We start from the raw sequence: 115343 nt of genomic DNA, 5'->3' as shown, positions 1-115343 counted from the left end.
CTGCATCCGGGAAATCTTCCGGAACAGGTAATAACGCCTCTTCCATCACGGATTCCCGCGCCGGCGCCGGGAAACCGTCGCTCCCCTCTTTTAGCCCCACCACAATCACGTAGTCGGCCTGCTGCCCTTTACTGGCATGAATGGTCATGAAATCGAGCTGTAGTTTTGGCCAGCGCGTCGCCGCTTTTTCCAGCGCCGTCGGCTTGAGGTGGTGGTAACGCGCCAGCACCAGAATTCGTTCATCCGGTTTCGCATAGCCGCTCAGTTTATCCAGCAGCGGTTCCAGCTGATCGTCCGCCAGCAGCGTGACGGCCTTTTTATCACCCGACATCAGGCTGTTAAGCGGTTTCGACAGCTGGTGCGGGTTCTGCTGAATAAAACGGTTGGCTATTTCGCCAATCCGCGCGTTGAAGCGGTAGGTGGTGTCCAGATCGCTGCGATCGCCTTCCCCAAAATAGTGGTGGAAGGCCGTCGTGAGAGAAAGTTGCGCCCCGCTGAAACGGTAGATAGCCTGCCAGTCATCGCCCACGGCAAACAGCGACGTGTGTTTATTCTGCGCCCGCAGCGCCGAAAGCAGCGCAGCGCGCTGCGGCGAGATGTCCTGAAACTCATCCACCAGAATGTGTTTCCACGGGCTGACGAAGCGCCCTTTCTCCAGAATGATAATGGCCTGATGGATCAGCCCCGAAAAATCGACCGCGTTTTCGTCTTTCAGCGCGGTTTTCCACGCTTTCAGCATCGGCGCCATCAGCTTAACCCGCTTAGAAAACACGGCGCGGATCGCTTCCGGTGCGCTTTCTATCATCTCCGTCTGAGAGCCGCCGTGCATGCGCATCAGGCTTACCCACCGGTCGAGACGAGAGGCCAGCCGGCGCGCCAGCTTTTCATCCTGCCAGAAGCTGCCCTCCGGCACCTCCCAGTTGAGTTCCTCTTCAAGCCACTGACGCCAGCCTTTCGCCTGCGCCTTTTTTTCACTGCACTGCTGACGCCATGCCTTGATAAACAGCGTCTGGCGAGCCTGAGCGTCGTTCTCCAGCTTGCTGACAACAGGGACTTTTTTGCTGCCCTGTTGAATGATGTGTAAAGCGAGGGAGTGGAACGTGCGCGCCGAGATATCCTGGGTATGCAAACGCGCCTGAATGCGCTCATCCATCTCCTGCGCCGCCTTGCGACCAAAGGCCAGCAGCAAAATCTGGTCGGCAACCGCCTCGCCCGTTGTCAGAAGCCAGCCCGCGCGTGCCACCAGCACCGACGTTTTGCCGCTCCCGGCGCCTGCCAGCACTAAAAGAGACTGCTCGCCATTCACCACGGCGCGCGCCTGGGCAGGATTGAGGGGCGATGATTCCACCGTACTGAAAAAATCGGCATATTGCGTAAGCATCGCCTCAGTCCAGGCCTGGTTATGCGCCAGACGGCTTTTCTCGATATCGTTCAGCCAGGCCTGACACTTCCGCCACGCGTCGCGGCAGTTATCAAATTCCTCAAGCCGCGCCACCGGTAAAGGCAATGCCGTCAGCGCCTGGGCAATTTTTTGCTGAAGCCCGGCGGTTTGCTGGCGCGTCAGCCACTTCTGCTGCGTATTGCTTAGCGCGATATCGTCCAGCACCTGTTGCAGCACCTGTGCGGCTATCACGCTCATCTCCTGGCTCCACTGTTGCCAGCGCGTGTTCAGATGGTAGTGGAAGCGTTGGGTTTCCGCCCACTCGGTCCCGTGAAGCCGCACCACTTTGTTTGCCGGCAAGACGAACTCCAGCTCCCCCCATACCAGCCCTCGTTTACAATGAATGGCCAGTAGCTGATTAAACGGAATAAGATATTCGTGGCGTTCCCCGGAGACTTTCACTCCCGCATTGAGAAGGACAACCTTGTCGTAAGGGTGCTGCGCCAGGCGTTTGCCCATTGAAGTTGCTTTCAGTTCCATATCCTGCCGGATCCACGAGGTCATAATTTGTCAGACAGTTTAACTGCCAGTTTTAAGGTGCTCCAGCCCAAAAAAACGTTACAATCACCGGGCGTTAATCATATCGAAGGAAATGAGGGTTTATGCGTACCGTTCTGAATGTGTTGAATTTTGTCCTTGGCGGTTTTGCCACCACCCTTTCCTGGCTTTTTGCCACCCTGGTGAGCATTGTGCTCATCTTCACCCTTCCGCTGACGCGCTCCTGCTGGGAAATCACCAAACTGTCCCTCGTTCCTTATGGAAATGAAGCCGTGCACGTGGATGAGCTGGAGCCGGAAAGAAAAAATGCCCTGATGAATACCGGCGGCACGCTGCTGAATATTTTATGGCTGATCTTCTTTGGCTGGTGGCTGTGTCTGATGCATATTTTCGCCGGCATCGCCCAGTGCATTACGATTATTGGCATTCCGGTTGGCATCGCTAATTTCAAAATTGCCACCATCGCCCTGTGGCCGGTAGGACGCCGAGTTGTCCCGGTCGAAGTCGCGCAAGCCGCGCGTGAAGCCAATGCCCGTCGTCGTTTTCAGTAATAAGGACTGGCCGCTCTCATGCTAAGCCCCCTGCTTCGTCGCTATACATGGAACAGTAACTGGCTGTATAACGTCAGGATTTTTATCGCCCTCTGCGGCACCGTCGCTCTGCCGTGGTGGCTGAATGATGTGAAGCTCACCATCCCCCTCACGCTTGGGGTGGTGGCCGGTGCGCTGGCGGATCTCGACGACCGCCTGGCCGGTCGTTTGCGTAATCTGGTCATCACGCTGGTCTGCTTCTTTATTGCTTCCGCCTCCGTTGAGCTGCTTTTCCCGTGGCCCTGGCTGTTTGCCTTAGGGCTGACGGTGTCCACCAGCGGCTTCATTTTGCTCGGCGGCCTCGGGCAACGCTACGCCACTATCGCGTTTGGCGCCCTGCTGATTGCCATTTACACCATGCTGGGCGTCTCTCTTTACGAGCAGTGGTATCAGCAACCGGTCCTGCTGCTGTTGGGTGCTATCTGGTATAACCTGCTGACCTTAACCGGGCATCTTATTTTTCCGGTTCGTGCCTTACAGGACAACATTGCCCGCAGTTACGAACAGCTGGCCCACTATCTGGAGCTGAAATCCCGGCTGTTTGATCCGGATATTGAAGAGGACAGTCAGGCGCCCCTGTACGATCTGGCGCTGGCAAATGGCCAGCTGGTCGCCACGCTGAATCAGACCAAAGCGTCTCTGCTCACCCGTCTGCGCGGCGATCGCGGTCAGCGCGGTACACGGCGCACACTGCACTACTATTTTGTCGCCCAGGATATTCACGAGCGCGCCAGCTCCTCGCATGTGCAGTACGCTGACCTGCGCGAGAAATTCCGCTATAGCGACGTGATGTTCCGTTTCCAGCGCCTGCTGTCGATGCAGTCTCAGGCCTGCCAGCAACTTGCGCGCTCAATACTGCTGCGCACGCCCTATCAGCACGATCCGCGCTTTGAACGCGCATTCAGCCACCTGGATGCGGCGCTCGATCGCGTTCAGGCCAGTGGGACATCACCGGAACAGTTCAAAGCCCTGGGATTCCTGCTCAACAACCTGAGAGCCATTGATGCTCAGCTCGCCACCATTGAGTCTGAACAGGCGATGGCGATGCCGGGCAATGACGCTGACAACCAGCTTGCCGACGACAGTCTCAACGGTTTCAGCGATATGTGGCTGCGCCTGAGCCGTCATTTTACGCCGGAATCCGCCCTCTTTCGCCATGCGGTAAGGATGTCGCTGGTACTGTGCGTCGGCTACGCGTTTATCCAGATAACAGGATTGCACCACGGCTACTGGATCCTGTTGACCAGCCTGTTTGTCTGCCAGCCGAACTATAACGCTACCCGCCACCGGCTCGCGCTGCGTATTGTCGGGACATTAGTCGGGGTCGCCATCGGGCTGCCGGTGCTCTACTTTGTGCCATCCGTAGAAGGGCAACTGATCCTGATTGTGATTACCGGTGTACTGTTCTTCGCTTTCCGCAATGTGCAGTATGCCCACGCCACGATGTTCATCACGCTGCTGGTGCTGCTCTGCTTCAATCTGCTGGGTGAAGGCTTTGAGGTGGCCCTCCCCCGTGTGATTGACACGCTAATCGGCTGCGCCATCGCCTGGGCGGCGGTGAGTTTTATCTGGCCTGACTGGCGTTTCCGAAATTTACCGCGCGTGTCCGACAGAGCAATGAACGCCAACTGCCGCTACCTGGATGCTATTCTTGAGCAATACCATCAGGGTCGCGATAACCGTCTGGCCTATCGGATTGCCCGTCGCGATGCGCATAACACTGACGCAGAGCTGGCTTCCGTTGTCTCGAATATGTCAACTGAGCCGCGCGCTACGGCAGAAATCCGTGAGACAGCCTTCCGCCTGCTGTGCCTGAACCACACGTTCACCAGCTATATCTCTACCCTTGGCGCCCACCGAGAGAAACTGACGAATCCGGGCATCCTGGCGCTGCTGGACGACGCCGTTTGCTACGTTGATGATGCGCTTCATCATCAACCTGCGGATGAGCCACGGGTTCACCAGGCACTGGATGAACTGGTGCAACGTATCGCACACCTTGATCCAGGCACCGACAACAAAGCTCCACTGGTCCTTCAGCAAATTGGCCTGCTTATCGCTTTGCTGCCGGAAATTTGTCGGCTGCGACAGCAGATCGCTACCTGGCGGAATGATGGCCCTGCGACTCAGGCAGCGCATTAAACCACTCCGTAAGCTCCCGGCGAATATCCGCCGGGAGTGCCGCTTCATGTAACCCTTCAATCGCGCCTTCAAGCGCGAACAATACCCGGATACTCAGCGCTTTATTCTTCGAGCGCATTTTCAGCCAGCTCGTCTTCGCCCCCAACTGTCGTAGCGTCTCTTCATTGGTAATGCCCGCCTCCATAAGCAGGACCTCAATCTGAAAGGTCAGGTTCGGCAGATCTTTAAGCCGGTTACGCTGATGGCGCTGGTAGCGCTCTTTCCTGGCGGCATCGAGCGCAAACGAGGAGAGCTGAAGCAGTTTTTCCCTGTTTTGCCACAGACCTTCGTCCACACGGTAGTAATTAAGCAGCACTGGGCGTCCTCGTTTCATCAGGGTCAGAAAAGAGGAAGCGTTTTTTACACAGTATTTTGCACTTTGCTCACAGGCGCGAAGGTACAGCTCGCCGTCAGACACCATTGCGAACACCGCTTCATCCACGGCCAGGGTATAACCGCCAAACAGGGCGCGATGATGAATTTCGCCCAGCGGAGAGAGGTATTCTTGAGATTGATAAATCCGCTCATAAGATATCTTTTTCATGATAATTCCATTAAAAATCATACAGTAACCACGATATTTCTTACTAACGGATCCGTTAGCAGGAAAATAGGCAACTTATTGCCGTTGGGCAAGATGATTTTTTCATGTTCACCAGGAATGGATGAAATTTGCGAGTCGCTTTCCGAAAATGAGGTTGATCTTTATGCATACAGGGGTTACTGTATATCCATACAGTAACTACAGGGCTGGAATGATTATGTACACTTCAGGCTATGCAAATCACTTAACACCTTCTACTTCTGCCGCAGGCAATGCTGCGCAGAATTCTATCGGGCGTGAATCGACAGGGCTTATCAGTGAAGTGGTTTACCGTGAAGACCAGCCGCTGTTGACACAACTCTTACTCCTGCCGCTTTTGCAGCAGCTCGGGCAACAGTCTCGCTGGCAGCTCTGGCTGACGCCACAGCAAAAATTAAGTCGCGAATGGGTTCAGTCGGCTGGGCTGCCGTTAGCGAAGGTGATGCAGATTAATCAACTCTCCCCTTGCGATACGGTCGAGTCGATGGTCCGGGCATTACGTACCGGGAACTATAGCGTCGTGATTGGGTGGTTGCATGAGGATCTGTCGCAAGAGGAACATTTGCGTCTGACTGAAGCGGCTGAAGAAGGTAACGCGATGGGTTTCATCATGCGGCCAGTTCGTGGAGATTCCTATCGCAGAGGACAACATCCCGGGCTAAAAATTCACTCAAATGTGTACCATTGAGTGATTTTAAGAGTTTTCCTGGAATTTTTTTCGACCGCAGTATGCAAAAAAAGTTCAACGCGCCAAAACTGCGGCAAGGCTTGTCTGACGCGGTTCTCGTTAATTTTACTGCACAAAATTCGTTCAAAAATTGTTAAATATTAGGTATACGGAACTTTTTTTTTCATATGCCTGACGGACTTCACACTTGTAAGTTTTCAGCTACGTTGTAGACTTTACATCGCCAGGGGTGCTCGGCCTAAGCCGAAGATATCGGTAGGTTTATATTTGACCACGCCCCCCGGTGAAGGATTTAACCGTGATTCCTCCGATGGAGATATTCATGGCAAATTTTGGATGATAACGAGGCGCAAAAAATGAAAAAGACAGCTATCGCGATTGCAGTGGCACTGGCTGGCTTCGCTACCGTAGCGCAGGCCGCTCCGAAAGATAATACCTGGTATGCAGGTGGTAAACTGGGCTGGTCTCAGTTCCATGACACCGGTTGGTACAACAGCAGCCTGAACAACGATGGCCCTACTCACGAGAGCCAGCTGGGTGCAGGTGCGTTCGGTGGCTATCAGGTTAACCCGTATGTTGGCTTTGAAATGGGTTACGACTGGTTAGGTCGTATGCCTTACAAAGGCGACAACGTAAATGGCGCTTTCAAAGCTCAAGGCGTACAGCTGACCGCTAAACTGGGTTACCCAGTAACTGACGATCTGGACGTGTACACCCGTCTGGGCGGCATGGTATGGCGTGCAGACTCCAGCAACAGCATCGCTGGTGACGACCACGACACGGGTGTTTCCCCAGTATTCGCTGGTGGCGTTGAGTGGGCAATGACCCGTGACATCGCTACCCGTCTGGAATACCAGTGGGTTAACAACATCGGTGACGGTGCTACCGTTGGCGTTCGTCCAGACAACGGCATGCTGAGCGTTGGTGTTTCTTACCGTTTCGGTCAGCAGGAAGATGCGCCAGTCGTAGCTCCAGCTCCGGCTCCAGCGCCAGAAGTACAGACCAAGCACTTCACTCTGAAGTCTGACGTTCTGTTCAACTTCAACAAAGCTACCCTGAAACCAGAAGGTCAGCAGGCACTGGATCAGCTGTACACCCAGCTGAGCAACCTGGATCCTAAAGACGGTTCTGTAGTGGTTCTGGGCTTCACCGACCGTATCGGTTCTGACGCTTACAACCAGGGTCTGTCTGAGAAACGTGCTCAGTCTGTAGTTGATTACCTGGTATCTAAAGGTATCCCAGCTAATAAGATCTCCCCACGTGGTATGGGCGAATCTAACCCAGTTACCGGTTCTACCTGTGACAACGTGAAACCACGCGCTGCACTGATCGACTGCCTGGCACCAGATCGTCGCGTAGAGATCGAAGTTAAAGGTATCAAAGACGTTGTAACTCAGCCTGCGGCATAAGTTATCGTCTTATAAAAAAACCCCGCCATGCGGGGTTTTTTATTATCTGAAGAAAAGCAAAACGCTTATTTTTTACCTAACAGTGCCTGTAGATCGTTCTTCAGCGTCGACATCTGGCTGGCATACTTCTCTTTGTGCTCGGCATCTTCAATCAGCTGCACCACCGTTTCCGACAGGGTTTTCCCGCGCCGTTGCGCAAGCCCGGCCAGACGCTGCCAGACCATAAACTCCAGGTCGATGGATTTCTTACGGGTGTGCTGATGCTCGGCATTGAAATGCCGTTTACGACGAGCACGGATAGTTTGCTTCATCCGGTTTAACAGGGCCGGATTAATGTGTTTCTCAATCCAGCCGTTGACCAGTACCGGTTCGTTTTCGAGGGTCAGCAACATATCCACAGCTTCTTGCGCCGCGCTGGCTTCGATGTAGCAGGTGATCAGCTCCCCTTCACGGTGCTTTTTGACCAGGTACTTCCATTTCCAGCCGCTTTCGAGGTTTTCCAGTTGTTGATATTTCATTGCGATCTCAGTGTTACCGTGTAACTCTGTTCAGAATATCAGTTTTTTGGCAATCTGCTGAAAAGAAATCATATCCTGTGAAACTCCGCAGGCGATCCGCATGACGAAAACCCGAATCCTGATTGGGCAGAGTGCGCCGCTTACGGTATACTCCACGGTTTTACTTCTGACTAAAAAACATCAACTTTGACCATTACGAAACTTGCATGGCGTGACCTGGTTCCGGATACCGAGAGCTATCAGGAGCTGTTTGCACAGCCAGACCTCACAAAAGAACACGAATTCATACTTAGCGATACACAACCGCGTTTGCATTACGCGCTGGAGCAGATGTCATCCCCATGGGCTACATCTCCTTTCATGCTGCTCAAAGCCCCGGAAGAAGCCGAGTATCTGACGCTTCTCGGTGATGCCATGCGCCAGTTGCAGCCAAAAACGAATGCCGTTTTTGGTGGCCAGTATCATATTGCCGGACGTGACGTGACGTACGAACCTGCCACGCAGGCAGACGGACAGTTCGCTGCAAAAGGCGAGGTGATCACCGCCAACTGGGTGGAAGCAGAACAGCTGTTCGGCTGCCTTCGTCAGTTCAATGGCGATGTGTCACTGCAACCGGGGCTGGTACACCGCGCGAATGGCGGCGTGTTGCTCATTTCCCTTCGCACCCTGCTTGCTCAGCCTCTGCTGTGGATGCGCCTGAAAACGGTGGTGACGCAGCAACGTTTTGACTGGGTAGGCTACGACGATTCGCGTCCGCTGCCTGTATCCATTCCGTCTATGCCGCTGTCGCTGACCGTCGTGCTGACGGGCGACCGTGAATCTCTGGCTGATTTCCAGGAAATGGAGCCAGAACTCGCGGAGCAGGCTGTCTATAGCGAATTTGAAGACAATATTCAGATCGCCGATGCCGATGACATGGCGCAGTGGTGTCAGTGGGTTATGGCCGTGGCGGAACGTTTCGCACTGCCCTCGCCTGCCGAGGATGCGTGGCCGGGCTTAATCCGCGAGGCCGTACGCTACACTGGCGATCAGGAAACCCTGCCGCTCTGCCCGCTCTGGATCGGTAAACAGCTGCGTGAAGTGGGGGTTATCAGCGGCAACGGTACGTTCAACGGTGAGCAACTGAGCCAGATGCTGGCCCAGCGTGAATGGCGTGAAGGTTATCTTGCTGACCGTATGCAGGATGAAATTCTGCTGGAACAGATTCTGGTGGAGACCGAAGGCGAACGTATCGGGCAAATCAACGCCTTGTCCGTCATCGAGTTCCCCGGACACCCGCGCGCCTTTGGTGAGCCTTCCCGTATCAGCTGTGTCGTACACATTGGTGACGGCGAATTTACCGATATCGAACGCAAGGCCGAACTGGGCGGAAACATTCATGCCAAAGGCATGATGATCATGCAGGCATTCCTGATGTCTGAACTTCAGCTCGAGCAGCAGATCCCCTTCTCTGCCTCGTTGACCTTTGAACAGTCCTACAGCGAAGTCGACGGCGACAGCGCCTCGATGGCGGAGCTGTGCGCCGTGATCAGCGCGCTTGCAGACGTGCCGATTAACCAGAATATTGCGATTACCGGGTCCGTGGATCAGTTTGGCCGTGCCCAACCGGTGGGCGGACTGAATGAGAAAATCGAAGGCTTCTTCGCAATCTGCCAGCAGCGCGGTTTAAACGGCAAACAGGGCGTGATTATTCCGGCACCTAACGCTCGCCATTTGAGCCTGAGCCAGGCGATTCTGGATGCGGTAGAGCAGGAACAATTCACCGTCTGGGCCATCGAAGGGGTTGAGGATGCACTACCCTTACTGACAAACCTGGTCTGGGACGGCGAAGGCCAGACAACCCTGATGCAGACCATTCAGGAACGTATAGCTCAGGCGACACAGCAGGATGCTCGTCATCGTTATCCGTGGCCGTTACGCTGGTTAAGTTGGTTTAGTGCGAACTGATCGGACTTGTTCAGCGTACACGTGTTAGCTATCCTGCGTCCTTCACTAAAATAAGGCTTACTGAGAACATGGTAGATAAACGCGAATCCTATACTAAAGAAGACCTTCTTGCCTCTGGTCGCGGTGAACTGTTTGGCGCGAAAGGCCCGCAGTTACCAGCCCCAAATATGCTGATGATGGACCGTGTCGTGAAAATGACCGAAACCGGCGGCAACTTTGATAAGGGTTACGTAGAAGCAGAACTCGATATCAACCCGGACCTGTGGTTCTTCGGTTGCCACTTTATTGGCGATCCGGTAATGCCTGGCTGCCTGGGCCTCGATGCCATGTGGCAGCTGGTTGGCTTCTATCTGGGCTGGCTTGGCGGTGAAGGCAAAGGCCGTGCGCTGGGTGTAGGCGAAGTCAAATTCACCGGTCAGGTTCTGCCTACCGCGAAGAAAGTCACCTACCGTATCCATTTCAAACGCATCGTTAACCGCCGCCTGATTATGGGCCTGGCGGACGGTGAAGTGCTGGTAGATGGTCGCCTGATCTATACCGCGAACGACCTGAAAGTGGGTCTGTTCCAGGATACCTCCGCTTTCTGATAACGGCTTTTAGCCCCTTACAGAAAGGCGAAACCTCCGCATTGCGGAGGTTTCTTTTTAAAGAGACGGTATCAAGCAAGTACTGCCCTGTCTCCGATGGCTTCTCGCCAGCCCCCTAGCCATTGGGACCTTTGATTCAGGGCCTGATAGGGACACATTTCTTTTGAACGTCCGGCGATGCCAGCCTGATAACCACGTTGATGAGCCCTTTCCAGGCGATCTCGTTTCTGTCTCTTCATGCCTCGTTTCCCTCATTCTTTTGTCTGGTGGAAAGAAAACAGTGGTTGCAATATGTGCAAGCACAGTTAACGAATACCCCGAATCGACGTCAGCGTCAACGTTCAAAATTCATACGGGTGTCATATTTGTGAGCTACATGGAAGATCGTTTGTACAAAAAATGTGACGCGGGACAATTAACAACCTGAACGCAAAACGAAAAAAAAGCCGCAATCAGCAAGAAGCTGAGTGCGGCTTTCGTCGATGAATTTTACTTATGGCAGGCGGGAAATCTCTCTTGCGATAGCAGCCGACTCCTGTGCCCATCCCTGCGCAAGTACTTTCACCATTTCGTCATAGCCATCTTTCTGCTGCTTGAGTTCAAGATGGAAAGGACGCTTAATCAGCTGACCCTGGTGATTCAGCAGCCACTCCCCGCTGATAACAACGGCACCATCATAGCGGCCATGGAATCCCGTCACGTTAACATTCAGAGTGTCCTGATCGCTTCCCAGAGGCTGCGAGGCAACGACCCAACCGGGGAGCTGGCTGCTCAGATTCGCCACCAGCGTATTGCGTAGCTGCTGATCCAGCGGGCTGGCCCACAGGTTATTGTTGGCGATTACGTACTGCACATCGCTGGTCTGGTAGACCACCCCGTTGCCCGCCAGGTAATCTGGCACGGCAACCTGTTCAACCCACAGCAGACGGCTGCCCTGCGAGGTGCTGCTCTGCGCACCGGACTGGGCGCTTAACGGCAGCTGGTAGTAGCTTTTGTTATCGCTTCCAGAGCTACAGGCCGTTAATACCATTGCGCCTGCGATGATTAGCCATTTTTTCATTGTTTCGCCCTCTTAGGCTCAGGATCCTTTTTGTCTTTCGCTTCAAACACCAGTGCGTTGCTCTTTTCATTGAGCGTTTTCAGAACGGGCTGTAGCTCGCGTAAAACCTGATCAAGACGTTGCATATCCGCCACCATCTTGTTGTAGGCCGCTGAGCCCGGCTGGAAGCCCTGCATACTACGATTCAGTTCGCGCAACGTTTTCTGCATATCCTGCGGCAGCTGCTGCATGGACTGGTTGGCCGTGATCTTGTTGATATTATCCAGGGTGGTTTGCAGACGTTGCATCGTTGCCTGGCTCTGATGCAGTGATCCCGTCGCAGCCTCAAGCATTGGATTCAGCGGCAGATTGTTGATCTTATCCAGCGTTTCCATCAGACGCTGTTGGATCTGCGCCAGGCCACTGCTGACCGTAGGAATGATTTTGTAGCCACCAAATTCACGGATACCCGTCATTGGTGGCGCTTTTGGATAGAAGTCCATATCGACATACAACGCCCCTGTGACCAGGTTGCCGGTTTTCAGCGAGCCGCGCAGCCCGCGATTCAGCAGGTCGCTGATATGCTCCCCAATATCCTGGTCCTCGCCTATCTGGTTAATCAAACGCTCAGGCTCAATGCGGATCAGCACCGGAATACGATAATCATCATCAAGCATCTGCTTCAGTCCCGGAACAAAGTAAGGCACTTGTCCCACTGTCCCCAGACGAATACCGCGGAACTCAACTGGCGCCCCTGGCTGCAAGCCGCGTACAGAGTCCTTAAAGAACATCAGGTAGTCGATGTGATCGGTATAGAGCGCATCCTGAATGCTTTTTTGATCGTCAAACAGTCTGAAGGCGGTTTTCTCCGCCACCGGTTGTCCCAGATCTATACCTTCCGGCACGTCAAAACTGACGCCCCCACCAAACAGCGTGGTGAGTGAACCCATCTCAACGCGCATCCCCGCAGAGGTGAGATCTACCGCGATCCCGCTGTCTTTCCAGAAGCGAACGTTGCTGGTCACCAGGCGGTCATTAGGCGCGTTGATAAATAGCTGATAGCTGATGGTCCGTTTTTGCGGATCGAAGGTGCTTGTTTCAACCGAACCGACGCGATACCCACGGAACAGCACCGGATCGCCCGGCGAGAGCTGGCCCGCTTTTTTACTGTCCAGAATAACGCGGATCCCTTTTGCATCCGGTGGCGCAAGCGGCGGTGAATCCAGCAGCTGATAGTTTGCTGGCTGGGCGCCTTTGTTGCCGGGCTGGAGTTCAATATAAGCCCCGGACAATAGCGTCCCTAAGCCGCTGATCCCTTCTCTACCAACCTGCGGTTTCACTACCCAAAAAACAGAATCTTCATGGAGCAGTTTTTCCATGCCAGCATTCAGGCGGGCCTTGATTTCAACATGGGTTAAATCATCCGTCAGGGTCGCGCTTTCCACGACACCCACATCCACGCTGCGGCTCTTGATGGTGGTTTTTCCGCCCTCAATCCCCTCTGCATTGGTGGTAATTAGCGTGACTTCCGGTCCCTGATGGCTGTAATGATAAAACAGGATCCATGCACCGATCAGCGCGGTCACGATGGGGAAAATCCACACCGGCGACCAGTTTCTGACCTTCTGCACTTTAGCCTCTCCACTCTTATTTTCCATGCTCTTACTCTTCCTCATGGCTTGAATCGGGCTCACGATCCCACGATAAACGAGGGTCGAAGGTCATGGCCGCAAACATGGTCATAATGACGACCAACGCAAACATCAGCGCTCCCATAGCGGGATAAATACTCATCAGCCCACCCATACGCACCAGCGCTGAGAGAACCGCAATCACGAACACGTCAATCATCGACCAGCGGCCAACAAATTCCACGACCTCATAAATCAGATGCATGCGCTCGCTGTCTCGCTTACCGTGCCCTTTTGCATCCCAGCAAAGCCAGGCAATGGCAATCATCTTTAAGGTCGGAACCATAATACTGGCGAGGAATATGACGCCTGCTACAGGGTAAGATCCCTCGCTCCACAGCAAAATCACCCCGGCCAGTATGGTCGAGGGCATTCTGTCGCCGAGCAAATCGGTGATCATGATCGGCAAGATATTGGCGGGCAGATAGAGCATGACAGAGGTCACCAGCAGCGCCATGGTCCATTGCAGGCTATTTTTGCGCCGGACGTGACCTTTTGTTTCACAGCGCGGACACACCTCGACATCCGCGGGCAGCACGGCGGTGCAGCACGAGCAGGAGCGAAGCCCCTGACGGATACCCGGTACGCCCACCTTTACCGTCTGCGAGAGCGTCGGTGCCGGGGCAATATCGTCCCAGGCCCAGCGTCGGTCCACGCACTGGAACGCGCGCAGTTGCAGCACGCAATACAGACACCACGGAATAAAGCTGCTGCCAATCCCCACATCGCCGTAGGCCATCAGCTTCACGAAGCTGACCAGGATACCCGCGAGAAAAATTTCCGCCATCCCCCAGCTTTTCAGCTGGAAAAGGATCCGCGCGAGTTTGATTTTAAGGACAGTGGGCATCCTGACGCGGTTGACCAGCAGCAGAATGACGACCAGGCAAAAAGCCGGGACGATCTGCACGAACAGAAGAAAGAAGGTGCCAAGGCTGGCGTAATCTTCCGAGAACATCACGCCAGGAATTTCCAGTAAATCTACCTGGCTTACCATCCCACCCACTTTCATAGAGATAAAAGGGAAGAGATTGGAGAGCAGTAACATGAACAGGGCTGCCAGCGCGTAAGCCGTGGGACGCTGCCTTGGCGCGTCCCACTCGGTCGTCAGCGTAGCGCCGCAGCGCGGGCAGGCAGCTTTATGTCCGTGACCAAGCTCTGGCAACGCCACGAGCATATCGCATTGCGAGCATAATATATGCCGATCGGCATGGTGCTGGTCACACATAGATTATCCCTGTTTATGCGCCGTTTTTCAGAGACTCAAGGTACTCCCAGCGCTCAAATGCCTCTTCCAGCGCCTGTTCAGCCTGGGAGAGTTCAGCCAATACTTTCTGAGTATAGTCGTGAGGCTGCGTAAAGAATGACGCATCAGCGACCTGGATTTGCAGTGCTTCCAGTGCAGCTTCCAGCTCTTCCAGACGCTGCGGCAGCCCCTCCAGCTCGCGCTGCAAGTTATAACTCATTTTAGCAGGAGACTTTTTGACAGTTTCTGCTTTTGCAACAACAGGTTCAGCGACATTTTTGGTCTTCGCCTGTTTTTGCGCCAGCGACTGTGATTGCTGTCCACGCGCGTCATGATAGCCGCCTACATATTGCCCGATGCGTCCTTCGCCTTCGAAGATCCAGCACTCGGTCACGGTGTTATCGACAAACTGACGATCGTGGCTGACCAGCATCACGGTTCCCTGATAACCATCAATCAACTCTTCCAGCAGTTCCAGCGTTTCGACATCCAGATCGTTAGTCGGTTCATCGAGAATCAATAAGTTACTGGGTTTCAGGAACAAACGCGCCAGCAAAAGACGGTTACGCTCACCGCCGGACAGCGCGCGCACCGGCGTCATGGCGCGTTTCGGGTGGAACAGGAAGTCCTGAAGGTAGCCCAGCACGTGACGCGGCTTGCCGTTAACCATGACCTCCTGTTTGCCCTCAGCGAGGTTATCCATCACCGTACGGTCTGGATCCAGCTCTGCGCGGTGCTGGTCGAAGTACGCCACTTCCAGTTTGGTACCGCAGTGGATACGACCGCTGTCGGCCTGGAGCTGACCGAGCATCAGTTTCAGCAGCGTGGTTTTACCGCACCCGTTCGGGCCGATCAGCGCAATTTTGTCGCCGCGCTGAACCTGAGCGGAGAAATCGTTCACCAGCACTTTGCCGTCAACCGAATAATTCACGTTCTCCATTTCGAAGACAATCTTGCCCGAGCGGGACGCCTCTTCAACCTGCATTTTGGCGCTCCCCATGACTTCACGGCGTTCGCTACGTTCGCGGCGCATCGCCTTCAGGGCGCGAACGCGGCCTTCGTTACGGGTACGACGGGCTTTGATGCCCTGACGGATCCAGACCTCTTCCTGTGCCAGCTTGCGGTCGAACTCGGCGTTTTGCAGCTCTTCGACGCGCAGGTTCTCTTCTTTCTCCAGTAGATAGGTATCGTAATCGCCCGGGTAAGTCACCAGCTTGCCGCGGTCGAGGTCGACAATGCGCGTGGCCATATTGCGGATGAACGAACGGTCGTGGGAGATGAAGATAATGGTGCCGTTAAAGGTTTTCAGGAACCCTTCCAGCCAGTCAATCGCTTCGATATCCAGGTGGTTCGTCGGTTCGTCCAGCAGCAGCACCTTAGGCCCGCTCACCAGGGCACGGCCCAGCGCCGCTTTACGCAGCCAGCCGCCGGAGAGCGCCGACAGCTCCATATCCGCTTCCAGGCCAAGCTGGGCCAGCACTTCATTAATGCGGTTTTCCAGCTGCCACAGACCGTGGTGATCGAGCATCTCCTGCACTTTTGCCAGCTCGTTGAGATTCTTGTCGCTCGGGTCCGTCATCACCAGATGCGAAATCTCGTGGTAACGCTTGAGGTATTCCGCCTGCTCTGAAATCCCTTCGGCCACAAAATCGTAAACGCTGCCGGTGACGTTACGCGGCGGATCCTGTTGCAGACGAGAGACGATCAGATCCTGCTCGTAAACAATACGGCCGTCATCCAGCCCCTGCTCACGGTTGAGGATTTTCATCAGCGTCGATTTACCTGCGCCGTTACGGCCCACCAGACAGACGCGCTCGTTATCTTCGATATGCAGCTCTGCATTATCGAGAAGCGGTGAGTCGCTGAAAGAGAGCCACGCGCCGTGCATACTAATTAAAGACATTTATTTTTCCTTTCAGACTGCGGAAATCAGCCAGCAGTTGTGGATTTGACGGTTACGGGCAAAGTCCTGAGACAGCGTTTTTTGGCTGATTTCTTGTGCTTTCAGTCCCAGTTCGGCCAGGCCGTCGTGATCCATGCGGAATCCGCGCTTGTTGTTCGAGAACATAATGGTGCCGCCTTTACGCAGCAGGCGCTTCAGGTCGGTCATCAGGCGCAGGTGATCGCGTTGAACGTCAAAGCTATCCTCCATACGCTTGGAGTTAGAGAAGGTCGGCGGATCGATAAAGATCAGGTCAAACTGCTCGTCGGTATCGCGCAGCCAGCCCAGCACGTCGGCCTGTAACAGGCGATGCTGACGACCGGTTAAGCCGTTAAGACGCAGGTTGCGCTCTGCCCACTCCAGATAAGTACGGGACATATCGACCGTGGTGGTGCTACGCGCGCCGCCAAGCCCCGCATGAACGCTGGCGCTGCCGGTATAGGAGAACAGGTTCAGGAAGTCTTTGCCCTTGCTCATCTGGCCCAGCATGCGGCGGGCGATACGGTGGTCGAGGAACAGACCGGTATCAAGGTAGTCGGTCAGGTTAACCCACAGGCGCGCGTTATATTCGCCCACTTCGATGAAGTCACCCTTCTCGCCCATCTTCTGATACTGGTTTTTGCCTTTCTGACGCTCACGGGTTTTCAGCACCAGCTTGTTTGGCGAAATGCCGAGTACGGCGATGGTGGCCGCAATCACATCCAGCATACGCTGACGCGCTTTTTGCGCATCGATAGTTTTCGGCGGGGCGTATTCCTGAACCACTACCCAGTCCGCATAGCGGTCAACCGCCACGTTGTATTCCGGCAGGTCAGCGTCGTACAGGCGATAACATTCGATGCCTTCCTGCTTTGCCCACTTCTCAAATTTCTTCAGGTTTTTGCGCAGGCGGTTGGCGTAATCTTCCGCCACGCCTGACGGTTTGCTATCCGCCGCTATCTCTGCCAGATGGTAGTTTTTCTGCACGCAGTCCAGCGGGCCGTTTTTCGCCTTGAACTGGCGATCGGCACGCAATTGCAGGCAGCTCAGCAGCTCCGGCGAGGCGCTAAACAGGGAGAGGTTCCAGCCGCCGAAATGCGCTTTCATGTTGCGGCCCAGCAGGCTGTGCAGTGCAATCAGCGCCGGCTCGCTGTCCAGACGCTCACCATACGGCGGGTTGCTGATCACCGTACCGTACGGGCCTTTTGGCAACGGGTTGGTCAGGTTCGCCACGTCTTTCACCTCGAAGGTGACCAGCTCGCCGATACCGGCACGACGGGCGTTGCTGCGCGCACGTTCAATCACCCGTGCATCGCTGTCCGAACCGTAAAAGTGAGAGGTGTATTCCGCCAGCCCTTTACGGGCGCGGGTCTGCGCATCGTCTTTGACCTCTTTCCAGATGGCCTCATCGTGCTGCGCCCAGCCTTTGAAGCCCCAGTGGCCGCGGTGCAGCCCTGGCGCACGGTCGGTGGCCAGCATCGCGGCTTCAATCAGCAGCGTACCGGAACCGCACATCGGATCGAGCAGCGGCGTACCTGGCTGCCATCCGGAGCGCATCACGATAGCGGCAGCCAGCGTTTCTTTGATCGGCGCCATCCCGGTGCGATCGCGATAACCGCGCAGATGCAGGCCTGCGCCGCTCAGATCAAGGGAAATACTGGCCGTATCGCCGTTCAGCCAGACATTGATACGCAGATCCGGGTTTTCACGGTCAACGTTCGGACGTTCTTTATTACGACGCGTGAAGCAGTCCACAATGGCATCCTTAACGCGCAGGGCACCGTACTGGCTGTTGCGGATCTCATCGTTGACGCCGTTGAAATGCACCGCAAAGGTGGCGTCCGGGGTGAAGATCTCTGTCCAGTCGATCATCTGTACGCCGGTGTAGAGATCAAGATCGCTGTAGACCTTGCACTCTTTCATCGGCAGCATGATGCGCGACGCCAGACGGCTCCACATCAGGCTCTGGTAAATAAGCCGCGTGTCGCCCTCAAAATGGACACCACCCTGAACCACCCGGCACTCTTTCGCGCCCAGGGCTTCCAGTTCAGTTTTTAACAGCTCTTCCAGCCCACGGGCCGTACTGGCAAACAGAGAATTCATATCGTCACTTTTACTCATAGAAAATTGTCGCGCATTATAGCTAATATGGCGTGTATGTCATAAAGTTGAAGGCTTATTTTCTTTAGCGGGAGTGTGTAGTGGCGACGTTATCCAGGCTTTTTATTCATCCGGTGAAATCGATGCGCGGTATCGGCGTGACTCACGCGCTGGCCGATATGAGCGGATTCGCCTTCGATCGTATTTTTATGGTCACCGAGCCTGACGGTACGTTTATCACCGCACGTCAGTTCCCGCAGATGGTTCGCTTTACGCCTTCCCCGCTTCATGACGGGCTGCATTTGACCGCGCCAGACGGTTCAAGCGTCGTGATCCGCTTTGCTGATTTTGCGCCGCTTGATGCGCCAACGGAAGTGTGGGGCAATCATTTTACCGCGCGTATCGCGCCGGATAACATTAACCAGTGGCTCAGCGGCTTTTTCTCCCGTGACGTTCAGCTGCGCTGGGTTGGGCCTGCGCTGACCCGTCGCGTGAAGCGCCACGATGCGGTTCCCCTCTCCTTCGCGGATGGTTTTCCCTTTCTGCTGACCAGCGAGGCCTCGCTGCGAGATTTACAAAAACGTTGCAAAGCCAGCGTGCAGATGGAGCAGTTTCGCCCGAATCTGGTGGTGACCGGAGCGGAGGCCTGGGATGAAGATACCTGGAAAGTCATCCGCATCGGCAGCGTTATTTTTGACGTGGTGAAACCGTGCAGCCGCTGTATTCTCACCACCATTAGCCCGGAGAAAGGCCAGAAGCATCCTTCCGGTGAACCGCTAAAAACCTTGCAGTCATTTCGCACCGCGCAGGATAAAGGTGATGTCGACTTCGGCCAGAACCTGATCCCCCGCTCCAGCGGCGTGATCCGCGTGGGCGACGAGATCGAGATCCTTACCCGAGGGCCTGCCAGGGTGTATGGCGCAGGTCAGGAAAAAGAGATGGTTGACGTGGTAACCAACGTCGCTTCCGCGGTGGATATTCACTGGGAAGGCAAAGTTATCCGTGGTAACAATCAGCAGGTGCTACTGGAACAACTGGAACAGGCGGGTATCCGCGTACCGTATTCCTGTCGCGCGGGGATTTGCGGATGCTGTCGCATTAAACTGGTCGATGGTGAAGTGAGTGCCCTGAAGAAATCTGCGATTGGCGGTGACGGCACGATCCTGTGCTGTAGCTGTGTCCCGAAAACATCCGTACAGCTGGAAGCTTAAACCGCCTGTTCGAGGCTGAAGGAATCAACGCGCAGCTGTGGCTTCAGCCTGTCGTTCATCACTTTGATGGCATCACCTAACTGCATAACTCGCCCGGCAATGTTCACGCCGGGTTGGGCCAGCAAACAGAGCGCAGCGTTTTCACCGGGTTCAACCACCAGCAAATTCACCTCCTCTTCGGTATCGCTCAGATTGACGCTCGCCGCATCGCCGATAGCCGGGGTCCAGCTCATGCCGTGCGCAAGGAAATGCCAGCTTTTCGGCATTTGCGGTTTCAGGAAACGGATCGCCACCAGCGCGTTTAATACCAGTTCGGCGCGCTGTTCTTTGGAGAGATCGAGATCGCGGCATTTTTCTTCAAAAGAGAAATAGAGCGCGGCATCGTCAACGCAAAAGCCTGAGGGAGCAAACGCGTCTGGCGTTAACATTCGGCGCGCAAAACGAGAGCGAAACAACATGCCGTTGGCTAAGTCGAGCATCATACGGTCATGCTCTTCACAAAAATACCAGCGCCAGTTATCGTCAGGTTTAATTCGCATGTTTCTCTCCCGTCCCCTAAACGTCCTGTACTAAAAATGTCCTGTTTGCCGCTTCGCTTATAACACTAGTAATAAAAGACTATAATGTCTAAATAAGCAACAATGACGGAATATAAAACAACCAGGGCTGGAAATAAAGCCCTGGTTGTCTGATTAAGAGAAAAGATTAGATATGCGTGACGATTTCTTTAATCAGCGGCGGCCCTTTAAAAATAAAGCCGGAATAAATTTGCACCAGCGATGCGCCTGCCGCCATCTTCTCACGTGCAGCGATGACGGAGTCAATGCCACCCACGCCAATAATCGGCAGCTGGCCTTTTAATTCCGCGGAGAGTGCGCGAATAATTTCGGTGCTTTTTAATTGTACCGGACGGCCACTTAATCCACCCGCTTCGTCACAGTTTTTCATTCCCTGAACGAGAGAGCGATCGAGTGTCGTATTGGTCGCAATCACACCATCAATATTATGGCGAACTAAACTGTCGGCAACCTGGATCAATTCTTCTGCCGAAAGATCCGGGGCGATCTTAACCGCGACCGGAACATATTTATGGTGGATCGCCTGTAGCGCCGTTTGTTTATTTTTAATGGCGCTAAGAAGATCGTCGAGCGCTTCGCCATATTGTAATGAACGCAGCCCTGGGGTGTTAGGCGAGGAAATATTCACCGCAATATAACCGGCATAGGCATAGACTTTTTCCATACAAATCAGATAGTCATCTTTACCCTGCTCGACCGGCGTGTCTTTATTTTTGCCAATATTTATACCCAGCACGCCATCAAAATGGGCTTTCTTAACGTTCTCAACCAGATGATCGACGCCAAGGTTATTAAAGCCCATGCGGTTGATCAGCCCTTCGGCTTCAACCAGGCGAAACAGACGTGGCTTGTCATTTCCCGGCTGCGGACGCGGCGTTACCGTCCCGATTTCGATCGAGCCAAAGCCCATCGCACCGAGTGCATCAATGCATTCGCCATTTTTGTCCAGACCGGCCGCCAGGCCCAGTGGATTTTTGAAAGTCAGGCCCATGCACTGAACTGGTTTTTCCGGCACGTTTTGATGCACCAGCGCGGCCAGAGGCGTTCCTGTAATACGGCGTAACTGCTGAAATGTAAATTCATGAGCGCGCTCAGGATCGAGCTGGAAAAGGGCTTTACGAACGAAGGGGTAGTACATGAACTCTCCTGGATTCCCGGTGTGCAAACCGGGAGGGGATTATGTGCGATCCCGCCCGGAAAGGGAATTGACCTGTGGCAAAAAAAGCCACGTAAAACGCAATCGTTTACTTATCGGTTCGCTTCTTATGCATTTTTCTGCATTCATCCTGAGGATAAATCATTTAGTGGAATAACCACGCAATGTCACACTCCTGAAAATTGTTATGAATGTTAGATAAAAGCAAACAATTAGTTATAAGGAGCAACCATGCGCGTCATTACCCTGGCCGGAAGCCCCCGCTTCCCCTCTCGCTCCAGCGCACTGCTGGAATACGCTCGCGAAAAGCTTAATGCTCTGGATGTCGAAGTGTGTCACTGGAATTTGCACAATTTCGCGCCTGAAGATCTGCTCTACGCCCGTTTCGACAGCCCGGCGCTGAAAACCCTGATCGAACAACTTAAGAGTGCTGACGGGCTGGTCGTCGCGACACCGATTTATAAAGCTTCTTTTTCCGGCGCACTGAAAACGCTCCTCGATCTGCTGCCCGAACGTGCGCTGGACGGTAAGGTCGTCCTGCCGCTGGCCACAGGCGGTACGGTAGCCCATTTACTGGCGGTGGATTATGCCCTCAAGCCGGTTCTGAACGCGCTGAAAGCACAGGAGATCCTGCATGGCGTCTTCGCTGACGACTCACAGGTAATCGACTACCAGCATAAACCGCATTTCACGCCGAATCTGCAAACCCGCCTCGACAGCGCGCTTGAAACCTTCTGGCACGCCCTGAACCGTCGGGATCGCCACGCGGCGGCATTTCATCAATCACAAGGAGTGGCGCATGTTTAAAACAGTTACCCGTATCGGGCTGGCAGGTCTGCTGGCAGTGGCGTCGCTGGCTCAGGCGACGGTGAAAGCGCCGGAGAGCCTGCGTATCGGTTATCAGAAAGGCAGCGTCAGCATGGTGCTGGCGAAAAGCCATGCGTTGCTGGAGAAGCGTTTCCCGGAGACCAAATTCTCATGGGTCGAGTTCCCTGCCGGACCACAGATGCTGGAGGCGCTGAACGTCGGGAGTATTGATTTAGGCAGCACCGGCGATATCCCGCCGATCTTTGCGCAGGCTGCCGGGGCGGATCTGGTTTACGTTGGCGTTGAGCCCGCCAAGCCGAAGGCAGAGGTGATCCTTGTGCCGGAAAACAGCGAGCTCAAAAGCGTCGCCGATCTTAAAGGCCACAAGGTTGCTTTCCAGAAAGGTTCCAGCTCGCACAACCTGCTGCTGCGCGCTTTGCAGGAGGCCGGTCTTAAATTCACCGATATCCAGCCCGTTTACCTGACGCCTGCCGATGCGCGCGCGGCGTTTCAGCAAAAAAATGTTGATGCCTGGGCTATCTGGGATCCGTACTACTCCGCCGCACTGTTGCAGGGCGGTGTGCGGGTGCTGAAAGACGGCACCACCCTGAAGCAGACCGGTTCGTTCTACCTGGCGGCACGTCCTTACGCTGAGAAAAATGGCGCATTTATTCAGCAGGTGCTGGATACCTTCTCTCAGGCCGATGCGCTGACCCAAAGCCAGCGTCAGCAGAGCATTACGCTGCTGGCAAAAACCATGGGCCTGCCTGAACCGGTGATCGCCACCTATCTTGACCACCGTCCTCCCACCACCATAGCACCGGTTGACGCCCACGTTGCTGCTCTCCAGCAGCAAACGGCAGACCTCTTTTATCAAAACCGCCTGGTTCCAAAGCAGGTGAATATTCGCGAACGCATCTGGCAACCCGCTGGCATTGAAGGAAAAAAATCATGAGTCTGAATCTTTTCTGGTTTTTACCCACCCACGGTGATGGACACTATCTTGGCACAGAAGAAGGCGCCCGCCCGGTCGATCACGGCTACCTACAGCAGATCGCCCAGGCGGCAGACCGCATCGGTTTTACCGGGGTGCTGATCCCGACGGGCCGTTCATGTGAGGATGCGTGGCTGGTTGCCGCGTCAATGATCCCCGTCACCCAGCGCCTGAAATTCCTGGTAGCCTTGCGCCCGAGCGTGGTGTCGCCCACCGTCGCGGCGCGTCAGGCGGCAACGCTGGACAGGCTTTCCAACGGCCGTGCGCTGTTCAACCTTGTGACGGGCAGCGATCCGCAGGAGCTGGCGGGGGATGGCGTTTTCCTCGATCATATCGAACGCTATGAAGCCTCCGCAGAGTTCACCCGCGTCTGGCGACGTCTGCTGGAAGGGGAAACCGTCACCTTCGAAGGGAAACATATCCACGTTCGCGATGCGCAGCTCTACTTCCCGCCGGTACAGCAGCCGCGCCCTCCCCTCTATTTTGGCGGATCGTCGGACGTGGCGCAGGAGCTGGCGGCCGAGCAGGTCGATCTCTATCTGACCTGGGGCGAGCCACCGGAGCTGGTGAAAGAGAAAATTGCTCAGGTACGCGCTAAAGCCGCAGAGCATGGCCGTACGGTACGCTTTGGTATTCGCCTGCACGTGATCGTCCGCGAAACCAACGACGAGGCCTGGCAAGCCGCCGACCGTCTGATCGCTCATCTGGACGACGACACTATCGCCAAAGCACAGGCGGCGTTTGCCAAAACCGACTCCGTGGGCCAGCACCGGATGGCCTCCCTGCACAACGGCAAGCGTGAAAATCTTGAGATCAGCCCGAACCTGTGGGCCGGGGTGGGTCTGGTGCGCGGCGGCGCCGGCACGGCGCTGGTCGGCGACGGTCCAACCGTAGCGGCACGCATTAATGAATACGCGGCGCTGGGGATCGACAGCTTTATCCTGTCTGGCTACCCGCATCTGGAGGAGGCGTACAAGGTGGGTGAACTGCTGTTTCCGCACCTGGATGTCGCTATCCCGGAAATTCCGCAGCCACGCCAGCTTCAGTTACAGGGCGAAGCCGTGGCGAACGCGTTTATCCCGAGAAAAGTCGCGCAAAGCTAAGGAGCCACCATGTCTGCAACCGCACAAAAATGGCTACTGCGCGCCGCGCCGTGGTTTCTGCCCGTCGGCATTGTCCTCGTCTGGCAACTGGCGTCTTCAACTGGCTGGCTGTCGAGCCGCATTTTGCCCTCTCCGGAGGGCGTTGTGGAAGCGTTCTGGTCGCTCAGCGCCAGCGGTGAGCTGTGGCAACATCTTGCCATCAGCTCCTGGCGCGCGGTAATCGGCTTTTCGATTGGCGGAAGCATCGGCCTGACGCTGGGGCTGATTAGCGGCCTGTCCCGCTGGGGTGAGCGGCTGCTGGATACCTCCGTTCAGATGCTGCGTAACGTGCCGCATCTGGCGCTTATCCCACTGGTTATTTTGTGGTTTGGCATTGATGAGAGCGCCAAAATTTTCCTCGTGGCTCTGGGAACGTTATTCCCGATTTATATCAATACCTGGCATGGGATCCGCAATATCGATCGCGGTCTGGTTGAGATGGCCCGCAGCTATGGCCTGTCAGGTTTTGCCCTGTTTACCCATGTGATCCTGCCGGGCGCCCTGCCCTCCATTATGGTTGGGGTGCGTTTTGCGCTCGGCCTGATGTGGCTAACCCTGATCGTGGCGGAAACCATTTCGGCTAACTCCGGCATTGGTTATCTGGCGATGAACGCCCGCGAGTTCCTGCAAACGGACGTGGTGGTGGTTGCCATTATCCTTTATGCCCTGCTCGGCAAACTTGCGGACGTCAGCGCCCAGTGGCTGGAACGTAGCTGGCTGCGCTGGAACCCGGCCTACACCGCTCAGGAGGCGAAAGCATGAATACTGCACGACTGAACCAGGGAACACCGTTACTGCTGAACGGCGTGACCAAACGCTACGGCGACAACACCATTCTGAATGCACTGGATCTGCATATTCCTGCCGGACAGTTTGTTGCCGTTGTCGGCCGCAGCGGTGGCGGCAAGAGTACCCTGCTGCGTCTTTTAGCCGGGCTGGAAGCGCCAAACAGCGGTGACATTCTGGCAGGCACTACGCCGCTGGCCACGATTCAGGATGATACGCGCATGATGTTTCAGGATGCGCGTCTGCTGCCGTGGAAAACGGTGATGGATAACGTCGGGCTGGGCCTGAAGGGCATCTGGCGGGAGGACGCCCGGCAGGCACTCGCTGCGGTAGGGCTGGAGAATCGCGCGGGAGAGTGGCCTGCGGCCCTGTCGGGTGGACAAAAGCAGCGCGTAGCGCTGGCACGCGCGCTGATTCATCGTCCCGGCCTGCTGCTGCTTGATGAACCGCTCGGCGCGCTTGATGCCCTGACGCGGATCGAAATGCAGGATCTGATTGAAACCCTATGGCAGACGCACGGCTTTACGGTGCTGCTGGTGACGCATGATGTCAGTGAAGCCGTGGCAATGGCAGACAGGGTGCTGTTAATAGAAGAAGGTAAAATTGGTCTGGATCTGACGGTAGATATTCCGCGTCCTCGCCGCGTGGGATCGGCCCGACTGGGGGAGCTGGAAGCCGAAGTGCTGGATCGGGTGATGAAGCGTGGGGTAAGTGAACGGGTGTTGATTAAAGCTAATGCCTGATGCCCGCACCCCGGCCCTCTCCCACAGGGAGAGGGAGAAAAAACTAAAAAACGGCAACCGAGGTTGCCGTTTTGCTTTTACCTGCCCACCGGGCAATTTTTTATTACGCTAAGGCCTTAGCAATCTTCTCGTACAGATCGCCAGACAGATTTTCCAGCCCTTTCAGCTGCTCAAGCGCGGCGCGCATTTTCGCCTGACGCTGCGCATCGTAACGTTTCAGGCGGATCAGCGGCTCAATCAGACGAGACGCCACCTGCGGGTTACGGCTGTTCAGCTCGGTCAGCATTTCAACCATGAACTGATAACCGCTGCCGTCTTCGGCATGGAACGCGGCCGGGTTGCTGCTGGCGAAGGCACCAATCAGAGAGCGGACGCGGTTCGGGTTGCTCATGGTGAACGAACGGTGCTTCAGCAGGCTACGTACTTTGCTGAGTACATCGGCTGCCGGACTGGTGGCCTGAAGGATGAACCACTTGTCCATCACCAGACCATCCTGATACCACTTGTCGTCGTACTCCTGCATCAGCGCATCGCGGCACGGCAGCTCGGCGGCAACGCTTGCAGCCAGCGCGGCCAGCGCATCCGTCATGTTATCGGCTTCGTGGTACTGCTTGCTGACCAGCGTGTTCGCCAGCTCTGCCTCACCAAACGCCAGATAGCGCAGGCAGGTATTGCGCAGGGAACGTTTACCGATATCCGCGTGTTCCACCCGATACGCGTCCAGCTTGTTGGCGTTGTAAATGGCGAGGAACTCATCTGCCAGTTCGGTCGCCAGCGTGCGGGTCAGCGCTTCACGCACGGCGACGATGGCAATCGGATCAATGATGTCAAACAGCTCGGCGATTTCAGTCGCAGACGGCAGCGTTAAAATTTCAGCCGCCAGCGCCGGGTCAATGTTCTCATCCAGCAGGATGGCACGGAACGCGTCTGCCACATGAACCGGCAGCGTCAACGGCTGGCCCTGCTGGTAACGGTTGACGTTCAGCTTGATGTAGGTCGCCAGCAGGCTTTGTGCCGCATCCCAGCGCGAGAAATCGTTGCGCGCGTGACGCATCAGGAACGTCAGCTGCTGATCGCTCCACTTATATTCGAGTTTCACCGGCGCAGAGAATTCGCACAGCAGGGCAGGAACGGGCTGGAAATAGACGTTATCGAAGATAAAGGTCTGCTCTGCCTGGGTCACGTTCAGCACGTTATGCACCGGGTGACCGCCCTTCTGTAACGGGATCACATTGCCTTCGTTGTCGTACAGCTCAACGCTGAACGGAATGTGCAGCGGATGTTTCTCTTCCTGCTCCGCCGTTGGCGGTGTGCGCTGGCTGATGGTCAGCGTGTACTGCTCGGTTTCCGGGTTGTAGTCGTCTTTGACCGTCACAATCGGCGTACCGGCCTGGCTGTACCAGCGGCGGAAATGAGACAGATCCACGTTAGAGGCGTCTTCCATCGCCTGAACAAAATCGTCGCAGGTGGCCGCACTGCCGTCGTGACGCTCGAAGTAAAGCTGCATCCCTTTCTGGAAATTCTCTTCGCCCAGCAGGGTGTGGATCATGCGGATAATTTCAGCGCCTTTTTCATACACCGTCAGGGTGTAGAAGTTATTCATCTCAATGACTTTATCCGGGCGGATCGGGTGGGCCATTGGGCTGGCATCTTCTGCAAATTGCAGACCACGCATAGTGCGCACGTTGTTGATGCGGTTCACCGCCCGCGATCCCAGATCGGAGCTGAACTCCTGATCGCGGAAGACGGTTAAGCCCTCTTTCAGGCTCAGCTGGAACCAGTCGCGACAGGTGACGCGGTTCCCGGTCCAGTTGTGAAAATATTCGTGGCCGATAACGCGTTCGATATCGAGGTAATCTTTATCCGTGGCGGTATCGGTACGCGCCAGCACGTATTTGGAGTTAAAGATGTTAAGACCTTTATTCTCCATCGCGCCCATGTTGAAGAAATCGACAGCAACAATCATATAGATGTCGAGGTCATATTCGAGACCAAAGCGCGTTTCATCCCACTTCATGGAGTTGATGAGAGAGGTCATTGCCCACGGTGCGCGGTCAAGGTTGCCACGATCCACGAACAGCTCCAGCGCGACTTCACGGCCAGAGCGCGTTTTAAAGGTGTCGCGGAGAACATCGAAATCTCCCGCTACCAGCGCAAACAGATAGCAGGGTTTCGGGAACGGATCCTGCCACTGTACCCAGTGACGGCCATTCTCCATTTCCCCCTCGCCAATCCGGTTGCCGTTGGAGAGCAGGTACGGGTACAGCGTTTTGTCGGCAATAATTTTGGTGGTAAAGCGCGCCAGGACGTCCGGGCGATCAAGATACCAGGTAATGTGGCGGAAACCTTCGGCTTCACACTGGGTACACAGGGCTACGCCTGACTGGTAAAGCCCTTCCAGCGCGGTATTGGCGGCAGGGCTAATTTCATTCACGATGCGCAGGGTAAAGCGTTCCGGCAGGTTGTCGATGACCAGCTGGTTGCCTTCTTCTTTATAGTCTGACCAGGCTTCATCGTTAATATGCAGGGAAACCAGCGTCAGGTCCTCACCATCCAGACGCAGCGGCACGGCTGTCGCGCTCTGGCGCGTCACCTGGCTTACCGCCGTCACGACGGTTTTTGTGGCATCCAGGTCGAAAGTCAGATCGATATCGCTTATCAGGTATTCCGGCGCACGGTAGTCGTGGCGGTATTTAGCTTGTGGCTGTTGTGTCATAGAAAACCTTATGCATCGTTTGTCGAGTAACGATTCAATATATTCCTGTTGTGTAAAACGCGCTATGCAGAATGTTCATCTTTTCAGGCACAACGCCCTTTTTAGCTACATTTTTATAACACGGGGCACGAAATGCTCTCGACCATAAAGTGTGCTTATGTTGTGATCGGGGTTCAATAAATCACTAAACAGGGTATACTCCGGAGTTGTTTATTGTACTAAACGCTCCCGTGAGAGGATGCTACAGCGCACCTATGACTCAATTCGCTTCTCCGGTTCTGCATACGTTGCTGGATACCGACGCGTACAAGCTGCATATGCAGCAAGCCGTGTTTCACCACTATCATGATGTCCATGTTGCGGCGGAATTTCGCTGCCGGGGTGACGACTTGCTGGGTATCTACGCAGATTCCATTCGTGAACAGGTCGAGGCCATGCAGCATCTGGCGCTCACCGATGACGAATATCAGTGGCTTTCAGGCCTGCCTTTCTTCAAAGCGGACTATCTGAACTGGCTGCGTGAGTTCCGCTATAAGCCGGAACAGGTCACCGTCACCAATGATAACGGCAAGCTGGACATTCGTCTGACCGGCCCGTGGCGCGAGGTGATCATGTGGGAAGTGCCGCTTCTGGCCGTGATCAGCGAGCTGGCCCACCGCTATCGCTCCCCTGAAACCGGTGTGACGCAGGCGGTCGCCGCTCTGGAGAATAAACTCGTTGAGTTTTCCAGACTGACCGAAGGGCTGGATATGTCCCGCTTCCGTCTGATGGACTTTGGCACGCGCCGCCGCTTCTCTCGCGAGGTTCAGGAAGCCATTGTCAGACGTCTGCAACAGGAGCCGTGGTTCGTTGGCACCAGTAACTACGATCTGGCACGTCGCCTTGATTTAACGCCGATGGGCACCCAGGCGCACGAATGGTTCCAGGCGCACCAGCAGATCAGCCCTGACCTTGCCAACAGCCAGCGCGCCGCCCTCGCCGCGTGGCTAGAGGAATACCCGGATCGGCTGGGTATTGCCCTTACCGACTGCATTACCATGGACGCGTTCCTGCGCGACTTTGGCCCTGAGTTTGCCGAACGCTACCAGGGGTTACGCCATGATTCCGGGGACCCGGTTGAATGGGGTGAGAAAGCCATCGCCCATTACGAAAAGCTGGGTATCGACCCAATGAGTAAGGTGCTGGTCTTCTCCGATAACCTTGATCTGGCAAAAGCCGTCGACCTTTATCGCCATTTCTCATCGCGGGTGAACCTGAGTTTCGGGATTGGTACGCGGTTAACCTGTGATATCCCTCAGGTGAAACCGCTGAACATCGTCATAAAACTGGTGGAATGTAACGGTAAGCCGGTCGCGAAGCTCTCCGACAGCCCTGGCAAAACCATCTGCCATGACAAAGCGTTTGTCCGCGCATTACGTAAAGCCTTCGATCTGCCTCAGGTTAAAAAAGCCAGTTAACGGCTTCGGGGGGGCCTTCATGGCTCCCCTTCTCTTATTTATTTCTTATTTCTTCTCTCAAGACGGTGAAATTTACTTGTCTGATAGCGGATGGCAGGTAACATAGATATCCCCCCTATAAGGGCGGACAAGTGTTTATTTTTTCCGACTATTAACAGAGAGAATATTATGAGCGTTGTGCCTGTAGCCGACGTACTCCAGGGCCGTGTCGCCGTTGACCAGGAGGTCACCGTGCGCGGATGGGTGCGTACTCGCCGAGATTCTAAAGCTGGCATCTCCTTCCTCGCCGTCTATGACGGTTCCTGCTTTGATCCTGTACAGGCCGTCATTAATAATTCTCTGCCCAATTACAATGATGACGTTCTGCACCTGACAACCGGCTGTTCCGTGATCGTCACCGGTGTTGTGGTGGCCTCTCCGGGCCAGGGTCAGAGCTACGAAATTCAGGCGACCTCGGTGGAAGTGACCGGCTGGGTTGAAGATCCGGACACCTATCCGATGGCTGCAAAGCGTCACAGCATCGAATATCTGCGTGAAGTTGCGCACCTGCGTCCGCGCACCAACCTGATTGGTGCGGTTGCCCGCGTGCGTCATACGCTGGCGCAGGCGCTGCATCGCTTCTTTGACGAGCAGGGTTACTTCTGGGTTTCTACTCCGCTGATCACGGCATCCGATACCGAAGGCGCAGGTGAAATGTTCCGCGTTTCAACGCTGGATATGGAAAACCTGCCGCGTACGCCGGAAGGTAAAGTGGATTACGACAAAGACTTCTTTGGTAAAGAAGCCTTCCTGACGGTTTCTGGCCAGCTGAACGGCGAAACCTACGCCTGTGCGCTGTCTAAGATTTACACCTTCGGCCCAACCTTCCGTGCGGAAAACTCCAACACCAGCCGTCACCTGGCGGAATTCTGGATGCTGGAGCCGGAAGTGGCCTTTGCCGATCTGAATGACGTGGCAGGCCTGGCAGAAGCGATGCTGAAATACGTGTTCAAAGCGGTTCTCGAAGAGCGCGCAGACGACATGAAATTCTTCGCTGAGCGTGTCGATAACGACGCCATCGCCCGTCTTGAGCGCTTCGTCTCCGCAGACTTCGCGCAGGTGGATTACACCGACGCGGTCGCTATCCTGGAAAAATGCGGTGAGAAATTCGAAAACCCGGTTTACTGGGGCGTGGATCTCTCCTCCGAGCACGAACGTTATCTGGCAGAGAAGCACTTCAAAGCACCGGTTGTGGTGAAAAATTATCCGAAAGACATTAAGGCGTTCTATATGCGCCTTAACGAAGACGGTAAAACCGTTGCCGCGATGGACGTGCTGGCGCCGGGCATCGGTGAGATTATCGGTGGCTCCCAGCGTGAAGAGCGACTGGATGTGCTGGACGCGCGTATGCAGGAGATGGGTCTGAACCCGGCGGACTACAGCTGGTATCGCGATCTCCGTCGCTACGGCACCGTCCCACACTCCGGCTTTGGCCTTGGCTTTGAACGTCTGATTGCTTACGTAACAGGTGTTCAGAACGTACGTGATGTGATTCCGTTCCCACGCACACCGCGTAACGCAAGTTTCTAACCGACCAAATCCTTAATGGCCAGCAAATGCTGGCCATTATTTTATCCTGCAATGTCAGTTTTCGTCAGTCAAAAGTAAGCGTATTTAAACCACAACCCCGCGATTACCCCTACCTGTTACGTTTTGTTTCCACGAAATATCCTGAGACAAAAAAATAACCCCATTTTTATGGCGCTTAATACATTCCTTACGCAATAGCACAAAAAACAACCACTCTCACAGCCATCTGGATGGCTTTTGCCGATTATAAGAAAAAATGAGCCGTTTAACTTCTGTTTATACGAAAGGCCTTTAGCTAAATTAAACATAAGGAAATCATATATATAAGAATAAAGCGGAGGTTTAATTCACCAGATAGCGCTGAAGTTTGAGGTGCTTCACAAAGTTCCCAAAAATACATATTTAGTTACATATATTTTCTTTTGGTAACTGAATCTTGAAGATTGTAGCACTTTCAGTGTAGCGAAACGGTTCTATGAATGGAAAGATGCCTGTCAGACACATAAAGACACCTAACTCTCATCAATAGTTCCGGAAATATTTATTGACAGAATTTATTGACGGCAGTGGCGAGTGTCATAAAAAAACCAATGAGGGTAATAAATAATGATGAAGCGCAATATCCTGGCAGTGGTAGTCCCTGCCCTGCTGGTAGCCGGTGCAGCAAACGCTGCTGAAATCTATAACAAAGACGGCAACAAATTAGATCTTTACGGGAAAGCAGTCGGCCTGCATTACTTCTCCGATAATGACAGCAACGATGGCGACAACACTTACGCACGTCTGGGCTTCAAAGGCGAAACTCAGATCAACGATCAGCTGACTGGCTACGGTCAGTGGGAATATAACTTCCAGGGTAACAACTCTGAAGGTGGCGATGCACAGAACGGCAACAAAACCCGTCTGGCATTCGCAGGTCTGAAATTCGGTGACGCAGGCTCCTTCGACTACGGTCGTAACTACGGTCTGGTCTATGATGCAATCGGCATCACCGATATGCTCCCTGAGTTCGGTGGCGACACCGGCGCGAGCGATAACTTCTTCGCAGGCCGTACCGGTGGCCTGGCGACGTACCGTAACAGCAACTTCTTCGGCCTGGTTGACGGTCTGAACTTTGGTGTTCAGTACCTGGGCAAAAACGAGCGTACTGATGCAGTACGTTCCAACGGCGACGGCTGGGCAACCTCACTGAGCTATGATTTCGAAGGCTTCGGCATTGTGGGTGCTTATGGCGCCGCTGACCGTACCAACAACCAGCAGACGCTGGAATGGGGTAAAGGCGACAAAGCTGAACAGTGGGCAACCGGCCTGAAATATGACGCGAACAACATCTACCTGGCAGCTATTTATGGCGAAATGCGTAACGCAGCGCGTCTGGGCAGCCGTGGTTTCGCTAACAAGTCTCAGGACTTCTCTGTCGTCGCTCAGTACCAGTTCGATTTCGGTCTGCGTCCATCCATCGCTTATTACAAATCTAAAGCGAAAGACGTAGAAGGTATCGGTGATGAAGACTACATCAACTACATCGACGTTGGTGCGACATACTACTTCAACAAAAACATGTCTACCTATGTTGACTATCAGATCAACCAGCTGAAAGACGACAACAAGCTGGGCATCAACAACGACGACATCGTGGCTCTGGGTCTGGTTTACCAGTTCTAATCAGCACACCTCGTTGTTATATGCTTAATGAACAGGGCTTCGGCCCTGTTTTTTTATTCCTGAGAGAAAATAATAGCGACTTTTGAAAAGCCGCACGCTTTTCGTCGCAAACGGTTGGCATTTTGTAAATCTACCGTTAACCTGATAGCGGATTTCACTTCTGTAATCACAATGGAACTTCGTCATGTTTGAGAACATTACTGCCGCTCCTGCCGACCCAATTCTGGGCCTGGCCGATCTGTTTCGCGCCGACGACCGCCCTGGAAAAATCAACCTGGGTATTGGTGTATATAAAGATGAAACCGGCAAAACTCCGGTACTGACCAGCGTCAAAAAAGCTGAGCAGTATCTGCTGGAAAACGAAACCACCAAAAACTACCTCGGTATTGATGGTATCCCTGAATTTGGTCGCTGCACCCAGGAGCTGCTGTTCGGCAAAGGCAGCACCATTGTGAGCGAAAAACGCGCCCGCACGGCGCAGACCCCAGGCGGTACCGGCGCACTGCGCGTGGCGGCAGATTTCCTGGCGAAAAACACTTCTGTGAAGCGTGTGTGGGTAAGCAATCCAAGCTGGCCGAACCATAAGAGCGTGTTTAATTCTGCGGGTCTGGAAGTGCGTGAATACGCCTACTACGACGCAGCCAGCCACGCGCTGGATTTCGACGGCCTGCTGGCCAGCCTGAGCGAAGCCCAGGCGGGCGATGTGGTGCTGTTCCACGGCTGCTGCCATAACCCAACCGGTATCGATCCTACGCTTGAGCAGTGGGAACAGCTGGCTAAGCTGTCCGTTGAAAAAGGCTGGCTGCCGCTGTTTGACTTCGCTTACCAAGGCTTTGCCCGTGGTCTGGAAGAAGATGCAGAAGGTCTGCGTGCATTCGCCGCCGTGAATCAGGAGTTGATAGTCGCAAGCTCCTATTCCAAGAACTTTGGTCTGTATAACGAGCGTGTCGGCGCCTGTACGCTGGTGGCTGCTGACGAAGCAACCGTCGATCGCGCATTCAGCCAGATGAAGTCCGTGATCCGCGCTAACTACTCCAACCCACCGGCACACGGTGCGTCTGTGGTCGCGACGATCCTGAGCAACGATGCGCTGCGCGCCATCTGGGAGCAAGAGCTGAACGATATGCGTCAGCGCATTCAGCGCATGCGTCTGCTGTTTGTGAACACGCTGGCTGAGAAAGGCGCTGACCGTGACTTCAGCTTCATCATCAAGCAGAACGGCATGTTCTCCTTCAGCGGCTTGACCAAAGAGCAGGTGCTGCGCCTGCGTGAAGAGTTTGGCGTGTATGCCGTTGCATCTGGCCGCGTGAACGTTGCAGGTATGACGCCTGACAACATGGCGCCGCTGTGCGAAGCCATTGTCGCGGTGCTGTAACCTGCATCCCTAAAAAAAAGCCTGCATCGTGCAGGCTTTTTTATTTTACCGGGTTTACCAGACAGGCATTTCATCCTGAAGGAACGGGTTATGCAACCGCTCATCCCCCAGCGTTGACATTGGTCCGTGTCCAGGGATAAACGTCACATCATCACCTAACGGTAATAACTTCTGCTTAATCGACTGAATCAGCTGACCGTGATCGCCGCGTGGGAAATCACTGCGTCCTACGCCCCCTTTGAAAATCACGTCACCGGAAATCAGCAGACGCGACACGTCATCAAAGAAGACAATATGGCCGGGCGTATGTCCGGGGCAATGCAACACCTGTAAAGTTACATTCCCTACGTTAACGCGATCGTCTTCGTTCAGCCAGCGGTCCGGTGTCAGTGGCTGACAGTCTTCCAGGCCAAACATACGGCTTTGAGCAGGTAATCCCTGTAGCCAGAACTCATCTTCTTTTTCCGGGCCGATAATCGGCACACCGTAGTATTCAGCCAGTTCAGCCGCTGCACCCACATGGTCGAGATGGCCATGGGTGAGTAAAATCTGCATCAGCGTTACACCGCTGGCAGCGACTTCCTGCTTGATTGTCTCAGCGTCGCCACCGGGATCAACAAGCGCGGCCAGTTTAGTTTGTTCACACCAGATCAATGAACAGTTCTGTGAGAACGCGGTAACCGGAATAATACGATAGTTCATACTGCTCCTGTGTTTCGTTATTACCAGTGCCGAACCGGCCCGGTATCAATATGCACAAAGTTGCTACGTGGGTAGTATCCTACACCACCTGCGCGCATAGATAACGCCGCTTTGCGAATATTGGCTAACGAAACGCCCTCAATATGGAAATCCATCGCCTGCCCTTTGGTGTGATAGCTTTTTTTCGCTACCCCACGGCTGTGAGCACGCAGTTCATTGTTGGTATCCAGAGAGCGATAGCCAGAGATGAGCTGCACCGGCCTTTTGGTCCCTAGCAGTCCCTGCAAGCGGTAAAGCTGATCGAATAATCCAGGGTCGATGGCTTTGATTTTATTCGCGCGGAAATCACGGAAAAAATGGTTGAGTCTTGCTAATTCATCCTGAATATAGCCTCTGCCATCGAAAAATTCCGCTTTAAGCGTCTCACCAGTATGCAGATTGTTGAGCGTTAAAATACGCGGACGAGGTGTCGAGAGGGTGGCAAATGCTGGCGTCGGAAGGATGGCTGCTGCGCCCAGCGCAACGCCACCTAACGCCAGCAATTTGCGGCGATTAGCGTCAAATTTGTCCATGATAATCAGGTCTACAGGTAAAAGAAATTGTCAATATGCTTAGCGCACGAAGGGCACCATAACTGGCAAAACCTGTTACGTCAAGGCGCCCAACCCCAGTAAATACGCGGCTTGCAGCCAGATCGCCTCATATTCACCATAACTTACGACAATCATTTTTACCGAACTACTTCATTTACCTGATTAATTGTTCCGCTTTTGGCAAAATTTGTGCGCCGGATCGCGCTGTCAGATCATAATTGTAAATATCTGTACGATACTGGGTACGTCCGTCTGCCCCTACAAACGCCGTCAGATAGTAAAGATTGACCGGAATATTGTGGCGGATATTGACGTAACGCGTATCTCCCTGCTTCAGCGCATCTGATATCCGCGTATCGTTCCAGCCTGCATCCTGCAACAGCATATTTGCCAGCTCAGAGGCCTTGTTCACGCGGACACAGCCCGAGCTGAGCGCGCGTGCGTCTTTCTGGAACAAATTATGGTTCGGGGTATCATGCAGATAGATTGCGTCCGAACTTGGCATATTGAATTTGTAACGTCCCAGCGAGTTATGTGCGCCCGGTGCCTGCTGGAAACGGAACGGCAGGTTCGAAGGCGTAATCGTTGACCAGTCCACCATCCAGGGGTCAATCGCTTCTTTGCTGTTCCAGCCACGCATCACCGTATAGTTATGTCGCTCCAGATAACCCGGGTCATTCCAGACCTTAGGCAGAATATCTTTGCGCGCCAGCGTCGGCGGCACGTTCCACGGCGGGTTAACCACCACGTTATTCAGCGCGCTGCTCATCATTGGCGTTTTACGGTCAGGTCGGCCGACAATCACGCGGGACGCCAGCACTTCACTACCGTCCTGATAGTAGACCAGGGAGTACGCCGGAATGTTGACCATAATGCCGGTGGATAACGTGCCCGGCAGCAAGCGCAAGCGCTGGATATTCAACGCCAGCACTCCAGCCCGCTGGGCTGGAGAGACGTTCAGCCAGTCGCGAGTAGATGGACCAATCACGCCGTCAGCGCCCAGCCCCTGCGCGGCCTGGAACTGCTTCACTGCGGCGACCAGCTCGCGATCGTAAGCGGCGGGCTTATTGCTCAACGCAACGGCGGTTTTCTCTTTTACCGGCGCCGACGGGCTGACGACCGCATTTTGCGTCTCGTCACCGGGCAGCGCAATTTTAGGGCCGCTGTCGAGAATGCCGGAGCGTTTCATAATTTCGCGGATCGCAGGCACATCGCTGCTCCACTGCCCCGGACGCAGCGTTGTGGTGCCGCGCAGCTGAGGCCACGGGCGGGAATCCGCAACCAGCTCAAGAAGCGACTGATGCATCGTGGCATACTGCGGATGGGCAGGCGCAAGGCTTGCGATAAAGCGCGGCAGTTCGCCGTTATCCAGCGACAGCTGCCACTGGTTAATGACGGACAGCGCAGGCGTCGCCAGCTTGTACGGCTTACTGCTGTATAACCAGCGGTTGCCGTTCACCGAAATCCCCGCAACAAATTGTAAGTAGCCCATCATGGCATCAGACAGCACCACGTCACGCGCTTGTCCGGTCACGGCAGGATCGGTCAGGAGTTCAACCCAGGTCGTGAACTGCGGCTGAAAACCTGCAATCGCCACTTCAGCCAGCTGCTGCTGGAAGGCACGTACCGCCTCGCGATTTTCCCACATCGGTTTCATATCGCGCGCAGCGTAAAGCAGCGTGAGCTGGTTAATATAAGCGGGAGTATAGCCCGAGGGCAGCCCGGTCATAAGCTGCTGACGTAATGATCCAGTATCGATGCCTTCCGGCAGCGGTTTAATGCCGGCCATGATGGCCGTCGCCGGAGACTGATCCAGCGGTTGTGACAGTGACGTCGGCTGCGCGCCCATCGTCGCGGAGCTGTCAGTCGGTACAATTTCAGGCTCATCGGCCTGAGCGGTAAACAGTGGAGCAAACATCACTGTCAGGCACAAACTCAGCGCAGACAGCTGACGACCACGATTTTTCTTAAGCAACATCCCTTGCCCCCTGTTTTTCACGACATGCCCAGTATTCTGGAGCTTTCCTTCAGTATAGAAAGGCATACACGCTGCTGCCTTGCCTTATGTAAAGAAGTTTAAAGATAACGCAGCCCTGAACACAAGTTAAGTGAATAAAAAAAGCGGCGCATGAGCGCCGCTATTTGTCGCACCCCAGGTTAAGAGGCGTCAGCCGTGCCCGGTAATGACTCCGGTGGCTGCGGGGCGAAACCACGCAGGCCCACGACGTGCACGTGTTCACTGTTCTGGAACACCTTACGCACCAGCTTATAGGTTGTCCCTTTTTCCGGACTGATGTTTTCCGGCGCCGCGATGATGAGCTGCATATCGAGTCGCTCGCAAAGCTCAAACAGCGTGGCGATGGAGCGGGCGTCGAGACGCGCGGCTTCATCGAGGAACAGCAGACGACATGGAGAGATGTCTTTGCCGCGCAGACGACGCGCTTCATCTTCCCAGCTCTGCACCACCATGACCAGAATCGACATACCGGTACCGATGGCTTCACCGGTAGAGAGCGCACCGGATTCCGCGCGCAGCCAGCCGTCTGAGCCACGGTTAACCTCAACTTCCATTTCCAGATAGTTGCGGTAGTCCAGCAGCTCCTCGCCGATGGTTTGCGGCGTACGCTGGCCCATGTCAATCTGCGGATTCAGACGCTGATACAGCTTCGCCAGCGCTTCGGAGAAGGTCAGGCGGTTACTGTTGAACAGATCCTGGTGCTGCTCATGCTGTTCAGACAACACGTCCAGCAGCGTGGAGTGCGCCTCACGCACGTTCACGTTCAGCCTTACGCTGTTGACCTGGCCAAACGACACGCTTTGCAGGCCCTGGTTCAGCTGACGGATACGGTTCTGCTCGCGCTGAATGGTTTTACGAATAATATTCGCCACGCTGCGGGAGCTGATTGCCAGCTTTTGCTCGCGGGAGGTCAGCTCTTCCGTCAGACGGCCCAGCTCGATCTCCATCTGTTCGATCGCTTCAACCGGATCGTCGGTACGGATGATGTCCTGACGGATACGCTCGCGCAAGTGCTGATACACCGCCACGAAGAACTGGATTTTGCGCTCAGGGCGCTTCGGATCTTCGGACATGCGCAGCACGTCGCGCAGGTGTTCGTTATCCGCCACCGCCAGACGCAGCGCGCCCAGCGCCTTATCCGACATAGAACGCAGTTCATCGGCCGACAGATACGCCAGCTCGCGGCGGTGCAGACGACGCTCCACGTTGTTGTCTTTCACCATGCGCATCACCGCGCACCAGCCCGCCTTCGCGGTCACAACCTGCTCGCGCATCTCGTGATAGTCACGTTCCAGCTTGCGCAGGCGACGCGTCAGGTTGTCCATCTCCGCTTCACAGAAGGTCAGCGCTTTTTCCAGCTGATTACGACGCGCACGGTTGTTGCTGAGCTGAGCATGCAGCTCATCGCGGCGAATACGTGCCCGCTCTTCTGCACCGCTGTCGGCGCGCACGCCAATGTCCTGCAACTCTTTATGCAGGTCGTTTAACAGCTCTTTCTTGGTGTCGAAGGAGCTTTTCAACGACGCCATCACCTGACTGTACTGGCTCAGCTGTGCGGCGTGAGTACGCATCGCTTCGCGCGCGCGCGTACGTTCCGCTTCCGCCTGCTCAAGGCGCTGGCGCAGCTTTTCATTAAGATCGCTGTTCCCGCTCAGCATTTCTGCTGAATCGGAGTAGCCGAAGTGCGCGCGACGTTGCACCACTTCCGTCAGGGCAAACGCCTGCTGACGCGCTTCGCGCTGCACCTGCTGTGACCAGGCGTAATCCTCTTTTAACTGTTCAAACTGTTCCGGGTCGCTCTGGAGAACGGAAACCATCGGCTCCAGCTTCGCCAGCTGATTGCCGTGCTGCTGCACAAAGCGCGCGGCTTCCTGCGCCTCGTCCAGTCGTTCCTGAATTTCATCCACGCGGTCGGCGAGCGTATCGTCCGCCAGCAGGTTCAGGCGCGGCAGAATGCGGTTAAGCGCCGCAACGCCCTCTTTCGCCTGCTCGAACTGGACGCGGCTCTGCTGGTTGTCATTTTCATGGCTAGCCAGCGCACGCTCCAGCTCACCGCGGCGGGTGTTGAGCTTGCGAATTTCGGCTTCCGGATCGGGCTCAAAGGCCACGCCCAGATGGCTGCCGATAAAGCGGCTGAACGCCTGATGCAGACGCTGCGTTTTTTGTACATCAAACGAGAGGGTCGCAAAACGTTCAGAAAGCGTTTCGCGCTCGGCATGCAGGCTTTCAATGCGGCTTTCACGCGCGGCGCGGCCAAACAGCGGCAGTTCCGGGAAGCGCGAATAGCGCCACTGGCGATCGGCGATTTTCACCACCACCGCTTTTTCCAGCTCGTCAACGCTGAATACGCTGTCATCAAACGACTGCGGATCTCCTTCGATGAGGTAGAGATCTTCCGGGCAGTCTTCCAGCCCTGCAAGCTGGTCAGAAATCAGCGACAGATCCGGCACCACAATCGCGTTACGGGATGGACCGTACAGCGCGGAGAAGTACGGCGCATCGTCCAGACCAACATCGTCGTAAATTTCAGACAACAGCACGCCGCCGAAACGCTCGGCTAAGGCATTCAGACGCGGATCTTCTGAGCCGCCAGGCTGGCTTAAACGCTCGATTTCTTCATCGACGTCACGCTTGCGCGCGCCCACTTCGTCACGCTCAACAATCGCTTCACGCTCACGCTCCAGCAGCTGTTGCATGTATTCGGTGACGTCCTGGCTGGAGGCAAACTCCTGGCCACACTGTTCGCTGAGCTGGTTCAGGCTGCTTTGTGCAGCCAGCCAGATCGGCGCACGCTGTAAGAGCGTCTTCGAACGGGACTGAAGCTGTTCCAGCTCCTGACGCAACGTCATGCGCTGTTCGCTGGCATTCGATACGGTATCGGACAGGGCCGCAATACGCGCTTCCAGTTCCTGATGCAGGGCCTCAAGCTCGTCGAAATCGTAATTTTTACCCTGACGCTTGCAGAATTCCGCCAGCAGACGCTCGGCTTCCTGCTGTTCACGCAGACGCTGTTCCAGCTCGTTCAGGCGCATGCGCAGCGGCTGCACCTGCTCGGCCAGATGGCGCTGATTGACGCCGTCGCGCAGCAGCTCACGGGCAACGTCCCACGCTTCGTTACGCGCCAGCGGACCGTTAATCGCCACCACCAGCTGGTACGCCTGCTCAAACTGGCTATGCGCCGTTTGCGCCACGCTCATTTTCTGATCGAGAGAAAGCAGTTTCTCAGTGGCTTCCTGCTCTTTGGCCTGGAAGGTATCCAGCCATTCGTCAGCGCTTTCCGGGGTCAGGTCCGGCAGATGGCACAGCTCTTTGGCACGCTGCAACGCCTGCAACGCCTGGTTGTACTGAATCGCACGCGTCTGCTGCACGTCCAGCGCCTGCTGGTAGTCAGCGAGCTGGCTTTTCAGCTCATCCACTTCCAGCTCGGCGGCTTCCGCGCGGGCTTCGTTCTCTTCCTGCAATTCGGCAGCTTCGGCCACCACTTCATTTTGCTCTTCAAGACGAATTTGCAGCTCATCAAGATCGGCTTCGTAGCGCTCGATTTTTTCCTGCTGACGCAGCGCGGTCTGCACCAGATTCAGATGATCGCTGGCCGCCTGGTAATCGGCTTCCAGATCCCCTTCAGCACCATTGTGCTCGCCCAGTTCGCGCGCCATTTCGACATGCTTATACTGCTCGGCCACCAGCTGTTTGCGGGAAGTAAACAGCTCGCGGCGATACTCCAGCGCCTGATCGAGATGAATACGGCGCTCGTTGGCGTGGCGCATATAGTCCGCCGCCACGTAGTTGGTGGCTTCGCTGATCAGGTGTTTAAACAGGTCCCGGTCAGACTGCGTAACGCGAATCGCTTCCAGCGTCATGCGGTTTTCACGCAGCGCGGCTTCCATATCCTGGAAGGCCTTACGCACGCCGCTGTTTTCCGGCAACAGGTAGTCGCGCAGGGAGCGGGTAATGGCGCTGGAGATACCGCCGTACAGGGAGGCTTCAATCAGACGGTAGTATTTACTACGATCTGACGCGCTGCGCAGACGACGGGCTACCACGCCGAGATCGAACATCAGAGAGTGGTAGTCGGTAATGGAATTAAACTGCTTAAACTGCACGCCTTCGATAGCTTCCAGCTTGTCTTTCAGCTCCTGGAGCGTCAGGACGCGTGCCTGACGTTCATTCAGGGTTTCCGTCAGCAGCGCGGTTGGCTGTACGGAGGTAGGCAGCCCCTGGATCGCAAACGGTTTGATATCTACTTTACGATCGCGGCCGGCAACCTGTTGCAGACGCACGCCTACAACCACGCGCTGATGGCGGGAGTTGATCACGTCCAGCACTGAATAACAAACGCCCGCTTTCAGCTTACCGTGCAGACCTTTATCACGAGAGCCGCTCGTGGCGCCCGCTTCAGTGGTGTTACGGAAGTGCAGCAGGGTCAGGTCAGGTATCAGCGCCGTCACGAAGGCCGCCATGGTGGTGGATTTACCCGCCCCGTTACCGCCGGAGAGCGTTGTCACCAGCTCATCCAGATCGAAGGTTCGGGCAAAGAAGCCGTTCCAGTTAATCAGCGTCAGTGAGCGAAATTTACCGCGTTCAATCATTACTCTTCCTCCCCGCTATCCGGCTGATTCTCTTCGTGCTCGTCATTGAGCTGCAAATGGTTTTCCACCGGCATCGCTTCACCGTCACGTATCATGCGCAGCTGCGCTTCACGCGCATCATCACCCGCACGCACGTCGGCGCCAAAACGGAAGACCGATTCGGTGATGCGGAACTTGCTGCTGTCGTGACCCATGAACCAGACCATTCCCAGACGGCGCAGACGGTTAAGGGATGAGCGAACTTTTTCCTGTAATTTCTGACGGTCCAGATCGGACCCCGTTGAGCGGTTATTCACCAGCTTGAGCAGCTTGCTTTCATCCGCCAGCGACAGCAGCTCATCGTAAAGCTCCTGTTGGGTGAAGATCCCTTCATTCGCCAGACGTTCCGGGCTGAGATAGAGGTAGCAGAGAATTTTGCCGACCATCATATCCAGTTCGGAAAGCACCGAGCGCGGAATAAGCGTGGTAGAGCGCGGACGCAGGTAGAAAAACCCTTCCGGCGCGCGGATCAGCTCAACGTTATAGCGAGCGTAAAACTCTTCCAGGTACTCCTGAAAGTCCATCAAAAAGGCGTGATTATCCAGCTCGTCAAGGCCAATGTGACGACCGGCACGCAGCTGGCTGTCCAGCGCCGGAAACAACGGATTCGCCAGCGCCTGTGCCAGCTTAACTGGCATCACTTGTTCAATATTTGTCAATGACATGCGCCTGTACCTTGGCTCCGTAATCGTTAATCGGCTGCCACTTCGGCGGCAGTCCGGTGAAATCGGCTTGTGCGATGCCCAGGCGCACCGCCTGGTCTACAACAATGCGGGCAACATCGAAGTGGCGCGCGCGCGGATACTGCGCCAGATAGTCGCGTACCACGAGGCCAAGATCCAGCGGTGCTTGTCTGGTTTTGTAGACAGCGAGCTGTTCTTCGATCATCGCCGCAAGCTGCTCGCGAATTTCGTTAAATTCTTCGTATTCCAGATCCGGCGGCAGTTCACCGGTGACCTCTTCATCGCGCAGCGCCATCTCTTCGTCGCGCATATCCAGCAGACGATCGGCGTTGGCGTAGGTCAGCGCCCACGGCGCATCGAAATAGGTCTGTACCGACTGGCGCAGACGCTGAGCAAAGACGCGATTCTTATCCATATCGATGGCGGTACGGATAAATTTATGCACGTGGCGGTCGTAACCGATCCACAGGTCGATTGACTGCTGGCCCCAGCTGATAATGCGGTCAAGCTTGCTCTGCAAATCAAACACCAGACGGTCGATAAAATGCAGATCGTCGTGCGCCATTGTCGCGTCCTGGATGCGCAGCAGATTGGCCTGTAGCTTATCCCCCGCCGCCTCCAGCGTATCCTGCAACTCACGCAGCGTACCGGACGTTTCTGACAGCAAGAGTTCACAGCTGGAGATAGCCGCACGCCAGTCTTTATTAAGCAGTTGAGCGATATCGTCTTTCACCTGCTGCTGCTGTTCGTCCATCAGACGTTGAGTCAGATCGATACTGTCGAAAATCTCGGCGACCGAGTATTTCAGCGGCGCGTAAACGTTGCGATGCCAGTGGAATTCGTCACCGTTTTCATCAGCCGCGTCGGCGGCACGCTTCAGCTCACCTGCAACAATAGAGAGCTGCATGGAGAGACGCAGCGTGGAAAATTCGCGCTGGCGGATGTAATAGTCGGTAATGCCAATGCCCAGTGGCGTAAGACGATAGATGGCGTTTCCTTCCGCCTGCTCGCTGGTAAAGCGGTTCAGCAGACGTTGACGCACCATATCATTGATTGCGTTGTTGGCACGCACGCTAATGGTTTCGCTGGTTTGCTCAAACGCATCACTGACGTGGCGGAACGCATCCACCAGTTCGCCTTCACTCATTTCGCCATCCAGGCGTTCGCCGTTTAGCGTCGCAACCGCCAGCAGGAATGAGAGTCTGTCTACCGGCAGCGAGATGGAGAAATCGTTTTTCCTGGCCCAGGCAACCAGTTCGGGGACTGTCTGGGAAAATTCACTCATAGATTATCCTTGCATCTGCGGCTTGCGCGCGGTGACGTGTATATAGCGGCCAAGGCTCAGATAAGGCTCCTGGCGGCAGTACCGCGTCTCTATTTCTGTTAAGGCGTCTAAACAGTCATCCTGTTTTTGTTTATCACGCAGATAATCATGAAACACCCTCACGCCGGTTTTGCCGGTAATTTCCCAACCGATCTCCTCCAGCCAGCCATAGACCTGCTGCGGTTCACGGGGGAAATCCGGTGAAAGCGTGCGTCGTTTCTTTTTATACATGCCCTGCTGTACGTAGCCAAAATTGCCGACCAGCACGTTTCGCATTAGCAGGCCGTTGGCATTGTAAAACATCAGCGATAACGCACCGCCCGGGCGCAACATCGACCACAGCGTTTTTAACATCGCCTGGGGTTCGGCGATCCATTCGAGCACAGCATGAAACAATATCAGATCAACCTGCGTTTCCAAATGCTGCGGAATGTCCTGAGCGGCGCAATGTATAAAATGCATGTTGTCGCTCACACCTTTCTCTTCTGCCGCTCGCCCGGCGCGCGCAACCATCTCGGCAGAAAGATCGCAAAGCGTGACGTGATGTCCCCGCTGCGCCATCAGAATTGCAGTCTGACCTTCCCCACCGCCGGCATCCAGCACGCGCAACGGTCGGTCACCGAATTCAGCCAGCAGCTTGTCCAGATCCTGCCAGAGGATCGTCTGACGAAGCTGACCTTTGGTGGTGCCATAAATGTTGCGCGAAAACTTTTCCGCGATGTCATCAAAATTGCGATCCCGCATTGGGAGGGTTCCACTCACTGCAAAACCGCTATTTTGTCACACCCGCGCGGAGAATGAACCACTCTGGTGTAATATCACCGACAATCGCCTGCTGTATGGTTAAAAAAGGAACCAAAAAGGATGCTTTTTACCCTAAAAAAATATATCGGAGGCATGATGCTTCCCCTTCCCCTGCTGTTGCTTCTCATCGCGCTGGGGCTAGCAATGATATGGTTTAGCCGCTTTCAGAAAAGCGGTAAATCCCTCGTTACCGTGGGCTGGCTGGCGCTGCTGTTACTCAGCCTGCAACCGGTCGCTGACGGTTTATTACGTCCGATTGAAAACACCTACCCGACGTGGCAGGGAAATCAGAAGGTGAGCTATATCGTGGTGCTGGGCGGCGGGTATACCTGGGATCCGAACTGGGCGCCCAGCTCGAACCTGATCAACAACAGCCTGCCGCGCCTGAACGAGGGGATCCGCCTGTGGCTGGCCAATCCTGGATCGAAGATGATCTTCACGGGCGCTGCGGCAAAAACCAACCCGGTCAGTACCGCTGAAGCAGGAGCAAGAGTGGCTGAATCGCTTGGCGTACCGCGTTCCGCCATCATCACGCTGGATAGCCCAAAAGATACCGAAGAAGAGGCGGCGGCGGTGAAACAGGCCATCGGTGATGTACCGTTCCTGCTGGTGACCTCTGCTTCACACCTGCCGCGCGCAATGATCTTCTTTGAGAAGCAGGGCCTGCATCCGCTTCCTGCTCCGGCAAACCAGCTGGCCATTGACGCCCCGCTCAATCCGTGGGAACGGATAATCCCGTCCCCGGTATGGCTGATGCACAGCGACCGCGTCGGCTACGAGACGCTTGGCCGCTTGTGGCAGTGGCTTAAAGGTTCGTCAGGCAAGCCAGGGCAGGAGTGATTTTGCGGCCAGATCGAAACTGGCGCGATTAAAGCGCCCGGTGTTGACCAGTTGCGCCACCTCATCCCAGAGAAGATAGAGCCAGCGTCGCCAGAGAAAGGCCTCCGCAACGGGGGCGCGCTGAAGATAGTGCCAGAGCAAATCTTCCGCCGCCCCGCCCTCGCTCAGCCTGAACAGTTCGTACTCGCGCGGCGCCCAGAGCATGATCCCCGGCCCGACCATCGCCAGCAGTTGGTCGCTGCGCGAGTCTTTAAGCATACTGCGTAGCGTGAAGTTGCCGTGAACCAGCACGCAGTTGTCGTTAAAACCCTCAAACAGCGTCGGCAGACATTCCCGGGTGCGGAACAGAATACGTTTGTCCTGCATCGTTAAGCCGGTGTTGTTGAACTGGTTCAGCGTGCCCCACAGCACTTCGACACGCTGGCGATACCACAGCGGCCACAGGTTTTCCTGGGTGCTGTCTACCGCGCCAACAAGACCCCGGCTGTCCTGCCGATGCCAGGCAAGCAGAGCCTCGACAATCTGATCTTTCAGCTGTTCCCAGCGCTCCGGTGTACGCGTCGGGGCTTCAACAGAAACCCCGCGTAAACGCTCGATAAGCAGAACATCCGGGCCGGGATGCTCCTCATGGGTCATCACGCCGTAGACCGTCGGCATACGGACAGTCCCTTCCCGCGCCAGCATCGACATTTTCCAGGCCAGCTGTCTGGCGACGCCCGGCGAGGTAAAACTTCTGGCCATCAGCGGCATGGGGTTTCCCTGACTGTCATACAACGACCAGAGTGCGGTATCGGCCTTTTCATTCACGCATTCCACCCGGCTTAGCTTTTCGCCAAGGAGATGGCTGAGTTCAGCACGCAGCTGTTCCATATGAGATTACCCCCATTAAGACTACTGCTTTTATAATGAGCGCGCGAAACCCGGATGTCACCCGGTAGAGATCAATAATGAAAAAGAAAAGGAAAATCGCCTGGCGGGAGAGCATCCCCCCAGACGAGAGGATGCCAGCGAATTAACGCATTTCGACGCGTACGCGCTCGAGATCTTCAGGGGTATCCACGCCGGTGCCTGGGATTTCCTGGGCAACCGCAACGTGAATTTTCTCGCCGTACCACAGCACGCGAAGCTGTTCGAGCATTTCAATATGCTCCAGCGGGCTTGGTGCCCAGGCGACGTAGCGACGAATAAAGCCGGCGCGGTAGCCGTAAATACCGATGTGGCGCAGGAAAGTTTCGCCGATTGTCTCTTTCGATTGCGCGAAACGATCGCGATCCCACGGAATGGTGGCGCGGGAGAAATAGAGCGCGTAGCCCTCTGCGTCCATGACCACTTTCACCGCATTCGGATTGAACGCCTCTTCAGCGTGGTGAATCGGCACCGCGAGGGTTGCCATCCCGACCTGACGCCGAGCCAGGTTGTCGGCCACCTGACGGATAATCGCCGCCGGGATCATCGGCTCATCGCCCTGCACGTTCACAATCACCGTCTCGTCGCTGAAACCGCATTTTTCGACGACTTCCGCCAGGCGCTCGGTGCCTGACTGATGATCGGCACGGGTCATGCACACTTCCCCACCCGCGGCCTCAACCGCTCGCGCGACATCCGGGTGATCGGTGGCGACGATGACACGTCCGGCGCCCGATTCGCGTGCCCTTTCAAGGACATGCACAATCATCGGTTTGCCATTGATATCCACCAGCGGTTTACCTGGCAGGCGCGTTGAAGCATAACGCGCAGGGATAATGACAACAAAACTCATGGTTTGATCTCTTCTGCCACCAGTGAACGGGCTTCATTTTCCAGCAGGACCGGAATACCGTCACGCAGCGGGAACGCCAGGCTGTCCAGTTTGCAAATCAGCTCTTGTTTATCCTGGCTGTAATACAGTTTGCCGTTGCACACCGGGCAGGCAATAATTTCAAGTAAACGGTGATCCATAGTTCCTCCGTATGGGTAATCGCTAAAGCTTATCACATTCCCTTTTCAGGGAGTGTCTGTTTCCCAGCCATCTCGACAGGTCGCAAACAGCTCCACAGGCACGCGACCGAGTACAATTTCATGCGCCCCCTGCCAGCGCGCAAATTCACTGAGCGCAGTCGTTAACCCTTTTTCCAGGCCAGCCGTCACCTTTATGCCCTCTTCCAGCCAGAGCGCGATAATTTCAAGCATGCCGGTTTTACGGTGCATTTTAGCGTCCATGCGCCCGACAAGCTGTCCTTTGTGCAGCAGCGGCAAAACAAAATAACCATACTGCCGCCTGGGCGCCGGAGTGTAGCATTCCAGACGGTAGCTGAAATTAAACAACTGCCCGGCCCGCTTTCTGTCCCAGACAACGGGGTCGAACGGCGACAGCACGGCACTGTGGGTCGCCTGGAGTTTGCCCTCCTGCGCCTGCGCCAGCAGAGGGAACAAATCCGCATGCAGCCACATTTCACCTAACGACTCTACCGAGACCGGCATGACGCGCTGTTCGCGCTGCCACGTTTCGAGTAGTGGTTTTAGCTGCGGCTGACGCAGACGATAATAATCCGCCAGCCACTGCGGGCGGAAGATGCCAAGGCTGCGGGCGCTGTTCCCGAGCATGATGGCTTCGGCTACGTCCTGAGACAGCAGGTCACGCGTATCGTCCCAGTGAGGCATAACGCGGTGCGTGAGGTCATAGACGCGCTGAAAGTTGCGGCGCTCGACCACCATCACTTTGCCCGACGTAAACAGCCCTTCAAGATGGCGTTTGTGCGGTTTCCACTCCCACCATCCGCTGGCGCCTTTTCGCGGGTGTTCAAAATCCGCGGAGCGTACCGGACCGTTTTCCTGAATATGGGCAATCAGTTGCTCTATTTCATCCGCGTGTTCCACCATCCACTCCTGGCGGTATTTCCAGTCCATTTTGTCCGGGGCGAGCATGCGGTGACGCACCAGTGCAAAATCGCTGCGCGGGAGAAAACAGGCTTCATGCGCCCAGTATTCCATCAGTTCGCCCTGACTCAGCGCATTATCCAGCCACTGCGGAGGATAGTTTCCCAGGCGGCTAAACAGGACCAGATACGGGCTACGCGCCACGATGTTAATGGTGTCGATTTGCAGCAACGACATGCGTTGCACGGTAGAGAGGATATCAGCTGGCTGCGCGCGGCGGCGGGGCTTTTTCAGAAGCCCCTGGGCGGCAAGATGCAGGTTTCGTGCGGCTGCAAGTGAGAGTTGCGGTAGAGACATGCGTTTTCCTGTCAGTCAAAGCGCCACCGGAACCGCGTAGAAGTTACTGCACTAACGCGAGCAGTTCCTTGAGCAAATGTTCCGGCTGTTCGCCGCTGAGTTCAGCGTCAACCGGCAGATACCACCAGTTTTCTTTCGCAAAGGCCCGGCATTTTACCGCGTCTTTTTCCGTCATGATCAGCGTCTGGCCCGGCGCTGCCAGCCTTTCAACCTCTTCGGCAACTAACGCCTGGTGATCGGCCAGCGGCACCCGTTTTTCCAGCCGCGCGCCGCACTGCTCCAGCGTTGCGAAGAAACGCGGCGGATGACCTATACCGGCCATCGCAACCAGATGTTCCAGTTGCGCGACGTCTTTACGCTCGCCGGTCAGCATATTTACGGCCTGTCCGGGACGAAGAAGCATCGGGATTTCGCCCGCTCTGGCTTCACCACCGTTCACAATCACGGCATCGACGGTTTTCAGGCGCGACGCACGCTCGCGCATTGGACCGGCTGGAAGCCACCAGCCGTTGCCAAAACGCCGAACGCCGTCAATGACCACGATCTCTTTATCACGCGCCAGCGCGTAATGCTGCAAACCATCATCGGTAATGATGATTTGTACATCATGCTCCGCAAGCAGTGCCTTCACGGCATCACTGCGCACCGGCGATACCGCAACCGGCGCGCCTGTACGCTGGTAAATCAGTACCGGCTCATCGCCGGCTTCAGCGGTTGTCGTAGCTGGGCTCAGCACCAGTGGATACTGCGCCGCTTTACCACCGTAACCGCGTGAGACAACTCCCGGGCGGATACCGCGCCTCTGGAGCTGTTCTACCAGCCAGATCACCACCGGGGTTTTGCCGTTTCCACCCGCCGTCAGGTTGCCGACCACCACCACCGGTACCGGTGCGCGCCAGGCGCGCTTGATCCCGAGGCGGTAAAGCAGACGAATAGCACCGCTCACCAGGCCATACAGCCAGGAGAGCGGGAGAAGCAGCACCCACAGAGGGGATTCACCCGACCAGATGCGTGCAATCATTGACCGAACTGCATTTTATGAAGCTGCGCGTAAACACCACGCTGTTCCAGCAGGTCCGCATGGCTGCCGCGTTCAACGATCACGCCATCTTCCACCACCACGATTTCGTCAGCCTGTTCGATGGTCGACAGACGGTGCGCGATAACCAGCGAGGTACGGTTTTTCTGTAATTCATCCAGAGCAGACTGGATAGCGCGTTCAGATTCCGTATCCAGTGCGGACGTTGCTTCATCGAGGATCAGAATCGGGCTGTTGCGCAGCAGCGCACGGGCAATCGCGATACGCTGACGCTGACCACCAGAGAGCAGCACCCCGTTTTCGCCAATGATCGTATCCAGACCGTTATCCATTTTGTTAATGAAGTCCATCGCATAGGCCATACGCGCCGCATTCTCAATCTCTTCACGGCTGTACTCTTCGGTACGGGCATACGCAATGTTGTTCGCCACCGTATCGTTGAACAGATGCACGTTCTGCGAGACCAGCGCAACCTGGTTACGCAGCGACTGGAGGGTATATTCCCGCAGGTCGTGACCATCAAGCAGGATCTCGCCCTGGTCGATATCGTAGAAACGGGTAATCAGGCTGGCTATGGTCGACTTGCCCGAACCGGAACGACCAACCAGCGCGACGGTTTTACCCGCCGGGATGGACAGGCTGATATCACGCAGCGCCGGCACTTCACGGCCTGGATAGGTAAAGGTCACGTTACGGAATTCCAGGTCGCCTTTAGCGCGCTCGATCACGCGTGTACCTTCATCTTTTTCCTGTTCGGAATCGAGGATGCTGAACAGCGTCTGACAGGCTGCCATCCCGCGCTGGAACTGGGCGTTGACGTTAGTCAGCGATTTCAGCGGACGCATCAGCGCGATCATGGATGAGAACACCACGGTAATGGTACCCGCAGTCAGGGTTTCCATGACGCTCGGGAAGCTTGCGGCATACAGGACGAAGGCTAGGGCCAGAGAGGCAATCAGCTGAATGATCGGATCGGAAATCGACGAGGCCGATACCATTTTCATCCCTTGCAGACGCATTCTGTTGCTGACCTTGTCAAAGCGTTTGGTTTCGACTTCCTGACCGCCGAAGATCAACACTTCCTTATGGCCTTTCAGCATCTGCTCGGCGCTGGTAGTCACCTGCCCCATCGTATTCTGCATATTTTTACTGATGTTGCGAAAACGCTTTGATACCACGCGGATCGCGATGGAGACAATCGGCGCCAGCACAATAAGGATCAGCGACAGTTGCCAGCTGTAATAGAACATCATCGCGAACAGGCCGATGATGGATGCGCCTTCACGCACAACGGTAATCAGTGCGCTGGAAGAGGACGACGCAACCTGCTCTGAATCGTAGGTAATACGCGACAGCAGGGTACCGGTTGACTGCTTGTCAAAGAATGAGACCGGCATCCCCATCATATGGCTGAATAACCGACGGCGCATGGTCATCACCACTTTACCGGATACCCAGGAGATGCAGTAGCTGGATACATAGCTGGAGATTCCGCGTAAGATCATCAGCCCAATAACCACCAGCGGCATCCATAGCAGCACTGAACGATCCGTTTTACCGAAACCGTCATCCAGTAACGGTTTGAGAAGCGATAACATAAACGTATCGCTGGCTGCGTTGAGGATTAACGCTACGCCCGCCACGATCAAGCCTGCTTTGAAAGGAGCAATCATCGGCCAGAGCCGGCGGAACGTTTGCCACGTGGAGAGATCTTTGTCGTTATGCATTCAAAAAACCAGCATTTGTTGAAATAGCCGCATATTCTACCCGTTATCTACGGGCGCGCCAAACCACTGATGATACCAACGCGGTAAATAGTGTTCACGTAAGCGGCGAATTTGCCGACTTTGGTGCGAAAACGTCACAGATATCTGTCCGGACTGCGGAGTATCAAGCCAGAGATATCCCTCAGTTCGATAGCGCCTGACTACTTTGATGGAAGGGAAACGCCACGCGTTATAGCGGGCCATTGAGGCCAGCGAAACCTGTCCCTCCACACGCTGTAGCAGCGGTGTTGAAGATGACGTGTTACTTCCATGATGCGGCACCTGAATCAGTGTAGACGCTAGTTGACGCCAGCGGTGGCTCAGCATTGCCAGTTCTGCCTGCCCTTCAATATCTCCGGTCAGTAAAACGCTTTGTTCGCCGTCATCGATTTTTACCACGCAGGAGCGGTTGTTACCTTTTGCCGAGGTATTTTCGGGTGGCCAGTGCACGGAGAACGTTAAACCCTGCCACTGCCATCGCTCTCCACGAAAGCAAGGAAGATGCCCGGCCCAGGATAAGGGGCTTCTGATCCACATTGCGGGCCAGGCAGCTTTTAGCGATGCCAGTCCCCCCGCGTGGTCGAGATGTTCATGGCTCAGGATCACCCCTTCCGGCCTCAGATGATGCCAGCGTAGCCAGGGGATAATCAGCTGCTGCGCACTGTCCCCACCGGGCCATGCCAACCCAGTGTCATACAGAATGGCCTTCCCGTGACGCTCAATGACCATCGCCAGCCCCTGCCCTACATCCAGCATATGCAGGGACCAGCTGTCTGTTTTGGCCCTGTGCCAGAGGGGAAATGCCAGCACCACGCTGCCTGCCAGACAGACTGCGGGTACTGCGCTGAAGGCCCTGAATCGCCAGCCAATGATCAGCAGCCATGGCAGTAACGTCAGGTATTGCCAGCGTTCATCAACGTCCTGCCAGCCATTCGGTAAACGCATCAATAGCCAGAAAAGCCCTGCCAGAGATTTATCGGCAGCCAGCCAGACGATACTTTCCAGCGTCGCCACCGGAAACAGATGCAGAAACATGCCGAGCAGGATCAGCGGAACTGAGATAAACGTGACCAGAGGAACGGCAAACAGATTCGCCGCCAGCGAGGAGAGACTGAAACCATGGAAAATCAGCACCTGAAGCGGCAACAGAAGCAGCAGCATACCGACCTGCAAATACAACAGCGTAACCAGCGGTCGCAGGCACCGGCCACGTTGCCAGAGCGGGAGAGGCAACCACTGATACCAAAAAATAAGCGCGGCGACCGCAAACGCTGATAGCGCCAGGCTTTGTGACAGGACCGTCAGTGGATCGAAAACCAAGATCGCCGCCACGCAGGTAAGCCATACCTGCCAGGGCGACCACTGGCGACCGCTCATTTTTAACACCGCCAGTACCACAAGCGCGATAACCGTGCGCAGCGCAGGCGGCTGTAAGCCTGTTAGCCATGCGTAAAACGCGGCAAAAATCAGCCCTGCCAGCAAGGGGATTTGCCAGATAATCCAGCGGCCCGGCAGGAAGAACTGGATGCCTCGCGCCAGAAACCAGATGACAGAAGCGGCCAGCGCAATATGCAATCCCGAGATTGCCATCAGATGCATCGTTCCGGTCTCACGCATCAGGTTTTTTATCTCCCGCGAGACCGACAGCCGCTCCCCCATTCCCAGCCCCAGTATCACGGGTCCCCACTGATATGCTGAAAGCGTACTCTGTAGTGATGTCAGGTACTGCGCACGCAGGCTACAGCCTTCGTCAACGAGCGCCGCATGGGTAAACCGTCCACTCAGCGTCTGATGTCGGGCAAAGGCATTTTTCTGTGAATCATAGCCGCCATCGTTGAGTTCTCCGTGTACCACCCTGAGCCGCAGGGTCATTGCCCAGCGTTGACCCACGCAGACGTTTTGCGGCAGATAGTTGCCATACAGCGCCACGCCCATGGCAGCCCACACACGTTCTCCATTGAGGCTGATAATCCTTCCCTGATGCATCGTTGCGCCGTCCGTTGCGGTAATGACCACCTCGGCCTGCTGCGGAACTTTCGTTAAATGGTTCATCGGCCACACGCTTTCCTGAGCGGCCAGGATCCCCCAGCACATAAAAAGCAATGCGAGGCCTGAAAACCTGAGCCATTTTCTCTGCTGTACTGATAACGCAATTCCTGCGGCAATCAGCAACCAGACAATATGCAAATCTGGCAAAACGGGTAACCAATAGAGCGGGATTATGGCCAGAATGGCGCACATACTGATAACGTGGATCCCCATCTTCACCTCCATGTTTCAGGCGATTATGCGGCGGGACTGATGCGTCGTCAGACAGAAAAGGCGTGATTTACAGCGGACGCTGCAACGTTTTTTAGCGTTTACAGTAAAGAGAAAATTTAAATGCGGCGCGTATTCAGAAATGCAGGGGCGGGATACAAAAAAAGCACCCTAAGGTGCTTTCTTTAAACTCAGTTTAACCCTGATGATTAAACTCAGTTACCGTAAATATTGGCGCGATCGCGCAGTTCTTTACCCGGCTTAAAGTGCGGAACATACTTTCCTTCCAGCTCCACTTTATCGCCAGTCTTCGGGTTACGCCCGGTACGTGGTGCACGATAGTGCAGGGAAAAACTACCGAAACCGCGGATTTCAATGCGCTCGCCCTGGGCAAGAGTGGTAGCCATATGCTCCAGCATCTCTTTAACGGCATCTTCCACAGCCTTGGCAGGGATATGCGGTTGCTGACTGGCAAGTCTTTCAATCAATTCTGACTTGGTCATGATTCCTCCGGTTCCTTTCAAACCCATTAGCTGAACAGCTTATTAAACAAGGGCGGCCGTAGCCGCCCTTTGTTATTGATTACAGGACGAATCCTGCAATCTGTCAAGTCTGCTCTCCATCCTTCGCGCTGTAAATGCGTTACAGCTCAAATGATGGTGCGAACCTGAACTTACTCGCCTTTAGCTGCTTTGAAAGCTTCAGCCATTGCGTTGTTAGAGAAGTTTGCATCTTCCTGTTTGTTCACAGTTGCGATTGCATCTTTCTCATCAGCTTCGTCTTTAGCACGAACAGACAGGCTGATTGCACGGTTCTTACGGTCAACACCGGTGAACTTAGCTTCAACGTCGTCACCAACGCTCAGAACCAGAGTTGCATCTTCAACGCGGTCACGTGAAGCTTCGGAAGCGCGCAGGTAACCTTCAACGCCGTCAGCCAGTTCTACGGTTGCGCCTTTAGCGTCAACAGCAGTCACTTTACCGTTTACGATTGCGCCTTTCTTGTTCAGTGCAACCCAGTTGTTGAACGGATCTTCTGCAAGCTGTTTAACGCCCAGGGAGATACGCTCACGCTCTGCGTCAACTTGCAGAACAACTGCTGCGATTTCGTCGCCTTTTTTGTATTCACGAACTGCTTCTTCGCCTGCAACGTTCCAGGAGATGTCAGACAGGTGAACCAGGCCATCGATGCCGCCGTCCAGGCCGATGAAGATACCGAAGTCAGTGATAGACTTGATTTTACCTTCAACACGGTCACCCTTGTTGTGGGTTTCCGCGAACTGCTGCCATGGGTTGTTTTTGCACTGCTTCAGGCCCAGGGAGATACGACGACGTTCTTCGTCGATATCCAGAACCATCACTTCCACTACATCACCAACGTTAACAACTTTGGATGGGTGGATGTTTTTGTTGGTCCAGTCCATTTCGGAAACGTGCACCAGACCTTCAACGCCTTCTTCGATTTCAACGAAGCAGCCGTAGTCAGTCAGGTTGGTTACGCGACCAGTCAGTTTAGTACCTTCTGGGTAACGCTTAGCGATAGCTACCCATGGATCTTCGCCCAGCTGTTTCAGGCCGAGGGATACACGAGTACGCTCGCGGTCGAACTTCAGCACTTTAACAGTAATTTCGTCGCCCACGTTCACGATTTCGCTTGGGTGCTTAACGCGTTTCCACGCCATGTCGGTGATGTGCAGCAGGCCATCAACGCCGCCCAGGTCAACGAATGCGCCGTAGTCAGTGAGGTTCTTAACGATACCTTTGACTTCCATGCCTTCCTGCAGGTTTTCCAGCAGCTGATCGCGTTCTGCGCTGTTTTCGGATTCGATAACGGCACGACGGGAAACAACAACGTTGTTACGCTTCTGGTCCAGCTTGATTACTTTGAACTCAAGCTCTTTGCCTTCGAGGTGCAGGGTGTCACGGACTGGACGAACGTCTACCAGAGAACCTGGCAGGAACGCACGAATACCATTCAGCTCAACAGTGAAGCCACCTTTAACTTTGCCGTTGATAACACCGACCACAGTTTCAGCTTCTTCGTAAGCTTTTTCCAGCGTGATCCATGCTTCGTGACGTTTAGCTTTCTCACGAGACAGCAGGGTTTCGCCGAAGCCGTCTTCTACTGCGTCCAGAGCAACGTCAACTTCGTCACCTACCTGGATTTCCAGCTCGCCCTGGGCGTTTTTGAACTGCTCAGCCGGGATGGCAGACTCAGATTTCAGACCGGCGTCAACCAGTACAACGTCTTTGTCGATAGCAACAACAACGCCACGAACGATGGAACCCGGACGGGTTTCGATTTCTTTTAAGGATTCTTCAAACAGTTGAGCAAAAGATTCAGTCATGTTTAATCTTCAGGTTAATATTAACGTCCACCTGGCTCCGTGCCGGATGGGGTTGTTTCACATACCCGCCGTCAATCCATTGCAGCGGGGGTACTGCTAAATCGGTCGCGATTACGCGAGTGCCAGTTTTTGGCGCGCATATTGTAGCGCTTTTTCAATCACTTGCTCAATAGTTAAACTGGTTGAATCCAGCACTAATGCGTCTTGCGCGGGAACAAGTGGTGCGACGGCGCGGTTACGATCGCGGTCATCGCGCTCTTTTATCTCGGATAAAAGGCGATCAAAGTTAACACTAAACCCCTTTTCCTGCAACTGAAGCATGCGGCGATGGGCACGTTCTTCTGAAGAGGCGTCAAGGAAAATTTTCACTGGCGCATCAGGGAATACCACGGTTCCCATGTCGCGGCCGTCGGCGATCAGCCCCGGCGCTTCACGGAAACCGCGCTGGCGACGTAACAGCGCTTCACGAACGCGTGGGAAAGCCGCCACCTGAGAGGCCGCATTGGCCACTTCCTGGGTACGGATTTCACCGCTGACATCTTCCCCTTCCAGGATCACTTCAAGGTTGCCATCGGTCGAGACAAAGCGCACATCCAGATGCGCAGCCAGCGGTACCAGCGCTTCTTCAGACGCAACATCCACATGATGATGCAGCGCAGCCAGCGCCAGCACGCGATAGATTGCTCCCGAATCTAAAAGATGCCATTGCAATGCTTCCGCCATCGCTTTGCACAGAGTACCTTTCCCTGCGCCACTTGGCCCATCAATGGTGATTACCGGGGCAATTGCCGTCATCTTTTTCTCCTTAATTAAGGCATACCGTTTACATGAACGCCGCGCATTATACGCGCCAACGTGCGCAACTGTTACCTTTGCGTGCAAATTACGGAATGATTGAAGCAGAGTGTAGAAGAAATGAAAGAGGATGAGTGTCAGAAAGCATAAGGAAATGCCGCATCAGGTGATGCGGCATACGATCATCAGGCCAGGGTGCTAATGCGCGTCAGCTGTTCGAAGTAGTCCGGGAACGTTTTTGCCGTACACTTCGGATCAAGGATAGTGACTGGCGTATCTGACAACGCCACCAGCGAGAAACACATCGCCATGCGGTGATCGTTGTAGGTGCCAATTTCTGCAAATTGCAGTTTTGCCGGCGGCGTGACGCGAATGTAGTCTTCGCCCTCTTCTACCTCGGCCCCCACTTTACGCAGCTCGGTTGCCATCGCGAACAGGCGGTCCGTCTCTTTCACACGCCAGTTGTAAATGTTTCGCAGCGTGGTGGTGCCTTTCGCAAACAGCGCAGCGGTAGCAATGGTCATCGCCGCATCCGGAATATGGTTCATATCCATATCAATGGCGTTCAGCTCACCGTGGGTACAGGAGATGAAGTCATCGCCCCAGATCACCACCGCGCCCATTTTTTCCAGCACGTCAGCAAAACGGATATCGCCCTGCACGCTGTTGCGGCCAATGCCCGTCACTTTTACCGTACCGCCTTTAATCGCACCTGCGGCAAGGAAATAGGAGGCGGAGGAAGCATCGCCTTCAACCAGGTAGTGGCCCGGGGACTGATACTGCTGCGCTCCGCGCACCACGAAGCGCTGATAAGACTGGTTTTCCACCTCAACACCAAAGGTGTTCATCAGGTGCAGGGTGATATCAATGTACGGCTTAGAAACCAGGTCGCCTTTAATGCTGATGACGGTGTCCTGTGGTGCCAGCGGTGCGGTCATCAGCAGCGCGGTCAGGAACTGGCTGGAAACGCTACCGTCAACCTCTACATTGCCGCCAGTGAATCCCCCGCGCAGACGCAGGGGCGGGTAATTTTCCTGCTCAAGATAATCAATCTGCGCGCCGCCCTGGCGCAGGGCATCCACCAGATGGCCGATCGGACGCTCTTTCATTCGCGGCTCACCGGTCAGCACAATATCGTTACTCCCCAGACACAGCGCAGCGGCCAGAGGACGCATCGCGGTACCGGCGTTACCCAGGAAAAGCTCCGGCGCTTCAGCAGAATGTAACGCGCCGCCGTTACCGGTGACTTCACAACGGGTACGATCGTCAGACAGCGCGTACTGAACGCCCAACGCTTTCAGTGCATTGAGCATATGGCGCACGTCATCGCTGTCCAGCAGATTAGTGAGGACGGTGGTGCCGTTTGCCAGAGCTGCCAGCAGCAGAGCGCGGTTCGAGACACTTTTTGAACCAGGCAGATTAATGGTGCCATCTACCCGCGCGATAGGTTGTAACGTCAGGGATTCCATGAAACTCAACTCTCAACTCAACATAATAAAAACCCCGCAGGAACGCTGCGGGGGTGAAAAACAGCCAATTAACCGTGACGACGTTCGAAGTCGATCATGAAATCAGTCAGGGCTTTAACGCCTTCCAGCGGCATGGCGTTATAGATAGAGGCGCGCATCCCGCCTACCACACGGTGGCCTTTCAGCGCATGCAGACCCGCCGCGAAGGACTCTTCAAGGAACACGTTATCCAGGTTGCTGTCCGCCAGCTGGAACGGCACGTTCATGCGCGAACGGTTAGTTTTGGCGACATCGTTACGGTAGAAATCGCTCTTGTCGATCACGCCGTACAGCAGTTCAGCCTTTTGCTGATTGATCTTATCCATCTGCGCCACACCGCCTTTTTGCTTCAGCCATTTGAAGACCAGGCCGGAGAGATACCAGGCAAACGTTGGTGGGGTGTTGAACATGGAATCGTTGTCGTTCAGGACGGTGTAATCCAGAATTGACGGGCAAGACTTATGGGCTTTCCCCAGCAGGTCTTCACGCACGATAACGATTGTCAGGCCCGCAGGACCGATGTTTTTCTGGGCACCCGCGTAGATGACGCCGTAGCGGCTGACATCCAGCGGGGTGGACAGAATGGTTGAAGAGAGGTCCGCCGTCACAATGACATTTTCGCCAAAGTCTGGCTCTTCGTGAATGGCAATACCGTCGATGGTTTCGTTCGGGCAGTAGTGAAGATACGCGGCGTTGTCAGAAAGCTGCCACTCACTCATCGGCTTCACGGCGCGCAGACCCTCAACTTTCACTTTGGCATCGATGACATTCGGCGTGCAATATTTATGCGCTTCTTTTACCGCACTGGCCGCCCAGTAGCCCGCATCAACGTAATCAGCGGTGGTTTTGTCGCCCAGCAGATTGAGCGGGATACCCGCAAACTGGCCGCGTCCACCGCCGTGACAGAACAATACTTTGTAGTTCGAGGGAATGTTCAGCAGATCGCGAAAATCCTTTTCTGCCTCTTCCGCCACCTTAATAAACGCTTTACCCCGGTGGCTGACTTCCATCACCGACGTACCCAGACCGTTCCAGTCACACAGCTCCTGTTGAGCCTGTTTGAGCACATCTGTCGGTAACATTGCCGGACCTGAACTGAAATTAAAGACTTGAGCCATTTCCCCTCACCACGCTAAAAGCCATAAGTTATAACTGTGGATATCGGTTTTATCATTCAGTGACACGCGCCGCAATGTCTAAAACTGATGGCCGAAGAAATGTGTCACTCGTCACACAATACAATCTGCCGTACCGTTGTCACAAAACCGACAAAATCGCTGTCAGGTGATGCGTTTAGCCCGGCTAACCTTCGTCCATTCTGGATTCGTACAGCGGGGGCATAATTGATGATCGCCCGCCTGCATGACCACCACATGACTACATTTTATGCAGGCATACTCCCCCGCTTCAGGTACAGTTTTGTATCGCTCGATGAGCATATCCGGCAGGATGCACAGACCGGGCTTCACCTCATCGTCGGGATAGTAATAAACGCTGATTTGACCATTCGTTTCCATAATCGCCAGACGCACCTGCCCCAGTTGCTCAACACTGCTCAGACGGAGTTCCATAAAGAACTCAAACTCCGTCATATTGGCGCTTTGCACATTCTCCCAGGCCAGTTGACCATCTTCGACAATCACCACCGGCTTCCCTTCGAGCAGATCTTCAAGTTTCTCACTTTTCGACATCAGCCACATGACCAGCCGGTACAGCAGTGCAAGCGTCACAAAGACGATAAAGACCGGCACCATCGGCACATCGTCATAAAAGGCAACGTCCCCTGCCGCCGACCCCAGCGTCAGGATAATTAGTACTTCAAACAGCGACATCTGCCGCACGCCGCGACGTCCGGTGATTTTCAGAAACAGGAAGACGAGTACAAAGGTGTAAAGGCTACGCAACGCCACTTCGCCTAAAAACTCAGGCGGGACTTTATCAAACGCCATCCGCTGGAGATCAAATGCTTTCATTTTTCTATGCCTTAACAGTAGGTTACTGCTTATAAGCATAGCCCAGCCATTTATTTTCGCCGGAGATAGCACCCGTCACGCAAAACCCGTATCATTGCGCGCTTTACGTACGATAAAAGTGAACGCCATGACTCAAACGTTTATCCCCGGCAAAGACGCCGCTCTGGAAGATTCCATCGCTCGCTTCCAGCAGAAACTGACCGACCTGGGCTTTAATATCGAAGAAGCCTCCTGGCTGAATCCGGTGCCTCACGTCTGGTCCGTGCATATTCGCGACAAAGACTGTGCGCTGTGCTTTACCAACGGTAAAGGCGCGACAAAAAAAGCGGCACTGGCCTCCGCGCTGGGTGAGTATTTTGAGCGTCTGTCCACCAACTACTTCTTCGCCGACTTCTGGCTGGGCGAAACTATCGCCAACGGTCCGTTCGTTCACTACCCGAACGAAAAATGGTTCCCGCTGACCGAAAACGATGAACTGCCGGAAGGCATTCTCGATGCCCGCCTGCGCGCGTTCTACGATCCGGAAAACGAGCTGACCGGCAGCATGCTGATCGACCTGCAATCCGGCAATGAGGATCGTGGGATCTGCACCCTGCCGTTCACCCGTCAGTCTGACGAGCAGACCGTTTATATCCCGATGAACATCGTCGGCAACCTGTATGTGTCCAACGGCATGTCTGCCGGTAATACCCGCAACGAAGCGCGCGTGCAGGGGTTGTCTGAAGTTTTCGAGCGTCACATCAAAAACCGCATTATTGCTGAATCCATCAGCCTGCCGGAGATCCCGGCTGACGTGCTGGCGCGCTACCCGGGCGTGGTGGAATCCATCGCCAAACTGGAAGCAGAAGGTTTCCCAATCTTTGCTTATGACGGCTCTCTGGGCGGCAAATATCCGGTTATCTGCGTAGTGCTGTTCAACCCGGCCAACGGCACCTGCTTCGCCTCCTTCGGCGCGCACCCTGACTTCGGCGTGGCGCTGGAGCGTACCGTGACCGAACTGCTGCAAGGTCGTAGCCTGAAAGATCTCGACGTGTTTACGCCGCCGACCTTTGATGACGAAGAGGTCGCCGAGCACACCAACCTCGAAACGCACTTCATCGACTCCAGCGGTTTGATCTCCTGGGATATGTTCAAACAGGACGCGGACTATCCGTTCGTGGACTGGAGCTTTGCCGGTACGACGGAAGAAGAGTTCGCCACCCTGATGGCGATCTTCCACGCGGAAGATCAGGAAGTCTACATTGCCGACTATGAACATCTCGGCGTTTACGCGTGCCGTATTATTGTGCCAGGTATGTCGGACATTTATCCGGCAGAAGATCTGTGGCTGGCAAACAACAGCATGGGCGCGCATCTGCGTGAAACCCTGCTGGCCCTGCCAGGCAGCGAGTGGGATAAAGAAGATTATCTGAACCTGATCGCCCAGCTGGACGAAGAAGGACACGATGATTTCACCCGCGTACGCGAACTGCTGGGTCTGGCGACCGGAAAAGATAACGGCTGGTACACCCTGCGCATCGGCGAGCTGAAAGCGATGCTGGCGCTGGCGGGCGGCGATCTGGATCAGGCTTTGGCCTGGACCGAGTGGACGATGGAGTTTAACCAGTCCGTCTTCTCCGCCGAGCGCACTAATTATTACCGTTGCCTGCAAACGCTGCTCCTGCTTTCTCAGGAAGACGACCGCCAGCCATTGCAGTATCTGAACGCCTTTGTGCGTATGTACGGTGCGGATGCCGTTGAAGCTGCCAGCGCGGCGCTGAGCGGTGAAGAACCATTCTACGGCCTGCAAGCGGTTGACAGCGATCTGAAAGCCTTCCCGGCGCATCAGTCACTGCTGAATGCGTATGAAAAATTGCAGAAGGCAAAAGCCGCTTACTGGTCAAAATAAGCGCATATAACATTAATGGCTGTAGGCGTATTCAATCGCCTGAGCTATATTACGGGGCAATTTCATTGCCCCTTTTTTTTATTTTTCCGCAATGACGTTTAATTGTAATAATTAAGTTAACCACGGGTAAATATAAAAACACTTACCTGAGCTTTACTGTTACTAATTATAATAAATACTCCATTTTAATTAACTGTTCCATGGGAGGCTGACGGAAAAAATTCAACTCTTTTCATAACTTTTAAAATTTATTTTTATACGGATAATCAAACACTTACTCCGCTTTTGCTGTAAAACCATACACACTGCGGGCCTATAAGCCAGGCGAGATATGATCTATATCAATTTCTCTTCTATAATGCTTTGTTAGTATCTCGTCGCCGACTTAATAAAGAGAGAGTTAGTGTGAAAGCTGACAACCCTTTTGATCTATTACTCCCCGCTGCGATGGCGAAAGTTGCCGAAGAAGCGGGTGTCTACAAAGCCACGAAACATCCGATGACGACGTTCTTTCTGGCCATTACGGCTGGGGTGTTCATCTCCATCGCTTTCGTCTTCTATATCACAGCCACCACCGGCACTGCCGGGATGCCTTTCGGCATAGCGAAACTGATTGGTGGTATTTGCTTTTCACTGGGCCTGATTCTCTGCGTCATCTGCGGCGCCGACCTCTTCACCTCAACGGTGCTGATTGTTGTGGCAAAAGCCAGCGGAAGAATTACCTGGGGTCAACTGGGGCGCAACTGGCTCAACGTTTACGTTGGCAACCTGATTGGCTGTCTGCTCTTTGTTCTGTTGATGTGGCTCTCTGGCGAGTATATGACCGCCAACGGCGGCTGGGGGCTTAACGTCCTGCAAACCGCCGACCACAAAATGCACCATACATTTATCGAAGCCGTTGCTCTCGGCATCCTTGCAAACCTGATGGTCTGCCTGGCGGTCTGGATGAGCTACTCTGGTCGTAGCCTGATGGATAAAGCCATGATTATGGTTCTGCCGGTTGCGATGTTTGTTGCCAGCGGCTTTGAGCACAGTATTGCGAATATGTTCATGATCCCGATGGGGATTGTTATCCGCAACTTTGCAAGCCCGGAGTTCTGGACTGCTGTAGGTTCAACCCCGGAAAGTTTTTCACACCTGACGATTATGAACTTCATTACTGATAACCTGATCCCCGTCACTATCGGGAACATTATCGGTGGGGGTCTGTTAGTTGGGTTGACATACTGGGTCATTTACCTGCGTGGCGGCGATCATCATTAATGGTTGTCTCAGGCAGTAAATAAAAAATCCACTTAAGAAGGTAGGTGTTACATGTCCGAGCTTAATGAAAAGTTAGCCACAGCCTGGGAAGGTTTTACGAAAGGTGACTGGCAGAATGAAGTCAACGTCCGTGACTTTATTCAGAAAAACTATACCCCGTATGAAGGTGACGAATCCTTCCTGGCTGGTGCGACTGACGCAACCACCAAGCTGTGGGACAGCGTAATGGAAGGCGTTAAACTGGAAAACCGCACTCACGCACCAGTTGATTTTGACACCTCCGTTGCTTCTACCATCACTTCTCACGATGCTGGCTACATCAATAAAGCCCTTGAGAAAATTGTTGGTCTGCAAACTGAAGCACCACTGAAACGCGCAATCATCCCGTTCGGTGGTATCAAAATGGTTGAAGGTTCCTGCAAAGCGTATAATCGCGAGCTGGACCCAATGCTGAAAAAAATCTTCACCGAATACCGCAAAACCCATAACCAGGGCGTATTCGATGTTTACACCAAAGACATTCTGAACTGTCGTAAATCTGGCGTTCTGACCGGTCTGCCAGATGCCTATGGCCGTGGCCGTATCATCGGTGACTACCGTCGCGTTGCGCTGTACGGTATCGACTTCCTGATGAAAGACAAATACGCGCAGTTCGTCTCTCTCCAGTCTGACCTGGAAAACGGCGTAAACCTGGAAGCGACTATCCGTCTGCGTGAAGAGATCGCTGAACAGCACCGTGCGCTGGGTCAGATCAAAGAGATGGCGGCTAAATACGGCTGCGATATCTCTGGTCCTGCTACCAACGCTCAGGAAGCTATCCAGTGGACCTACTTCGGCTACCTGGCCGCAGTTAAGTCTCAGAACGGTGCAGCAATGTCCTTCGGCCGCGTATCCACCTTCCTGGATGCGTACATCGAACGTGACCTGAAAGCAGGCAAAATCACCGAACAAGACGCTCAGGAAATGATTGACCACCTGGTCATGAAACTGCGTATGGTTCGCTTCCTGCGTACCCCAGAATATGATGAGCTGTTCTCTGGTGACCCAATCTGGGCAACCGAATCTATCGGCGGTATGGGCGTAGATGGCCGTACTCTGGTAACCAAAAACAGCTTCCGTTTCCTGAACACCCTGTACACCATGGGTCCTTCTCCGGAGCCGAACATCACCGTTCTGTGGTCTGAAAAACTGCCTCTGAACTTCAAGAAATTCGCCGCTAAAGTGTCCATCGACACCTCCTCTCTGCAATATGAGAACGATGACCTGATGCGTCCTGACTTCAACAACGATGACTACGCTATCGCTTGCTGCGTAAGTCCAATGGTTGTTGGTAAGCAAATGCAGTTCTTCGGTGCGCGTGCAAACCTGGCGAAAACCATGCTGTACGCAATCAACGGCGGCGTTGATGAAAAACTGAAAATGCAGGTTGGTCCTAAGTCTGAACCGATCAAAGGCGACGTGCTGAACTATGACGAAGTCATGGATCGCATGGATCACTTCATGGACTGGCTGGCTAAACAGTACGTGACCGCGCTGAATGTTATCCACTACATGCACGACAAGTACAGCTACGAAGCCTCTCTGATGGCGCTGCATGACCGTGACGTCATTCGCACCATGGCATGTGGTATCGCAGGTCTGTCCGTTGCGGCTGACTCCCTGTCTGCAATCAAATATGCGAAAGTTAAACCAATTCGTGACGAAGATGGTCTGGCTATCGACTTCGAAATCGAAGGCGAATATCCGCAGTTTGGTAACAACGACGCTCGCGTTGATGACATGGCGGTTGACCTGGTAGAACGTTTCATGAAGAAAATTCAGAAACTCACTACCTATCGTAACGCTATCCCGACTCAGTCTGTTCTGACCATCACCTCTAACGTTGTGTATGGTAAGAAAACCGGTAACACCCCAGACGGTCGTCGTGCTGGCGCGCCATTCGGCCCAGGTGCTAACCCAATGCACGGTCGTGACCAGAAAGGTGCGGTTGCCTCTCTGACCTCCGTTGCTAAACTGCCGTTTGCTTACGCGAAAGATGGTATCTCTTACACCTTCTCTATCGTGCCAAACGCGCTGGGTAAAGACGACGAAGTGCGTAAAACTAACCTCGCGGGTCTGATGGATGGTTACTTCCACCACGAAGCGTCCATCGAAGGTGGTCAGCACCTGAACGTGAACGTGATGAACCGTGAAATGCTGCTCGATGCGATGGAACACCCTGAGAAATATCCTCAGCTGACCATCCGCGTATCTGGCTACGCAGTACGTTTTAACTCCCTGACGAAAGAACAGCAGCAGGACGTTATTACCCGTACTTTCACTCAGTCCATGTAAGTGGAATTGACTGAAATCACGCGTTAAAAAGCGTACAATAAAGGCTCCACGCAAGTGGGGCCTTTTTAACACCCTCGCTTCATCAGTCTCTTTTGTCCGCTATCTATACTTAATGGATAACAGCCAAAACAGACTCGACATAGCCTTTGAGCTGTGCATCTACATAGGCCCCCGGATGGGCCAAATTCGGAGATATCACCGCAATGTCAATTATTGGTCGTATTCACTCCTTTGAATCCTGTGGCACCGTCGATGGCCCGGGGATCCGCTTTATCACTTTCTTCCAGGGCTGCCTGATGCGCTGCCTGTACTGCCATAACCGTGACACCTGGGACACCCATGGAGGTAAAGAAGTCACCGTAGAAGATCTGATGAAAGAGGTGGTGACCTATCGCCACTTTATGAACGCGTCCGGCGGTGGCGTGACGGCATCCGGCGGTGAAGCCATTCTTCAGGCTGAATTTGTGCGCGACTGGTTCCGCGCCTGCCACAAAGAAGGCATTCATACCTGCCTCGACACCAACGGCTTTGTGCGCCGTTACGATCCAGTTATTGATGAACTGCTTGAAGTGACCGATCTGGTCATGCTCGATCTCAAGCAGATGAACGATGAGATCCACCAGAATCTGGTTGGCGTCTCGAACCACCGTACCCTGGAATTTGCCAAATACATTGCCAACAAAGGCGTCAAGACCTGGATCCGCTACGTGGTGGTGCCGGGCTGGTCAGATGATGATGACTCTGCACATCGTCTGGGTGAATTTACCCGGGATATGGGTAACGTGGAGAAAATCGAACTCCTGCCCTATCACGAGCTGGGTAAACATAAATGGGTGGCGATGGGTGAAGAGTACAAGCTCGATGGCGTGAAGCCGCCGAAAAAAGAGACGATGGAGCGCGTCAAAGGTATTCTTGAGCAGTATGGCCACAAGGTCATGTATTAACGAAAAGGCCCGGTGAAAATCGGGCCTTTTTATATTCTATTTAAAGACGCCGTTAATAACGGAAGTCACAATCGCTGTACTCAGCGCAATTAAGACCAGGTCGTCACCTACCACGCGCCATTCATAGCCCGGATAGGAAGGAAGCTGACCCAGCATATCGGCTGGCACGGTTTTCTTCGCAATGCCCGGAGGCAGTGGCTTACCGCGCGCCAGGTTTTTCGCAATACCCGGAGGCAGAGAGTCGTAGCCCGTTAAGCCGTAATTCAGGGCCAGATGGCGGGCATGATCGAAGCTTACGCGAGCATCCACATCATTACCGACATCTTTGCTGTTTTTAAAGCTCTTATCCGATTTCCCAGGGTTATCCTGACCGTTATTGTGCTTATTACCATGGTTACCAGAGTTCCCGTTACCATGATTGCCGCTATTACCTTGTCCGCCACCGTTTCCGTGACCACCGCCATTCCCGTTACCAGGATTAGCCATGGCCGGAGCCGTTGCAAACGTTAAAGCCAACACTACGGCAAGTGCGGTAGTGGAAAAACGACGAGTAGACATGATGGCTGCCTTTTAGTGGGAGAACTCATTGGAATTATCGCCAGGCAGTAAAAACTCACAATCAGTAAAAGTCTTATATGTGACAGGGACAAAAAAGCCTGTCATCGACAGGCTTTTAATAAATCAGGCATGGGCCACTGGCGTTGGATGTTCGCCCACTTTGCGCAGCAGCATTAGCAGATAAATAAACGACACGCTGGCGATCATGATAAACAGCAGATTATCAGAATAATTTTGCATGAGCATAGCGGTAAAAGTCGGCCCCAGTAAACTGCCGATGGTGTAACTCAGCAACAAAGCCTGGTTCATCGCCACCAGCTGGTGATGCTCAACTTTCTCACAGGCCCACGCCATCGCGACCGGATAGAGCGTAAAGCCCGCAGCCCCCAGAATGAACAGCGCGGGCGCCATCGCGGCGTTGCTGAGCATGGCGAGACAGCCCATGATGACCACGAAGACCTGAACGCGCAGCACCAGCAGACGACCAAAGCGGTCCGCCAGGCGGCCAATCGGCCACTGGCCGACAATCCCCGCGCTGACCATCACCGCCATCCAGAAACCGATCCCGGAATCACTGACGCCCTGATGGTTAAGATAGAGCGGCATCAGGCCATAGAGCGAGCCCAGCACAATCCCGGAAATAATGCAGCCGTTAACCCCCAGACGCGCCTGGCGCAGTCTCAGCATCGGCCAGACGTGGGTGGCTTCCTGATGTTCGCTGTTTTGATTCACAATACGGGTAAAGAGCAGCGGCAGGATCGCCGCCAGCACCATGCCCGTCACCCACGGCAGCACGCTCATCAGGTCGGTTGGCAGTTTGCTGACCATCAGTTGTCCCAGAACGGTACCGACATAGTAAACCATCATATAGGCCGCCAGCAGACGCCCGCGATTACGGGACGTGCCGCTGCACATCAGCGCACTTTCAACGACCACCCAGATCATGGCGCAGCCGACGCCCGCAATAAAGCGCCAGACCATCCAGCTCCAGAAGCCGACCATAAGGCCTAAACCGGCGCAGCCGACGGCAAAGATCAGCGACGCCAGATAATAACTGCGGTTAAAACCAAAGCGCTTAATAAGGCTGCCCGTTAATAAGGTGCCCAGCAGATTGCCCGTAAAAAAGGACGAGCTAACCATACCCACCTGCCAGGTCGGTAAGTTTTCATGGGCGAGCCATAGCGGGACGAGTGTGTTTAACACCGCGATCGCCAGGGTCAGCAAAAGCAGGCCACAGAGCAACAAAAGCACCGGGCGGGTATAGGTGGTCATGGATTAAAAACCGTGAGGAAGTTCAGATTTCGTGCGCATCATGCCACTGGCAAAAACAAAGTCAATCCACCGATTCAGGCGTCACGCACGTTATGCGCCTTGTCGATTTAAAAAACTCATCCTGCTAATGCAAAGCCTGCTACTGATATTAATTATCTATTTGTTTTTATTTATTTCCGGGAATTTTTACAACGAAACATCAGTCGAAAAATTTCATGAATGAAAAAAGAAAAGCCGGGCGCTATGTCCCGGCTTTTTATAACAAAATCTAAAATTAGCTGGCGATAGCCAGACCGACCGTCATATGCAGACCGTAAAATACGCCGCGACCAATTAACTCCCCTGCCAGCACCAGCACAAAGGCCAGGGACAGTAACGGCAGCGCAGGCGAGTAACCTTTAAGCTGAGGGGCAATCCAGCACACCAGCGCAGCCGTCAGCAGCACCACACGCCAGGCCATCAGCGAACCGTAATCCGGCACCAGCGCCGAAGCCTGCTGGATAGAGCTGTGAATGGTCGCCAGCTCCGCTCCCTGCATGAGCGCGACAACGGTACTGATGACCAGCGCCAGCAGCGAGACCGCGGGCAGCAGGCGCATCGCCCAACCATTAATGCCAGCCACGCGCAGCAGCAGATAACCCAGCAGCGGCCCGCCGATAAAAATGGTCAGGAAGAAGCTCATCGGCGTCCAGACGCTGTACCAGGTTGGAACCGTATCAATTGTGTTGTACACCCTGACCATCATCCAGACGAAGACAACGCCCAGTACCATGGTGACGATGAGCCACAACGCGCGTAACCCTGACGGCAGCTTTTTCACCGCTGCCAGTAACCACCCCAGCCCGCCAACGGCAAAGAAGATTGCACCGCTGGCAATCTCGTTACTCAGCGAAGAGGCACCTACGCGGTTCAGGGAGTTAAACGCGCGCATCGGTGAGCCCAGGTGCAGCGTAGAGGCGATAAACCCAATGCCCATCAACACCCACAGGCCAAACATGCTTAACACTAAACGCTGCTGCTGTTCAGTATTGAGGTTCCCTTTTAACAGCGCCAGCGCAAGAACGATAAACCCGCCCGCCACGCACTGCCCAAAGACCGTGAAGATCATCAGCGGCCATTCATGCCATCCACTTCCCATCTCACACCTCCTTCGGGTTTGCCAGGTAGCCGGTGGTGTCCCCCGTCGGACGGCTGTTGGCGTTAGGTTTAATCACAATACTCGGCTTTGTGAAGTGCGCAGACGGCAGCGGCGCGACGGCAGCAAGCTGGCCGTGTTTTTTGCGCAGCTCCTCAATCGGGCCAAAGTCCAGCGCGCGCAGCGGGCAGGATTCGACGCAGATGGGCTTTTTGCCGTCCGCCACCCGGCTGTGGCAGCCGTCGCACTTGGTCATGTGGCCTTTGGCGGCATTGTACTGCGGCGCGCCGTACGGGCAGGCCATGTGGCAGTAGCGACAGCCGATGCAGACATCCTCGTCCACCACCACAAAACCGTCGTCACGCTTGTGCATTGCCCCGCTCGGGCAGACCTTGGTGCAGGCCGGATCTTCGCAGTGGTTGCAGGCAATCGACAGGTAATAGGCGAAGACATTCTGATGCCAGACGCCGTTATCCTCCTGCCAGTCGCCGCCCGCGTATTCATAAATACGACGGAAGCTAACGTCCGGGGTCAGATCTTTGTAATCCTTGCAGGCCAGCTCGCAGGTTTTGCACCCGGTGCAGCGGCTGGAATCAATAAAAAATCCATACTGGGTTGTCATCGGTTACTCCTTACGCCTTTTCAACCTGAACGAGGTTTGTGTGGGATGGGTTGCCCTTCGCCAGCGGCGATGGACGCTGCGTAGTGAGAACGTTGATGCAGCCCGCCTGATCGATACGGTTCGCATCCGGGTTATACCAGGCGCCTTCCCCCAGCGCGACAACGCCAGGCATCATACGCGGAGTCACTTTAGCTTCGATATGCACTTCGCCACGTCCGTTGAAGATACGTACGCGATCGCCATTACTGATGCCGCGGGCTTTCGCATCCATCGGGTTGATCCACATCTCCTGTCGGCAGGCCGCTTTCAGTACGTCAACGTTGCCGTAGGTGGAGTGAACACGCGCTTTGTAGTGGAAACCGGTCAACTGAAGCGGGAATTTCTCCGTCAGCGGATCGTTGTAGTTTTCGAAACCAGGCGTATAGATCGGCAGTGGATCGATAACGTCCCCTTCCGGCAATTCCCAGGTCGCGGCAATTTTTGCCAGCTCTTCCGAATAGATCTCGATTTTGCCCGACGGCGTGGTCAGCGGATTGGCCACCGGATCCTCGCGGAAGGCTTTGTACGCCACGTGATGCCCGTCCGGATCGCGCTGTTTGTACATCCCCTGCTTGCGGAAGGTATCGAAGTCCGGCAGGTCTGGAATGGCTTTGCGGGAGAGCTCATGCAGATGGCGCATCCACCCTTCCTGTGTGCGTCCCTCGGTGAACTGCTGCTCAACGCCAAGACGTTTCGCCAGCTCGGACGTCATCTCATAGATGGTTTTGCACTCGAAGCGCGGTTTGATGGCCTGGTCAGTGAAGATCACATAGGACATGTTGCCGCAGGAGGCGTCCAGCGCAAAATCCATCTGCTCAGAGGCGGTGCAGTCTGGTAGCAGGATATCGGCATACTTCGCCGACGAGGTCATATGGCAGTCGATCACCACAATCATTTCGCACTTCTTATCATCCTGCAAGATTTCGTGGGTGCGGTTGATTTCGGAGTGCTGGTTAATCAGGCAGTTGCCGGCATAGTTCCAGATCATTTTGATCGGCACATCCAGCTTATCTTTGCCCCGAACGCCGTCGCGCAGCGCGGTCATTTCCGGGCCGCGCTCGATCGCGTCAGTCCACATAAACATGGAGATGCTGGTCTGAACCGGATTATCCAGCGTTGGCATACGTTCAAACGGTACTTCATATGAGCCTTCACGCGCCCCGCTATTACCGCCATGAATGCCGACGTTGCCGGTCAGAATCGAAAGCATAGAAATGGCGCGGGTGGCAATTTCGCCATTCGCGTGGCGCTGAGGTCCCCAGCCCTGGCTGATATAAGCCGGTTTGGTTGAACCAATTTCACGTGCCAGCTGAACAATACGTTCGACAGGAATGCCGGTGATAGTGGATGCCCACTCCGGGGTTTTCGCCACGCCGTCGCTGCCCTGGCCAAGAATATAGGCTTTATAGTGCCCGTTAGCCGGTGCGCTGGCTGGCAGCGTCTTCTCGTCGTAACCGACGCAGTATTTATCCAGGAACGGCTGGTCGACGAGGTTTTCAGTAATCATCACATACGCCAGCGCATTGACCAGCGCCGCGTCGGTACCAGGGCGGATGGGGATCCACTCGTCTTCACGCCCTGCGCCGGTATCGGTGTAGCGCGGATCGACGATGATCATTCGTGAGTTGGATTTGGCGCGCGCCTGCTCAAGGTAATAGGTTACCCCGCCGCCGCTCATGCGCGTTTCGCCCGGGTTGTTGCCGAACAACACCACCAGTTTACTGTTCTCGATATCCGACGGGCTGTTGCCGTCTGCCCAGCCGCCGTAGGTATAGTTCAGGCCCGCGGCAATCTGTGCGGAAGAGTAGTCGCCGTAATGATTGAGATAGCCGCCGCAGCAGTTCATCAGGCGCGCCACCAGCGTTTTACCCGGCGGCCAGGAGCGGGTCATGGTACCGCCCAGCGTCCCGGTGCCGTAGTTGAGGTAGATAGATTCGTTGCCGTACTCTTTGATCAGGCGCTGCATGTTGGTCGCGATAATATCGTAGGCTTCGTCCCAGCTAATGCGCTCGAACTTCCCTTCCCCACGCTTACCGACGCGCTTCATTGGGTATTTCAGACGATCCGGGTTATATACGCGACGGCGCATTGAGCGACCACGCAGACAGGCACGAACCTGATGTAACCCTTCGTAGTTATCATCGCCGGTATTGTCGGTTTCGACATATTTGATTTCACCGTCCACCACGTGCATACGCAGTGGGCAGCGGCTACCGCAGTTAACGGTACAGGCACTCCACACCACTTTTTCCGGGGCTGAAGCGGGAGACAGAGCCTCCGCCGCCGACGCCAGTCGGGTAAAGGGGAGCGTAAAGGCGCTGCTGGCAACCGCCAGACCACCTATTGCCGTGGTTTTCATCAACCCACGGCGAGTGACCTCGGCAGCCATTAACGCTTCAGGCGCTTTGATTTTCATAAAGACTCACTTTGGTTGCTCACAAAGAAAAGAGAGGCGGCGCAAACCGCTATGTAGTTTTATTTATAACGAATTACAACGTTATTGGTGTTTTATGCTGACTTTCGTTCGGAGGAGTATTACTACTTTAGAGGGATGGGTTATTGCTTCGTATCAAATCAGAGGCATAAAAAAAGCGCCCTGAGGCGCTTTTTTGTCTTAGAGCAAATAATTATCCGATGAACTGCTGGCCTTTCATGTAAGGGCGCAGCACTTCAGGGATCTCAATGCGCCCGTCAGCCTGCTGGTAGTTTTCCAGCACAGCAACCAGCGTACGGCCTACTGCCAGACCAGAACCGTTCAGGGTATGAACCAGACGGGTTTTCTTGTCAGATTTGCTGCGGCAACGCGCCTGCATACGACGCGCCTGGAAATCCCAGACGTTGGAGCAGGAGGAGATTTCGCGGTAGGTGTTCTGCGCAGGCACCCAGACTTCAAGGTCGAAGGTTTTGCAGGCACCGAAGCCCATGTCGCCGGTGCACAGCGCCATACGACGGTATGGTAGACCCAGCAGCTCCAGCACTTTTTCCGCGTGGCCGGTCATCTCTTCCAGCGCGTCCATAGACTCTTCCGGACGAACGATCTGCACCATCTCAACTTTATCGAACTGGTGCATACGGATCAGACCGCGCGTATCGCGACCGTAAGAACCGGCTTCAGAACGGAAACATGGAGAGTGCGCAGTCAGTTTGATTGGCAGATCGTCTTCGTCGATGATCTCATCACGCACGAGGTTGGTCAGCGGCACTTCCGCAGTTGGGATCAGCGCGTAGTTGCTGCTGTCAGCTTCCTCGTCCAGCGGACGGGTATGGAACAGATCGCCGGCAAATTTCGGCAGCTGGCCTGTACCGTACAGCGTATCGTGGTTAACCAGATACGGAACGTAGGTTTCGCTGTAGCCGTGCTGCTCGGTGTGCAGATCCAGCATGAACTGCGCCAGCGCGCGGTGCAGGTGAGCAATTTGCCCTTTCATTACCACGAAGCGAGAACCGGTCAGCTTAACCGCTGCCGCAAAGTCCAGGCCCGCGTGCATTTCGCCCAGCGTCACGTGATCGCGCACTTCGAAGTCAAACTCGCGAGGCGTACCCCAGCGTTTCACTTCAACGTTGTCGTTTTCGTCTTTGCCGACAGGCACGCTGTCGTCAGGAATGTTCGGGATCGCCAGAGCAATATCGCGAATTTCAGCCTGAAGAACGTCCAGTTCAGCTTTCGCTTGATCCAGCTCTTCACCCAGTTTGTTCACTTCCAGGCGTAATGGCTCAATATCTTCCCCGCGCGCTTTCGCCTGGCCAATGGATTTCGATCGAGAATTACGCTCTGCTTGCAGATTTTCAGTTTGTACCTGCAAAACTTTACGACGCTCTTCAAGAGCGCGCAGCTTATCTACATCCAGCTTAAAGCCCCGGCGTGCCAGTTTTTCAGCGACTGCGTCTGGCTCATTACGCAGCAGATTGGGATCGAGCATGCTTATCCTGTGCTTATCGAATTAAAAAAGGAAAAAGTGACCACAGCCTGCGGCCACAGAGATATATTGCCAACATTACCGCAACGATTGAACTAACGGTAGCGTTTTATAGGGCTATTTTGATCCTGTCCGGCAAGCCAGGCGAGCTTTTCGCCAATCTTACCCTCAAGACCTCTGTTTGTAGGGTGATAATAGCGGGTTTGTGCCATCTCCTGCGGGAAATACTCCTCCCCGGCGGCGTAGGCATTGGGTTCATCATGGGCGTAGCGATACTCCTGCCCGTAACCCATTTCTTTCATCAGCTTTGTAGGGGCATTGCGAAGGTGTACCGGAACGTCGTAATCCGGACGTTCACGTGCATCCGACATCGCCGCTTTAAAGGCGGTATACACTGCATTGCTTTTCGGCGCGCAGGCCAGATAGACAATTGCCTGCGCAATGGCACGCTCACCTTCCGCGGGTCCGACGCGGGTAAAGCAGTCCCAGGCGGAAATAGCGACCTGCATGGCGCGTGGATCGGCATTACCGACATCTTCTGACGCAATGGCCAGGCAGCGACGCGCGACATATAACGGATCGCCACCGGCGGTAATGATACGCGCATACCAGTAGAGTGCCGCATCCGGCGCGCTGCCGCGCACGGATTTATGTAACGCAGAGATAAGGTCGTAGAAACGGTCGCCTTTATTATCGAAGCGCGCACTGCGTTCACCGGCAATTTCGGTGAGCAGTTCAGGCTTCAATACGCGCTTGCCCGCATCGTCCACTTCGGCCATATCGGCCATCATTTCCAGCGTATTCAGTGCCCGACGCGCATCGCCGTTGACCAGTTCAGCGATCGCACGACGCGTCTCGTCCGGCAGAACGATATCCTGTCCGCCGTAACCCCGCGCTTTGTCCTCCATCGCCTGGGTCAGAACCTTTTCGATATCCTCTGTGGTCAGGGATTTAAGCAGGTAAACGCGGGCGCGGGAAAGCAGCGCGGAGTTGAGTTCAAACGACGGGTTTTCCGTGGTTGCGCCGATGAAGAAAATCGTGCCGTCTTCAATGTGCGGCAGAAACGCATCCTGCTGGCTCTTGTTGAAACGGTGGACTTCATCAACAAACAGAATGGTGCGGCGCCCGGCATTACGGTTTTGCCGTGCGCGCTCGATCGCCTCGCGGATCTCCTTCACGCCGGAGGTAACCGCCGAGATGCGCTCAACGTCCGCGTTAGCATAGCGGGCGATCACTTCAGCGAGGGTGGTTTTGCCGGTGCCGGGTGGCCCCCAGAGGATCATGGAGTGCAGATGCCCCGCCTCAATAGCGCGCGGCAAGGGTTTCCCCGCAGCAAGCAGGTGTTGCTGGCCGATGTACTGCGCTAAATTTTCTGGCCGCATACGGGCGGCCAGAGGTTGAAACGCATTATCTGAAAAATCGAGCGACAGGTTGCTCACTCATGCCTCTTACTTATTACGTTGGTCGTCCACCGTTACGCCCTGCGGCGGGGTAAAGGTGAATTTCGAAGCATCTACAGCGCCGTTTTGCTGAGACTTAAGCTGATAGCTACTGCGCTGATCGTCCTGCTCAACCGCGCCGAACTGATTGATGGTACCGTTGCTGCTCACGTTAATCGTGAACTGCTTCAGATTACCGTTGCTGCCTTTTGGCGTCAGGACGAACTCATCACCGTTTTGTTTGATGTTGTACTGCTGCCAGTCGCTGGACTGGTTACGGGCAATGAGCATAAACGGCGTATTGCTGGTCGCGTCTTTCAGCCAGGTGGCGGTCGCCTGCTCAACAAACGGGTTGTAGAACCACAAGGTTTTCCCGTCGGACACCAGCACGCTTTCATCAGGCTGGGTCATGTGCCAGTTGAAGAGATTCGGGCGTTTCACCCACAAATCCCCCTGACCTTCCTGCACCGCGTTGCCGCTGCCGTCAGTCACTTTTTGCGTGAAGCTGGCGTGGAAGCTGCTCACTTTATCCAGTCGGCTTTTAAGGTCGCTGGCTGCATCAGCCCAGACGCTGCTGGCAACAAAACTGGAGAGTAATGCACAGGCGATGGCGATTTTTTTCATTGTTATTCCTTAAAATACGTCTTCCCGATATGGGGGTTCCGTTTCTATTCTGGACCTGCCCGAAGGCAGGCGACAGAAGAATATGCTTAATTTTTGCTGATTTACCCTTCTTTGCAATCGCTGAAGGTTAATCAAAAGGCGGTGGTGCCAGCACCTCTCGGTTACCGTTATGCCCCTGTTCGCTCACAATACCCTGGGCTTCCATCTGCTCGATAATACGCGCCGCGCGGTTGTAGCCGATACGGAACTGGCGCTGGACGCCGGAGATGGACGCCTTACGTTTTTCGGTGACGAAATTAACCGCCTGGTCAAATAACGGATCCAGTTCTTCGCCGCCGTCAAAACCACCGCCGCCACCTTCGCTTTCACTGTCGGAGGTAATGCCGTCAACGTATTGCGGCCGCCCGCGCGCTTTCCAGTCCTGTACCACCGCATGCACTTCCTGGTCGCGAACAAACGCACCGTGGACACGCACCGGCGAGGTGGAGTTCGGGCCGGAATAGAGCATATCACCCATTCCCAGCAGCGACTCTGCACCGCCCTGGTCAAGGATAGTACGCGAGTCAATTTTACTCGACACGGTAAACGCGATACGGGTCGGGATGTTTGCCTTAATAAGACCGGTGATAACGTCTACGGACGGACGCTGCGTTGCCAGTACCAGGTGGATGCCCGCCGCACGCGCTTTCTGTGCCAGACGCGCAATCAGCTCCTCCACTTTCTTACCAACGGTCATCATCAGGTCGGCAAATTCATCCACCAGCACCACGATGTAAGGCAGTTTTTCCAGCACCGGATGCTGGGCATCCATGCTGTCACCCGGCTTCCAGTATGGGTCCGGAATCGGACGGCCCATACGCGCCGCCTCGGCGATTTTCTCGTTATAACCGGCCAGGTTACGCACGCCCAGCGCCGACATCAGCTTGTAGCGACGCTCCATTTCATTGACGCTCCAGCGCAATGCGTTGGCGGCGTCCTTCATGTCGGTCACCACTTCCGTTAACAGGTGCGGAATGCCTTCGTAGACAGACAGTTCAAGCATTTTCGGGTCGATCATGATGAAACGCACATCTTCAGGCTGCGCTTTGTAGAGCATACTGAGGATCATGGCGTTCACCCCGACTGATTTACCGGAGCCGGTGGTACCCGCAACCAGCAGATGCGGCATCTTCGCGAGATCGGCAACCACCGGATCGCCGGCGATATCTTTACCCAGCACCACGGTCAGCGGGGACGGGTTGTCGCGGAATTTGGTGTTATCCAGAACTTCACGCAGATAAACGGTCTGGCGTTTCTTGTTTGGCAGCTCAAGGCCAACGTAAGGCTTACCTGGGATCACCTCCACCACGCGTACCGCCACGGTCGACAGAGAACGCGCCAGGTCACGGGACAGGTTAGAAATACGTGCCGCTTTTACGCCTGGCGCCAGATTCAGTTCGAAACGGGTGATTACCGGGCCAGGTGAGTAGTTCACCACGTCCGCTTTAATACGGAAGTCAGCCAGACGCGCTTCCACCAGACGGGCCATCTGTTCAAGGGCAAAGGTATCCACCGGCTCGACTTCCGCTGGCGGCGGCGTTAACAGATCCAGCGACGGCAGCGGCGTACTTGGTCGTTGCAGCGGACGGCTGTCTCCGTTACGCATCAGCAGCGGGTGAATCAGGCTTTCCTGCGGCTGTGGTGCTGGCTGCTGGAACTGCGGCTGCGGCGGTTGGGCCGGCGGTGTATGCGGCTGCGCATAAGCCTGCGACGCTGGCTGTGGTGGCTGCGCATTAACCTGTGGCGCTGGCGCCTGACGCACCGGTTCCGCTTCCGGCATCACGCTCGGCGTGAACAGCGGTTCGCTCGGACCGTCATCCACCAGATCTTTCATCGGTGAAAATTCAAAGTCCGAGAGCGAGAACGGATTTGCCCCCGAAGGCTGCTCACCGGAATAACGTTGCTGTTGCGTGGCGGCAAACTGACGCGCTAATTCCGCTTCGGCAGCATCATCTTCATCCTGCTGAGAATGAACATCGTGTTGGTACTCATTCCCGTAGCGTTGAGTCTGTTGGGCAGCAAACTGACGCGCCAGCTCATCCTGATGCAGTTCGTCGGCATCATCTTCGTAGTCGGATTCACGGGCTTTCTCTTCGGCCATACGCTGAGAAGGCAGTTTAATGCCATAAGAGGCCAGCTCCCGGCGCGTAGGTACGCGCACGCGATTAGGGCGCGGCAATTGTGGACCAATGCCCTCTTTCACCTGAGGACGCGGCGCACCGTCGATTGCCGGGCTAAATAGCGGAGCGGACGCGGCAGCGGCTGCCGTTGCCTGCTTCACGGTTTCTGCTCCTGACGCAACGGCTGGCGCTGGGTCTACAGGTGCAACGCTCGCAGAAGGCGCTTTTACAACAGGCTCCTGCACCGGCTCAGGCACGGGCTGATACCAGGCGGCAAGCTGCTCGCGCTCACGGGCACGGCGCTCTTCCACTTCTTCAAAATAGTACAATGGCGGACGGGATGGCTTCGCTTCCTCCACCACTTCGGGTTCAGACACCGGCGCAACATATGGCTGTTCAGGCACAGCGGGTTCGGGCGTATAAGCCTGATACGGCTGTTGCGGCTCGCTGGCAGGTTCAGACGGATGATACGATTGCTGACACTGTTCCTGCTGCACAGGAATATAGCTTTCAGGCTCCGGCGCAATGGTCGGTTCAGGCGTATGGACGCCTGGCGCAGTCTGCCAGTCCACCTGCGGTTGCTGGATCGCGGACTCCGGTGCCGGAACAGGCGAGGACGGCATCACGGCTTCAACAGGCGCAACATGGGCCTGCGCAGCCGTCGTTGCGGCAGCAGCAGCGGCTACCGGTTCAGTCACGGAATGACCATGCAACAGCGGATCGTATTCGTCATACTCACCCGGCGTAGCTCGATGACCAGAGAACAACACATCATCAGGATCGACGGCCGCACCGCGATACTCAATCTGCTCGTCTTCATCCATACGTTTGCCGGAGAAAAGCGCGGCATCCGTTTTACGGCCTAACGGGTTAGCGAATTTTTCAGCAACGCGCTGGCGGCGTGCCAGAGCACCGCGCAGAATACGGGCACGGCGGGATTCACGACGCTGCACAGGTGCCTCGTCTTCCTCTTCGTATTCATCTTCATATTCGTCTTCATCGACCCACGTATCATCACGACGGGTGCGATTGCTGGCAAACGTCAGCAGAGTCAGAATAAAGCTGCCGATTTTTTCGGCAATGCTCACCCAGGACCAGCCGGTAAACAGCGTCAGGCCCGCCGCCCAGATGCAGAGCAGCGCCAGCGTGCCGCCGCTGCTGTGAAGCATCGGTTGCAGCGCGGAGCTCAACAGGCTGCCAATCACACCGCCGGAGGCGAAATACCAGATGTCATCGGCATTGATCGCCGCCAGTCCGCAGGAGGTGAGGATCAGCGCCAGGGCGCCAATCAGGCGCAGCGAAACGGCAAAATAATCGATGTAGTCGTCGTTCTGTCGATGACGCCAGGCAAACCAGCATCCGCCAATAATGATGACAGGAAGGGTATAGGCCATCACACCGAAAATGAAGAAGAGCGTGTCCGCAAGCCAGGCGCCGGGAACGCCACCCAAATTATGGATAGGCTCATGCCATGCGGTTTGCGACCAGCTGGGATCTGAGGGGTTGAAACTGAGTAAGGCAGCCATCAGCCAGACGGCAAAAAGGGCAATAACAATCAGTAACGCCTCAAGGAGACGACGTCCGCTGCTTAGCTTAGATAATGTGACTTCTTTGTCTTCAGTGTATTCCTGGCTCAAGAAAGGCTCTCCAGGTATCAGGCATGTCCTGCCTGTGTGCTAAAACGGACAACAGCGCCGGGACTCCCCGGCACTGTTGCTGTATGGATTAACAGGAGTGTAATCAAACTACACTGATTTTGCACCTGTTCCGTGTTAGCGCGTCTTAATAACCAGACGATTGCTCTGTTTGACCTCTTCCATCACCACATAAGTACGGGTGTCGTTCACGCCTGGCAGACGCAGCAGGGTTTCCCCCAGCAGCTTACGGTAGGCGGACATATCAGGCACACGGGTTTTTAACAGGTAGTCAAAATCACCGGAAACCAGATGACACTCTTGAATTTCTTCAAGTTTTTGTACAGCGGCGTTAAATTGCTCAAACACATCTGGTGCACCACGATTCAGAGTAATCTCAACAAATACCAGAAGTGAGGCATCCAGATAATGCGGGTTCAGCAGAGCCGTATAGCCCTGAATAAAACCCTGTCTTTCCAGTCGACGCACACGCTCAAGGCACGGCGTCGGGGAAAGTCCCACACGTTTTGAAAGCTCGACGTTGGAAATACGCCCATCCTTTTGCAATTCATTAAGAATGTTACGATCGATACGGTCGAGATCTTTGCCAGGGCGCTTCTTGCTATCTACCATTATTATTGTCTCTCTGTATTCCTTCCCTACTCCTGCCTGGACCCTGTGCACATCACTGTTCAGAGCCTGTACCCGTTATTCATCACATCGCCTGGTTATGTATTAGACGCGATGTGGATTCGGGTTCTGCGGTAAGAAGACCGTTGCCCGAAAGCAGTCACAGACATCACGTATGGCGTCTGTCCACACCATGCGTAGATTTCACTGACCCGGTAAAAATGGCATTTCCGTGCATGTCTATGCGGCATGCAGTTCGTGCGTCTTTTTTTCTTCCTTGAATGTTTTCGCAAAAGCGCAGGGGATTGTCAAAGCAAAACATCGATTTTTAGTACAAGATGCCGGATATTCATTACGGAGGGGTATTAATCCTCATTTTATTGCCTTATAAACGCGCTGTTTTCAGTAGCAGACGTGATGTGACCGCCTCTGACCCATAGGGCGCGTCTATTGCATATATCGGAAGCAAAACTGCCGTGCTCTTTTTTTACGGCAACAAATTCCCTACAATCCAGCCCATTGCCTGCCAACAACAATGGGGATCTCATGGGCACGACCAAACACAGTAAGCTGCTAATCCTTGGATCTGGACCTGCGGGTTATACCGCAGCGGTCTATGCTGCACGCGCTAACCTGCAACCGGTACTGATCACCGGGATGGAAAAAGGCGGTCAGCTGACCACCACCACGGAAGTGGAAAACTGGCCGGGCGACCCGAACGACCTGACCGGGCCGCTGCTGATGGAGCGCATGCACGAGCATGCCGCCAAATTCGAAACCGAAATCCTGTTCGACCACATCAATAAAGTGGATTTGCAGAACCGTCCGTTCCGCCTGACGGGTGACAGCGGCGAATACACCTGCGATGCGCTGATCATCGCCACCGGCGCCTCTGCCCGCTATCTCGGTCTGCCGTCTGAAGAAGCGTTCAAAGGCCGCGGCGTGTCAGCCTGCGCGACCTGCGACGGTTTCTTCTATCGCAACCAGAAAGTTGCGGTAATCGGCGGTGGTAATACTGCGGTCGAAGAAGCGCTGTATCTGGCAAATATTGCCTCAGAAGTACACCTGATCCACCGTCGCGACACCTTCCGCGCGGAGAAGATCCTGATCAAACGCCTGATGGACAAAGTGGCGAGCGGTAACATTGTGCTGCATACCAACCGTACGCTGGAAGAAGTAACTGGCGATCAGATGGGCGTCGCGGGACTGCGTATCCGTGATACCCAGAACACCGATAACGTCGAAACGCTGGAAGTGGCAGGCCTGTTTGTGGCAATCGGTCACAGCCCGAACACGGCTATCTTTGAAGGCCAGCTGGAGCTGGAGAACGGCTACATTAAAGTGCAGTCTGGCATTCACGGCAACGCCACCCAGACCAGCGTTCCGGGTGTCTTCGCAGCTGGTGACGTGATGGACCATATTTATCGTCAGGCGATCACCTCTGCGGGCACCGGTTGTATGGCCGCGCTGGACGCAGAACGCTACCTGGACGGGCTGGCTGAACAAGGTAAATAATCTTTACAAGTCAGTAACAAACGTAAATAAAGGCGGCCACTGGTCGCCTTTATTTTTGCTCACGTGTAACATGCAGATGTCTAATTTCTTATAACGTCACCTGCAAAGTACGCAATGGAAAAAACCCGTCAACAAGAGTTAACCCGCTGGCTGAAACAGCAAAGCGTTCTGTCCCGCCGCTGGCTTATGATTTCCCGCGTTCTGGGATTTATCAGCGGTCTGTTGATTGTTGCCCAGGCATGGCTTCTGGCCCGCATTCTCAACCATATGATCATGGAGAACATCCCGCGCGAAGCGCTGCTGTTGCCGTTTATCGTTCTGGCGCTGGTTTTCGTTCTGCGTGCGTGGGTGGTCTGGCTGCGCGAGCGGGTTGGGTTCCATGCCGGGCAGCACATCCGCTATGAGATCCGCCGCAAGGTGCTCGATCGGCTTTCAGAAGCCGGGCCTGCGTGGATCCAGGGCAAGCCGGCCGGTAGCTGGGCGACGCTGATCCTTGAGCAAATCGACGATATGCACGATTACTACGCGCGTTATCTTCCGCAGATGGCGCTGGCGGTGTTTGTGCCTCTGATGATTGTTATCGCCATCTTCCCGGTTAACTGGGTGGCGGCGCTGATCCTGCTGGGGACCGCCCCGCTGATCCCGCTGTTTATGGCGATGGTCGGCATGGGCGCGGCTGATGCTAACCGCCGCAACTTCCTGGCGCTGGGTCGGTTGAGCGGTCATTTCCTGGACCGTCTGCGCGGTATGGAAACCCTGCGGATCTTTGGTCGTGGTGAAGCGGAAACCGAAAACATTCGCCTGGCGTCGCAGGATTTTCGTCAGCGCACCATGGAAGTGTTGCGCATGGCCTTTCTCTCTTCTGGCGTACTTGAATTTTTCACCTCCCTGTCGATTGCGCTGGTGGCGGTTTACTTTGGTTTCTCCTACCTCGGCGCGCTGGACTTTGGTCACTACGGTACGGCGGTTACGCTTTCCGCTGGGTTCCTGGCGCTGATCCTGGCCCCGGAATTTTTCCAGCCGCTTCGCGATCTCGGCACCTTTTACCATGCCAAAGCGCAGGCGGTGGGTGCTGCCGACAGCCTGAAAACCTTCATGGAAACGCCGCTGGCGCATCCGGAGCGTGGTGAGGTAACGCTGAATACGAACGATCCGGTGACCATTGAAGCACAGGATTTTTCTGTTCTGTCGCCTGAAGGCAAAGTACTGGCCGGTCCGCTGAACTTTACCCTGTCTGCCGGGCAACGTGTGGTGCTGGTGGGTACCAGCGGCTCAGGTAAAAGCTCATTGTTGAATGCGCTTTCAGGTTTTATGGCGTACACCGGATCGCTGCGTATCAACAAAACGGAGCTGCGCGAGCTCGATCCTGATGCCTGGCGTAAACAGCTAAGCTGGGTGGGGCAAAACCCGCAGCTGCCAGCTCCGACGCTTCGCGAGAATGTGCTGCTGGCACGCCCGGATGCGCGTGACGATGAGCTGCAATCGGTCCTCGACCGCGCCTGGGTCAGCGAGTTTCTGCCGCTGCTTGCGCAGGGTATCGATACCGTCATTGGCGATCAATCTGCCGGGCTGTCAGTAGGCCAGGCACAGCGCGTCGCGGTTGCCCGTGCGCTGCTGAACCCCTCTTCGCTAATGCTGCTGGACGAACCCGCCGCCAGCCTGGACGCTCACAGCGAGCAGCGCGTGATGGATGCGCTTAACGCAGCCTCACGCCAGCAAACCACCCTGATGGTGACTCACCAGCTGGAAGGTATTGCCGACTGGGATCAGATCTGGGTGATGGAAAACGGACACATTGTTGAGCAAGGCGATTACGCCGCGCTTGTTGCCGCGCAGGGGCCGTTTGCGACCCTGCTGGCGAACCGTCAGGAGGATATCTGATGCGCGCCCTGCTTCCGTATCTTGCACTGTATAAACGCCACAAATGGATGCTGACGCTCGGGATCGTGCTGGCGATCGTCACTCTGCTGGCCAGCATCGGTCTGCTTACGCTTTCCGGCTGGTTCCTCTCCGCGTCTGCGGCCGCAGGCTTTGCCGGGCTATACAGCTTTAACTACATGCTGCCTGCCGCCGGGGTGCGCGGTACGGCGATTACGCGAACTGCCGGGCGCTACTTCGAGCGTCTGGTCAGCCACGACGCGACCTTCCGCGTGCTGCAACACCTGCGTATTTATACGTTCAGCAAACTGCTACCCCTCTCCCCTGCCGGGCTGGCACGTTTTCGACAGGGCGAATTACTCAACCGCGTGGTCGCAGATGTGGATACGCTGGATCACCTCTATCTGCGCGTCATTTCACCCATGGTGGGCGCGTTTGTGGTGATTGTCGTGGTCACGCTGGGGTTGAGTTTCCTGGATGTTCCCATCGCACTGACGCTCGGCGGCATCATGCTGATGACGCTGATTATTCTGCCACCCCTGTTTTATCGTGCAGGTAAAACCACCGGGGAAAACCTGACGCGCCTGCGCGGAGAATACCGCCAGCAGCTCACCGCCTGGTTGCAAGGACAGGCCGAGCTCACCCTTTTTGGCGCCAGCAAGCGCTACCGCGCCCGCATGGAAAATACGGAGCTGAACTGGCATGAAGCCCAGCGTCGCCAGTCTGAACTGACCGCTTTCTCCCAGGCGCTGATGATGTTAATTGGTGGGATTGCCGTAATCGCCATGCTCTGGATGGCCTCCGGTGGCGTGGGCGATAACGCGCAGCCTGGCCCGCTAATTGCGCTGTTTGTTTTCTGTGCCCTGGCAGCCTTTGAAGCCTTAGCCCCGGTTACGGGCGCCTTTCAGCATCTCGGCCAGGTGATTGCCTCTGCGCTGCGCATTACGGATATTGCCGAGCAGGAGCCGGAAGTGAAGTTCAGCGCGGGTCAAACCGCTGTGCCGGAGCAGGTCGCGCTGACGCTCAGCAATGTCACTTTCGCCTACGACAAGCTGGCGCAAAACGCGCTGGAAGACATCACCCTTTCTGTTGATGCCGGGCAGCGCATTGCGATCCTTGGCCGTACGGGATGTGGAAAATCGACACTTCTGCAACTTCTCACGCGCGCGTGGGACCCACAGCAGGGCGAGATTCGGTTTAACGACGTTCCGCTGTCTGGTTTTAGCGAAGCGGCCTTGCGTAAAACGGTCAGCGTCGTGCCCCAGCGGGTGCATCTGTTCAGCGCTACGCTGCGCGATAATCTTCTTCTGGCGGCACCAGACGCCTCCGACGATACGCTGCGGGCAATGCTGGAGCAGGTTGGGCTGCACAAGCTGCTTGAAGACGATGGCTTGAACAGCTGGCTGGGTGAAGGGGGTCGACAGCTTTCCGGCGGTGAACTGCGTCGTCTGGCCATTGCGCGTGCGCTGCTGCACGATGCGCCGCTGATGTTGCTGGATGAACCGACAGAAGGACTGGATGCCACGACAGAGAGCCAAATCCTTGATTTACTGGCGAATGTGATGAAAGGTAAAACCGTACTGATGGTCACGCACCGTCTGCGCGGGCTGGTGAATTTCGATCGGATAATTGTGATGGACAACGGACACATAATTGAGCAAGGTAGTCACGCAGAGCTGCTGGCAAAACAGGGTCGCTACTACCAGTTTAAACAGCGCCTGTAGACTATATTTGTAGCGTCCTCTCTCGCGTACTGGAGTTCTGTTGTCATGCGCCTGGTGCAGCTTTCTCGCCATAATATTGCGTTCCCTTCACCGGAGGGGGCGCTGCGTGAACCTAACGGCTTGCTGGCTCTGGGCGGCGATCTCAGCCCGGCACGGCTCTTAATGGCTTACCAGCGCGGCATCTTCCCGTGGTTTTCGCCTGGCGACCCGATCTTATGGTGGTCTCCCGATCCGCGAGCCGTGCTGTGGCCTGGGCAGTTTCACCTGAGCCGCAGCATGAAGCGGTTTCATGCAAAATCACCCTTTCGCGTCACGCTCAATCACGCCTTCGGCCAGGTTATCGAAGGCTGCGCTGAAGATCGTCATGAAGGCACCTGGATAACCCGCGATATCATTATCGCCTACCACCAGCTTCATGAGCTGGGCTACGCGCACTCTATTGAAGTATGGAAAGAGGATAACCTCGTCGGCGGAATGTACGGCGTGGCGCAGGGCACGCTGTTCTGCGGTGAGTCGATGTTCTCCCGTGCCACGAATGCGTCAAAAACCGCGCTGCTGGTGTTTAGCGAGGAATTTGCCCGACGTGGCGGACGGCTGATGGATTGTCAGGTGCTGAATGAGCACACCGCCTCGCTCGGCGCCGTTGAAATCTCCCGCCGACACTATATCGAACACCTTGAACAATGCCGAAAAGAGACCCTTCCACGCGATTTTTGGGTTCCCAGAGCGCTCTTTATGCCCAATGCCTAAATGTTTTCCGCATATTTTTTATGAGGGTGTTATAATTATGCCGCAGAGTAGCTTCTGCCTGTTGCCCCGCCGCCGTTTGGGACCCTCGCTTCAGATAACGTCCTGACGTTTATCCTGTCGTCTCCCCTTTACGAATGCGCTTTCCGTTCGGTTGTACCGTGACGCTTGGGCAATACGCTGAGACTGTTTTGCTGCGTTTTAAACGCGCAATTCTTTACTTAATTGAGGAATTTCGGCATTATCTTGCCGGTTCAAAACTTGGTAGTGATACCCCAGAGGATTAGATGGCCAAAGAAGACAATATTGAAATGCAGGGTACCGTACTTGATACGTTGCCTAATACCATGTTTCGCGTAGAACTGGAAAACGGTCACGTGGTAACTGCGCACATCTCCGGTAAAATGCGCAAAAACTATATCCGCATTTTGACGGGCGACAAAGTGACTGTTGAACTGACCCCGTACGACCTGAGCAAAGGCCGCATTGTCTTCCGTAGTCGCTAATTGTTTTCGCCTGTAATGGCAGATGAATATTTAAAAGGTCGGGATATTCCCGGCCTTTTTTATTTATGGTCTTAGTGTGGCTGTGTCGGCAGATGTATAGTCATGCACGGGTTCATGGGTACGATTAAATCTTCAGCCATCGCGTGGGTGATGTCATGCAGCAGTCCCGTCAGGTGCGGCAGCATATCGCGGTCAACATGCGATACCAGCAGCACATGGTTTAACGCCCGGCAGTAGTCGCATTTCGTTTCGGTATCTTCCAGCAACCACTCTTTTTGTCGCGGTTGCTCCGCGTCGTCCTCAAATTCAACCACCTGAAAATCACGCATTGACTCTGTGAGGCCGGATTTCACCTCTTCCAGGTAGGCTCCGAGGCAACGGCAAACGGGCTGCGTTTGCGGAAGTGATTTGCAGTCGAGGAGGATTTCGGTGAGCAGTTTGCAGCGCTCGGCAAGGGTTGGGAGATCGGGGTTGAGTGAGAGTTCGCTATAGAGCTGGGAGATAGACTGGTTTTCCATATTCATAATTTCCATATTAAAAGCTGAAAACTACCACCAGAAACGCCAACTTCGGGTGGCAGACTGAACCGGTTTGGCGTACCGACCATATGGAAAATCGGCGCTTCAAAAGAAGCCCCGGTTCAGTCCACCATAATAGAAGATACGGATTATACCGCAGCTAAAAAAAGAGTGAACGAAACCAATGATGTTGCGTTAGCAACATCTTTCCATATGTGTGTAATCAGGACGCCAATCCCGACACCTGATTTTGCAGGTGCGCCGCCATTTTATTACTGTGAATTTATCCAGCAACTGACTTCGAAAGAATCTGGAAAGCGCCTCGCAAAATTCCTCTGCGGTCTGTTGCCCTCACCCCAACCCTCTCCCACGGGGAGAGGGAGAAAACACTAAAAACGACAACACTGTTGTCGTTTTGCTTTTACCCTGGCACGCATAAAAAAACCGGGCTTTTGCCCGGTTTTTAGACCTACGTAAGAAATCAGTGAGCCGCTTCCGGCTTGTGCTTCGCCGCACTCTGGAAATCGTACGTCAGTTCGTTCTTCGCCTGATCCAGCCCTACCGTGACCTGGCCGCCGTCCACCAGCGAGCCAAACAGCAGCTCGTTCGCCAGCGGCTTCTTCAGGTTGTCCTGAATCACGCGCGCCATCGGACGGGCACCCATCGCACGGTCGTAGCCTTTCTCAGCCAGCCAGTTGCGGGCCTCCTGGCTCACTTCCAGCGACACGCCTTTCTGATCCAGCTGAACCTGCAACTCGACGATGAACTTGTCCACCACCTGATGGATCACCTCGGTAGACAGGTGATCGAACCAGATAATGTTGTCCAGACGGTTACGGAACTCCGGCGTGAAGATCTTCTTGATCTCTTCCATCGCATCGGTGCTGTTATCCTGGTGGATCAGGCCGATGGATTTACGCTCGGTTTCCCGCACGCCCGCGTTGGTGGTCATCACCAACACCACGTTGCGGAAATCGGCCTTGCGCCCGTTGTTATCGGTCAGCGTCCCGTTGTCCATCACCTGCAACAGGATGTTGAACACGTCCGGGTGCGCTTTCTCGATTTCATCGAGCAGCAGGACCGCGTGCGGATGCTTGATCACCGCGTCAGTGAGCAGGCCGCCCTGGTCAAAGCCCACGTATCCCGGAGGCGCACCAATCAAACGGCTGACGGTATGACGCTCCATATACTCGGACATATCAAAGCGCAGCAGCTCAATGCCCAGCGCTTTGGAGAGCTGAACCGTTACCTCGGTTTTACCCACACCGGTCGGACCGGCGAACAGGAAGGAACCAACCGGCTTGTGGTCATGCCCCAGGCCAGCACGAGCCATCTTGATCGCTTCGGTTAAAGCCTCAATGGCTTTATCCTGACCAAAGACCAGCATTTTCAGGCGATTGCCGAGCGTGCGCAGCGTATCACGGTCGCTCTGAGAAACGCTCTTCTCAGGAATACGCGCGATGCGGGCCACCACGGACTCGATATCCGCCACGTTCACGGTTTTCTTACGCTTGCTGGCTGGCATCAGGCGCGCACGCGCACCCGCCTCATCAATCACGTCAATCGCCTTATCCGGCAGATGACGGTCGTTAATGTATTTCACCGCCAGCTCCACCGCCGCACGGACCGCTTTCGCGGTGTAACGCACGTCGTGGTGCGCTTCATACTTGGTTTTCAGGCCGTTGATGATCTGCACCGTTTCGTCAACCGACGGCTCGGTAACGTCGATTTTCTGGAAACGACGCGCCAGCGCACGATCCTTCTCAAAGATGTTGCTGAACTCCTGGTACGTCGTGGAGCCCATCACGCGGATCTTGCCGCTGGAGAGCAGCGGTTTGATCAGGTTAGCGGCATCCACCTGGCCACCGGAGGCCGCACCTGCGCCGATGATGGTGTGGATCTCATCGATAAACAGGATGCTGTTGGTGTCCTGCTCCAGCTGTTTTAACAGCGCTTTGAAACGTTTTTCGAAATCACCGCGGTATTTGGTGCCCGCCAGCAGCGAGCCAATATCCAGCGAGTAGATGGTGCAGTCGGCAATCACTTCCGGCACGTCGCCCTGCACAATGCGCCAGGCCAGCCCTTCGGCAATCGCGGTTTTACCCACGCCAGATTCCCCCACCAGCAGCGGGTTGTTCTTGCGTCGACGGCACAGCACCTGGATGGCACGCTCCAGCTCTTTGTCGCGACCAATCAGCGGGTCGATACCGCCAACGCGAGCAAGCTGGTTAAGGTTGGTGGTGAAGTTTTCCATACGATCCTCCCCGCCTGCTTGCTCTTCATTGCTGTTGATCTGTCCGCTGGGATCCGATGCCTGGTTAGGCTCGTCTTTTCGCGTTCCGTGAGAGATGAAGTTGACCACGTCGAGCCGGCTGACTTCGTGTTTGCGCAGCAGGTAGGCCGCCTGGGACTCCTGCTCGCTGAAGATGGCGACCAGGACATTGGCGCCAGTCACTTCGCTACGTCCGGAAGACTGGACGTGGAAAACCGCGCGCTGCAACACGCGCTGGAAGCTGAGCGTCGGCTGCGTGTCGCGCTCTTCTTCACTGGCTGGCAGCACCGGTGTGGTTTGTTCGATGAAGGCTTCGAGTTCCTGACGTAGCGCCACCAGATCCACGGAGCAGGCTTCCAGCGCTTCGCGGGCAGATGGGTTGCTAAGCAGTGCGAGCAGCAGGTGCTCGACGGTCATAAACTCATGTCGGTGCTCACGCGCTCTGGCGAAAGCCATGTTTAAACTGAGTTCCAGTTCTTGATTGAGCATAGGCACCTCCCCCAATTTTATGCCTTATCAGGCCTTTTCCAGCGTACACAGCAACGGATGCTCGTTCTCCCTTGCATAGTCGTTCACCATCGCTACTTTGGTTTCCGCAACTTCGGCAGTAAAGATGCCGCAGATCGCTTTGCCACGATAATGAACGGTAAGCATCAGTTGCGTTGCACGTTCAACATCATAAGAAAAGAACTTTTGTAGCACGTCAATAACAAATTCCATCGGCGTGTAATCATCGTTCATTAACATAACTTTATACATAGATGGCGGTTTTAGCGCGTCGCGCACTTTATCTTCCGCCAGCTGGTCGAAATCCAGCCAATCGTTGGTCTTACCCATTATGCATAACCACTTTGAATCTACCTCAGATGTTAGATAACAATCATCTATTACTGTCATCCGCGATGTCTGTCACAAACTGTTGCAATAGCGTTAACTGCCTCAAAATTTGGTTGATTATTGTCCCAACTCCAGCGCCAAACGCTTGACGGCTTCTTCCGTTTCTCTAAATTGTACAAGCGTGAGTTGGCGAGGTTTTGAACAGCCCCCACTCCACCACCGGTTCATTCCATCTTAATTTATAAGATTTACGAAGGATGTCGAAGCATGGAAATGGGTACTGTTAAGTGGTTCAACAACGCCAAGGGGTTTGGCTTCATTTGCCCCGAAGGCGGCGGCGAGGATATCTTCGCTCACTATTCCACCATTCAGATGGATGGTTACAGGACGCTCAAAGCCGGGCAGTCCGTCCGGTTCGATGTACACCAGGGGCCAAAAGGCAATCACGCCAGTCTTATCGTGCCCGTTGAAGCAGAAACGGTTGCATAGCTCTCTGATTCATTGTGTACACCCCGCAGGCAAAATGCCAGCCCGATCGGCTGGCATTTTTATTTTCGGGCTATTCCCGCGCCAGCGCATCCACCGGATCGAGCCGCGCCGCGTTTCGCGCCGGCAGCCAGCCGAAAAGAATACCGGTGAAGGTGGAACATAAAAACGCCGTCAGGATCGCCATCGGCGAGAAGCCAATTTCCCAGCCCGGTAAGAAGAGCTGGAGCGCGAAGGCGATCATCATCGAAAGCGCAATCCCCATCGCGCCTCCCACCAGACACACCAGCACCGCTTCAATCAAAAACTGCTGGAGCACGTCGCTGGCTCTGGCCCCGACCGCCATGCGGATGCCTATCTCCCGCGTACGTTCGGTCACCGACACCAGCATAATGTTCATCACCCCAATCCCGCCGACGACCAGCGAAATCACCGCCACCAGCGTCAGGAACAGCTGAAGAGTACGTGTGGTCTTTTCCGCCGTTTTCAAGAGGCCGTCCATGTTCCAGGTGAAGAAATCTTTCTTCCCGTGGCGCAGGGTTAACAGCCGCTCAAGCTGCTGTTCCGCCAGCGCGCTGTCGTAGCCCTCCTTCACTCGCACGGTAATGGAGTTAAGCCAGGACTGCCCCATAATGCGCCCGGAAATGGTGCTGTATGGCAGCCAGACGCGCAGGATCTTGCTGCTGCCAAACATGGACTGTTTCTCTTCCGCCACACCAATCACCGTGGCGGGCATGTTACCCACCAGGATCACTTCCCCCACTACACGGGTTTTATTGGGGAAAAGCTGTCTGCGCGAGTTCGCGTCCAGCACCACCACCTGCGCCCTGCCCGCCAGCTGCTCCGCGTTGAAGGTCGCCCCTTCGCTAAAGGTCATGCCGTAGACGTTGAAGTAGTCGCCGCTCACGCCGTTGGCGCTGGCCGCCACGTCGATGTTGCCGTAGCGCAGACGCAGGTTTTGCGAGACCGCAGGCGTGGCGGAGTTCACCCACGGCTGCTTCTGAATCGCCGCCAGATCGTCATACTTGAGCGCCTGCTGATACTGCGGCTCGTCGTCGCCGAAGTCTTTGCCGGGATAAACGTCAATGGTGTTGGTCCCGATGGCGCGGATATCCGCCAGCACCAGTTGCTTGGCCGCGTCGCCCACCACCACAATCGACACCACCGAGGCAATACCGATAATGATGCCGAGCATGGTCAGCAGGGTGCGCATTTTGTTGGCCGCCATCGCCAGCCAGGCCATGGTCAGCGCTTCACGAAAGCCGCTGGAGAACTGCGCCCAGCCGGTCGACGCAGGCAGTGCTTCCTTCGGTGCCGCCGCGCGGGACTCACGCGGCGGCGGGTTGCTGACCAGCTCGCCGTCGTGGATCTCGATAATGCGTTCCGCCTGCGCCGCCACCTGCGGATCGTGGGTGACGATAATCACCGTATGCCCCTGATCGCGCAGTTGATGCAGGATCGCCATCACCTCTTCACCGGAATGGCTGTCGAGCGCACCGGTTGGCTCATCGGCGAGGATCACCTGTCCGCCGTTCATCAGCGCGCGGGCAATACTCACGCGCTGCTGCTGACCGCCGGAAAGCTGCGAAGGCTGATAATCAACACGCTCCGCCAGCCCAAGACGCGTTAACAGCGCCTTCGCGCGTTCAAGGCGTTTTTTGCGCTCGACGCCCGCATACACCGCCGGCACTTCCACATTCTGCGCCGCGCTCAGGTGTGAAAGCAGATGGTAACGCTGAAAGATAAAGCCAAAATGCTCGCGACGCAGCTTCGCCAGCGCGTCGCCGTCCAGGGTGGAAACATCCGTCCCGGCCACGCGATAGGTGCCGCTGGTGGGCTTATCCAGACAGCCAAGAATGTTCATCAGCGTTGATTTACCCGAGCCCGACGCCCCGACAATCGCCACCATTTCACCGGCTTCAACGCGCAGGGAGATGCCCTTCAGCACCTCCACCGGCCCGTCGCCGGACGGATAGCTGCGACGAATGTCATTCAGCTCAAGCAGCGCCGTCATTGCGCGGCTCCGGGCAGGGTTTCGCTGGTGACCACTTCTTCACCCTCTTCCAGCCCTTTTACCACCACCACGTCGGTGTCGTTACGCGCGCCAATCACTACTTCCCGCTCGCGGGTTTCGCCGTTGCGCAGCACTTTCACCTTGTAGCGATTGTCCCCGGCGGATTCGCCCAGCGCGGAGAGCGGAACCGTCAGCACGTTTTTCACGCCGGTCAGCTGGATATGCACCTGGGCGGTCATGTCCAGACGCAGCACGCCCTGCGGGTTTGGCACCTCGAAACGCGCGTAGTAGAAGATGGCGTCGTTGACCTTTTCCGGCGTCGGCAGGATATCTTTCAGCACGCCCTCATAGCGGGTTTGTGGATCGCCCAGCACCGTAAACCAGGCTTTCTGCCCCGGCTTAAGGTGAATGACGTCCGCTTCGGATACCTGGGCTTTCACCAGCATGGTGCTCATATCCGCCAGGGTCAGGATGTTTGGCGCCTGCTGCGCGGCGATGACCGTCTGGCCTTGCAGGGTGGTTATCTGCGTCACTTCCCCGGCCATTGGCGCAACGATTTGCGTGTAATCGAGGTTGGTTTTCGCCGTATCCAGCGAGGCCTGATTCCGTTTGATTTGCGCATCGATGGTGCCAATCTGCGCCTGCTTCACCGCCAGCTCCGTGGCGGCTGTGTCCAGATCCTGTTTCGAGATGGCCTGCGTTTTCGCCAGCGCCTGCTGGCGCGTCAGGGTGACCTGAGCGAGATTACGCTCCGCCTGAGCCTGCGCGCGCTGCGCGCGCAGCTCCATCAGCGTCGCTTCCACTTCGCGGATCTGGTTTTGCGCCTGCTCAGGATCGATCACGCCCAGCAGCTGGCCTTTTTTAACCTTATCGCCAATCTCAACTGACAGGGTTTTAAGCTGACCGCTGACCTGCGCGCCCACGTCAACCTTACGCAGGGCATCCAGTTTCCCCGTCGCCAGCACGTTTTGTTGCAGCTCGCCCGGACGAACAATCAGCGTTTGATACTGTGGTACCGGCGCGTTCAGTACCTTCCATAACCAGAATCCGCCCGCTAACACCACTACCGCCAGCAGCAGAAACAGCTTTCTGCGTTTTCCCTTCAGGTTCATAAATATTCCAAATAGTTGTTCTGGCTATCATCACCGTTGATTTTATCTAAACCACTCCTCAACGAAACCCCCGATCCCCGTAATCGTCGGGAATTGTTTACCCGATGTTGATAAAGCGCCTGCTGAAATAGCGATATTCCACCAGAAGCAGGATCTAACATGTCTTCCATCGTCGATACACCTTATTCAACGCTGCCCCAGCCTAAATCGGGCTGGCAACTGTTTAAAAGCCTGACATCGGGTTCCCTCACGCCGGGGCTGGCGTGGCAAAATCCGGCCTATCGACGTAAGTTTATGTTGCGCTCGCTGGCAACGCCGTTCACCACTGCGCGCCTGCTCGGAAACCTTGCAAAACAGCCCCGTCTGATGCAGATCCTGCGCGTGCAGCCCGGCCTGCCGTGCCGCCTGCACCGGCCGTGGCTGACCGTAAATATGGGTCGTCAGAATACGCTGGACGCATTGAACGATCACTATCAGATGATGAGCCGCCATCTTCCGGCGTCGCTGCTCAACGGCTACCTCTCCAGCCAGGGCATCACGCTGGTGACGTTAACGGGCAAAGAGGAACAGCAGTTTAGCGTTCGCCTGAGCGCGGATGCGTTTCTGGACAAAGAAGGGGAAGCGACCCTCACTTTTTGCGACCACCAGAACACGGTGCTGGCCGAGCTGACCTTTACGCTGTGCAAATACCAGGGCAAGTCAACGCTCTTCATCGGCGGAATGCAGGGGGCGAAAGCGCATGTCCCGCACGAGCACATTCAGCTGGCGACCAAAGCCTGTCACGGACTGTTCCCAAAACGTCTGCTGGTTGAAGCGGTCATGACGCTGGCAGGCGCCTTCCCGGTCGAGCAGATCCTCGCGGTGAGTAACGCCACCCACATCTACCGCAGCTGGCGCTATCGCAAGAAAAAAGAGGGAAAATTGCTGGCTGACTATGACAGCTTCTGGCGCTCCCTTGGCGGACAGCAGCAGGATAACGGCAACTTTGCCCTGCCACTGACCATGCCACGCAAACCGATGGAAGAGATTGCGAGTAAAAAACGGTCCGAATACCGCCGCCGCTATACCCTGCTTGATAGCCTGATCCAACAGGTTTCGCAGGCGACTGCCCGCTAATCGGCCCTCCCGCGAGCCAGCCAGAGGACGCGGGAGAACATTTTACGCAGCAGCGTGGGCACCGACTCCACGCCTCGCCTGCCCGCTTCCGTCGCGACTTCAATGGCCAAATCCGGTTTTGACGACCGATGGATAGCTTTGGCAATCACCCGACGCATGTTCATGGGTACATCCACCGGGATCATCGCCACGCGGTGAAAGACGTCGTCAAATCCCTGGCGGTACATAAAGTGCTCCATGTCCATCGCAGGCAGCGCGGTCAGATGTTCCCGCTCCTCTTCACGATCGTTATTGAGCAGGCTGCGCACGGTCGCCGCATATTTTTTACCCGCCTCATCGCCATCCACCAGCACGTGCCACTCTATCCCCATCCGGCGCGCAAATTTGATCAGCGGTTTTAAGCCAGACTGAGCAAATTCGATCACTTTGATCCCTTCGGCATCAAAGTGGTGCCCGCACTGGCGAGCCAGCTCGTTTATCACCCAGGTTTCCGTTTCCCCTTCCACCAGCAACCAGCAGCGGGCAAACAGGGAAGAGGCACGGTTAAAACGGATATGAAACGCAATCCGTCGGCCATCTTCGGCATTTAACCCGCCGGGCCCGAGCCGGTAGGCGGTGACCCGCGACGATTCACGCACCAGGCGGCAGACATACTCTACCGGCGTCAGAGAGAGCAGTTCTCCGGAATTCGTGGTGGTGACTCGCTGCAACGGCAGCAGATTAAGAAGATGCCACGCCACGGAAAGCATAATCGGGTGGAGCCGCGTTTCCGGATCTTCCACCAGCAGCAGCGGGCGCGCGTCCCGATCCAGGCGCACCGTCCCTTTCGCCTGTAAAAGCGTGGAGAATAAACCCAGCAGGATCACCCGATGCGTACGCCCGCCGGGGCGGTCGATCATGCGGTTGATAATATCGAGATAGCGCCAGCTTCGTTGTTCATCGTGCGAGCGGCGACGCATCAGACGGTGGCGCGCCTGCCCCGTTCCCTGCTCGGAGAAGTAGTGCTCCAGCAGTTGTACCATGGCAGACAGTCCCTGACGGATCTGGCCGTCGGTGAGGTTCTGCGGCCGTGAGACCAGTTCACGGGCGAGGAAATCCAGTTCGCGGGCGGTTACTTCCACCTCGGGCATATTCGGCACGGTGCCGTTACGGATCCGCCGCATAAAACGCGCGTCGCGTAAGCGCAATACGGGGGAGAGGCGGATAAGATGTCGGGCAAGCTCGTCAATATTATCGAGCGGGATCGGATTCCCCTTCTCATCAAGAAATTCACGCAGGGTTAATACCCCGTCGTTTTGCGCCATTTCGCCCTCAAGGCGATAGAAAATACGCTGGAACCCATCTTCACAGGGCACCCAGCAGGCCGACATAGGGCGAAAACGACGCACGCGATGGCGACCGGGCTCGGATTCGCGGAAGGTCAGAATGATATGCAGGTGTTTCTCGCGCCCGTTGACATCCCCCGGCGGAAACCAGAAGTCATCATGAACGAAGTGGTACAAGTTCTCTTCGGGCGAAAGCAGCAGCGTCAGGGCATCCAGCAGGCTGGATTTACCCCAGGCGTTTTCGCCTATCAGGACGTTGTTCTGTTCCAGTTGCAGCGACAGGCGGTTAATCCCGCGAAACCCGACAATCTCCACACGTTCGAGTAGCATACATCCCCCGCAATTCGGCCACTTTTTCCTTCAAGTTATCAGCAGTATAGCGGCAGGCTGTGGGTCACGACAGCAGAATATACGCCCCCTTAATTATTGGGCTATGCTCTAATTACCTCCGTTCTGAACAAGGATTGACATCACATTGCCTTAAATCAAATTTAGTGAATTTATTTGAGTGGCGAAGGGATGTTGATGGTTTCAAAATACTGGCTCTTTGAGTCGTCATCCCTTTATGGCGATATAACCCGCGCGCAGGAATGGGCGCGGACGTTTATTATTGAGGTGGTTATGTTCAGAAAATTAGCGGCAGAATGCTTTGGCACATTCTGGCTGGTGTTTGGTGGCTGCGGTAGCGCAGTACTGGCAGCCGCATTTCCGGAATTAGGTATTGGATTTGTCGGCGTCGCGCTGGCATTCGGTTTAACCGTATTAACCATGGCATTCGCCGTGGGGCATATTTCCGGCGGTCATTTCAACCCGGCCGTCACATTAGGTTTATGGGCGGGCGGACGTTTCCCGGCGAAAGATATTATTGGCTATATTATTGCCCAGGTTATTGGCGGTATTATTGCCGCGGCGGTGCTGTACGTAATTGCCAGCGGAAAAGCCGGGTTTGACGCCGCGGCCAGCGGATTTGCGTCGAACGGCTTCGGCGAACACTCGCCAGGCGGCTACTCAATGCTGTCTGCTATCGTGATTGAAATTGTGCTCACCGCAGGTTTCCTGTTGGTGATCCACGGCGCAACGGACAAATACGCGCCTGCGGGCTTTGCCCCCATCGCTATTGGTCTGGCGCTGACGCTGATCCACCTCATCTCCATCCCGGTGACCAACACCTCCGTTAACCCGGCGCGCAGCACCGCGGTGGCTATTTTCCAGGGCGGCTGGGCGCTTGAACAGCTGTGGCTATTCTGGGTGATGCCAATTATCGGCGGTATTCTGGGCGGCGTGCTGTATCGCACCCTGCTGGAAAAACGCGATTAATGGTTTTCCCCCCTCTCCCTGTGGGAGAGGGCCGGGGTGAGGGCATCAGGCCGCACCACCCCAAATAGACAAGCCGGGTAAGGCGTAGCCGCCACCCGGCTTTTTTTGTAGCTTTACCTCACAGCCTTTATTGGGTAGTGTCTCTGGCGCTTAACTGATACTCAAAAGGACCGGCTGTTCATGTTCTCAGGACTCCTCATCATTCTTCTGCCCCTGATTGCGGGCTACCTTATTCCGCTGCGTCATGAATCGGCCTTAAAGCTTATTAATCGTTTTCTCAGCTGGATTGTTTACGTCATTCTGTTCTTTATGGGGATCAGCCTGGCCTTCCTGGATAATCTGGCGACGAACTTGCTTTCCATCCTGCATTATTCTGCGGTTACGGTAGTGGTTATTCTGCTGTGCAATATTGCCGCGCTGTTCTGGTTGGAACGCACTATTCCCTGGAAAAATCACCATCATCAGGAAAAGCTTCCCTCCCGTATTGCGATGGCGCTGGAATCATTAAAGCTGTGCGGCGTGGTGGTACTCGGTTTTTTACTGGGTCTGACCGGCTGGGCATTTTTACAGCACGCAACGGAAGCCAGCGAATATACGCTTATTTTCCTGCTCTTCCTGATTGGTATTCAGCTGCGAAATAATGGCATGACGCTGAAACAGATTGTCCTTAACCGCCGGGGCATGATGGTTGCCGTTATCGTTGTGGCCAGCTCACTGGCGGGGGGAGTGATTAACGCCTTTATTCTCGATCTGCCGCTGAAAACCAGCCTGGCGATGGCGTCCGGTTTCGGCTGGTATTCGCTCTCAGGTATTCTGCTGACCGAATCGTTTGGTCCGGTGATCGGCAGCGCCGCCTTCTTTAACGATCTGGCGCGCGAGCTGATAGCCATCATGCTGATCCCCGGCCTGGTACGCCGCAGCCGCTCTACTGCGCTGGGCCTGTGCGGGGCCACCTCAATGGACTTTACCCTGCCGGTGTTACAGCGCTCGGGAGGGCTGGAGATGGTTCCTGCCGCCATTGTACACGGCTTTATTCTGAGCCTGCTGGTACCCATTCTGATGGCGTTCTTCTCAGCCTGATACTGCTTTGGCGGTAGTGAACCTGCCGCCAAAATTGCGCTAAATCAATAACCCTCCACTTAGTATAAGAAAGCACTTTTCTCTGCTGTAGCACAGGCATAACCTTAAACATGTATCTCAAATATAACTTTAACAGGTGTGATTATGTTTTGTGTGCAATGTGAACAAACCATCCGTACCCCGGCAGGCAACGGCTGCTCTTACGCGCAGGGTATGTGCGGCAAAACCGCAGAAACGTCCGATCTCCAGGATCTGCTGATTGCGGCGCTGCAAGGCTTGTCCGCCTGGGCCTTCAAAGCCCGTGAATATGGCATTGTCGATCACTATGTCGACAGCTTTGCGCCGCGCGCATTTTTCTCCACGCTGACCAACGTTAACTTCGATTCTCCACGCATTGTGGGCTATGCCCGCGAAGCGATTGCCCTGCGTGAAGCCCTGAAAGCGCAGTGCCTGAATGCCGACGCCAGCGCCCGCGTGGACAACCCGATGGCGGAGCTACAGCTGGTGAGCGACGACCTGGGCGAGCTACAGCGTCAGGCCGCAGAATTCACCCCAAATAAGGACAAAGCGGCAATTGGCGAGAACATCCTCGGCCTGCGCCTGCTGTGCCTGTACGGTCTGAAAGGTGCTGCGGCCTATATGGAGCACGCGCACGTACTCGGCCAGTACGATAACGCTATTTACGCCCAGTACCACAAAATCATGGCATGGCTGGGCACCTGGCCTTCCGACATGAACGCCCTGCTGGAATGCTCGATGGAAATCGGCCAGATGAACTTCAAAGTGATGAGTATTCTGGATGCCGGTGAAACCAGCACCTACGGCCACCCAACGCCAACGCAGGTCAACGTCAAAGCGACCGAAGGCAAATGCATCCTGATCTCCGGTCATGACCTGAAAGATCTCTACAACCTGCTGAAGCAGACCGAAGGCACTGGCGTTAACGTCTATACCCACGGCGAAATGCTGCCCGCGCACGGCTACCCGGAGCTGCGTAAATTTAAGCATCTGATCGGTAACTACGGCAGCGGCTGGCAGAACCAGCAGGTGGAGTTCGCCCGCTTCCCTGGCCCAATTGTTATGACCTCTAACTGCATCATCGACCCGACCGTCGGCGCGTATGACGACCGTATCTGGACCCGCAGCATCGTCGGCTGGCCGGGCGTGAGCCACCTTGAAGGCGACGATTTCGGTCCGGTTATCGCTCAGGCGCAGCAGATGGCAGGCTTCCCGTACAGCGAAATCCCGCACCTCATCACCGTCGGTTTTGGCCGTGAAACCCTGCTGGGTGCGGCGGATTTCCTGATTGACCTCGTCAGTCGTGAAAAACTGCGTCACATCTTCCTTATCGGCGGCTGTGACGGCGCGCGCGGGGAACGTAACTACTTCACCGATTTCGCCACCCGCGTACCGGAAGACTGCCTGATCCTGACCCTGGCCTGCGGTAAGTACCGTTTCAACAAGCTGGACTTCGGCAACATCGAAGGTCTGCCGCGCCTGGTGGATGCGGGTCAGTGTAACGATGCGTATTCAGCCATCATTCTGGCGGTCACGCTGGCAGAGAAACTGGGCTGCGGCGTGAACGACCTGCCGCTGTCGCTGGTGCTCTCCTGGTTCGAGCAGAAAGCGATCGTTATTCTGTTGACCCTGCTCTCTCTCGGCGTGACCAACATCGTCACCGGGCCGACTGCGCCAGGCTTCCTGACGCCGGACCTGCTGGCCATCCTGAACGAGAAATTTGGTCTGCGTTCCGTGACCAACGTTGAAGATGATATGAAGCAACTGCTGAGCGCGTAAGGAGTAACTCATGACCATGCCAACCTCACAATGTCCGTGGCGGATGCAGGTTCATCACATCCATCAGGAGACGCCGGATGTGTGGACGCTGTCGCTGCTGTGCCATGACTACTACCCGTACCGCCCAGGTCAGTATGCGCTGGTTAGCGTGCGTAATTCGGCGAATACCCTGCGCGCCTACACCCTCTCCTCCACGCCGGGCGTGAGCGAATACATTACGCTCACCGTCCGTCGTATTGATGACGGCGCAGGATCCGAGTGGCTGACCCGGGACGTGAAGCGCGGGGATTACATCTGGCTGTCTGACGCGCAGGGCGAGTTTACCTGTGACGACAAGACGGAAGATAAATTCCTGCTGCTGGCGGCAGGCTGTGGCGTGACGCCGATTATGTCGATGCGTCGCTGGCTGGCGAAATACCGTCCTCAGGCCGACGTGCAGGTGATTTTCAGCGTGCGTTCCCCGGAAGATGTGATTTTTGCCGAAGAATGGCGCAACTATCCGGTGACGCTGGTGGCTGAGCACAACGCGACGCACGGTTTTGTCGCGGGGCGCCTGAGCCGCGAGCTGCTGCAAAGCGTGCCGGATATTGCGAACCGTACCGTGATGACCTGCGGCCCGGCGCCTTATATGGAGATCGTGGAGAAAGAAGTGAAAGCGCTCGGCGTGACCCGCTTCTTCAAAGAGCAGTTCTTCACGCCTGTAGCGGCAGCGGCGACCAGCGGGATGAAGTTCACGAAGCTGCAACCGGCGCAGACTTTCTTTGGCCGCGTGGGCACCACGCTGCTTGAAGCGCTTGAAAGTAACAACGTGCCGGTAGCGGCGGCCTGTCGCGCCGGGGTGTGCGGTTGCTGTAAGACCAAAGTGGTTTCCGGTGAGTACACGGTCACCAGCACCATGACGCTGACCGACGCGGAAATTGCCGAGGGCTATGTGCTGGCATGTTCGTGCCATCCGCAGGGAGACCTGGTGCTGGCATAATCTGGCGCAGTGCCCCCATTTGTTGCCGGGTGGCACTGCGTTTACCCGGCTTACGTTGTGCCTACTGCCTGTGCGTATGGAATACCAGGCAGCCAATACAGTGACTTTCTTCTAAGCTTGTAAGCGATATCACATAAAGGAGAAGGACCACCATGAAACAAACCGTGGCTGCATACATAGCAAAAACTCTTGAGCAGGCTGGCGTAAAGCGTATCTGGGGCGTCACCGGCGACTCTCTGAACGGACTCAGCGACAGCCTTAACAAGATGAAGACCATTGAGTGGATGCCCACCCGCCATGAAGAGGTCGCCGCCTTTGCCGCCGGTGCCGAAGCGCAGCTTACGGGTGAACTCGCTGTATGTGCGGGTTCCTGCGGACCAGGAAACCTGCACCTCATCAACGGTCTGTTCGACTGTCACCGCAACCATGTTCCGGTGCTGGCGATTGCGGCTCACATTCCGTCATCTGAAATCGGTAGCGGCTATTTTCAGGAGACGCATCCGCAGGAGCTGTTCCGTGAATGCAGCCACTATTGCGAGCTGGTCTCATCACCGGAGCAGATCCCACAGGTGCTGGCGATAGCCATGCGTAAGGCGATCCTGAATCGCGGGGTTTCGGTGGTTGTGCTGCCGGGGGACGTGGCGCTGAAGGCCGCACCTGAAACCGCCACCACCCACTGGTACTCTGCGCCACAGCCAACCATTACCCCTGCCGAAGAAGAGCTGAAAAAGCTGGCGCAACTGCTGCGATACTCCAGCAATATCGCCCTGATGTGCGGCAGCGGCTGCGCCGGTGCGCATAAAGAGCTGGTGGAATTTGCCGGCAAGCTCAAGGCGCCAGTGGTGCATGCCCTGCGCGGGAAAGAGCACGTTGAATACGATAACCCGTACGATGTCGGCATGACCGGGCTGATCGGTTTTTCCAGCGGCTTCCACACCATGATGAACGCCGACACGCTGATCCTGCTCGGCACTCAGTTCCCGTACCGCGCGTTCTACCCGACGGATGCCAAAATTATCCAGATCGACATTAATCCCGGCAGCATCGGTGCGCACAGCAAGGTGGATATGGCGCTTATCGGCGATATCAAATCCACCCTCGCCGCCCTGCTGCCGCTACTGGAAGAAAAAACGGACCGCAAATTCCTCGATAAAGCCCTGAGCGACTATCGCGATGCGCGTAAGGGGCTGGACGATCTCGCCAAACCGAGCGAAAAAGCGATCCACCCGCAGTATCTGGCGCAGCAGATCAGCCACTTCGCCGACGACGATGCCATCTTCACCTGCGACGTGGGAACGCCCACCGTCTGGGCAGCACGCTACCTGAAAATGAACGGCAAACGACGCCTGCTTGGGTCGTTCAACCATGGCTCAATGGCCAACGCCATGCCGCAGGCGCTGGGCGCAAAAGCGACGGCACCGGAACGTCAGGTGGTGGCGATGTGTGGCGACGGCGGGTTCAGTATGCTGATGGGGGATTTCCTGTCGGTGGCGCAGATGAAGCTTCCGCTGAAAATCGTGGTCTTTAACAACAGCGTGCTGGGCTTCGTGGCGATGGAGATGAAGGCCGGAGGCTACCTCACGGACGGCACCGAGCTGCACGACACCAACTTCGCCCGCATCGCCGAAGCCTGCGGTATCACCGGTATTCGGGTGGAGAAAGCCTCAGAGGTGGACGACGCCCTGCAACGCGCCTTCGCCATCGACGGCCCGGTGCTGGTGGATGTGGTGGTCGCCAAAGAAGAGCTGGCGATCCCGCCTCAAATCAAGCTGGAACAGGCCAAAGGATTTAGCCTCTACATGCTGCGCGCCATCATCAGCGGGCGCGGTGACGAGGTGATCGAACTGGCAAAAACCAACTGGCTCAGGTAAAACATCTGGCATCGCCTTTTTAAATATAAGGACATGCCATGATTGATTTACGCAGTGATACCGTTACCCGCCCGAGCCGCGCCATGCTCGAAGAGATGATGGCCGCCCCGGTCGGGGACGACGTCTACGGCGATGACCCGACGGTCAACGAACTCCAGCGCTATGCGGCCGAGCTGAGCGGTAAAGAGGCTGCTCTGTTCCTGCCCACCGGCACGCAGGCTAACCTGGTGGCGCTGCTGAGCCACTGCGAGCGCGGCGAAGAGTATATCGTTGGCCAGGGGGCGCATAACTACCTGTACGAAGCCGGCGGCGCGGCGGTGCTCGGCAGCATCCAGCCGCAGCCGATCGATGCTGCGCCGGACGGTACGCTGCCGCTGGACAAAGTCGCGGCGAAAATCAAAGCTGACGATATTCACTTCGCCCGCACTAAACTGCTGAGCCTCGAAAACACCCATAACGGTAAAGTCCTGCCGCGTGAATACCTGAAAGCGGCATGGGATTTTACCCGCGAGCGCAAGCTCGGCCTCCACGTTGACGGCGCACGTATCTTCAACGCCGTGGTGGAGTACGGCTGCGAGCTGAAAGCGATCACCCAATATTGCGACTCGTTCACCATTTGCCTCTCTAAAGGGCTGGGCACGCCGGTAGGTTCCCTGCTGGTTGGCAGCGCAGACTACATCAGACGCGCCAACCGGTGGCGCAAAATGACCGGCGGCGGGATGCGTCAGGCGGGTATTCTGGCGGCTGCCGGACTGTACGCCCTGAAAAATAACGTGTCACGCCTGAAAGACGATCACGACAATGCGGCGTGGATGGCAGCGCAGCTGCGTGAAATCGGCGCTGATGTCATGCGACACGACACCAACATGCTGTTTGTCCGTGTCGGCGATGAGCATGCTGCCGCGCTGGGCGACTTTATGAAAGCCCGAGGCGTGCTGATCAACGCCTCCCCGGTCGTGCGACTGGTGATGCATCTTGACGTTAACCGCGAGCAGTTGACCGAGGTGGTGAAACACTGGCAGGCGTTTTTACAGCGTTAAGGAGCATACCGTGCCGCAACGTATTCTGGTGCTCGGCGCCAGCGGGTATATCGGTCAGCATCTGACCACTGCGTTAAGCCAGCAGGGGCACCAGGTGCTGGCAGCGGCACGCAACACGGAACGCCTGCAAAAGCTACATTTGCCTGGCGTGACGTGTCACAACGTTGACCTTAACTGGCCGAAAGCGCTTCCTGCGCTGCTGGAAGGGGTCGATACGCTTTACTACCTTGTCCACAGCATGGGCGAAGGCGGCGATTTTATCGCCCACGAGCGTCAGGTGGCGATGAACGTTCGTGATGCGCTGCGGCAAACGCCGGTGAAGCAGGTGATTTTTTTAAGCTCACTCCAGGCGCCTGAGAACGAGCAGTCAGATCATCTGCGCGCCCGACAGCTGACGGCAGAAACGCTGCGAAGCGCCCGTATCCCCGTCACCGAACTCCGGGCAGGGATCATCGTCGGCGCGGGTTCCGCCGCGTTCGAAGTGATGCGCGATATGGTCTACAACCTGCCTGTGCTGACGCCGCCGCGCTGGGTACGCTCGCGCACCACGCCCATTGCGCTGGAGAATTTACTCCACTATCTGGTGGCATTGCTGGATCACCCGGCGGAGCAGCATCGCGTGCTGGAGGCGGCAGGCCCGGAAGTGCTGAGCTATCAGGCGCAGTTCGAACATTTTATGCGGGTGAGCGGCCGCCGCCGCTGGCTGATCCCCATCCCCTTCCCGACCCGCTGGATATCAGTGTGGTTTTTGAATGTGATCACCTCCGTGCCGCCGACGACTGCCAAAGCGCTTATACAGGGACTGAAGCACGATCTGCTGGCGGACGATCGTGAACTGCGTGCCTTGATCCCTCAGGAATTGATCCCCTTCGACGATGCCGTACGCAATACGCTGAAAGAAGAAGAGAAGCTGGTGAACTCCAGCGACTGGGGCTACGACGCGCAGGCGTTTGCCCGCTGGCGGCCCGAGTACGGCTATTATCCGAAACAGGCGGGCTGTACGGTCAAAACCACGGCCAGCCTGGCAGCGCTGTGGGAAGTTGTGAACCAGATTGGCGGCAAAGAGCGCTATTTCTTCGGCAATATTCTGTGGCAAACGCGCGGCGCGCTGGATCTGCTGGTCGGTCACCGGCTGGCAAAAGGCCGCCCTGCCCATCCCTGGCTGAAGGTGGGCGATACCGTCGACAGCTGGAAGGTGATTATCGTTGAGCCGGAAAAACAGCTGGCGCTGCTGTTTGGCATGAAGGCGCCGGGGCTGGGGCGGCTCTGCTTCACCCTGAAGGACAAGGACGACCATCGTGAACTGGACGTTCGGGCATGGTGGCATCCGCACGGAATGCCGGGTCTGTTTTACTGGTTGCTGATGATCCCGGCACACCTGTTTATCTTCCGCGGAATGGCGAAACGGATTGCGCTACTGGCAGAAGAAAAGCGGGAAAATAACTAAATAAAACTCTTAATCTTTCACCTTTCCCATTGCAACACATCGTAATTCACGAAAGAATGCGCACGAAATTCTTTTCAACACAGTGGATTGTTATGAAGGTACTGGTTACCGGGGCGACCAGCGGCTTAGGCCGAAATGCGGTCGAGTTTCTGCGCAACAAAGGCATCAGCGTGAGGGCCACTGGTCGCAATGAGGCGATGGGTAAGCTCCTGCAAAAAATGGGCGCTGAATTTGTCCATGCCGATCTGACGGAGCTGGTCTCCTCTCAGGCCAAGGTGATGCTCGCCGGTATCGATACGCTGTGGCACTGCTCCAGTTTTACCTCCCCGTGGGGTACCCAGGAAGCCTTTGATCTCGCCAACGTGCGCGCCACGCGCCGTCTGGGTGAATGGGCCGTCGCCTGGGGCGTGCGTAACTTTATTCATATTTCCTCTCCATCGCTCTATTTCGACTATCACCACCATCGTGATATTCAGGAAAATTTCCGCCCGGCGCGCTTTGCCTGTGAGTTTGCCCGCAGTAAAGCGGCGGGCGAAGAGGTGATCGACCTGCTAGCCCAGTCAAACCCGCACACCCGCTTTACCGTGCTGCGTCCGCAGAGCCTGTTTGGGCCGCACGACAAAGTCTTTATCCCGCGACTGGCCCAGATGATGCATCACTACGGCAGCGTGCTGTTACCGCGCGGCGGCGATGCGCTGGTGGACATGACCTATTACGAAAATGCCGTTCACGCCATGTGGCTGGCGAGCCAGCCGGAATGCGATAAGCTGGTGTCGGGGCGCGCGTATAACATCACCAACGGCGAACCCTGTACCCTGCGCAGCATTGTGCAAAGGCTGATTGACGAATTAAAAATCGACTGCCGGATCCGTTCCGTTCCCTACCCAATGCTGGACATGATTGCCCGCAGCATGGAGCGTTTTGGCAGCAAATCGGCGAAAGAGCCTGCGCTGACGCATTACGGTGTGTCGAAGCTCAACTTTGATTTTACGCTGGATATTTCTCGGGCGGAGAACGAGCTGGGATATAAACCGATTGTCTCGCTGGATGAAGGGATAGTGCGTACGGCGGCGTGGTTACGGGATCACGGGAAGTTGCACCGGTAAGCGTTCCAGCCTCATGTAGGCCGGGTAAGCGCAGCGCCACCCGGCAAAAAACAGAGAGTGCGGACTGATGCCCTCACCCCGGCCCTCTCCCACAGGGAGAGGGTGCAGACACTAAAACGGCAACCCTGGGGGTTGCCGTTTGCTTTTACAGAGCCGTCCAGGCTTCAGCCCATGCCAGACCTGCGCCTGGTTCATAGTACGTTGGAGAGTTGTTACACCAGCCGCTGTACGGGAACGGTTTGCACTGGAACAGTTTACCGTGGTTGTTCACGATATCACCGGCGTTGTACTTGCTGTTCGCGCTCCATGCCGGGTAAGACGTATCTTCTCCGGATGGCGTTGCCGCTTTCGCTTTCACGTTCAGCAGGTAAGACGTGGTGCTGCTCAGCTCGCCATCGCTGACGGTCAGGCTCACTTCATACTGCTGCGCCGTCGCAGACTCTGGCGCTGTGAAGGTCACAACCGCTTTGTCCTGACCGGTAACAGTCTGACCATCCTGGGAACGCCAGGTATACGTCAGTTTGTTGCCATCAGGATCGGTAGAGCCTTCCGCACTCAGAGAAACCTGCGCACCTGCTTCCACTGCACCGATCGGACCGGCAATCTGCGCAACCGGCGCGTGGTTCACCACAACAGGTTCGACCGGGGTTTCATCCGGCGTTGGTGTTGGCGCTGGCGTTTCATCGCCAGATGGCGTCGGTGTTGGCGTGACCGGGGTTTCGTCCGGGGTAACGGAAGAACCATCATCGTTAACGATTTTCACGTTAAAGAACTTCTGCACGCACTTGCTGTAGTCACCTTCTTTAAAGGCGCTGAACGGAGTCTGGTAGCCCACCAGCTGGCAAGAGTAGGTTTTGCCGTCCGGGGTATCCGCGCTCCATCCCCAGTCCTGTTCCCAGTAAATCTTCAGGGCGCCTGCGCCACCTTCGTCGAACTGCTTCATGTTGGCGCAACCCAACACTTCGTTCGCCGGAACAGGCACTTTCAGGTAGTTTGCAAACTCTTTGTAGTATTTGATACGGTTCTGAGACTGCGCAATTTCAGTCGGGCCGCCGCACTCAACGCCGCCGTTGATGATCTGGGTGGTCACACCAAAGCCCGGAACCAGACCGTTGGCTTTATCGTGGTCGTTCGGCTGCCATGTACCGTCGATCACCTGCAACATGCTTGGTTTTGGCGGCTGCGGATAGGCGAAGAAGAAGATCGCACTCGCCAGGTTCAGCCAGGTGTCCGCCACCAGCTCAGGTTTGTCGAGCAGTGTACGCACGTCGCCGTACATCGCTTCAGAGAATGGACCGTAGTTGTAGTTGTAAGACAACTGTTTCGCACCGCGTCCGAAATAGCTCAGGAAATCGCCGTCTTTATCTTTACCGCAAGGCCAGGTCTGTCCTTGCCAGACGTCCGGGTTACATTCGCCGTTATAACCGCCCTTCTGCCCTTCGCTCCAGCCCATTTCACGTACGTGGACCAGCGCCTGACGCCATTCGGCTTCCGGACGCCAGCTTTCGTGGCCGCCAGTTTCCTGGGCAAAGTGGGCAAACATGGTGGCCAGCTCTTTGCGACAGATGGCGTCGCTGTCACGACCGTCATTATAGGTTTTACACAGCGCCGGGAATTTACCCACGGCTTTCAGGAAGTTGCTGTAGGTATAGGCCTGGGCGCGCAGCGGGAAGAGATATTCCCAGTCGCTGGCTTTCACAATCCCTTCAACGCGTTTAACGTTGTCCGGGTTCGCCGCCCGGCCTGGCTCAATCAGTTCGACCTGCGCGTTATCCAGCGTCTGGATGGTCTCTTTAACCGAAGCCATCAGCGGGAAGTCCGTCAGTTCCTTCTCTTTCTTCGCCAGATCGCTGGCTTTGATGGTGTACGGCTCACTGCTGGTCTCCTTCAGATTCGCAGCCTGGGCCATGAATGGCGCCACGCAGGCTCCCGCAATGAGTACACTCAGTAACGTCCTTTTGTTCATTTCAGTTTTCCTGTTCGTTTCAAATTAAATGTTAATATCCCGGCTTAGGTATTACTCCGTTAATACATAAACCACATTCAGCTGTTTTCACTTTTCGAAGAACACCTTCAGGAATTCTTCAAAAATAAAAAACGTTAATAACGTGCTGCTAATTTCAGTTGCTGATATTTGGCCCAGACCTTATGGGCATATTTCATCCTCTGCGGATAATTTTCTTTTTTCAGTCCGGCGTTATACGCGCCAACGGCTTCCCAGTTGTAGCCATACACCCTGATCATCCCGGAAAGGATAGAAGCCCCGACCATGATCGAAGTACACGGCTCCGTGATTAATCGATATTCGTCGATGCCTCTGCTTTCCAGCGCGGTAAAATGCGAACTGTTGATTTGCATCAGCCCGACATCCCGCGTGCCATCGCGGTTTTGCCCAACCGCATACGGATTCATTCCGGATTCCACATTCGCTATCGCGTACAGTAAATAAGGATCGACATGATAATAATGCGCCGCTTTATCCCAACAATTTGCCAGTGCGCTTTGGCTTATTATCAATAACAACAAAATTAACTTTTTCATTTTTACCTGCTGACAGTTTCGGTTATTTCTCCTTACCAACATCCTGTAAAATGAATTTTGAATCACTCCCCCTCTAAAGGGGGAGTGATTAATGGGTTAGATTATTTGCAATCTGTTGATGCGCCTTCTTTTACCCATACGTCGCTGTTGGCTGGGTTATCACCACGGGTCCACCATTTCGCACGGTAAACGTTACCTTCATAGGTGGTAGTGTCGCCGCCGTTGTAGACCAGGTCAGAACGCCAGTTCATCTTCACGTTGCTCACCAGCTCCCATGCATCCACACCGAAGCCAGGCTGATTGCCCTGAGTCCAGTACTTCGCTTTCCACACCAGATGGTCGAAGCTTACGGTATCGCCACCGTTGTAGATTTTGCTGGATTCCCACGCCGCGTATTTGCTGGCGTTAGCATCCACAGGTGCATCGCAGCTTCCTTTGTCAGACGGAGGAGTCACATCATCAGCCGGAGGGGTAACGTCATCCGCCGGGTTAGTGTCTTCGTCAGCAGGTACCGGTGCAGGCGCCGCTTTCGGATTCACGGTAACCTGGACGTTAGACTGCACGCTGGTCTTACCGTCGCTCACTACCACGCTCAGGGTGTAGGTAGACGTCGAGCTCACTTCCGGCGCCGTGATATTCACGTTCGCGGAGTCAGTTCCGGTGGCGTGCATATCTGCTGGTACGCTCCAGGCGTAGGTCAGCGCATCACCGTCTGGGTCCGCAGCCTGGGCATGCAGCGCATAGGTTTCACCAGATTCAAGCGTGATCGCTTCCATTGGGTTTAAAACCGGTGCCTGGTTAGCTTTCGGCGCCTTGTTCACCACCTGGACATCAATCGCGTTGCTCAGGCCTTTTGCATCGGTCACCGTCAGGCGGAACGTCATGGTCTGGTCGGTGGTCGCTGCCGCAACATTGAAGGTCGCTTTCGCTTTGGTGCTGTTGTTGATGGTGACAGACGGACCAGAGACCTGAGTCCATTTGTAGGTAATCGCATCGCCATCAGGATCGCTGGAAGCAGAGCCATCGAGCGTGACGGTTGCCGGGCCAGACACGTTCTGATCGGCAGAGGACGCGATTGGCGCGTGGTTGGTGACCACCGGATCAACCGGAGTCGAGTCGCCGCCCAGCAGGCTTTCGTTCATCGCATTCAGAATGTCGCCGGTATCAGAGTCGATAGACCACGCGAACAGACCGCCCAGTTTATTGGCCAGAACATACTTGCCTTTCGCCGTGGTTGAACGCGCATCTTCATACGAGATCAGGTCGCCGGTGGATTTGTTGAAGACGTAAGGGGCTTCAGCGGTCGTGTCGTAGCCGTATTCCCAGCCCGGTTTGCCTTTGTATTCGTTCACGATCTGACGATAGTCAACCACGCCCGGTTCCCAGGTGCCTTTCACCATGCCGGTTGCCGTACCGGTGAATGGATTGTCACCGGTGTAGCCATGCACGCCGGTCCAGCCGCGGCCATACATGCCCGCACCCACCACGATCTTGCCTGGCTGTACACCCTGCGCAAGCAGCGCGTTAACGCCATTTTCAGTGGTGTAATCAGTGTCCGGACGCCATGCTGGCGCACGCAGCGCAGCCTGGTGGCCGAGAACGGTGTTGCTCCAGCCGCCGTAGAAGTCGTAGCTCATCAGGAAGATGTGGTCGAGATACTGCTGAGCCGTGGTGTAATCCACGTCTTCGATCTTATCGCGGCCTGCACCGATGGCGCTGGTCAGTTCATAGGTACGGCCCGTCTGTGCAGACAGCTCGTTCAGCATGGTGCGCAGGTCGTGCATCAGTGCGGTATAGGTTGCTTTATCCTGCTGCGGGTTACCCAGGTTTTCGGTTACACCGCCACCGCCCGGGAATTCCCAGTCGATATCCACGCCGTCAAAGAATTTCCACGTCTGGAGGAAATCTTTCACAGAAGAGACAAAGCGTGCTCGGATAGCCGGGTCGCCCATGTGGAAGAACGGATCGGAAAGCGTCCAGCCGCCGATAGATGGCAGCACTTTCAGGCCTGGATGCGCTTTTTTCAGCGCCATCAGCTGGCCAAAGTTACCTTTGTACGGATCATCCCAGTTGGAGACTCCAGCCTGTGGTTTTTGCAGCGCAGCCCATGGGTCGTGGATCGCCACGGTAAAGTCAGGACGGCCCTTACAGTCGTTCTGAAGCACGCGGAAGCTGTTACCACCTTCAATGGTTTTCAGGCCGTCGTTGATGCCGTCACCGCCACAGATTGGAATGAAGCCGTACAGAATGTGGTTGAGGTTTGCCGCAGGGATCTTATCAACCGGGAAGTTACGGTCGTAAACGCCCCATTCCGGGAAGTAGGCCGCAACCACTTTATCGGTATGCTTCGCGAACGCTTTGTTGTTCTCCTGGAGAGACGTATTCAGCGGCAGCAGGTGGCTACCGTCGGTGTCAGCCACAATAATCAGCTTACTGGAGCTTTTCGCACAGCCGCTGGCATTACAGACTTCAACCTGTTCCTGATAACGCCCGCCTTTTTTCACTTTAAACGTTGCAGAGCCCGTCGCACCGGCTGCGCCGGTCCATACGGTCTGTCCGTCCAGCAGAACTTTCGCAGAAGTTGGCGCATCACCACTCCAGACGTTCCACTCAACTTTTACATCCACGCCATCGTTATGCACTTTGACAAGATTGTTATAATCCTGTGCAGCCTGATCCACTTCCACCAGGGCAAATTTGTCATTGCCATAGCCGATCGTCGGTGCACCTGGCGCTGCTGCAAATGCGGAGCTGGTTGCCGCCGCAATAAAGAGCGCCAGATATTTTGGCTTCATAAATTTCATTTTTATTTCCTGATAAATTTATTTATAACGTAGTAACCCATGTCTTCCGTGAGATCATGGATGCGTTTCGCGTAATGCGTATTTAACCAACGTGAGTGCCGTGAACAAAAAATTGTTGCTGCGTTGTATTCCTCCATTAAAAGATACAAGCCAAATCCCGTGTAGCTTATATCTCTTACGATACACTGAGCGTAAAGGATCGTCCTTTCCTCCCTCCATCAAAAAGATTTATAAAAAATCTTGACCTGTATATTTAAAATGTGAAAGCAATTTGCTGACTAATAAAAACCCCTATTCCAGCAAAGGCGAGATAAGGACCAAAAGAAATAGTGAGGTTATTTTTATTTAAATTATTTACGGCGAAATAACCGACAATACCGCTTAACGCTGCCGCCAGTTCAATAGAGGGCAACGCCTGCCAGCCGCACCAGGCGCCCAGCGCCGCCAGTAGCTTAAAATCCCCGTAACCCAGACCTTCTCGTCCCGTGATCAGACGAAAAGCCCAGTAGAGCAGCCAGAGCGACAGATAGCCCGCCACCGCGCCGAACAGCGCATCGCGTAGCGGCAACGTGTGGTCAAAAACATGAAGCAAGAGACCTGCCCACAGCAGCGGCTGGGTCAGGCAGTCCGGAAGCAACTGGTGCTGCCAGTCGATCATGGCCAGCGGCAGTAAAAAAGCCGCCAGTAACCACAAAGAGAACAGTGCCTGAACGTCCGGCATGCACCAGGCCGTGATGCCAAAAAACAAGGCGGAGATCAGTTCGACCAGAAAGAGTCGCAGCGGGATCGCGCTGCCGCACTGGTGGCAGCGCCCCCGTAATAAAAGCCAGCTGAGCAGCGGGATGTTTTCCCACGCGGCGAGCGCGTGCTGGCACACCGGACAGTGCGAGGCCGGAATGAGCAGATTACCGCTCCCCTCCTCATCCATCACCATCCCCGGTACGCGTTCGGCGACAACGCCAAGAAAACTGCCCACAATGCCGCCCAGGATCGCACTCATTATCGGGAACCCTACTGGAAAGGCATCCCGCATCAGCGCGAAGGTATTCATGCGTTTTTTGCCCAGGTGAGTTGCACCTGCGCTTTCACATCGCTGAGGTGGTCAACCGGCGTGAGGTTAATTTTTTGCAATCTCACACCGGTGGTCTGATTAATTTCACGCAGCCAGCTTTTTAATTCATACACATTAACCCGATTCACCACGAACGATAAAGTTTGCCCCTCCTGGCGCACATCCGTCAGCGAAAGGTTAATTTCATGGGCGCTATTCTCGACCACCGTACGCGGATTATCCGTTTTGACTAACTGGATCTGAAGATGATTTTTATCAATTTCACTGCGCATCCAGTTAAGCGTCTCTTTTTGTCTTTTAAGTGTCGATTTACTATTTTTAATCATATTATCCAAGGGGATCACTCCTGTGTAATACACCGCTGCCCCCACAATAGCAACGGCACATATTTTTAAAATGATTTTTTCCCGGGCGCTGTAATTCTGATAGCGCGCTTTCAGCTGTGCGATTCGCTCTTTCATTTATGTTTCCCTGCGATCATGGCGGTATACGGTTCGGTTGTTGAAACAGGCTGTAAGGTAAAATCAAAATTCTCACTGGTCTGGTTAACAAACGCCTGCAACGCGGGCTGGTTTTGCGCGCTGACGCTCAGCGTCAGGGTGTTTTGCTGCGCATCGTATTCCAGCAGATCGATCTCCATCGCAGGGACTGACTG

The 115343-nt window shown here is 55.3% G+C and carries 90 protein-coding genes (2 of these 90 running past the window's edge); 36 read left to right on the top strand and 54 right to left on the bottom strand.

Annotated features, from left to right (window positions below):
• Window positions 1-1921: the 5' portion of a DNA helicase IV gene (gene helD / locus RY075_RS08155; RefSeq protein WP_338628407.1), read on the bottom strand. Its footprint begins 134 nt before the window's first position; 1921 of the gene's 2055 nt are visible here — the first part of the coding sequence; it begins with the start codon at window positions 1919-1921; the stop codon falls past the left edge of the window.
• 122 nt (window positions 1922-2043) lie between these two features.
• Between helD and RY075_RS08150 the strand changes: the two genes are divergently transcribed.
• On the top strand, window positions 2044-2490 hold the full coding sequence (locus RY075_RS08150; RefSeq protein WP_003858149.1) for a YccF domain-containing protein: 447 nt from the start codon (window positions 2044-2046) through the stop codon (window positions 2488-2490).
• Between the two features lie 18 nt (window positions 2491-2508).
• Window positions 2509-4671: a YccS family putative transporter gene (gene yccS, locus RY075_RS08145; RefSeq protein WP_022650744.1), complete on the top strand. Its 2163-nt coding sequence runs from the start codon at window positions 2509-2511 to the stop codon at window positions 4669-4671.
• Here the strand turns inward: yccS and RY075_RS08140 are convergent.
• The gene (locus tag RY075_RS08140) at window positions 4628-5254 is read right to left on the bottom strand and encodes a TfoX/Sxy family DNA transformation protein (RefSeq protein ID WP_023315767.1); all 627 of its coding nucleotides are present in this window, start codon (window positions 5252-5254) and stop codon (window positions 4628-4630) included. The genes yccS and RY075_RS08140 overlap by 44 nt on opposite strands.
• A gap of 217 nt (window positions 5255-5471) precedes the next feature.
• On the opposite strand from RY075_RS08140, the gene sulA reads away from it, so the two are divergent.
• Both sulA and ompA read left to right on the top strand, forming a co-directional pair.
• On the top strand, window positions 5472-5981 hold the full coding sequence (sulA, locus tag RY075_RS08135) for an SOS-induced cell division inhibitor SulA (RefSeq protein ID WP_048209418.1): 510 nt from the start codon (window positions 5472-5474) through the stop codon (window positions 5979-5981).
• A 356-nt stretch (window positions 5982-6337) separates the two neighbouring features.
• The gene (gene ompA / locus RY075_RS08130; RefSeq protein WP_017694761.1) at window positions 6338-7390 is read left to right on the top strand and encodes a porin OmpA; all 1053 of its coding nucleotides are present in this window, start codon (window positions 6338-6340) and stop codon (window positions 7388-7390) included.
• 65 nt (window positions 7391-7455) lie between these two features.
• On the opposite strand, the gene matP is transcribed toward ompA, so the two are convergent.
• The gene (gene matP / locus RY075_RS08125; RefSeq protein WP_003858158.1) at window positions 7456-7908 is read right to left on the bottom strand and encodes a macrodomain Ter protein MatP; all 453 of its coding nucleotides are present in this window, start codon (window positions 7906-7908) and stop codon (window positions 7456-7458) included.
• A gap of 186 nt (window positions 7909-8094) precedes the next feature.
• Between matP and RY075_RS08120 the strand changes: the two genes are divergently transcribed.
• On the top strand, window positions 8095-9855 hold the full coding sequence (locus RY075_RS08120; RefSeq protein WP_045894109.1) for a Lon protease family protein: 1761 nt from the start codon (window positions 8095-8097) through the stop codon (window positions 9853-9855).
• A gap of 68 nt (window positions 9856-9923) precedes the next feature.
• The gene (gene fabA, locus RY075_RS08115) at window positions 9924-10442 is read left to right on the top strand and encodes a bifunctional 3-hydroxydecanoyl-ACP dehydratase/trans-2-decenoyl-ACP isomerase (protein WP_000227926.1); all 519 of its coding nucleotides are present in this window, start codon (window positions 9924-9926) and stop codon (window positions 10440-10442) included.
• A 71-nt stretch (window positions 10443-10513) separates the two neighbouring features.
• Here the strand turns inward: fabA and rmf are convergent, their stop codons facing one another.
• From rmf to rlmKL, 6 genes are all read right to left on the bottom strand, one after another.
• Window positions 10514-10681, bottom strand: a complete 168-nt coding sequence (rmf, locus tag RY075_RS08110; protein ID WP_003858162.1) for a ribosome modulation factor — start codon at window positions 10679-10681, stop codon at window positions 10514-10516.
• A gap of 254 nt (window positions 10682-10935) precedes the next feature.
• Window positions 10936-11502 (bottom strand): membrane integrity-associated transporter subunit PqiC, encoded by a 567-nt coding sequence (gene pqiC, locus RY075_RS08105; protein WP_063944700.1) that lies wholly within the window; start codon window positions 11500-11502, stop codon window positions 10936-10938.
• Complete coding sequence (pqiB, locus tag RY075_RS08100) at window positions 11499-13139, bottom strand: intermembrane transport protein PqiB (RefSeq protein ID WP_003858166.1); 1641 nt, start codon at window positions 13137-13139, stop codon at window positions 11499-11501. Before pqiB ends, pqiC begins: the two co-directional genes overlap by 4 nt.
• A gap of 4 nt (window positions 13140-13143) precedes the next feature.
• Window positions 13144-14397 (bottom strand): membrane integrity-associated transporter subunit PqiA, encoded by a 1254-nt coding sequence (gene pqiA, locus RY075_RS08095; RefSeq protein WP_045336731.1) that lies wholly within the window; start codon window positions 14395-14397, stop codon window positions 13144-13146.
• Between the two features lie 13 nt (window positions 14398-14410).
• Window positions 14411-16318: an ABC transporter ATP-binding protein gene (locus RY075_RS08090; protein WP_006809352.1), complete on the bottom strand. Its 1908-nt coding sequence runs from the start codon at window positions 16316-16318 to the stop codon at window positions 14411-14413.
• A 12-nt stretch (window positions 16319-16330) separates the two neighbouring features.
• Window positions 16331-18439 carry a bifunctional 23S rRNA (guanine(2069)-N(7))-methyltransferase RlmK/23S rRNA (guanine(2445)-N(2))-methyltransferase RlmL gene (rlmKL, locus tag RY075_RS08085; protein ID WP_003858171.1) on the bottom strand — a complete coding sequence of 703 codons (2109 nt, stop codon included), beginning with the start codon at window positions 18437-18439 and terminating at the stop codon, window positions 16331-16333.
• A gap of 98 nt (window positions 18440-18537) precedes the next feature.
• Between rlmKL and RY075_RS08080 the strand changes: the two genes are divergently transcribed.
• Window positions 18538-19647: a YcbX family protein gene (locus RY075_RS08080; RefSeq protein WP_129329465.1), complete on the top strand. Its 1110-nt coding sequence runs from the start codon at window positions 18538-18540 to the stop codon at window positions 19645-19647.
• Here the strand turns inward: RY075_RS08080 and zapC are convergent.
• Both zapC and pyrD read right to left on the bottom strand, forming a co-directional pair.
• Window positions 19644-20186 (bottom strand): cell division protein ZapC, encoded by a 543-nt coding sequence (zapC, locus tag RY075_RS08075; protein WP_003858176.1) that lies wholly within the window; start codon window positions 20184-20186, stop codon window positions 19644-19646. The two genes, RY075_RS08080 and zapC, sit on opposite strands and share 4 nt — an antisense overlap.
• A gap of 166 nt (window positions 20187-20352) precedes the next feature.
• Complete coding sequence (gene pyrD, locus RY075_RS08070) at window positions 20353-21363, bottom strand: quinone-dependent dihydroorotate dehydrogenase (protein WP_022650735.1); 1011 nt, start codon at window positions 21361-21363, stop codon at window positions 20353-20355.
• A 249-nt stretch (window positions 21364-21612) separates the two neighbouring features.
• On the opposite strand from pyrD, the gene ssuE reads away from it, so the two are divergent.
• Genes ssuE through ssuB form a run of 5 tightly spaced genes read left to right on the top strand, consistent with a single transcriptional unit; the run spans window position 21613 to window position 25853 of the window.
• Window positions 21613-22188 (top strand): NADPH-dependent FMN reductase, encoded by a 576-nt coding sequence (gene ssuE / locus RY075_RS08065; RefSeq protein WP_003858180.1) that lies wholly within the window; start codon window positions 21613-21615, stop codon window positions 22186-22188.
• Complete coding sequence (locus RY075_RS08060) at window positions 22181-23143, top strand: sulfonate ABC transporter substrate-binding protein (RefSeq protein ID WP_129329463.1); 963 nt, start codon at window positions 22181-22183, stop codon at window positions 23141-23143. Before ssuE ends, RY075_RS08060 begins: the two co-directional genes overlap by 8 nt.
• Window positions 23140-24285: an FMNH2-dependent alkanesulfonate monooxygenase gene (gene ssuD, locus RY075_RS08055; RefSeq protein ID WP_338628404.1), complete on the top strand. Its 1146-nt coding sequence runs from the start codon at window positions 23140-23142 to the stop codon at window positions 24283-24285. The genes RY075_RS08060 and ssuD overlap by 4 nt, the downstream gene beginning before the upstream one ends.
• A gap of 9 nt (window positions 24286-24294) precedes the next feature.
• The gene (gene ssuC / locus RY075_RS08050) at window positions 24295-25086 is read left to right on the top strand and encodes an aliphatic sulfonate ABC transporter permease SsuC (RefSeq protein WP_003858185.1); all 792 of its coding nucleotides are present in this window, start codon (window positions 24295-24297) and stop codon (window positions 25084-25086) included.
• The gene (ssuB, locus tag RY075_RS08045; protein WP_003858186.1) at window positions 25083-25853 is read left to right on the top strand and encodes an aliphatic sulfonates ABC transporter ATP-binding protein; all 771 of its coding nucleotides are present in this window, start codon (window positions 25083-25085) and stop codon (window positions 25851-25853) included. The genes ssuC and ssuB overlap by 4 nt, the downstream gene beginning before the upstream one ends.
• Window positions 25854-25956: 103 nt before the next feature.
• On the opposite strand, the gene pepN is transcribed toward ssuB, so the two are convergent.
• Window positions 25957-28569 (bottom strand): aminopeptidase N, encoded by a 2613-nt coding sequence (pepN, locus tag RY075_RS08040; RefSeq protein ID WP_022650731.1) that lies wholly within the window; start codon window positions 28567-28569, stop codon window positions 25957-25959.
• Between the two features lie 254 nt (window positions 28570-28823).
• On the opposite strand from pepN, the gene pncB reads away from it, so the two are divergent.
• The 4 genes from pncB to RY075_RS08020 all read left to right on the top strand — a co-directional run bounded on the left by pncB (window position 28824) and on the right by RY075_RS08020 (window position 34635).
• On the top strand, window positions 28824-30026 hold the full coding sequence (gene pncB, locus RY075_RS08035; RefSeq protein ID WP_003858188.1) for a nicotinate phosphoribosyltransferase: 1203 nt from the start codon (window positions 28824-28826) through the stop codon (window positions 30024-30026).
• Between the two features lie 168 nt (window positions 30027-30194).
• Complete coding sequence (gene asnS / locus RY075_RS08030) at window positions 30195-31595, top strand: asparagine--tRNA ligase (RefSeq protein WP_003858191.1); 1401 nt, start codon at window positions 30195-30197, stop codon at window positions 31593-31595.
• A 606-nt stretch (window positions 31596-32201) separates the two neighbouring features.
• Window positions 32202-33260 carry a porin OmpF gene (ompF, locus tag RY075_RS08025; RefSeq protein ID WP_023324410.1) on the top strand — a complete coding sequence of 353 codons (1059 nt, stop codon included), beginning with the start codon at window positions 32202-32204 and terminating at the stop codon, window positions 33258-33260.
• Window positions 33261-33444: 184 nt separating this feature from the next.
• The gene (locus tag RY075_RS08020; protein ID WP_338628400.1) at window positions 33445-34635 is read left to right on the top strand and encodes an amino acid aminotransferase; all 1191 of its coding nucleotides are present in this window, start codon (window positions 33445-33447) and stop codon (window positions 34633-34635) included.
• A gap of 54 nt (window positions 34636-34689) precedes the next feature.
• On the opposite strand, the gene RY075_RS08015 is transcribed toward RY075_RS08020, so the two are convergent.
• The 7 genes from RY075_RS08015 to cmoM all read right to left on the bottom strand — a co-directional run bounded on the left by RY075_RS08015 (window position 34690) and on the right by cmoM (window position 45326).
• On the bottom strand, window positions 34690-35337 hold the full coding sequence (locus tag RY075_RS08015) for an MBL fold metallo-hydrolase (protein WP_022650729.1): 648 nt from the start codon (window positions 35335-35337) through the stop codon (window positions 34690-34692).
• Between the two features lie 20 nt (window positions 35338-35357).
• Window positions 35358-35909: a YcbK family protein gene (locus RY075_RS08010; RefSeq protein WP_003858202.1), complete on the bottom strand. Its 552-nt coding sequence runs from the start codon at window positions 35907-35909 to the stop codon at window positions 35358-35360.
• A gap of 175 nt (window positions 35910-36084) precedes the next feature.
• Window positions 36085-37908, bottom strand: coding sequence for a L,D-transpeptidase (gene ldtD / locus RY075_RS08005; protein WP_003858203.1), 1824 nt, complete (start codon window positions 37906-37908; stop codon window positions 36085-36087).
• 179 nt (window positions 37909-38087) lie between these two features.
• Window positions 38088-42536 carry a chromosome partition protein MukB gene (mukB, locus tag RY075_RS08000; RefSeq protein WP_003858206.1) on the bottom strand — a complete coding sequence of 1483 codons (4449 nt, stop codon included), beginning with the start codon at window positions 42534-42536 and terminating at the stop codon, window positions 38088-38090.
• Window positions 42536-43240 carry a chromosome partition protein MukE gene (mukE, locus tag RY075_RS07995; RefSeq protein ID WP_003858208.1) on the bottom strand — a complete coding sequence of 235 codons (705 nt, stop codon included), beginning with the start codon at window positions 43238-43240 and terminating at the stop codon, window positions 42536-42538. Before mukE ends, mukB begins: the two co-directional genes overlap by 1 nt.
• Entirely contained in the window at window positions 43221-44543 is a 1323-nt protein-coding gene (mukF, locus tag RY075_RS07990) for a chromosome partition protein MukF (RefSeq protein ID WP_015570962.1), read from the bottom strand. Before mukF ends, mukE begins: the two co-directional genes overlap by 20 nt.
• A gap of 3 nt (window positions 44544-44546) precedes the next feature.
• Window positions 44547-45326 carry a tRNA uridine 5-oxyacetic acid(34) methyltransferase CmoM gene (cmoM, locus tag RY075_RS07985; RefSeq protein WP_003858212.1) on the bottom strand — a complete coding sequence of 260 codons (780 nt, stop codon included), beginning with the start codon at window positions 45324-45326 and terminating at the stop codon, window positions 44547-44549.
• Window positions 45327-45446: 120 nt separating this feature from the next.
• Between cmoM and elyC the strand changes: the two genes are divergently transcribed.
• Entirely contained in the window at window positions 45447-46226 is a 780-nt protein-coding gene (gene elyC / locus RY075_RS07980; RefSeq protein ID WP_048208993.1) for an envelope biogenesis factor ElyC, read from the top strand.
• On the opposite strand, the gene RY075_RS07975 is transcribed toward elyC, so the two are convergent.
• The 13 genes from RY075_RS07975 to RY075_RS07915 form a co-directional block, all read right to left on the bottom strand.
• Window positions 46203-47096, bottom strand: a complete 894-nt coding sequence (locus tag RY075_RS07975; protein WP_003858216.1) for a YcbJ family phosphotransferase — start codon at window positions 47094-47096, stop codon at window positions 46203-46205. The two genes, elyC and RY075_RS07975, sit on opposite strands and share 24 nt — an antisense overlap.
• 142 nt (window positions 47097-47238) lie before the next feature.
• Window positions 47239-47985, bottom strand: a complete 747-nt coding sequence (gene kdsB, locus RY075_RS07970) for a 3-deoxy-manno-octulosonate cytidylyltransferase (RefSeq protein WP_003858218.1) — start codon at window positions 47983-47985, stop codon at window positions 47239-47241.
• On the bottom strand, window positions 47982-48164 hold the full coding sequence (gene ycaR, locus RY075_RS07965) for a protein YcaR (RefSeq protein ID WP_003858220.1): 183 nt from the start codon (window positions 48162-48164) through the stop codon (window positions 47982-47984). Before ycaR ends, kdsB begins: the two co-directional genes overlap by 4 nt.
• A 45-nt stretch (window positions 48165-48209) precedes the next feature.
• A complete protein-coding gene (locus RY075_RS07960) occupies window positions 48210-49439 on the bottom strand; it encodes a winged helix-turn-helix domain-containing protein (RefSeq protein WP_338628392.1) in 1230 nt (409 codons plus the stop codon).
• Window positions 49440-49482: 43 nt separating this feature from the next.
• A complete protein-coding gene (gene lpxK / locus RY075_RS07955; RefSeq protein WP_060580024.1) occupies window positions 49483-50460 on the bottom strand; it encodes a tetraacyldisaccharide 4'-kinase in 978 nt (325 codons plus the stop codon).
• Window positions 50457-52205, bottom strand: coding sequence for a lipid A ABC transporter ATP-binding protein/permease MsbA (gene msbA / locus RY075_RS07950; RefSeq protein ID WP_003858227.1), 1749 nt, complete (start codon window positions 52203-52205; stop codon window positions 50457-50459). The genes lpxK and msbA overlap by 4 nt, the downstream gene beginning before the upstream one ends.
• 36 nt (window positions 52206-52241) lie before the next feature.
• Complete coding sequence (locus RY075_RS07945; RefSeq protein WP_276191546.1) at window positions 52242-54506, bottom strand: ComEC family protein; 2265 nt, start codon at window positions 54504-54506, stop codon at window positions 52242-52244.
• Window positions 54507-54718: 212 nt separating this feature from the next.
• Complete coding sequence (ihfB, locus tag RY075_RS07940) at window positions 54719-55006, bottom strand: integration host factor subunit beta (RefSeq protein WP_003858233.1); 288 nt, start codon at window positions 55004-55006, stop codon at window positions 54719-54721.
• A gap of 170 nt (window positions 55007-55176) precedes the next feature.
• Window positions 55177-56850 carry a 30S ribosomal protein S1 gene (rpsA, locus tag RY075_RS07935; RefSeq protein WP_003858235.1) on the bottom strand — a complete coding sequence of 558 codons (1674 nt, stop codon included), beginning with the start codon at window positions 56848-56850 and terminating at the stop codon, window positions 55177-55179.
• Between the two features lie 111 nt (window positions 56851-56961).
• The gene (gene cmk / locus RY075_RS07930) at window positions 56962-57645 is read right to left on the bottom strand and encodes a (d)CMP kinase (protein ID WP_003858236.1); all 684 of its coding nucleotides are present in this window, start codon (window positions 57643-57645) and stop codon (window positions 56962-56964) included.
• Window positions 57646-57830: 185 nt separating this feature from the next.
• The gene (gene aroA / locus RY075_RS07925) at window positions 57831-59114 is read right to left on the bottom strand and encodes a 3-phosphoshikimate 1-carboxyvinyltransferase (RefSeq protein ID WP_050871136.1); all 1284 of its coding nucleotides are present in this window, start codon (window positions 59112-59114) and stop codon (window positions 57831-57833) included.
• Between the two features lie 68 nt (window positions 59115-59182).
• The gene (gene serC / locus RY075_RS07920) at window positions 59183-60271 is read right to left on the bottom strand and encodes a 3-phosphoserine/phosphohydroxythreonine transaminase (RefSeq protein WP_022650722.1); all 1089 of its coding nucleotides are present in this window, start codon (window positions 60269-60271) and stop codon (window positions 59183-59185) included.
• Window positions 60272-60433: 162 nt separating this feature from the next.
• Window positions 60434-61126, bottom strand: coding sequence for a DUF421 domain-containing protein (locus RY075_RS07915; RefSeq protein ID WP_003858241.1), 693 nt, complete (start codon window positions 61124-61126; stop codon window positions 60434-60436).
• Between the two features lie 127 nt (window positions 61127-61253).
• Between RY075_RS07915 and ycaO the strand changes: the two genes are divergently transcribed.
• From ycaO to pflA, 4 genes are all read left to right on the top strand, one after another.
• Window positions 61254-63014, top strand: a complete 1761-nt coding sequence (ycaO, locus tag RY075_RS07910; RefSeq protein WP_109948392.1) for a 30S ribosomal protein S12 methylthiotransferase accessory factor YcaO — start codon at window positions 61254-61256, stop codon at window positions 63012-63014.
• A gap of 405 nt (window positions 63015-63419) precedes the next feature.
• Window positions 63420-64277: a formate transporter FocA gene (focA, locus tag RY075_RS07905; protein WP_017384832.1), complete on the top strand. Its 858-nt coding sequence runs from the start codon at window positions 63420-63422 to the stop codon at window positions 64275-64277.
• 51 nt (window positions 64278-64328) lie between these two features.
• Complete coding sequence (gene pflB, locus RY075_RS07900) at window positions 64329-66611, top strand: formate C-acetyltransferase (RefSeq protein WP_023315750.1); 2283 nt, start codon at window positions 64329-64331, stop codon at window positions 66609-66611.
• Window positions 66612-66814: 203 nt separating this feature from the next.
• A complete protein-coding gene (gene pflA, locus RY075_RS07895) occupies window positions 66815-67555 on the top strand; it encodes a pyruvate formate lyase 1-activating protein (protein ID WP_003858250.1) in 741 nt (246 codons plus the stop codon).
• A 36-nt stretch (window positions 67556-67591) separates the two neighbouring features.
• Here the strand turns inward: pflA and RY075_RS07890 are convergent, their stop codons facing one another.
• The 10 genes from RY075_RS07890 to lrp form a co-directional block, all read right to left on the bottom strand.
• Entirely contained in the window at window positions 67592-68113 is a 522-nt protein-coding gene (locus RY075_RS07890) for an anti-virulence regulator CigR family protein (protein ID WP_022650721.1), read from the bottom strand.
• A gap of 123 nt (window positions 68114-68236) precedes the next feature.
• Window positions 68237-69385 (bottom strand): MFS transporter, encoded by a 1149-nt coding sequence (locus RY075_RS07885; RefSeq protein ID WP_003858254.1) that lies wholly within the window; start codon window positions 69383-69385, stop codon window positions 68237-68239.
• Between the two features lie 274 nt (window positions 69386-69659).
• On the bottom strand, window positions 69660-70523 hold the full coding sequence (locus RY075_RS07880) for a dimethyl sulfoxide reductase anchor subunit family protein (RefSeq protein ID WP_170851306.1): 864 nt from the start codon (window positions 70521-70523) through the stop codon (window positions 69660-69662).
• 1 nt (window position 70524) lies between these two features.
• Window positions 70525-71142 (bottom strand): DMSO/selenate family reductase complex B subunit, encoded by a 618-nt coding sequence (locus RY075_RS07875; RefSeq protein ID WP_017384545.1) that lies wholly within the window; start codon window positions 71140-71142, stop codon window positions 70525-70527.
• A 10-nt stretch (window positions 71143-71152) separates the two neighbouring features.
• On the bottom strand, window positions 71153-73597 hold the full coding sequence (gene dmsA, locus RY075_RS07870) for a dimethylsulfoxide reductase subunit A (RefSeq protein WP_063944903.1): 2445 nt from the start codon (window positions 73595-73597) through the stop codon (window positions 71153-71155).
• 211 nt (window positions 73598-73808) lie between these two features.
• A complete protein-coding gene (gene serS / locus RY075_RS07865) occupies window positions 73809-75101 on the bottom strand; it encodes a serine--tRNA ligase (protein ID WP_003858266.1) in 1293 nt (430 codons plus the stop codon).
• Between the two features lie 92 nt (window positions 75102-75193).
• Window positions 75194-76537 carry a replication-associated recombination protein RarA gene (gene rarA / locus RY075_RS07860; protein ID WP_003858268.1) on the bottom strand — a complete coding sequence of 448 codons (1344 nt, stop codon included), beginning with the start codon at window positions 76535-76537 and terminating at the stop codon, window positions 75194-75196.
• A gap of 9 nt (window positions 76538-76546) precedes the next feature.
• Complete coding sequence (gene lolA, locus RY075_RS07855) at window positions 76547-77161, bottom strand: outer membrane lipoprotein chaperone LolA (protein WP_003858270.1); 615 nt, start codon at window positions 77159-77161, stop codon at window positions 76547-76549.
• 127 nt (window positions 77162-77288) lie between these two features.
• Window positions 77289-80957, bottom strand: a complete 3669-nt coding sequence (locus RY075_RS07850) for a DNA translocase FtsK 4TM domain-containing protein (RefSeq protein ID WP_129255904.1) — start codon at window positions 80955-80957, stop codon at window positions 77289-77291.
• Window positions 80958-81092: 135 nt separating this feature from the next.
• The gene (gene lrp, locus RY075_RS07845) at window positions 81093-81587 is read right to left on the bottom strand and encodes a leucine-responsive transcriptional regulator Lrp (RefSeq protein WP_000228469.1); all 495 of its coding nucleotides are present in this window, start codon (window positions 81585-81587) and stop codon (window positions 81093-81095) included.
• Window positions 81588-82130: 543 nt separating this feature from the next.
• On the opposite strand from lrp, the gene trxB reads away from it, so the two are divergent.
• From trxB to infA, 5 genes are all read left to right on the top strand, one after another.
• Window positions 82131-83099, top strand: a complete 969-nt coding sequence (gene trxB / locus RY075_RS07840; protein WP_003858303.1) for a thioredoxin-disulfide reductase — start codon at window positions 82131-82133, stop codon at window positions 83097-83099.
• A gap of 114 nt (window positions 83100-83213) precedes the next feature.
• Window positions 83214-84980: a cysteine/glutathione ABC transporter permease/ATP-binding protein CydD gene (cydD, locus tag RY075_RS07835; RefSeq protein ID WP_059371106.1), complete on the top strand. Its 1767-nt coding sequence runs from the start codon at window positions 83214-83216 to the stop codon at window positions 84978-84980.
• The gene (gene cydC / locus RY075_RS07830) at window positions 84980-86701 is read left to right on the top strand and encodes a cysteine/glutathione ABC transporter ATP-binding protein/permease CydC (RefSeq protein ID WP_136466724.1); all 1722 of its coding nucleotides are present in this window, start codon (window positions 84980-84982) and stop codon (window positions 86699-86701) included. The genes cydD and cydC overlap by 1 nt, the downstream gene beginning before the upstream one ends.
• Before the next feature lie 45 nt (window positions 86702-86746).
• A complete protein-coding gene (gene aat, locus RY075_RS07825) occupies window positions 86747-87451 on the top strand; it encodes a leucyl/phenylalanyl-tRNA--protein transferase (RefSeq protein WP_032608953.1) in 705 nt (234 codons plus the stop codon).
• A 284-nt stretch (window positions 87452-87735) separates the two neighbouring features.
• The gene (infA, locus tag RY075_RS07820) at window positions 87736-87954 is read left to right on the top strand and encodes a translation initiation factor IF-1 (protein WP_002211347.1); all 219 of its coding nucleotides are present in this window, start codon (window positions 87736-87738) and stop codon (window positions 87952-87954) included.
• 71 nt (window positions 87955-88025) lie between these two features.
• Here the strand turns inward: infA and RY075_RS07815 are convergent, their stop codons facing one another.
• The 3 genes from RY075_RS07815 to clpS form a co-directional block, all read right to left on the bottom strand.
• Complete coding sequence (locus tag RY075_RS07815; RefSeq protein WP_045347136.1) at window positions 88026-88478, bottom strand: hypothetical protein; 453 nt, start codon at window positions 88476-88478, stop codon at window positions 88026-88028.
• A 475-nt stretch (window positions 88479-88953) separates the two neighbouring features.
• Window positions 88954-91233 carry an ATP-dependent Clp protease ATP-binding subunit ClpA gene (gene clpA, locus RY075_RS07810; RefSeq protein WP_006809407.1) on the bottom strand — a complete coding sequence of 760 codons (2280 nt, stop codon included), beginning with the start codon at window positions 91231-91233 and terminating at the stop codon, window positions 88954-88956.
• Window positions 91234-91260: 27 nt separating this feature from the next.
• Window positions 91261-91581, bottom strand: coding sequence for an ATP-dependent Clp protease adapter ClpS (clpS, locus tag RY075_RS07805; RefSeq protein ID WP_006174393.1), 321 nt, complete (start codon window positions 91579-91581; stop codon window positions 91261-91263).
• A 267-nt stretch (window positions 91582-91848) separates the two neighbouring features.
• On the opposite strand from clpS, the gene cspD reads away from it, so the two are divergent.
• Entirely contained in the window at window positions 91849-92070 is a 222-nt protein-coding gene (gene cspD / locus RY075_RS07800) for a cold shock-like protein CspD (protein ID WP_006809408.1), read from the top strand.
• A gap of 70 nt (window positions 92071-92140) precedes the next feature.
• Here the strand turns inward: cspD and macB are convergent, their stop codons facing one another.
• Window positions 92141-94081 (bottom strand): macrolide ABC transporter ATP-binding protein/permease MacB, encoded by a 1941-nt coding sequence (gene macB / locus RY075_RS07795; protein ID WP_109948777.1) that lies wholly within the window; start codon window positions 94079-94081, stop codon window positions 92141-92143.
• Window positions 94078-95193 (bottom strand): macrolide transporter subunit MacA, encoded by a 1116-nt coding sequence (gene macA, locus RY075_RS07790; protein WP_017384842.1) that lies wholly within the window; start codon window positions 95191-95193, stop codon window positions 94078-94080. The genes macB and macA overlap by 4 nt, the downstream gene beginning before the upstream one ends.
• 159 nt (window positions 95194-95352) lie before the next feature.
• Here macA and RY075_RS07785 point away from each other — a divergent pair, with 159 nt between their 5' ends.
• Window positions 95353-96309 (top strand): VirK/YbjX family protein, encoded by a 957-nt coding sequence (locus tag RY075_RS07785; RefSeq protein ID WP_109948776.1) that lies wholly within the window; start codon window positions 95353-95355, stop codon window positions 96307-96309.
• Here the strand turns inward: RY075_RS07785 and RY075_RS07780 are convergent.
• On the bottom strand, window positions 96306-97964 hold the full coding sequence (locus RY075_RS07780; RefSeq protein ID WP_023324396.1) for an ATP-dependent endonuclease: 1659 nt from the start codon (window positions 97962-97964) through the stop codon (window positions 96306-96308). The genes RY075_RS07785 and RY075_RS07780 overlap by 4 nt on opposite strands.
• 291 nt (window positions 97965-98255) lie before the next feature.
• Between RY075_RS07780 and aqpZ the strand changes: the two genes are divergently transcribed.
• From aqpZ to RY075_RS07740, 8 genes are all read left to right on the top strand, one after another.
• Window positions 98256-98951 (top strand): aquaporin Z, encoded by a 696-nt coding sequence (gene aqpZ / locus RY075_RS07775; protein WP_026080729.1) that lies wholly within the window; start codon window positions 98256-98258, stop codon window positions 98949-98951.
• A 180-nt stretch (window positions 98952-99131) separates the two neighbouring features.
• The gene (locus tag RY075_RS07770; protein WP_022650712.1) at window positions 99132-100031 is read left to right on the top strand and encodes a lysine exporter LysO family protein; all 900 of its coding nucleotides are present in this window, start codon (window positions 99132-99134) and stop codon (window positions 100029-100031) included.
• Between the two features lie 144 nt (window positions 100032-100175).
• The gene (gene hcp, locus RY075_RS07765) at window positions 100176-101828 is read left to right on the top strand and encodes a hydroxylamine reductase (RefSeq protein WP_338628384.1); all 1653 of its coding nucleotides are present in this window, start codon (window positions 100176-100178) and stop codon (window positions 101826-101828) included.
• Between the two features lie 10 nt (window positions 101829-101838).
• Complete coding sequence (hcr, locus tag RY075_RS07760) at window positions 101839-102807, top strand: NADH oxidoreductase (protein WP_048243699.1); 969 nt, start codon at window positions 101839-101841, stop codon at window positions 102805-102807.
• Window positions 102808-102959: 152 nt separating this feature from the next.
• Window positions 102960-104678: a ubiquinone-dependent pyruvate dehydrogenase gene (gene poxB, locus RY075_RS07755; protein WP_017693711.1), complete on the top strand. Its 1719-nt coding sequence runs from the start codon at window positions 102960-102962 to the stop codon at window positions 104676-104678.
• Between the two features lie 38 nt (window positions 104679-104716).
• The gene (ltaE, locus tag RY075_RS07750; protein ID WP_045347127.1) at window positions 104717-105718 is read left to right on the top strand and encodes a low-specificity L-threonine aldolase; all 1002 of its coding nucleotides are present in this window, start codon (window positions 104717-104719) and stop codon (window positions 105716-105718) included.
• A 10-nt stretch (window positions 105719-105728) separates the two neighbouring features.
• Entirely contained in the window at window positions 105729-107165 is a 1437-nt protein-coding gene (locus RY075_RS07745; RefSeq protein ID WP_302378516.1) for an SDR family oxidoreductase, read from the top strand.
• Between the two features lie 92 nt (window positions 107166-107257).
• Window positions 107258-108271: an NAD(P)-dependent oxidoreductase gene (locus tag RY075_RS07740; RefSeq protein ID WP_032661724.1), complete on the top strand. Its 1014-nt coding sequence runs from the start codon at window positions 107258-107260 to the stop codon at window positions 108269-108271.
• A gap of 145 nt (window positions 108272-108416) precedes the next feature.
• Here the strand turns inward: RY075_RS07740 and RY075_RS07735 are convergent, their stop codons facing one another.
• From RY075_RS07735 to gspL, 6 genes are all read right to left on the bottom strand, one after another.
• Complete coding sequence (locus tag RY075_RS07735) at window positions 108417-110237, bottom strand: chitinase (RefSeq protein ID WP_022650709.1); 1821 nt, start codon at window positions 110235-110237, stop codon at window positions 108417-108419.
• 134 nt (window positions 110238-110371) lie between these two features.
• Entirely contained in the window at window positions 110372-110812 is a 441-nt protein-coding gene (iagB, locus tag RY075_RS07730) for a type III secretion system invasion protein IagB (RefSeq protein WP_022650708.1), read from the bottom strand.
• Window positions 110813-110913: 101 nt separating this feature from the next.
• Window positions 110914-113616 (bottom strand): glycosyl hydrolase family 18 protein, encoded by a 2703-nt coding sequence (locus RY075_RS07725; RefSeq protein WP_109948775.1) that lies wholly within the window; start codon window positions 113614-113616, stop codon window positions 110914-110916.
• 253 nt (window positions 113617-113869) lie between these two features.
• Window positions 113870-114667, bottom strand: a complete 798-nt coding sequence (locus RY075_RS07720) for an A24 family peptidase (protein ID WP_022650706.1) — start codon at window positions 114665-114667, stop codon at window positions 113870-113872.
• The gene (locus tag RY075_RS07715; RefSeq protein WP_022650705.1) at window positions 114664-115149 is read right to left on the bottom strand and encodes a type II secretion system protein M; all 486 of its coding nucleotides are present in this window, start codon (window positions 115147-115149) and stop codon (window positions 114664-114666) included. Before RY075_RS07715 ends, RY075_RS07720 begins: the two co-directional genes overlap by 4 nt.
• Window positions 115146-115343 carry the 3' portion of a type II secretion system protein GspL gene (gspL, locus tag RY075_RS07710; protein WP_302378511.1) on the bottom strand. It continues 936 nt past the right edge of the window, so only the last 198 of its 1134 coding nucleotides appear in the window; the start codon falls outside the window, past its right edge — the gene reads right to left on this strand; its stop codon occupies window positions 115146-115148. Before gspL ends, RY075_RS07715 begins: the two co-directional genes overlap by 4 nt.

The organism is Enterobacter sp. JJBC, assembly GCF_036936505.1.
Classification (GTDB): Bacteria; Pseudomonadota; Gammaproteobacteria; order Enterobacterales; family Enterobacteriaceae; genus Enterobacter; species Enterobacter hormaechei_C.
Note: the sequence above shows the minus strand (reverse complement) of the source record. Positions and strands in the feature narration are given on the sequence as shown.

What these genes read in the sequence shown, in the direction of transcription:
- RY075_RS08150 (WP_003858149.1), top strand. Translation starts at nt 2,044, where the DNA reads ATGCGTACCGTTCTGAATGTGTTGAATTTTGTCCTTGGCGGTTTTGCC.
- yccS (WP_022650744.1), top strand. Translation starts at nt 2,509, where the DNA reads ATGCTAAGCCCCCTGCTTCGTCGCTATACATGGAACAGTAACTGGCTG.
- RY075_RS08140 (WP_023315767.1), bottom strand. Translation starts at nt 5,254, where the DNA reads ATGAAAAAGATATCTTATGAGCGGATTTATCAATCTCAAGAATACCTC.
- sulA (WP_048209418.1), top strand. Translation starts at nt 5,472, where the DNA reads ATGTACACTTCAGGCTATGCAAATCACTTAACACCTTCTACTTCTGCC.
- ompA (WP_017694761.1), top strand. Translation starts at nt 6,338, where the DNA reads ATGAAAAAGACAGCTATCGCGATTGCAGTGGCACTGGCTGGCTTCGCT.
- matP (WP_003858158.1), bottom strand. Translation starts at nt 7,908, where the DNA reads ATGAAATATCAACAACTGGAAAACCTCGAAAGCGGCTGGAAATGGAAG.
- fabA (WP_000227926.1), top strand. Translation starts at nt 9,924, where the DNA reads ATGGTAGATAAACGCGAATCCTATACTAAAGAAGACCTTCTTGCCTCT.
- rmf (WP_003858162.1), bottom strand. Translation starts at nt 10,681, where the DNA reads ATGAAGAGACAGAAACGAGATCGCCTGGAAAGGGCTCATCAACGTGGT.
- pqiC (WP_063944700.1), bottom strand. Translation starts at nt 11,502, where the DNA reads ATGAAAAAATGGCTAATCATCGCAGGCGCAATGGTATTAACGGCCTGT.
- pqiB (WP_003858166.1), bottom strand. Translation starts at nt 13,139, where the DNA reads ATGGAAAATAAGAGTGGAGAGGCTAAAGTGCAGAAGGTCAGAAACTGG.
- pqiA (WP_045336731.1), bottom strand. Translation starts at nt 14,397, where the DNA reads ATGTGTGACCAGCACCATGCCGATCGGCATATATTATGCTCGCAATGC.
- RY075_RS08090 (WP_006809352.1), bottom strand. Translation starts at nt 16,318, where the DNA reads ATGTCTTTAATTAGTATGCACGGCGCGTGGCTCTCTTTCAGCGACTCA.
- rlmKL (WP_003858171.1), bottom strand. Translation starts at nt 18,439, where the DNA reads ATGAATTCTCTGTTTGCCAGTACGGCCCGTGGGCTGGAAGAGCTGTTA.
- zapC (WP_003858176.1), bottom strand. Translation starts at nt 20,186, where the DNA reads ATGCGAATTAAACCTGACGATAACTGGCGCTGGTATTTTTGTGAAGAG.
- pyrD (WP_022650735.1), bottom strand. Translation starts at nt 21,363, where the DNA reads ATGTACTACCCCTTCGTTCGTAAAGCCCTTTTCCAGCTCGATCCTGAG.
- ssuE (WP_003858180.1), top strand. Translation starts at nt 21,613, where the DNA reads ATGCGCGTCATTACCCTGGCCGGAAGCCCCCGCTTCCCCTCTCGCTCC.
- RY075_RS08060 (WP_129329463.1), top strand. Translation starts at nt 22,181, where the DNA reads ATGTTTAAAACAGTTACCCGTATCGGGCTGGCAGGTCTGCTGGCAGTG.
- ssuD (WP_338628404.1), top strand. Translation starts at nt 23,140, where the DNA reads ATGAGTCTGAATCTTTTCTGGTTTTTACCCACCCACGGTGATGGACAC.
- ssuC (WP_003858185.1), top strand. Translation starts at nt 24,295, where the DNA reads ATGTCTGCAACCGCACAAAAATGGCTACTGCGCGCCGCGCCGTGGTTT.
- ssuB (WP_003858186.1), top strand. Translation starts at nt 25,083, where the DNA reads ATGAATACTGCACGACTGAACCAGGGAACACCGTTACTGCTGAACGGC.
- pepN (WP_022650731.1), bottom strand. Translation starts at nt 28,569, where the DNA reads ATGACACAACAGCCACAAGCTAAATACCGCCACGACTACCGTGCGCCG.
- pncB (WP_003858188.1), top strand. Translation starts at nt 28,824, where the DNA reads ATGACTCAATTCGCTTCTCCGGTTCTGCATACGTTGCTGGATACCGAC.
- asnS (WP_003858191.1), top strand. Translation starts at nt 30,195, where the DNA reads ATGAGCGTTGTGCCTGTAGCCGACGTACTCCAGGGCCGTGTCGCCGTT.
- ompF (WP_023324410.1), top strand. Translation starts at nt 32,202, where the DNA reads ATGATGAAGCGCAATATCCTGGCAGTGGTAGTCCCTGCCCTGCTGGTA.
- RY075_RS08020 (WP_338628400.1), top strand. Translation starts at nt 33,445, where the DNA reads ATGTTTGAGAACATTACTGCCGCTCCTGCCGACCCAATTCTGGGCCTG.
- RY075_RS08015 (WP_022650729.1), bottom strand. Translation starts at nt 35,337, where the DNA reads ATGAACTATCGTATTATTCCGGTTACCGCGTTCTCACAGAACTGTTCA.
- RY075_RS08010 (WP_003858202.1), bottom strand. Translation starts at nt 35,909, where the DNA reads ATGGACAAATTTGACGCTAATCGCCGCAAATTGCTGGCGTTAGGTGGC.
- ldtD (WP_003858203.1), bottom strand. Translation starts at nt 37,908, where the DNA reads ATGTTGCTTAAGAAAAATCGTGGTCGTCAGCTGTCTGCGCTGAGTTTG.
- mukB (WP_003858206.1), bottom strand. Translation starts at nt 42,536, where the DNA reads ATGATTGAACGCGGTAAATTTCGCTCACTGACGCTGATTAACTGGAAC.
- mukE (WP_003858208.1), bottom strand. Translation starts at nt 43,240, where the DNA reads ATGTCATTGACAAATATTGAACAAGTGATGCCAGTTAAGCTGGCACAG.
- mukF (WP_015570962.1), bottom strand. Translation starts at nt 44,543, where the DNA reads ATGAGTGAATTTTCCCAGACAGTCCCCGAACTGGTTGCCTGGGCCAGG.
- cmoM (WP_003858212.1), bottom strand. Translation starts at nt 45,326, where the DNA reads ATGCGGGATCGCAATTTTGATGACATCGCGGAAAAGTTTTCGCGCAAC.
- elyC (WP_048208993.1), top strand. Translation starts at nt 45,447, where the DNA reads ATGCTTTTTACCCTAAAAAAATATATCGGAGGCATGATGCTTCCCCTT.
- RY075_RS07975 (WP_003858216.1), bottom strand. Translation starts at nt 47,096, where the DNA reads ATGGAACAGCTGCGTGCTGAACTCAGCCATCTCCTTGGCGAAAAGCTA.
- kdsB (WP_003858218.1), bottom strand. Translation starts at nt 47,985, where the DNA reads ATGAGTTTTGTTGTCATTATCCCTGCGCGTTATGCTTCAACGCGCCTG.
- ycaR (WP_003858220.1), bottom strand. Translation starts at nt 48,164, where the DNA reads ATGGATCACCGTTTACTTGAAATTATTGCCTGCCCGGTGTGCAACGGC.
- RY075_RS07960 (WP_338628392.1), bottom strand. Translation starts at nt 49,439, where the DNA reads ATGTCTCTACCGCAACTCTCACTTGCAGCCGCACGAAACCTGCATCTT.
- lpxK (WP_060580024.1), bottom strand. Translation starts at nt 50,460, where the DNA reads ATGATTGCACGCATCTGGTCGGGTGAATCCCCTCTGTGGGTGCTGCTT.
- msbA (WP_003858227.1), bottom strand. Translation starts at nt 52,205, where the DNA reads ATGCATAACGACAAAGATCTCTCCACGTGGCAAACGTTCCGCCGGCTC.
- RY075_RS07945 (WP_276191546.1), bottom strand. Translation starts at nt 54,506, where the DNA reads ATGGGGATCCACGTTATCAGTATGTGCGCCATTCTGGCCATAATCCCG.
- ihfB (WP_003858233.1), bottom strand. Translation starts at nt 55,006, where the DNA reads ATGACCAAGTCAGAATTGATTGAAAGACTTGCCAGTCAGCAACCGCAT.
- rpsA (WP_003858235.1), bottom strand. Translation starts at nt 56,850, where the DNA reads ATGACTGAATCTTTTGCTCAACTGTTTGAAGAATCCTTAAAAGAAATC.
- cmk (WP_003858236.1), bottom strand. Translation starts at nt 57,645, where the DNA reads ATGACGGCAATTGCCCCGGTAATCACCATTGATGGGCCAAGTGGCGCA.
- aroA (WP_050871136.1), bottom strand. Translation starts at nt 59,114, where the DNA reads ATGGAATCCCTGACGTTACAACCTATCGCGCGGGTAGATGGCACCATT.
- serC (WP_022650722.1), bottom strand. Translation starts at nt 60,271, where the DNA reads ATGGCTCAAGTCTTTAATTTCAGTTCAGGTCCGGCAATGTTACCGACA.
- RY075_RS07915 (WP_003858241.1), bottom strand. Translation starts at nt 61,126, where the DNA reads ATGAAAGCATTTGATCTCCAGCGGATGGCGTTTGATAAAGTCCCGCCT.
- ycaO (WP_109948392.1), top strand. Translation starts at nt 61,254, where the DNA reads ATGACTCAAACGTTTATCCCCGGCAAAGACGCCGCTCTGGAAGATTCC.
- pflB (WP_023315750.1), top strand. Translation starts at nt 64,329, where the DNA reads ATGTCCGAGCTTAATGAAAAGTTAGCCACAGCCTGGGAAGGTTTTACG.
- pflA (WP_003858250.1), top strand. Translation starts at nt 66,815, where the DNA reads ATGTCAATTATTGGTCGTATTCACTCCTTTGAATCCTGTGGCACCGTC.
- RY075_RS07890 (WP_022650721.1), bottom strand. Translation starts at nt 68,113, where the DNA reads ATGTCTACTCGTCGTTTTTCCACTACCGCACTTGCCGTAGTGTTGGCT.
- RY075_RS07885 (WP_003858254.1), bottom strand. Translation starts at nt 69,385, where the DNA reads ATGACCACCTATACCCGCCCGGTGCTTTTGTTGCTCTGTGGCCTGCTT.
- RY075_RS07880 (WP_170851306.1), bottom strand. Translation starts at nt 70,523, where the DNA reads ATGGGAAGTGGATGGCATGAATGGCCGCTGATGATCTTCACGGTCTTT.
- RY075_RS07875 (WP_017384545.1), bottom strand. Translation starts at nt 71,142, where the DNA reads ATGACAACCCAGTATGGATTTTTTATTGATTCCAGCCGCTGCACCGGG.
- dmsA (WP_063944903.1), bottom strand. Translation starts at nt 73,597, where the DNA reads ATGAAAATCAAAGCGCCTGAAGCGTTAATGGCTGCCGAGGTCACTCGC.
- serS (WP_003858266.1), bottom strand. Translation starts at nt 75,101, where the DNA reads ATGCTCGATCCCAATCTGCTGCGTAATGAGCCAGACGCAGTCGCTGAA.
- lolA (WP_003858270.1), bottom strand. Translation starts at nt 77,161, where the DNA reads ATGAAAAAAATCGCCATCGCCTGTGCATTACTCTCCAGTTTTGTTGCC.
- lrp (WP_000228469.1), bottom strand. Translation starts at nt 81,587, where the DNA reads ATGGTAGATAGCAAGAAGCGCCCTGGCAAAGATCTCGACCGTATCGAT.
- trxB (WP_003858303.1), top strand. Translation starts at nt 82,131, where the DNA reads ATGGGCACGACCAAACACAGTAAGCTGCTAATCCTTGGATCTGGACCT.
- cydD (WP_059371106.1), top strand. Translation starts at nt 83,214, where the DNA reads ATGGAAAAAACCCGTCAACAAGAGTTAACCCGCTGGCTGAAACAGCAA.
- cydC (WP_136466724.1), top strand. Translation starts at nt 84,980, where the DNA reads ATGCGCGCCCTGCTTCCGTATCTTGCACTGTATAAACGCCACAAATGG.
- aat (WP_032608953.1), top strand. Translation starts at nt 86,747, where the DNA reads ATGCGCCTGGTGCAGCTTTCTCGCCATAATATTGCGTTCCCTTCACCG.
- infA (WP_002211347.1), top strand. Translation starts at nt 87,736, where the DNA reads ATGGCCAAAGAAGACAATATTGAAATGCAGGGTACCGTACTTGATACG.
- RY075_RS07815 (WP_045347136.1), bottom strand. Translation starts at nt 88,478, where the DNA reads ATGAATATGGAAAACCAGTCTATCTCCCAGCTCTATAGCGAACTCTCA.
- clpA (WP_006809407.1), bottom strand. Translation starts at nt 91,233, where the DNA reads ATGCTCAATCAAGAACTGGAACTCAGTTTAAACATGGCTTTCGCCAGA.
- clpS (WP_006174393.1), bottom strand. Translation starts at nt 91,581, where the DNA reads ATGGGTAAGACCAACGATTGGCTGGATTTCGACCAGCTGGCGGAAGAT.
- cspD (WP_006809408.1), top strand. Translation starts at nt 91,849, where the DNA reads ATGGAAATGGGTACTGTTAAGTGGTTCAACAACGCCAAGGGGTTTGGC.
- macB (WP_109948777.1), bottom strand. Translation starts at nt 94,081, where the DNA reads ATGACGGCGCTGCTTGAGCTGAATGACATTCGTCGCAGCTATCCGTCC.
- macA (WP_017384842.1), bottom strand. Translation starts at nt 95,193, where the DNA reads ATGAACCTGAAGGGAAAACGCAGAAAGCTGTTTCTGCTGCTGGCGGTA.
- RY075_RS07785 (WP_109948776.1), top strand. Translation starts at nt 95,353, where the DNA reads ATGTCTTCCATCGTCGATACACCTTATTCAACGCTGCCCCAGCCTAAA.
- RY075_RS07780 (WP_023324396.1), bottom strand. Translation starts at nt 97,964, where the DNA reads ATGCTACTCGAACGTGTGGAGATTGTCGGGTTTCGCGGGATTAACCGC.
- aqpZ (WP_026080729.1), top strand. Translation starts at nt 98,256, where the DNA reads ATGTTCAGAAAATTAGCGGCAGAATGCTTTGGCACATTCTGGCTGGTG.
- RY075_RS07770 (WP_022650712.1), top strand. Translation starts at nt 99,132, where the DNA reads ATGTTCTCAGGACTCCTCATCATTCTTCTGCCCCTGATTGCGGGCTAC.
- hcp (WP_338628384.1), top strand. Translation starts at nt 100,176, where the DNA reads ATGTTTTGTGTGCAATGTGAACAAACCATCCGTACCCCGGCAGGCAAC.
- hcr (WP_048243699.1), top strand. Translation starts at nt 101,839, where the DNA reads ATGACCATGCCAACCTCACAATGTCCGTGGCGGATGCAGGTTCATCAC.
- poxB (WP_017693711.1), top strand. Translation starts at nt 102,960, where the DNA reads ATGAAACAAACCGTGGCTGCATACATAGCAAAAACTCTTGAGCAGGCT.
- ltaE (WP_045347127.1), top strand. Translation starts at nt 104,717, where the DNA reads ATGATTGATTTACGCAGTGATACCGTTACCCGCCCGAGCCGCGCCATG.
- RY075_RS07740 (WP_032661724.1), top strand. Translation starts at nt 107,258, where the DNA reads ATGAAGGTACTGGTTACCGGGGCGACCAGCGGCTTAGGCCGAAATGCG.
- RY075_RS07735 (WP_022650709.1), bottom strand. Translation starts at nt 110,237, where the DNA reads ATGAACAAAAGGACGTTACTGAGTGTACTCATTGCGGGAGCCTGCGTG.
- iagB (WP_022650708.1), bottom strand. Translation starts at nt 110,812, where the DNA reads ATGAAAAAGTTAATTTTGTTGTTATTGATAATAAGCCAAAGCGCACTG.
- RY075_RS07725 (WP_109948775.1), bottom strand. Translation starts at nt 113,616, where the DNA reads ATGAAATTTATGAAGCCAAAATATCTGGCGCTCTTTATTGCGGCGGCA.
- RY075_RS07720 (WP_022650706.1), bottom strand. Translation starts at nt 114,667, where the DNA reads ATGAATACCTTCGCGCTGATGCGGGATGCCTTTCCAGTAGGGTTCCCG.
- RY075_RS07715 (WP_022650705.1), bottom strand. Translation starts at nt 115,149, where the DNA reads ATGAAAGAGCGAATCGCACAGCTGAAAGCGCGCTATCAGAATTACAGC.